This window comes from Labrenzia sp. PO1 (assembly GCF_012273635.1).
Lineage (GTDB): Bacteria > Pseudomonadota > Alphaproteobacteria > Rhizobiales > Stappiaceae > Roseibium > Roseibium algicola.
In genome coordinates, this window is record NZ_JAAXCR010000002.1 from 980,418 (window position 1) to 1,094,641 (window position 114,224).

Below are 114,224 nucleotides of genomic sequence, written 5' to 3' on the forward strand. Positions count from 1 at the left end.
CACCTCTCCCTGAACGAGCAGTGTCTGACCAGGCCCAAAACCGCCTTCCAACCAGGAGGCTTCGACACGCGCATTGGTGCCGCTGGCGACGATGATCTGATTTTCCCCTGCCGGATCGATGCCGATCAGGGCAAGGCCAGTCGACCCGGTCATGGTGCGAACGCCTGAAAGATCGACGCCGGCTTCGCGCAGATTAAGCAGCGCGAGTTCGGCAAAGCTGTCCTGTCCGACCGCGCCGATGAAACGAACGTCGGCCCCTGCCCGCCTGGCAGCCAGCGCCTGGTTGGCGCCTTTCCCACCTGGAAATGTCTGGTGATCGCGACCGCTCACCGTTTCGCCGGCAGTCGGCAAGCGGGGCACGGCAACGACCAGATCCAGATTGATGGAACCAAAGACCGTAATCATGTCGCCTCCCCTTTTTTTTACAAAAGGTTAGACACCGCACGCCCAAGCGCAACAAAAAAGCGCGGAAGTTTCCCTCCGCGCTTTCAGCCGTCTGTTCTGTCGGCCGGTTACTTCGTGCCGTACATACGGTCGCCGGCGTCGCCAAGGCCCGGAACGATATAGCCCTTCTCGTTCAGCTTCTCGTCGATGGAAGCGGTGTAGACCGGCACGTCCGGGTGGTTCTCGGTGAAATTCTTGACGCCCTCAGGTGCCGCGAGCAGGCAGAGGAAGCGGATGTTGTTGGCTCCGCGCTCCTTGAGCTTCTGAACCGCTGCAATCGCCGAGTTGGCGGTGGCCAGCATCGGATCGACCACGATCACCAGACGCTCGTTCAGGTCTTCCGGAGCCTTGAAGTAATACTCCACCGGCTGAAGCGTCTGCGGATCGCGGTAAAGGCCGATGTGCGCCACGCGCGCCGACGGAACCAGATCCAGCATGCCTTCCAGAAGTCCGTTGCCCGCACGCAGAACGGAAGCGAATACCAGCTTCTTGCCGGCCAGGGTCGGCGCCTGCATTTCGGCAAGCGGCGTCTCGATGGTCTGGTAGACGAGCGGCAGGTCGCGGGTGACCTCATAGCAGAGCAGCGTGGAGATTTCCCGCAGCAGGCGCCGGAACCCCTGGGTGGACGTTCCCTTGTCGCGCATGATGCTCAGTTTGTGCTGAACCAGCGGGTGGCTGATGACAGTGGCTCCGGACATATCTGCCTCTCTTCTCAATGGGGCCATAACACCGGCCCGGTCTCATGATTTTTTATGTTCGGGACCTATGCCCCGAACGGCAACCAAAAAACAGACCCCGGGTTCATGAAGTGCCCGAGTTTTTTCGCTTCCTGCGGGTGTCCTTGCAAATAAATGCCGCCAGCCCGGCTGGTTCCGCCTTCCAGGATGCAGGTGAGCGGCAACTGATCCTGATGAACCTTGAGCTCGTGCCGCAGCAGTTCGGCCAGCCTGTCGGTCAGGGCAAGCGCCACAGCGCGGATTTCGACCATCCGGTCGCGTTCGGCCTCTGCTGACAGCACCGTGTCCGGTTCAACAATTTTCAGGACACCGGCGTCGAGGAACAGGGCCGCGTGGGCAGGATCGGCCGGCGGCGTCAGTGCCTCCAGTCCGGAGACTTCAAACCCGGCCCAGGCAAGAGGTTCGATCAGTGAATAGACCATCTCCTGGGCAGCCTGATGGAACGGCACAACAGTTCTCTCGGAAACCGCACCCCGCTGGTAATGCTCGAAGCTGTCGCCATAGACCATGTTGCCGTCGCCAGCGCCGCCGTCCCAGAGCGGACAAAGCGATTCCAGCACGCGGTCGAGCAGATCCCTTGCCGAAACCACACCATCGCTTTCCTTTGCCATCCGAACTGCAAGACGGCCTGGACGGGTTTCGTCCCCTTCCCCGAAAAGATCCGGCCGCAGGGCAAGCGCTTCACCGAAGCGTTTCAGATGGCGCTGCATCGCCTCGAGCAGGTCGTCATCCTCCCTTGCGTCCCACTGCAGGCCTTCGGAGAGTTCCATCCGGTCCATCTGCACGAGCGTCTGCGCATCGACGCGATAGGGATCGGTCATTTCACCGGAAAACGAACCTGCCGCGAACATGTGAAAGGCGGCCAGTGCCGAAGCCTCCTGGCCAGTCGCCTCGGTCTCAGTCATCCTGTCCTCGAAAACCCAGCCTTCAGGGTGACGGGTTTTCATGTAGGTACCCAGGATGGCAAGGTCGGCTGCAGCGGCAAGCATTTCTTCGGCGGTTTCAAACCCGCGCGCATTTGCCAGCGCACCCCAGCGGTCGATGCCGCCGGCCTCGTAATTCCGCCAGATGCCATAGGGTGGAATGTGAAAATCCGGATAATTTTCCCGAGTTGTTTCAAGCACCTTGGCCAGGGCTGTTTCGAGCAGGTCCGGAACCGCTTCGACATGGGCGAGTTTGCCATCTGTGGCGAGCTTCAAAAGCTCATAGGCTTTTTCCCGAACATGTTGCGGCCGGAACAGGGACAAGGCTGGTTGGGTATCGGTCATGGAAATCGCCGGATCTGGAAAGGATTGTGTGAAAAGACGCTGCCCTCGCCTATCTGCCCACCATAACCTTGTCAAACCGGTTCGTCATTGGTCATCATCTGTGTGATTTGAACCCAAGCCTTTCAACCATCCCACACCGGAAGTTTCATGTCTGCCGTTGTCTCAATCGCCGCCCTTCTCGTCGGATCCGGACTGCTTTTGCTCGCCGGCGGCCTTCACGGCCTCCTGTTGCCGCTTGCCGGTCTCGCCAACGGCTTTTCCGATGCCTCGCTCGGTCTGCTCGGCACCGGCTGGGCAGTCGGATATGTCAGCGGCTGTCTGGCCGTGCCGGTCATCGTGAAGCGTGTGGGCCATGTGCGGGCCTTCGGGGCGCTTGCCTCGCTGGCGGGCATCTCGGTTCTCCTGAACCTCCTGTTCATGGATGCCGCTGTCTGGATCGTGCTGCGGGCGATCACCGGCTTCTGCTTTTCCGGCGCTGCCATGATCGTGGAAAGCTGGCTGAACGAACGTTCGACCAGCGAAACGCGCGGGCGAATCTTCGGCATCTACACGATGATCAACCTGGGGGCGACGACAGCCGGACAGATGTTGCTGACGCTTGGCGATCCGACCGGCTTCTTCTTCTTCGTTCTCGGTTCGATCATCTACTCGCTGTCGCTGCTGCCGACAGCGCTGTCCACCGCCGCATCGCCCCAGCCCCTGACGCAGGCGCGGCTGGACCCGAAAAAACTCTGGCGCAATTCACCGATCGCAGTGGTCGCGGTTTTCATGGTCGGCATTTCAAACGGGTCCTTCGGCACCTTGGGTGCGGTATATGGACTTCGCATCGGGTTGGACGTACCGGAGATTGCCATCATGATGAGTTTGGCGCTTTTGGCCGGCGCAGTGGTGCAGATCCCGGTCGGCATGCTGTCCGACAGGCTTGACCGGCGCCTTGTGCTGGTCGGTCTCGCCGTAACCGCCATGAGTTTCGGGTCCAGCCTGTCGTTCTTCGGCGGCACCGATCCGACCCTCACGGTTCTTCTGATCGCAGGTTTCGGCGGCGTGGTCTATTCCATGTATCCGGTGATCGTCGCCCACGCGAGCGACCACGCAGAGCCAGGTGACTTTCTCAGGATCAGCGGCGGTCTTCTGCTTATCTTCGGGGCTGGTACAATGCTTGGACCGTTGCTCGCCTCGGGCTTGATGACCTTCACTTATCCGGGCGCACTCTTCCAGGTGACGGCGGCAGCGCATCTTTCCATGATGCTCTTTGCCCTCTGGCGCATGCGTCAGCGTGCTTCGCTGCCACAGGAAGACAAGTCCGATTTCGTGATGGCAGTCTCGACCGCGCAGATTACGACCCCGGAAACGGTAAGCCTCGATCCACGCACGGAAGTGGACGAGACCGGCGGGGAAATCTGAGGGGGCTTGACGCCATTACCTTCGGCATTCATCGCCCTTCTCCCCTCATCCTGAGGAGCCGCTTCAGCGGCATCTCGAAGGATGGGTCGCTTGTTCCGGAGTATGCCGCCCCTCCTTCGAGACGGACCTGTCGGTCCCCCTCAGGATGAGGTTTTGGGGATGAGAGGGCGAGAGGCCAGAAAGCTCACTAGAATTCTCGCTGAACCGAGCCAATGCAAAGCAGCCGCGCCTATGGCCGGCGTAATTCCGGACAAGCGCAGCAAAGCTGTACGCCGGTCCGGAAACCAGACATCAGCGTGAGCGAAGCGACCTCGCCTGAAACAAATCTGGCATGCACTCAGCGTGCAGCGCATCCGGCATGTTGCAGAAGACCTGCCTCAACCCGTCGGCGCCTGCTTTGCGCTTTCCAGTCGTACAAGGAGCCTTTTGCGTGTGGGCTCATCACAGAAGGCGGCTTCGATGGCCGTGCGGGTGACTTCCATCTGATCATCGAAACTCCATCCGAAGGTTTCGGTGACCGATGAATATTCCTTGCCGAGCGTGGTGCCGAAAAAAGGCGGGTCGTCGGAGTTGAGCGTGATCTTCACGCCCTCCTTGCGCAGCATGTTGACCGGGTGGAAGCGCAGGTGAGTGTAGACGCCCAGAGCGATGTTCGACCCGGGGCAGACCTCCAGCACGATCTCCTCGTCGACAAGGCGCTTGACCAGATCCTTGTCCTCGATTGCCCGCACACCATGGCCGAGACGTTTCACACGCAGGAATTCGAGTGCCGCGGTCACACTGTCCGGACCGCCGAACTCGCCCGCATGTGCCGTCGTGCCCAGTCCGGCATCCGCCGCCATGCGGAAGGCCTTCGCGAAATTGGCCGGGTGGCCGGAGCGTTCATCCCCGGCCAGACCGAAGCCCGTGACCAGAGGATGCGGATTGCCGATCACTTCCTTGATGACCCGTTCGACGGAGGCCGAACCGAAATGGCGTACGCCGATCGCGATCATCCGGCCTTCGATGGCAGTGTCTGTCTTGGCGCGCTCGATCCCGGCGGCCAGTCCCTCGACATAGGAGCGGTAGGACAGGCCGGCGGCCTGAGCGTGGTCTGGCGAGATGAAGATCTCGCCATAAATTGCCCCTTCCGCCGCCAGCATGCGGAAATAGGTTTCTGCAAGCAGGGCGTAGTCCGCCGGTGTCCGGAACACCGAACTTGCAACGTCATAGGCTTTCAGGAAGGTGGTGAAGTCGGACCAGATGTATTTGCCGTTACCGTCGAGGACAGCCGAAACATCCTCGCCGCGCTTGTCGGCAAGGCGCTTGACCAGGGTCGGTGGCGCGGCGCCTTCGATATGACAATGCAATTCCGCCTTCGGTACCGTGATGGCGTCGCTCATGTCCCGCGGGTCCTCATTCGAGTGTGTGGCGGGCCGGTTTTCCGTCTTTCCGCAGAAAGGACGGACGAGTGGCCCGCGGTTATTGTGCCCGATTCACCGGATTGCCGGAATGCGGATGCGGTTACAGAAAACTCGTGCCGTTCGGCCCCACCGCAATGCCCAGATGATCGGCGATACTTTCACCGATATCGGCATAGGTCTTGCGACCACCGACGCTTCTGCCTTCGAGACCCGGACCGGTTGCGATCACCGGGACATGTTCGCGGGTGTGGTCCGTGCCACGCCAGGTCGGATCGCAGCCGTGATCGGCCGTGAGGATCAGGAGATCACCGTCCTTCATCCTGGCAATCATTTCCGGCAAGCGGCGGTCGAAATGCTCCAGTGCAGCTGCATATCCCGGAACATCCCGGCGGTGACCGTAGAGGGAGTCGAAATCGATGAAATTGGCGAAGATCAGGTCGCCATCGGCAGCCTGGTCCATAGCCTCCAGCGTCTTGTCGAACAGCTGGTCATTGCCTGCGCCCTTCAGCACCCTGGCAACGCCCTGATGCGCGAAGATGTCGGATATCTTGCCGACGCCATAGACCGTACGTCCTGCCTCTGTCAGACGGTCGAGCAAGGTCGGTTCCGGCGGCAGCACCGAATAGTCACGCCGGTTGGCGGTGCGCTGGAAAGTGTCCGAAGTTTCGCCGACGAAGGGCCGCGCGATCACCCGGCCGATGTTGTAGGGATCGGCAAATTCACGCGCGATCTCGCAAAGTTCGTACAGCTTCTCCAAACCATAGTGTTCTTCGTGGGCGGCGATCTGGATGACGGAATCCGCCGACGTATAGAAAATCGGCTTGCCCGTGCGAATGTGCTCTTCGCCAAGTTCGGCAATGATCACCGTGCCGGAAGCGTGTTTGTCACCCAGGATGCCGTTGAGGCCTGCCTTCTCGCTGATCTTTGCAATCAGCTCTTCCGGGAAGGTCGGGATCGTTTCCGGAAAATAGCCCCAGTCGAAGCGCACAGGCACACCGGCGATTTCCCAATGGCCGGACGGCGTGTCCTTGCCATTGGAAACTTCGGCAGCATAGCCCCACAGGCCTTCCGGCTCGCCATCGAAATCCAGACCCGGCACGTCCTTGCCGGTGGACAGGCGCCCTGCCGCGCCCAGGCCGAGCCGGTCCATGTTGGGAACGTTCAAGGGGCCGGAGCGCAGACCGTCCTTGTCGCCCTCACCGGCTGCACAACGCGCCGCGATGTGGCCCAAAGTGTCGGCCCCGGCATCACCAAAGGCTTCCGCATCCGCGGCACCGCCGATACCGAAACTGTCCAGAACGCACAGAATTGCACGAGGCATGGACATCTCCTCAAATTTATCATTGCCGGCCGGTTCGGCCGGAGAGGTTCCGGGCGACCATTCGCCCGGCACGCATTTTCCCGGTCAGGGCGCGATGCGCTCGACGACGCTCGGCCTGTCGATGACATCGGCTGCGGAGCCGATGGTGTAGGCTTTGCGCACCGCGACGGCTGCTTCTTCGGCCTCTGCCTCGGTTCTGGCATGGACAATCGCCAAGGGCGCATCCGCGTCCACCGTGTTGCCGACACCGGCAAGGCTGGTCAGGCCGACGGACGGATCGATCACATCTGCCGCCGCCCGGCGACCACCGCCAAGCGCGACGACCGCAACGCCCACTGCCCGGGCATCCACACCCGTAACGACGCCGTCTTGTTCGGCGTAGACCGGCGCTTCCACCGGCGCTTTTGCAAGATAGAGTTCCGCCTTTTCCATGAAGTCGGCAGGTCCGCCAAGCGCATGAACCATCTGGGCGAACTTCTCAGCCGCCTTGCCGCTCTGAAACGCTTCACGCATCATGCCGGCACCGGCCTCTGCATCAGCGGCAATGCCACCCGAGGCAAGCAGTTCGCCGCCTTGTGCCACGGTGACATCCCAAAGGCGGTTGTCGATTGCCGTGCCTTTCAGGAAGTCGACGGCGTTCTGCATTTCAACCGCGTTGCCGGCGGCGGACGCCAGCGGCTCGTTCATGTCGGTCAGGAGAGCCGTCGTTTTCAAACCCGCCCCGTTCGCGACCAGCACCAGGCTTTCGGCAAGCGCACGAGCATCTTCAAGTGTTGCCATGAAAGCGCCCGTGCCCCACTTCACATCCAGCACCAGTCCCTGCAGACCAGCTGCCAGCTTCTTGGACAGGATCGACGCGGTGATCAGGTCGATGCTCTCCACCGTGCCGGTCACATCGCGGATGGCATAAAAACGCTTGTCGGCCGGAGCAAGGTTGCCGGTCTGGCCGATGACGGCACACCCGATCTCCTTGACCACCTTCTTGAACAGCAGATTGTCCGGTTGCGTCTGATAGCCCGGGATGCTGTCGAACTTGTCCAGCGTGCCGCCCGTGTGACCCAGGCCACGACCGGAGATCATCGGTACTGCAGCGCCACAGGCGGCAAGCGCCGGCGCCAGCATCAAGGAGACGTTGTCGCCAACGCCGCCGGTGGAATGCTTGTCCAGGATCGGCGCGTCGATGCCTGACCAGTCCATGACATCGCCACTGTCGCGCATGGCGAGCGTCAGAGCCACACGTTCGTCGACGGTCAGCCCCTTGAAGAAGACAGCCATGGCGAGCGCAGCCACCTGGCCTTCCGTGACCGAGCCGTCTGCCAGGCCCTTGACGAAGAACTGGATCTCCGCCGCGTCCAGCGTTCCACCGTCGCGCTTCTTTCTGATGAGTTCTTGCGGCAGCATTTGTTGTCCTTCTTGAAGCCGTCTCAATAGCCGTGGTGGGAGTGGTCCACGATTTCCTGACCCTCGATCGTCGAGATCAGGGCATCCAGAAGACCGCTGGCACCAAAGCGGAACGTGTGTGCCGATACCCAGTTCTGGCCCATGATCTTGTCGGCAAGCGCCAGGTAGGCAGCTGCGTCCTCGGCGGTGCGGATACCACCGGCCGGCTTGAAGCCGATCACACGCTCGGCGTTGTCGCGGCGGGCCTCCTCGATCGCGGTCAGCATGATTTCGGCTGCTTCCAGCGTTGCGTTGACGGCAACCTTGCCGGTCGAAGTCTTGATGAAGTCCGCACCAGCCCCAATGGCAATGTTGGAGGCTGCGTGGATCAGCAACGGATCCTTGATTTCACCCGTTTCCAGGATGACCTTGAGCAGTGCCGGTTCCGGAATGGCCGCCTTCACGCGGATGATCTGCTCTTCCGCAAAGCCCTTGCGGCCGGCGCAGAAAGCCTTGTAGGGCATGACCAGATCGATCTCGTCGGCTCCATCGGCAAGTGCCTGCTTCGTCTCGACCAGGACGGCTTCCGTATCTTCGCCACCTTCAGGGAAGTTGACCACGGTCGCCACCTTCACGCCCGTGCCGGTCAGTTCCTGCGCGGCCTGTGCCACGAACCGCGGCCAGACACAGACAGCCGCAACCGACCCGTGATCCGTCACGGTCCGTCCGGTCAGCTTGGAAATATCCGCCGCCGTGCAGTCGTCGTTGAGGTTGGTCAGGTCGACGAGCCCGAGGGCCCGTTTGGCGTGTTCGATCATGTCAGTCATTGGCCGATCTCCTTCACGAATGCCCGCACCAGCTGTTTCATGCGTTCCATGCCCTGCAAGGCAACGGACTTGGTTTCGTCGTGAGACAGCGCGTGCGTCTGCATGCCTGCGCCGTAATTGGTGATAATCGACATGGCCGCGACGCGCATACCCAGGAATCTGGCCATGATGACTTCCGGCACGGTTGACATGCCAACCGCATCCGCACCCAGTGTCTTGGCCATGCGGATTTCGGCAGGCGTCTCGAAAGACGGGCCGGAGAACCACATGTAAACGCCCTCGGCGACCGGATCGCCGGTTTCCTCGGCGACTTTCTTCATCGCCGCACGCAGGTCCGCATCGTAGGCGGTGCTCATGTCGAGGAAGCGCTTTTCGTCCTCTTCACCGATCAGCGGGTTCATGCCCGACCAGTTGATGTGGTCGGAAATCAGCATGGGCGAGCCGGGAGCAACTTCCTGGCGCAAGGAACCGGCCGCATTGGTTGCCAGCAGGATCTCGCAGCCGAGCTCCTTCAGCGTTTCCACCGGCGTGCGCATGACCGTCGGATCACCGCCCTCGTAATAATGGGCCCGGCCCGACAGGATCACCACCGGCACCCCGGACAGCGTGCCGGCAACCAGCTCGCTGGAATGGGACGTGACGGTGGAGACCGGAAATTCGGTCAGATGCGAATAGGGAATGCGAACAGCGTCCTCGACTTCCTCGGCGAGCGCGCCGAGGCCGGAGCCGAGGATCATGCCAATCTTGTACGAGCCCTCCCGGGCTGCGCGGACGATCTCCGCGCATTCACGGCCGAAACCACTCATTGTGGGTCAGTCCTTCTTATTTTGACGTGTATTCCAGTTCGAAGGCGGCAGGCAGCAGCTCATCCATCGTGAAGCTGCGCCGGATACCGTCGAGATCCGCGACATGGACAACCAGATCGTCCGTGCCGAATTCCTTCAAACGCTGGCGGCACATGCCGCACGGCGTGCACAGGGCCGCATCGCCAATGACGACGGCTTCCGCAATTTCGCGGTAACCGGCGGCAATCATGGCGCTGACCGCCCCACCTTCTGCACAAACGCTCACCGGGTAGGAAGCGTTCTCCACATTGCAACCGATGAAAACAGTGCCGTCCGGTGCACGCAAGGCCGCGCCGACCAGGAAGTTTGAATAGGGTGCATATGCGTTTTCACGAACCGCTTTTGCGGCCTCGAACAACGCGTCCAGATCGCTCATGAACGCTCCTTGAGATACGGAATGCCAGCCGCCTTCGGCGGGATTGCCTTGCCGATGAAACCTGCAAGCAGGATCACGGTCAGAATATAGGGCAGTGCCTGGAAGAACTGCACCGGAATTTCGCCGATACCGGGTAATTTCTGACCCTGCATCCGGATGGCGACAGCATCGAGGAAGCCGAACAACAGGCAGGCCAACATCGCGTTGGCCGGTTTCCACTTGGCGAAAATCAGGGCCGCCAGCGCGATGAAGCCCTTGCCCGCCGTCATGTCCTTGATGAAGCCGGAGGACTGGGCGATGGAAAGATATGCTCCGGCAACACCGCACAGGGCACCGCAGGCGATGACCGCCCGGTAGCGCAGCCAGGTGACAGAGATGCCGGCCGTGTCAACGGCCGCCGGGTTTTCCCCGACCGCACGCAGGCGCAGCCCGAAACGGGTGCGGAACAGCACCCACCAGGTCAGCGGCACGGCCACGAAAGCCGCGTAGACTAGGATGTTGTGGCCTGACAGCAGTTCGCTGTAGATGCCGCCAATGATCGGAACATCGCGCAGTTCTTCCGCGTAGGGCCAGACGATGTCCCTAAACCGTCCGCCTTCCGGCAGTGAGGGCGTACGACCGCCCTGGCGGAACCATGTCTGCCCGAGCAGCGCGGTCAGGCCCGCTGCCAGGAAATTGATGGCGACGCCGGAAACGATCTGGTTGCCGCGGTTGGTAATGGAGGCAAAGCCGTGGATCAGCGCCAGGCCGATCGAAACCGCCATGCCCGCCAGAAGGCCGATCCAGGCGTTTCCGGTCATGTAGGCGACCGCACCCGCCCCAAAGGCTGCGCCGAGCATCTTTCCTTCCAGACCGATATCGACCACGCCGGAGCGTTCAGAGTAAAGCCCTGCCAGACAGGCCAGCAGAAGCGGTGTCGACAGGCGGACTGTGGAATCAAGTGTCAGGATCACGATCTCGAACATGATCACGCCTCCTTCTCGGCAAGAGCCCGGGAGGGCGTGAACAGCTTGATGATGGCCGGGCGGAACATGTGCTCAAGCGCACCGGCAAACAGGATCACAAGGCCCTGGATGACGATGATCATGTCTCGCGTGATGTTGGGCATTTCGAACGAAAGTTCCGCGCCGCCCTGATAGAGCATGCCGAACAGGATCGACGCCAGAACGATGCCGACCGGATGCGCCCGCCCCATGAGGGCAACCGCGATGCCGACGAAGCCGTAGCCGGTCACGAAATCGATCAGCAGACGGTGCTGTGACCCCATGATCTCGTTGATCGCCATCATGCCTGCAAGACCACCGGATATGAGCATGGTGATGACGATGGTGCGCACCGGCGAGATGCCGGCATAGACCGCGGCTGTGGCGTTGGCACCGAAGGACCGGATTTCGAAACCGAGCTTTGTGCGCCAGATCAGGAACCAGACCAGAACACAAGCCGCCAGCGCCACGAAGAGCGACAGGTTGACCGGCGCATAGCCGAAGCCGAAGGACGGGAATATGTCGTTCAGGAACGGCAGACGGCCGCCGTCCTCGAAGGTTCGCGTTTCCGGCTGCATCGAGCCTGGCTTCTTCAACGCGTTGTTGAGCAGATAGACCATCAGCGACGAGGCGATGAAGTTGAACATGATCGTTGTGATCACCACGTGGCTGCCGCGGGTGGCCTGAAGCCAGGCCGGAATGAACGCCCAGGCGGCCCCCATCAGCGCCGAGCCGATGATGGCAAACGGCAAGGTGATGTACCACGGCACGATGTGATCCAGCGCCAGACAGGCTATGGCGACCCCTAGACCACCGATATAGGCCTGGCCCTCACCGCCGATGTTGAACAACCCGGCATGAAAGGCAACGGCCACGGCCAGGCCGGTGAAGATGAAGTTGGTGGCATAGAACAGCGTGAAGCCGATGCCTTCGCCATAGCCAATGGAGCCCCAGACCAGGAGCTGCACCGCGTCCAGCGGGTTTTCCCCGATCAGAACAACGACGAGGCCGGACACCAGGAAGGCGGCGGCCAGGTTCAGGAACGGGATCAGGCCGTAATCGACCCAGCGCGGGAGCTGACCGGCACTCATCGGGCGCCTCCTTCAACAGCCATCTTGTTGTTATCTTCCACACCGGCCATCAGCAGGCCAAGTTCGCCTTCTTCCGCATCGCCGCCGCGTTCACCGACGATCTTGCCGTCGAACATCACCAGCACCCGGTCGGACAGCGCCCGGATTTCGTCGAGTTCCACCGACACCAGCAAAATGCCCTTGCCGGCATCGCGCATTTCCACGATCCGTCGGTGGATGAACTCGATGGCGCCGATATCGACGCCGCGCGTCGGCTGACCGACCAGAAGCACTTCCGGATCGCGCTCGATCTCGCGCGCCAGCACGATCTTCTGCTGGTTGCCGCCCGAGAAATTGGCGGTCTTCAGCATCGGGTTCGGCGGGCGGATGTCGTATTTCTCGATCTCGGCCACGGCGTTTTTCTTGATGGCGGCAAGATCCATCAGAAGGCCCCGGGAGTAGGCCGGGTCGCGGTGGTAGCCAAGGATCGAATTCTCGTATTCGGAGAAGGAATTGATCAGGCCCATCCGGTGCCGGTCTTCCGGCACGTGGCCCATGTTCTTGGCGCGCATGTCGGCAGCGTCGAGCGTGCTCGTTCCCAGATCGATCGTCTCGCCGTTGATCTTCAGCGTACCTCTGGTGGCGCGGCGAATGCCCGCGAGCGTTTCCAGCAGTTCCGACTGGCCGTTGCCGGAGACACCGGCGATGCCGACAATCTCTCCCGCACGCACATTGAAGGAAACGTCCTTGACCACCTGCACGCCGCGGCTGTCGGTCACCGTGAGGTTCTCGACCTCCATCACCGGAGCCTTGGGTTGCGCCGGTTTCTTGTCGACACGCAGCAGCACGCTGCGGCCGACCATAAGCTCGGCGAGTTCTTCCATCGAGGTGTTCGCGGTTTCGCGCGTCGCCACCATCTCGCCGCGGCGCATCACCGAAACAGTATCGGTCGCGGCCATGATCTCGCGCAGCTTGTGCGTGATCAGGAGAACCGTCTTGCCTTCGTTCTTCAGAACTTCGAGGATCTTGAACAGGTGATCGGCTTCGGCCGGCGTCAGAACACCTGTCGGCTCGTCAAGGATCAGAACCTCCGCGCTGCGGTAGAGCGCCTTCAGGATCTCCACCCGCTGCTGCAGACCGACCGGCAGATCCTGGATCAGGGCGTCCGGATCGACTCGCAGTTCGTATTCTTCTTCCAGCCGCTTGAGTTCTGTCTTGGCGCGATTGATGCCGCCGGACAGGAGCGCGCTGTCCTCGGCGCCCAGAACCACGTTCTCCAGAACCGAGAAATTGTCGACCAGCATGAAATGCTGATGCACCATGCCGATGCCCATGCCGATGGCGGCTTTCGAGTCCGAAATCGTGACCTTCTTGCCGTCCACCAGGATGTCGCCGTCATCGGCCTGATAGAAACCGTAGAGAATGGACATGAGCGTCGACTTGCCCGCCCCGTTCTCTCCGATGATACCGTGGATGGAGCCCTTCTTCACCACAAGGTCAATGTCCTTGTTGGCGTGAACTGGGCCAAAGCGCTTGTTGATCTTGCGCAATTCGATTGCCGGCGTATCGCTCATGCGTTCCCCCAGGCCTGACTGTTTTTCTTTGTCATTGTTATTGCCCCTCGCCGCTGCCTCGCGGTGTCCCGATCAGAAAGGACATGCTCCGTCGGTGACGACGTCATGAACCTTGACTGTGCCGTCGGAGATGGCCGCAACGGCGGCATCCGCCGCCGCTTTCATGTCCGGCGTGATCAGGTCCTTGTTGTTTTCGTCCAGCACCCAGTCCATGCCGCCATCCGCGACGCCCAGCACCTTGATGCCAGGTTCGAAGGTGCCGTCCCCGGCGGCCTGAAAGCTGTCGAAGACAGCGTTGTCCACGCGTTTGCGGATGGACGTCAGGACCTTGCCCGGATGCAGGCCGTTCTGGTTGCTGTCGGTGCCCATGCCGAGCACGCCCTTGTCGGCAGCTGCCTGCAGCACACCAATGCCGGTTCCGCCCGCTGCCTGAATGATCACATCGGCGCCCTGATTGATCTGGCCGATGGCAAGTTCGCCGCCGCGAACAGGATCCGCGAAAGCGGCCGGCGTATCGCCCGTCATGTTGGACAGAACCCTGATATCCGCCCTTGCGGCCTGGCCGCCCTGCTTGTAGCCGCACAGAAACCGCTGGATGATCGGGATATCCATGCCGCCGACAAAACCGATGGTGCCGCTCTTGGAGGCCATGCCGGCCAGCAGACCGCCGATATAGGCACCCTCATGTTCCTTGAACACATAGGAGCGCACGTTCGGCTGATCGACCACCATGTCGACGATGGCAAAATCCGTCTTTGGAAAATTGGGAGCCACCTGGCCAAGCGCGTTGGCCTGGTTGAAACCGATTGCGACAACGGGGGACGCGCCCCGGCTGGCAAAGTTCCGCAGTGCCTGCAGGCTTTGCGCATCACGCTCCAACTCGAATTCCCTGACGTCGCCGCCCTGGTCCTGAAACCGTTTCACGCCGGCAAAGGCGCTTTCGTTGAAAGACCCGTCGAACTTGCCGCCGACGGAATAAACGATGGCCGGTTCGGCCAGAGTTGCGGTTGTTGTCATGAAGACAGCGCAGGCCGCAGCAATGACGCCTGATGTGAGACGGAGCATCCTGTCCTCCGAAAAAACGGGTTGGGCACGCTAGAAATACAGGTGGACCTCCGCACGGTATCGCGCGGAGGTCCAAAACGACTGCCTTACATCGGGCAGGACTGATCGGCCATGTAGTCGTGAACTTCGATCTCGCCGGAGATGATCTTCTGGGTCGCTTCTTCGACCTTTGCTTTCATCTCGTCGTTGACGAGTTCGGCGTTGTTGTCGTCCAGCGCCCAGTCGACGCCACCTTCCTTGAGGCCGAGGACTTCGAAGCCGGAAGACCAGCTGTCGTTGGCCGCATCTTCGAACGCCTGGTAGACGGCAATGTCGACGCGCTTCAGCATGGAGGTCAGGACGGAACCCGGATGCAGGTTGTTCTGGTTGCTGTCGACGCCGATGCCGAGCTTGCCGGCGTCAGCAGCGGCCTGCAGAACACCGATGCCGGTGCCGCCGGCAGCGTGATAGACAACGTCAGCGCCACGGTCGAACTGGGACTTGGCGAGTTCGCCACCCTTGACCGGATCGTTCCAGGCTGCACCGGTGGTGCCGGTCATGTTCTCGAAGACTTCCGCCTTCGGGTTTGCAGCCATCACGCCCTGCTTGTAACCACAGGAGAACTTGCGGATAAGCGGAATGTCCATGCCGCCGACAAAGCCGACCTTGCCGGTTTCGGACGCCATCGCAGCCAGCATGCCGACGATGTAGGAGCCTTCCTGCTCCTTGAACAGGATGGAGCGCACGTTCGGCAGGTCGACGACCATGTCAACGATCGCGAACTGCGTATCCGGGAATTCCTTGGCAACCTTTTCCACGGCGTTTGCCTGGGAGAAGCCGATGGCAACGATCGGGTTCATGCCGCGCTTGGCAAAGTTGCGCAGGGCCTGCTCGCGCTGGCTGTCGTTCTGGATTTCGAAATCGCGGTATTCGACGCCGGTGTCTTCCTTGAACTTTTCAGCACCGTTGTATGCGCCTTCGTTGAACGACTTGTCGAAACGGCCGCCCAGATCGTAAAGCACTGCCGGCTTGATATCGGCTGCCAATGCGCCCACGGCGGTAAAGGCCAGGCCGGCAAGCGCGGTGCCGATGGTAAGAAGCTTTTTCACTTATATGTCCTCCGACATGCGGGGGCCTGCCTTTTGGCCGGCCCGTTTCCCCTCGTGACCCAGCCGCATCATGCGGACTGTGCCAGCTGCAATCCGGCCCGTGCCGTCAGAGCCCTCGCAAGGGTCTCGTCTGCCACAAGGTCGGTAATGACACCGGTACGCAGGGCCGCGAGCGTGGCATCCACCTTGCTCTCCCCACCTACCAGCGCAATCACGCGGCGCCCACGCACTTCGTCGAAATGCAGACCCACGGCACAATCGCCGAGCGGATCCGGGGCCAATTTTCCCTCGATCGTCAGAAAGCGCCCCATCAAATCACAGACGGCGCCGCCCGACAGCAAATCTTCCTGTTCTTTTTTGGAAATCATGCCGCGCTGGACAAGATGGCCCTCGTTCTCGACCGAACCGATGCCGATGAGAAAGGCATCCGACTGGCGCGCGCGATCCATCAGGTCCTGCACGCTGCGCTGGGTCAGGAACATTGCCTTTTCGTCCTGGTTTTCGGCAAAATAGGGAACCGGCAGATAATAGCCGATGCCACCTGTGCGCTCCTGCATCTTCTGGACGATGTCGTAGGGGTTGGCAGCAAGCGTGCGCGTCAGCGATCCGCAGATCGACATGATTTCGAGATCGGTTCGCGCCACTTTCGGCAACGCTTCGACAGCCGCGGTCAGCGTGCGTCCCATGCCAACGCCCAGACGCGTGACATTGGATCCACCAAGCATCCCGGACAGGAACTGTGCCGCGGAAACGGCGACGGCCCTGAGGGCGCTGTCGTCGTCGCCGCCACCAAGATCGGGAGCAATAATGCAGTTCGTCAGGCCGAAATGCTCCGTCAGCTCCTTTTCAAGCTGGAGGCATTCCATCGGGCGACCATCGACCTGGAATTTGACGAAACCGGCTTTCTGCGCATGAGCGATCAGGCGATGCACCTTGGCAGGCGAAACACCGAGCTGCGAGGCGATTTCACCCTGGGTACGGCCGCCAACAAAGGACAGCCAGGCCGCCCGGATGGCCATATATGATGTCCAGTCGTCGTCGCGTGTCTGCATTCCGCGTCGAAACCTTCCCCTCCAGAGCCCTGCGCACGCCTTCCGGCGGACAGGATACTCAACCACTCTCAAAACGCCCGGCTTGATGGAATTGCATCCGGTAAGATGAAACACCCGCCTGTCCAGCCATGCGAAGCGGTTGACCGCAACGGTCCGGCTATGCCCTGCTCTCTTCGGAGCTTTCGGTTTCCGGGGCCGCGAAGGCCGACCGAAAAATTCTTCACCAAGTGAGAATTTCTTCAGATCATGACCAGCCTTGCCTTTGCCGTCAACTAAAAAAACTGCCAATTTTCTGGCTGATTGCTGCATTTCTGGGCAGCAATCAGCGCCGAGTACCACTTCTGAACGGCGGCAAATTCTGCCCAAAGCCGCCGATTTTCAGAAACAACCCGGCAAAATTTGCCTAGTTGCCCGGCAATAATTGCCGGTGGATTTGTCCCCCACTTTGAAAACCTGCGTCTTTCCGGCCGAAAAACAGCTAATCGGAACGCGCATGTCAGGCGCTTGCGAAGCTGCTGAAACGTCGGCTGTTTTGGGTCTCAACCAGGTTTTCTCTCCCGAATTTCTCACAGTTTCGCGCAAAAATGTGACTGGCAAGGCGGATTGAAAAAACTCAAGAAATACCCACCTTACCTATACGTAAAGCTTAACGCGGATCCACGGATGAAAAATTTGCCTAGCAAATCCGGAAGATATCCCGCGCCTGTGGATAGAACATGCACTCCGTGCACATTACTTTTGCCAGCCAAGGAATATTACGCTACGTTTGGCATGTAGCTTGCTAAGTAAATTTCCAAGCTCATCCAAGGCATTCAGCCAATGCCTTGTTAGGAATCACGAGAAACGGAAAGATAAGGAATTCAACGACAAAATAAACAGGGGAGACGTGGCCACCCAGCCGCAAGGCTGAAGTAAGGAGAAAAACCATGCGTCTCGACATAACCAAAACAGACTGTGCACTGACGGTTACAAGTTTACTGTCACTTATTTGTGCGGCACTTCTTTTCGCCGCCCCAGCCGCAGCCCGAGACTACCGTCCGGCTCTGATGGCTTCTTCACAATACAGCTATGATCCGGCCAACGAAGTGGACGTCGAACTTGTCCTGGCCGTCGACATCTCCCAATCCATGGATACAGAAGAACAGGAAGTGCAGCGCGCCGGGTATGTTGCCGCTCTCACCTCCAGGGAATTTCTTGACGCCATTCAGGTCGGTCCGATCGGCCGCGTTGCCGTGACCTACATGGAATGGGGCGGGGTCGATGAGCATTTCATCGTCGCCGATTGGACGGTGATCCAGGATGCAAGCTCGGCAGCACACTTCGCTTCCAAGATTGCCGAGGCCCCGCTTCGGCAGGTCCAGCGCACCTCCATCGCCTCGGCGCTCGAAAAGTCGGTCTTTCTGGTTCAGAACAACCAGTATGAAGGCCTGCGCCGCGTAATCGACATTTCCGGTGACGGCCCGAACAACCAGGGCGGCTCCGTAACTGCCATGCGTGATCGCATGGTTGCCTCTGGGGTGACCATCAACGGTTTGCCTCTGATGATGAAGTCGAACAAGAACACCTGGCAGGCGATGCTCAACCTCGACCACTATTACGAGGATTGTGTGATCGGCGGCCCGGGCTCCTTCGCCATCCCCGTTCGCAGTCAGGAAGGCTTTGCAGACGCGATCCGGATGAAGCTGGTGATGGAGATCGCCGGGCTGCATCTGCCGGAACCCGATCCCTACTTCCAGCGCGTTGCCGGCCGCGAACCGATCCGCTGTAATCTGTTCGACTGATCGCCACGTCTCCATTCTCCTTATTGCCTGCCGCGTTCCGGGCCGGGACGCGGCATTTTCTTTTGCTCCCTGCCAGTGATCTGCCAACCGGGAACAGGTTCTGCGCCCGCCCGTTCATCTTCCTTTGCCTAAAGCGCTTTGAAAGGCTAAACACTTCCCCGCCGCTGTCGCTTCCTGCCAGGGTGCCTTTTCGTCCGGTTCCCTCCGGGGACGAACTGGTCTCCCGGGACTTTGGTTTCGATCAGCTTTCGGCTATTCAATCGATCCGGATTGCATAGACCCCAGAGGACCGCTGATGCCTGCCACGCCCACTCTTGCGCTTGTCGCGCATGACGCCAAAAAAGACGCCATGGTCGAGTTCGCCAGACGGCACCAGGACAAACTCGCGGTTTTCGAACTTGTCAGCACAGGCACCACGGGCGGCCGCATTCTGGAAGCCTGTCCGGATCTCAAGGTCACAAGGCTGAAAAGCGGCCCGCTGGGCGGCGACCAGCAGATCGGCGCGATGATTGCCGAAGGCAAGCTCCAGGGTCTGTTCTTCTTCGTCGATCCGCTGTCGCCCATGCCGCATGATGTTGATGTGAAAGCCCTGATGCGCCTTGCAGTGGTCTATGACATGCCGATGGCGCTCAATCCGTCGACCGCGGATATCCTGCTGCGCTCCGCCCGCCTGCAGGGCCTCAAGACCACATCCGCGACACCTGAAGTTGGCTCCCTGTCCTCATGAGTTTTTCCAAGAACACCAAATCCTTTGCCTATCCGGTTCTGGTTGCCGATATCGGCGGCACCAACGCCCGTTTCGCTCTGGTTGACGACGCTGAGGCGCCCACCCGCATGTGCGGCAAGACGGCGACCGCGGATCATCCCGACATTTCTTCCGCGATCCGCGAAGTGGTGCTGCCGGAAACCGATCCGAAACCGCGCACGGCAATCATCGCGGTTGCCGGTCCCGTCACCGGTGACAGGATCCCCCTCACCAACGCGGCCTGGGTGATCGAGCCGCTGAAGATGATCGCCGACCTCGGTCTGGACGAAGTCATCGTGCTCAACGATTTCGAAGCGCAGGCCCTGGCCTTGCCAGGATATAGCGGCAGCGATATCGAACAGGTCGGCTCCGGCACGATCCGCGAAGAGAGCGCCAAGTTCGTCCTCGGTCCGGGCACGGGCCTCGGCGCTGCCGCGATGATCTATGCCGCCCAGACCTGGGTTCCCGTTCCGGGCGAAGGTGGACATGTGGAACTCGGGCCGGTAACCCCGGAAGACGTTGCCATCTGGCCGCATATCGAACTCGTCGGTGGACGGCTTGGCGCCGAACAGATCCTTAGCGGCACCGGCCTTCCCCGCCTTGCCCGCGGTGTTGCCACCTATATGGGCGCGGACCGCGACTTCACAACGGCGGCAAGCATCACAACGGCCGCAGAGGAAAACGATCCGGTAGCGGTGAAGACGCTGGAGGTCTTTGCCAGGGCCCTTGGCCGTGTGGCTGGTGATTTTGCCCTCGCGGTTCTGGCACGGGGCGGCGTCTATCTGACTGGCGGTGTCACGTCGCGGATCACACGCTTCCTCACGGACGGCGGCTTCCGCGCCGCCTTTGAGGCCAAGGCGCCCCACGAGGCCCTGATGGCCAAGATACCGACCTTCATCGTCCGGCATCCCGATCCGGCCCTGGAAGGCCTTGCCTCCTTCGCACGCGCGCCGGAAGCCTTTGCCGTCGACATGCAAGGACGGCAATGGACCGCAGGCGCCGCATCGGGCGCGAGCTGACCCGGGCCCGTCATGTCCTCTGCCCCAGCCTTCGCGGCACCACTGCCGATCGACGGTGTCCTGCCGGAGCTTCTGGCAACGCTTGATACAGGGCTGAACGCGGTTCTTGTTGCCGAACCGGGCGCGGGCAAGACGACCCGCGTGCCGCTGGCTCTTCTGAACACGACCTGGCGCGGCGACGGCAAGATCCTGGTGCTGGAACCGAGGCGTCTAGCTGCCCGTGCCGCTGCACGCCGGATGGCAGCCGAACTTGGCGAAAAGCCCGGCGAGACCGTCGGATACCGTGTGCGCATGGAAACGAAAGTCAGCGCCCGTACCCGGATAGAGGTCATCACGGAAGGTGTATTCACCCGGCTGATCCTGGACGATCCGGAACTGACGGGCGTTGCCGCCATTCTCTTTGACGAATTTCACGAACGCTCGCTTGACGGCGATCTCGGGCTGGCGCTGGCGCTGGATGTGCAGGCTGCACTGCGCGACGACCTGCGTCTGCTGCCGATGTCCGCAACGCTCGATGCTGCCGGAATTTCACGCCTGCTTGGCGACGCGCCCGTCATCGAAAGCACGGGGCGCAGCTACCCGGTTGAAACGCGTTACCTGGGGCGAACACCCAACGAGCGCGTGGAGCCGCAGATGGTAAGGGCGATCCGGCAAGCCCTCGTGGAAGAAACAGGTTCCATTCTGGTGTTTCTGCCAGGCCAGGGCGAAATCCGCCGCACCGCTGAGATGCTGGAGGGCAAGCTCCCGGCCGGCTGCCAGGTGGCACCACTTTACGGCGGACTGGACGCCAAAGCCCAGGACGCAGCCATCCGGCCGGCCGATGCAGGTTGCCGCAAGATCGTGCTGGCCAGTGCCATCGCCCAGACCTCGCTGACCATCGAAGGTGTGCGTGTCGTTATCGACAGCGGTCTGGCACGGGTGCCGAAATATGAACCGCAGACCGGACTGACCCGGCTGGAAACCGTGCGCGTCTCCCGCGCTTCCGCTGATCAACGGCGAGGCCGCGCCGGACGTACCGAGCCCGGTGTCTGCTACAGGCTCTGGGACGAAGCCCAGACCGTGGCCCTGCCACAGGCAGAGGCTCCGGAAATCCTGGAAGCGGATCTCACCGGCCTGGTGATGGACCTGGCGGCCTGGGGGACGCTCGATCCGGCAGCCCTCGCTTTTGCCGACCAGCCCCCACTTGCGGCCTGGCGCGAAGCAAAGGCTCTGCTTCAGGATCTGCACGCTCTGGATGACCACGGACGTCTGACCAATGACGGCAAGGCACTGGCGAAGCTCCCGCTGCATCCACGCCTCGCGCATATGGTGATCGAAGGCGTTGCCCGCGATCTCGGCTTTACCGCCGCGATGATCGCGCTGGTGCTGTCCGAACCGGGCCTTGGCGGCCGGGACCCGGATCTGCGTGCACGGTTGCAATCCTTGCGTCACGACAAGGGCCAGCGTGTAAAAGACGGCCGCCAACTTGCCGAGCGCTGGCTGAAGCAGGCAGGCGGCACAGGCAGGGAGATAGACCCGGAAAGCGCCGGACTTCTGCTCGCCCTTGCCTATCCTGACCGGGTGGCCCAGCAGCGTGGGCAGACAGGACGCTTCCGTCTTGCGAACGGCCGTGGCGCCGAGCTGGAGGCGGAACATGCCCTTTCCCGGGAAGCCTTCCTGACTGTTGCCGATATTCAGGGCAAGGCGGCAAGCGGGCGTATCCAGCTCTGCGCGCCAATTTCCAAATCCGATATCGAAGACCTGTTTGCTGCAGACATCATCGAACAGGATGAAGTCCAGTTGACAGGAGATGGTGCGCTGAAGGCGCGGCGTGTCACCCGCTACAAGGCGGTTGAACTGAAGTCCGTCCAGATCCAGTCAGCAGATCCGGCAGCTGTCGAACGGGCCCTGATTGCCGAGATCCGCCGGCGCGGCGTCTCCCGCCTGCCCTGGAGCAAGGAACAGGAACGGCTGAAGAAACGTGTCGCCTATGCCCGGGAGAACGGCGCGCAGGATCTGCCGGACCTTTCCGACGGCACCTTGACGGAAACCCTGGAAACCTGGCTGCAGCCCTATCTTGCCGGCTGCACGAGCCTGGGGGTAATCGACACCGCGCTTCTCGGCAATGCGCTTGCAGTGCTCCTGCCCTATGATGCGGCTGCGCGGCTGGACAGCCTTGCCCCATCGCACTTCACCGCCCCGACAGGCAGCAAGGTGCCCATCGACTATGGTGCGGCCGCAGGTCCGACGCTGTCCATTCGCGTGCAGGAACTCTTCGGCCTCAAGGATCATCCGAGCGTCTGTGACGGCAGATTGCCGCTGATCCTGGAACTTCTTTCCCCGGCACAACGGCCGATCCAGATCACAAAGGATCTCCCTGGCTTCTGGCAGGGTTCCTGGGCGGATGTGAAAGCCGACATGAAAGGCCGCTACCCAAGGCACCCGTGGCCGGACGACCCGACCGTGGCCGAAGCCACAAGACGTGCTAAGCCGCGGGGGACCTGAGGCAGAAAGCCTTTCACTATAGAGCCAGCAATTTCTGATTGTGCTTGATGTCGACTGGCGTTACCTAGGTGTAATGCCTTGCTGATTAAAGTTATTTTCTCCCCATGAGAACTCTTCCCTTCCTGGTTTTTTTTCTGATTATGGCATCTGGTGCACCGGCAGCGACACCTCTCGTCACGAAAGACGAGGCGAAGCTAATCGTTTCAGATATGCTGGAGCAAGCCGAGCCTTTACATCTCGAGTTGTTCGATCTCGACCCGTCCCAGGAGGACGTTCTCCTCAAGGGGAAAATCATATCGATCGGCAACAAGTTGACCGCCATCTCGACTTCCTACACACAAGCGCTGGAACGAGACCTTGCGTCAGGCGCGACTATGCATCCTGCCGGAGGAAAACAATCGCAGCTTGCCCCATTATGGATGTGCGAAAATGCGGTCTCGCAACTTTCGAAGTTTGCAGAGACCTTGGTGGATATTGATCGTCAGATTCAGAACCCAATGTATCTTGCCCGGACCTATTTCGGTTTCTTGAGCAATCGCGAAGATTGCAGGTATCAGATGGGCGAAGATCCTCCTGAAAATCTGAAGCAGCCGTCAGATCTTTACCGAGAGTATCTTGACCGCCTGAAAAACACTCTTCTCGACATGCGAAAACTCGACGATCCGGTATTTTTCAAGGAGGCCAGATCCGATCCGGCAGAGTGGGTCCTGTTGCAGCGGAAACTGTTCTGGACTCTGCAAATCGGGCAGCGATGGCCCCTCTACAAACTCCATTCGATCATGTCCAATCCGAGACCTTACTCGCCGGAGAAACAGAAAATCGTCGATCGTTTTCGCGCCTGCCAATCCCTGCAGACGTCATTTGACCGGCTATTCGAACGGTTCACAGCCAGCATCTTCTTCAACCAGCCTCCCTTGCTTGACTCTAGGTCCCTGTTAAAGCTGCTCGGGGAAATGAACGAGTGCGAAGACCTTCTGGCTGACCGATAGACCGGCGACACTCAGGTGCTATCCGCCAAACGTTATCTCGGAGAGCTCACTATCCAACTCGTTACCCTCTGTCATTGCCGAACTTTATTCGGAAATCCATGCTGGACTCGTTGAAACGACAAACCATCACATTTTCGATGAAGCGTCGTGGATGCCATAGTCGAGCCCACTGGTGTCCGGTTTAAGTTCAGTGATTGGAGCTAACTCGCTGTCTTTTTTTCCGAAACATTTGCTCTTCAGGGGCCTGGGATACGGTCCTCCTTCTCTCGGTTGTCATCCCGGTTTGGCGCGTAGCGTCAAGACCGGGACTCAGGATTCCGTGTGGCTGGCGATAGAAAAACTGAGCTAAGTCATGAAGATACTGGATCCCGGATCTCCGCTTCGCTCCGTCCAGGATGACAATCAAAAAACCGACCCATGCTTGAAATCCCTTTCCGGTTCTTTGAGCCAGGCAACAGTAGATCACCTCCGGCCATGACGCAGGAGAGGTTGAACGCGGTTTCGCGACGGCCCGTTTCCCCTCAATCGTCCGAGGCTGCCACCAGGCTGGCGTTACCGCCGGCAGCGGCGGTGTTGATGGAGACCACCTGTTCCAGGGCAAACCGGGTCAGGTAGGCCGGGCCGCCGGCCTTGGGGCCGGTGCCGGACAGGCCGGAGCCGCCGAAGGGCTGGGTGCCGACAACCGCGCCGATGGTGTTGCGGTTGACATAGACATTGCCGACAGAGAGCCGGTCAACCACCTTCTTCACCGTTGCATCAATACGGCTGTGAACACCGAGTGTCAGACCGTAGCCGGTACCGGCAATCTGGTTCAGCACCTTGTCCAGGTCGCCTGCCTTGTAGCGGACCACATGCAGGACCGGACCGAAGACTTCCCGCGTCAGGGCCTCGGCCTTGTCCAGCTCGATGATGTGCGGGGCGACCCAGGAACCGTTGGCCAGCTTGCCGTGTGGCGTCTTGCCGGCGTAGCGCAGTTTCTGGCTCTCCTTCATGTCGTCGACATGGGAGAGAATGTTGTCGCGTGCTTCCTCATCAATCACCGGACCGATGTCTGTCGACGGCAGCCGCGGGTCGCCCAAACTGAGTTCTTTCGCTGCGCCTTCCAGCATGTCCAGCAGATGATCGGCGACGTCTTCCTGTACATAAAGCAAACGCAGTGCCGAGCAGCGCTGACCGGCGGAGCGGAAGGCGGACATCATGACGTCATCGCAAACCTGTTCCGGCAGGGCCGTCGCATCTACGATCATCGCGTTGATGCCACCGGTTTCCGCAATGAGCGGAACGATCGGGCCGCGTTTTGCGGCCAGCGTGCCGTTGATCAGCCAGGCGGTTTCGGTCGATCCGGTAAAGGCCACCCCGGCAACAGCCGGATGGGAGGTCAGTGCGGCACCTACATCACCTTCGCCCGGGAGCAAGTAAAAGACATCTTCGGGGATACCGGCCTGATACATCAGCTTGGCCGTTTCATAAGCGATCAGCGGTGTCTGTTCCGCAGGCTTGGCGACGACGGCGTTACCCGCCATCAGCGCGGCGCTGACCTGACCGAGGAAGATCGCCAGCGGGAAGTTCCAGGGAGAAATGCAGACGAAGACGCCGCGACCACGATAGCGGTAGCGGTTTTCCTCGCCTGTCGGTCCGGGCATCAGCTTGCCTTCACCGAAAAGGCTTCTGGCTTCGGCCGCGTAGTATCGGCAGAAGTCGACTGCCTCGCGGATTTCGGCAATGCCATCGGTCAGGCACTTGCCGGCTTCCAATGAGAGGATCGTCATCAGACGGTCCCGGTTGGCCTCCAGCAGATCGCCTACCTTGTCGATGGCAGCCGCACGCTCTTCAACCGGTCTGCGCGACCATTTCTCGAACCCCTTCTGGGCATTTTCGACAGCAAGGCGTGCCGTTTCGCTGTCCGCGAAGCGCACCGTACCGACCTTGGTCGTGCCGTCCATCGGGGCAAACACCGGATTGGCGTCGCCCGACGGTTTAAGCCCCGCTCCAAGCGGGACGGCTTCGGTGAACGGTGCTGTGGTTTTCGCCATGCCGGACGTCAGCAAATTGCGTTCTGCCGCACAGCCGAATTCCACGCCGTCGGAATTTTGCCGGCTATCACCGTAAAGGTCCTTCGGCAGCGGGATCGACCGGTTGATGGAATGGTGGCCGCTATCCAGCAGTTCTTTCGGCCGCTTGAGCATCTTTTCAACCGGCACGGAGGCATCGCCCACGATGGTGACAAAGGAGGAGTTGGCACCGTTTTCCAGAAGGCGGCGGACGAGATAGGCCAAGAGGTCCTTGTGACCACCGACCGGGGCATAGATCCGGCACGGGAAGCCGTCGCGTTCGACAACGGATTTGTAAAGGCTTTCGCCCATACCATGCAGGCGCTGGAACTCGTACCCTTCCGCCTTGCCACCGGAGAGTTCGATGATCTGTGCAACTGTCAGTGCGTTGTGGGTGGCGAACTGCGGGTAGAGCACATCCCGTGCCGCCAGCATCCGCTTGGCGCAGCACAGATAGGACAGATCCGTCGCCGCCTTGCGCGAGAACACCGGATAGCCTTCCGCACCGCCTTCCTGGGCGTGCTTGATTTCCGTATCCCAATAGGCACCCTTTACGAGGCGCACCATCAGTTTGCGGTTGGTCTTGCGGGCTGCGTTGACCAGCCAGTCGATCACGTGAATTCCGCGCTTCTGATAGGCCTGAACCGCCAGTCCAAAGCCATCCCAGCCCTCGGTGACCGGATCGGTCAACATCGCGGCGATGATATCCAGAGAGATCTCCAGCCGGTCGGCTTCTTCAGCGTCGACGGTGAAGTTGAGGTTGTGGTCCTTGGCCATCTGCGCCAGTTCGCGCAGCTTCGGCAGGAGTTCGTCGCGCACGCGCTCGCCGTTGACGGCCTGATAGCGCGGATGCAGCGCGGAAAGCTTCACCGAAATACCCGGACGGTCCGGCAGCTTCTTGTCACCGGCGGCCTTGCCGATGGCGGCAATCGCCTTGGCATAGGACTGGAAGTAACGCTCCGCATCCTTCTGGGTGCGTGCGCCCTCGCCCAGCATGTCGTAGGAATAGCGATAGCCCTTCGCCTCCTGGGTCCTGGCGCGTTCCAGAGCCTTCTGGATGGTTTCTCCAAGCACGAACTGATGACCGAGCAGGCGCATTGCCTTGCGGGTTGCCATGCGCACGGTCGGCATGCCCATGCGTTTGACGAGGCTCGACAGGATCGACTGGGGCGTGTCGCCCGGGTGCAACAGACGAGAGGTGACGCCCAGCGCCCAGGAAGAGGCGGAGACAAGCCATGTGTCGGATTTCGGGCCTGAGGGATCGTCAAAGCGGGCTGCCGCCAGCTTGTCTTCGATCAGCTTGTCCGCGGTCTTTGCGTCCGGAACGCGCAGCAGAGCTTCCGCCAGCACCATCATGGCCAGGCCTTCACGGGTGGTCAGACCGAATTCGCGCATGAAGTCTTCCACGCCGCCGAGACCGACCTGGACCGAGCGCATGTCCTGAATATAACCGCGGGCGCGCTGGTCGATCAGTTTCTCCACCACGGGGTCGGTGTTGGCTTCCTTCAGAAGCGCTTCGACAAGCGTCTTGTCATCGGGGGCATATGCCGGGCGAAACGGCTCGAGTTCGGTCGAATTGATTGTCTTCATGGCTGCAACAGTTGCGGTCATGAGAGCCTCCCAAAGGGGCCCCGCGGGGCCAGGTCACTAGATGCCTCCAAAATATCTTGAATCGAAGTCCGCTTTTCGCTGTTTTTGAAGCCAATCTCCGTGTATTTCTCTGCAAATTTCTTTTTTCTAGGGAAATTCGCCATGCTTGATGCAACAGACCGGAGGATTCTGAAGGTTCTCCAACAGGACGGCCGCATTACCAATACGGACCTTGCCGAACGGGTGCATCTTTCGGCAACCGCGACCGCCGAACGCATGAAACGGCTGGTGCGCGAAGGGTACATCGAGCACTTCTCCGCCAGCCTCAATCCGAAGATGGTGGACCGGGGCTTGCTGGTCTTCGTCGAAATCCGGCTTGACCGCACCTCACCGGAAATTTTCGACGCCTTCAAGATTGCCGTCGAACGTTCGACCGACATCATGGAATGTCACATGGTGGCAGGCGGCTTCGACTACCTCATGAAAAGCCGCGTCAAGGACATGGAAGCCTATCGGGCCTTCCTGTCTGATGTGGTTTTGGCGCTGCCGGGCGTGCGTGAAACACATACTTACGCCGTCATGGAAGAGATCAAGGACACCCATATCCTGCCGGTCTGATTTGCGCTGGAACCGAACGGGCACGAACACTCATCGTTCACAAAGCCTTGTCTTGACCGTGCCATGCGCCTTGCGCGAGGGAACGAGGACCGGACACGATCCGCAACAGGGGAAATTCTGATGAAACGCATGCTTGCCGCAACTCTTGGTCTTCTCGGATCACTGATGGCACCGGTGGCTGCTTCTGCACAGGAAGCGGCCAATGATCCAGCGTGGCAGGCAGTGCTGGATGAGGCCAGAGGCGAGACCGTTTATTTCCACGCCTGGGGCGGCGAGCCGCGCATCAACGCCTATATCGCCTGGGCTGCCCGGGAAGTGGCAAATGAATTTGACGTTCGCGTCCTTCAGGTGAAGGTCAGTGACACCGCATCTGTGGTCTCACAGGTGCTTGCCGAAAAATCGGTTGGCAAGGTCTCTGGCGGCGCGGTCGATCTGGTCTGGATCAACGGCGAAAATTTCGCGGCCATGAAGGAACAGGGCCTGCTGGCAGCACCTGGATGGGCGCAGACGTTGCCGAACTGGGATTACGTCGACGTGGAAAACAAGCCGACCGTCGTCCAGGATTTCACCGTGCCTACGGATGGCCAGGAAAGCCCGTGGGGGATGGCCAAGCTCGTGTTCATGTATGACAGTGCCCGCCTGGACACCCCACCCGCGACACTCGATGCGCTGCTGAGCTACGCCAAGGCGAACCCGGGCCGATTTGCCTATCCGCAACCGCCCAATTTCTATGGCACGACCTTTCTGAAACAGGTTCTCGTCAGCACGGTTCCGGACAAGGCCGCTCTGACGAAACCGGTGGATGAAGCCCGGTTCGAAGAAATGACCGCACCGTTGTTTGCTTATCTGGACGCATTGAACGGCTCGCTCTGGCGCCAGGGCCGCGCTTTCCCGAAGGATGCAGCGCATATGCGCCAGCTGCTTGCCGACGGAGAACTGGATATTGCATTTTCCTTCAATCCGTCCGATGCCTCGAGCGCAATTGCCAACGGCGAACTGCCGCCCAGCGTGCGCACCTTCGTTCTGGATGGCGGCACCATCGGCAACACCCACTTCGTTGCAATTCCGTTCAACAGTTCCAGCCAGGCAGGCGCCAAGGTCTTCGCCAACTTCCTGTTGTCGCCCGCGGCACAGGCTCGCAAGCAGGATCCCGGTATCTGGGGCGACCCGACGGTTCTGAACGTTGCCGGACTGCCTGAAACCGAAAAGGTTCTCTTCGATACGCTCGACCTTGGGCCTGCGACCTTGACGCCAGAACAGCTCGGCCCGGTCCTGCCGGAACCGCATCCGAGCTGGGTCAGTGCGCTTGAAGAGGCCTGGACCACCCGCTACGGCGCCGAGTGAGCCGGAGTACGTGGCAACCCAGCCGAAAGCCGTCCCGGCCATACCGATCATCCTTGTGTCGGTTCTTCTGGCCGGGCCGGTTCTTGCCGGCCTGGCGGGTACGATCCTGCCTGCCTTCGGTTATCTGCCCGCGCTGGGCCACAACAGCTTCTCCCTTGAACCTGTCCGGCACCTGTTCCAACAACCCGGTCTGCTGACTTCCGTTTGGCTCAGTATTGCCACCGGCCTGACGGCCTCCATCGTGTCGCTGGCGATCGTGCTCCTGTTCGTGGCAGGCTGGTCCGGAACGACGACGTTCCGGCGCCTGACCCGGTTTCTGTCGCCACTGCTTTCAGTGCCGCACGCGGCGGCGGCCATCGGTCTTGCTTTTCTGATTGCGCCATCGGGATTTCTGGTTCGCCTCGTTTCGCCCTGGGCGACTGGCTGGACCAGGCCACCCGACGTTCTGATCCTCAACGATCCGTTCGGCATTGCCATGACCATGGGCCTTGTCGCCAAGGAAGTGCCTTTTCTGTTCCTGATGACGCTCGCCGCGCTAAACCGCCCTCACGTTCAGGAGTATTTCAAGGCAGGTGCCAGCCTTGGCTATGGCCGTGTCGCAACCTTCTTCAAGATCGTTCTGCCGCAGATCTACCCGCTCATCCGCCTACCGGTGCTGGCAGTGGTCGCCTATGCCACGTCCGTCGTTGATGTCGCCGCCATCCTTGGGCCAACGACACCGGCTCCCCTCGCCCCGCGTCTCGTCAGCTGGATGAACGACCCGGATCTGACCAAACGTCTGATGGCATCTGCCGGGGCGTTGCTGCAACTTGCCGTCAGTACGACTGCTCTGGCCACCTATCTGGCAGGCGAACGGCTGGTCGCCTCGGCCTCCAGGCGCCGTCTCGTCACCGGGCATCGTCACTTGCGCGAGCGTGCGGCAAGATATGGCGGACTTCTGGTGATGGTAATCATCATCGTCGCAATGATCCTCTCGCTGCTTCTGCTCGGGATCTGGTCTGCCGCCCGCTCGTGGTGGTTTCCCTCCGTTCTGCCGCAGGCCTGGAATGTCATGCAAATGACCGACACCCTCGGCATGAGCCTCGGGCTACTCAGAACAACTGTCGCTCTGGCCTGTGCCTCCGCGTTTGTTGCAACAGCACTGACACTTTGGGTTCTGGAAGCGCGCGATCACCGCAAGTCGACCTCTTCGCGCCGTCTCAAGACACTCGTCTTCCTGCCGCTGCTGCTGCCGCAGATCAGCTTTCTGTTCGGTCTGCAGCTGCTTTTCCTGTCAGCGGATTTCAGCGGCACATTCTCCGCTGTTTTGCTGGCCCACCTGGTTTTCGTCCTGCCCTACGCCTTCCTGGCCTTGAGCGATCCCTGGGCCCGGCTCGATCCGCGCTTTGCCAAGGCCGCAGCCTCCATCGGCGCGTCGCGTGCCCGCATCTTCTGGCAGATCCGTTTGCCATTGTTGCTGCGGCCAGTTCTGGTAACGCTTGCCGTGGCAGCCGCGGTTTCCGTCGGCCAGTATCTGCCGACCTTGATGATCGGTGCCGGACGGGTCGCCACGGTCACGACCGAGAGCGTCGCTCTTGCCAGCGGAGGCAACCGGCAGGCAACTGCGCTGCTGGCCCTGCTGCAACTTGGCATACCACTGGCCGGATTTACGCTGGCCGCACTGTTACCGGCGTTGCTTCATCGCAACCGGGCCGCCATGCGGCTGGAAAGGTGAGGCAAGCAATGCAGACCCCAAACGAGCCATTGGGCCTCGTTCTTCAGGACGTCACCCTCCACCTGGACGGAGCGCCCCTGCTTGGGATCGACTGCCGGATAGAACCGGGAACAGTACTCACCGTGATGGGTGAAAGCGGCAGCGGCAAATCCAGCCTGCTCGACTTCATTGCCGGTTTCCTCCGGCCGGATTTCAAGGCGAGCGGCAAGGTGATGCTTGATGGCAAGGATCTGACACCTCTGCCTGCACAGGAACGCCATATCGGCCTGATGTTCCAGACGCCGCTGTTGTTCCCGCATATGTCCGTGCTGCAGAACCTGATGTTCGCCATTCCCGCTGCAATCCGCAAAAGATCCCTTCGGCGGGACATGGCTCAACAGGCCCTCGCCGATGTCGGGCTTTCCGGCTTCGGCAGCCGGGACCCTGCGACGCTGTCCGGCGGTCAGCAGACCCGCGTCGCCTTGATGCGAACGCTTCTTGCCGAGCCGCATGCGTTGCTGCTGGACGAGCCTTTCTCGAGCCTCGACAAGGCCCGGCGAGCCGACATCCGGGCATTGGTCTTCGACGCAGCCAGACTAAAGGGCTTGCCCGTCCTGCTTGTCACGCACGACGAGGAAGACGCTGACGCAGCCGGTGGCAAGGTACATTTTCTTGATGAAAGCGGATCAGGCAACGGCTGCGCCTGAGAAGGAGGTCACATAGGTGCGTTCGTCGGCGAACAGGACGCACGGCCAAAACGTGCGGAAGAACTGAGCCGCCTAAATAGTCTTCTGATGGCAGACAGAAGATGTCTGCCGTTGCCGGGTTCGCTCCGACGACGGCAGACGGAAATCAGGTTTGTGAACCCTGGTGCTTATTCGGCGGTGTCCGCAGACTTGGCCTGCAGCAGGGAGTAGTTGTCGATGCCGATCCGTTCGATCAGTTCAAGCTGCGTTTCGAGGAAATCGATGTGGCTTTCCTCGTCGCTCAGAAGCTGTTCAAACAGCGCCATGGAAACATAGTCGCCGAGCTCGCGGCAGACTTCGCGGGCTTCATGGTAAAGGGCCCGCGCGACGTATTCCGCTGCAAGGTCGCCTTCAAGGCATTCCTTGACCGACTGGCCGATCCGCAACGGGTCCAGGGTCTGAAGATTGGGCAGACCTTCCAGGAAGATGATCCGGTCCATCAGATCCTGTGCGTGCTGACGCTCTTCTTCAGCTTCCGCCAGTTCCTTGTCGGCCAGCTTGCCGAAGCCCCAGTCGGCCAGCAGCCGGGCATGGACCCAATACTGGTTCACTGCCGTCAACTCGTGCCGCAGGGCCTTGTTGAGATACTCGATTACGCGCGCTTCGCCCTTCATGACCCTCTCCCTGCGAGATCCCCCCGGGGTGCTCTGTCACTTGGACATGTGCCCGGATGTTGATCGAAATCCATGTTCCGGACCAAGCCTTTTCTCTGGCCGGGGCCGGTAAGTCCTAGCGGTTTGAAGCCTGCTTCAATTCTGCAGGCGACTCTTCCGACTTTGGTTGCTCTTCAGAACTTTTTTCGTGAATGATGTCAATGACCGACGGAAAACAGCTTCCGCAACGCGGCCTGCACCCCAGATGACGGAACACCGCTCCAGGCGTTGGCACCTTGCCATTCGGGTCTGCACGCATTTCTTCCGCGGCTTCGCGAAGTTGCTTGTCAGACAGTACGTTACAGGAGCAAATGATCATTGTAGGATCCGGCGCGCGTCCTCATATGCGAACATATTGGCATTGACGAATTCCAGCGCAATAACGAAACTCGACTGCAAGAGTCAACTTTTTCCACGACTTTTGCACGCCAGCAGGGAAATAACATGACCGGCCAGGGTATCCCCGACGAGCGTCCGACACTCGTGCTGACAGGCGCGAGCCGCGGCATCGGACATGCCACCGTCAAGCGGTTTTCCGCGGAAGGCTGGCGGGTGATCACCTGCTCCCGGCAGGCATTTTCGGACAAGTGTCCATGGCCGATGGGGCCTGAGGACCATATCCAGGTGGATCTTTCCGATCCGGAAAACCTCGGGTTTGCTACCCAGGAAATCCGCAAGCGTCTGGAGCCCAACGGTTCGCGCCTTCATGCGCTGGTCAACAATGCGGGGATCAGCCCCAAGGGCCCCGACGGAGAACGACTGGATTCGCTGACAACGGCCATGCACGAATGGCGAACCGTTTTTCAGGTCAACTTCTTTGCCCCCATCCTGCTTGGCCGGGGCCTTTTCAAGGAACTGAAGAATGCCAAGGGTTCGGTCGTAAACGTGACGTCGATCGCCGGCATGAAGGTGCATCCCTTCGCCGGCACCGCCTATTCCACCTCGAAGGCGGCCCTCGCATCGCTTACGCGGGAGATGGCGGCCGACTTCGGTCCGCACGGTATTCGCGTCAATGCAATCGCACCGGGCGAAATCGATACATCCATCCTGTCACCTGGCACCGAAAAGATGATCGAAGACATTCCGCTCCGCCGCCTTGGCCTGCCGAATGAAGTTGCCGACACGATCTATTACTTGTGCTCCGAGAAGTCTTCCTACGTCAGTGGAGCAGAAATTCACATCAACGGCGGTCAGCATGTATAAATCCTTTATACAACCCGACCCTCTTCTAGCTTGCCGATATATTTGCGGCACCTGAACCTGACTTTAAAAATGACGCATTTATTCTTCAGCTAAATATTACCTGAAGCTAAAAATGCGTGATTTACCTAATGTTCATTGCGCTCCGCAATACTGACAGAACGACAATGCAGTTGTTCCGGCTGTGCGGGGATAAAATGAAACGAATATTGAAAGTTCTGACCGACTTGAAATTTGGCTTCAAGGTCGGCGGCGGTTTTCTGGCTGTCTTGCTGCTGACGGCAGTCGTAGGTGGCGTGGGATTTCTGGCCATCCATGGTCTGTCCGCGCGGTTCGTCGTTGCCGATCAGGCGGCCAAGGTTGCCGGACAGGTCCAGGCAACGTCCCTGCTTCGTGAAGACTATCTCAACAATCCTTCGGCAGACCTTCGCAATTCCGTGCTTGAAGGCGTGGCGACGCTGCAAGGCGAACTGGACCTCCTGACCAACGAGATTGCGGGCGACACCGCCTCTGAAGCTCAGGTTGCGGGGGCCAAGGACGCGGTTTCCAGTTTCTCGACCACTTTCGATCAGGTCGCCGAGCAGACGGTGCAGCAGGCCGAGCGTATCGCGACACTTCAGAAAAGCACCAATGATCTGGAAGCACTGGCGACCAACATCAGTGACGCCGTTCTGACGGAAGAAAAACGCATCAGCGCCGAAGCTTTCGCGGCGAACAGCCAGCTGGACGATGCCAACCAGCTTCAGAGAACCGTGTTCGAACTGAAAGACGAAGTCGTCAAGGTTCACATGCTTTACCTGAAGGGCAGCGGCAACATTGACGGTGAAGATCTTACCTCAGCCATCGACACCGCACGAAACCTCGTCTCTTCCACGAAGCAGATGAAGTACAAGCAGATCGAAGGTATCGACCGCAAGACCGTGAGCAAGCTGGCCTCGCAGGCGAACAAGCTCAACGCGGCTCTGGAGAACCTCACCAAGGATCTCGGCTTTTCCGAAGCCTATGAAGCACGCCAGGCCGTCGGCAATGCCATCGACGGGATGAACGGCTTTACAGAAGAAATTCTCGGGCAAGTCCACCCGGTCGTTTCCAAGGCAAAGACCGACGCGCTGACCGCCTCCACCCGCCTTGCAACGGTGCGCTCCATTGCCGAAAAAGCAACCAGCCTGAATGAGATGGCGCTGGCCGCCCGCGCGGAAACACTCTACCTCTTCGGCGCCTTTGGTGTCAGCGACCAGTCGGCCGTGGAAGAACAGATTGCCAATCTGCAGGGCCTGGAAAAGGACATGGTCAAATACGCCATGATCCTTCCGTCCGCCGCAGACGCGATCAACGCCATCCCTGAATCCGTTGCAACGCTCGACAAGTCTTTCCGCGAGATGCTTGTCACCAAGGCTGATCTGGCCGCCAAACGAGTGGACCTTGACGACCTGACCCGCAAGGTCAGCGCCGACATCACGTCTATCTCCGCTGCCCAGTCGCAGGCCGCCAATTCCGCCGCCACGGCTGCAAAGGTCCAGATTGCCGTCACGATCCTGCTCGCCATCCTGGGCGGCATCGGTCTTGCCTTCATTCTCAACCTGGCCATCACGCGCCCGATCCGCACGATCACCGGCGTCATGGACCGCCTGGCAAACGGCAACAATGAAGTTGTGATCCCGGGCATCGATCGTGGCGACGAGATCGGCGACATGAGCCGCACGGTGCAGGTGTTCCGCGACAACGCTGTGGAACGCGCTCAGCTGCAGGAGCAGAATGCCCGCGAGGAAGCCTCCCGCCAGGAACGCCAGGCCCGTATCGACAGTCTGATCCATTCATTCCGCACCAAGGCGGAAGAAGCGCTCGGCTCCGTGGAAACGACCGCGGGCGGCCTCGACAACACCGCACAGGCCCTGACGGAAATCGCCCGGGACAGCGCCGGTTACGCCAGCGAAACCCAGGCATCGTCCAACGAGACCACCAACAACGTTCAGACCGTGGCAAGCGCCGCCGAAGAACTGGCGGCTTCGATCGGCGAGATCTCCCGCCAGGTTGCCCAGACGACAGAAATCGTCGACCGGGCCACCACCGGAACACGGATCACCAACCAGAAGGTCGAAGGACTGGCGGAAGCCGCCACAAAGATCGGCGAAGTGGTGACCCTCATCCAGGCGATTGCCGAACAGACCAACCTTCTGGCCCTCAACGCCACCATCGAAGCGGCACGCGCCGGTGAAGCCGGAAGAGGTTTCGCGGTTGTTGCTGCCGAGGTGAAGGAGCTGGCCACCCAGACCTCCAAGGCAACGGAGGAGATCTCCAGCCAGATCACCGAGATCCAGAACGCGACCAAGGAATCCGTCGTTGCCATTGGCGAGATCGCGGAGACCATGACCGAGGTGAACACCTACACCACGGCCATCGCATCGGCTGTCGAACAGCAGGGCGCCGCCACCGCGGAGATTTCGCAGAACGTGCAGCGCGCGGCGGAAGGAACCGGTGCCGTGTCCTCTTCCATGTCGCAGCTTTCGCAGGCCGTTGACCAGACCTCCTCGTCTGCGGACATGGTGCTGTCGGCTTCCGGAGAACTGACCCAGAAGACCCACGAACTGAAGCGTGAAGTCGAGCAGTTCCTCTCCGAGGTTGCCGCGGCCTGATCGCACACATCTGACCAAAGAGGGCGGGTGAGCTTCGGCTCCCCGCCCTTTTCTTTTGCGCTCGACAGGATCGCCGACGGCAGCGGGAAATTGCCTTTGCGGTGCTGCTGTAGCCGGTCACGAAACCTTTGGACCGGAGGGGTTCAAAAGCCGGCCAGGAAACCTTTTCGACCACAAAGGAACGTCTAATCTACTTTCAAAAGAAGGCAGGATGTTCTATGGCGGAACAACTTCAAACCTGACAGAAAACGAGTGAGACCCGTGGCGGATCAGACCAGTGCCTCCACCTATGCCCCGTCCGGCGAGCCTGCACACCAGAGCTGGCCGGTGATCCTGGAAACCAAGGGCTGGAAGGACTATCGGCTTCTGGACATGGGCCAGGGCGAGAAGCTGGAGCGTTATGGCAGATTCACCATCGTGCGTCCGGAACCGCAGGCCATGGGGGCCCGGCGGCAGAAGGAAAGTGTCTGGAACCGTGCCGATGCAGTCTTTTCCGGCGACACGGAAGAAGAAGGCCCGGGCCGCTGGAAGTTTTCCGGAAGCGTGCCGGAAACCTGGCCGATGTCATACGGCCCTGTTCGCTACAACGGTCGCTTCATGTCGTTCCGCCACGTCGGCGTCTTCCCCGAACAGGCCGCCCATTGGGACTGGGTCAACGGCAAGATCCGCGCTGAACGCGAGCGCGCACCGGAAAAGCCGCTGAAGATCCTGAACCTTTTCGGCTACACCGGCCTTGCCTCGTTACTGCCGGCGACGGAAGGGGCGCAGGTGACCCATGTGGACGCCTCCAAGAAGGCGATCGGTTATGCCCGCGAGAACCAGGAGATGTCAGGTCTCGAAGATCTGCCGATCCGATGGATCTGCGAGGACGCTTCGAAATTTGTTGCCCGCGAAGTGCGGCGCGGCAACACTTATGACGGCATCATTCTCGACCCACCGAAATACGGCCGCGGCCCGAAGGGCGAGGTCTGGGACATCTACACCAGCCTGCCCGGCATGCTCGCGGACCTTAAGCAGCTTCTGGACAAGGACGCATTGTTCATGATCCTGACCGCCTATGCGATCCGCTCCAGTTTCGTGTCCATTCACGAACTCATGGCAGAAACCCTGGACACCGAAGGCGGCCTGCTGGAATCCGGCGAACTGGTCATCCGCGAGGAGGACGGCAAGCGCGCACTGTCCACGTCGCTCTTTTCGCGCTGGAGCAGCAGATGATCGAAAAACGCCAGGGGGCGGTGAAACAGATCACCAGCCATTCCAACCCGATCGTGAAGGAAATCAAGGGGCTCGTCGCGCAGCGCAAGCACCGCAGCCAGTCGGGCCTGTTCGTGGCCGAAGGCCTGAAGCTGGCCACCGATGCACTGGAAGCCGGCTGGGGCGTGCGTTATCTCGCGCTCGGGCCTGAAGCGCGGGACAATCCTGTCGCGCAGAAGGCTGCTGCTGCCGCGAAGGCGCGCGGCGCCCTGATCCTGGAAGCATCGACCGCCGTCATGTCCGCGATGACGCGCAAGGACAATCCGCAGATGGTTGTCGGTGTTTACGAGCAGAAGCTTCTGGGAGCCCGCGACATTGATCCCGCCGGTACCACGCTCTGGGTCGCTCTCGACCGGGTGCGCGATCCGGGCAACCTTGGCACGATCATCCGCACGGTCGATGCGGTCGGTGGCGCAGGTGTCATGCTGGTCGGCGATTGCACGGATCCCTTCGCGGTTGAAGCGGTGCGCGCCACCATGGGCTCGCTGTTTCATGTGCCGCTGGCCAAACTCGGCAAGGACGAATTCAAGTCACTGGCCGAAAAGTGGCCCGGCACCGTCGCGGCCACCCACCTGAAGGGATCGGTCGACTATCGCACGCCCGACTATGCCGAGCCGGTTCTGCTGGTCATGGGCAACGAGCAGAAGGGCCTGGAAGACGACATGGCAGCCGCCTGCCGTACCTTGATCCGCATTCCGCAAGTCGGACAGGCCGACAGCCTGAACCTGGCCGTTGCTACGGGCGTTGCGCTTTATGAAATCCGCCGCAAGCATCTGGAGCTTTAGAACCTATGCGTCTGTTTATCTTTGGCACCGGGTTTTCCTCCAAGGCGTTCGTGGAAGAAGTGCGCGACCAGTTCGACTGGATCGGCGGCACAACGCGTTCTTCGGACAAGATGGAGGCGCTCCGGACACTGGGTGTCGAACCGTTTCTCTTCGACGGTAGTTCCCAAGGCGACGGCGTTGCCGAGGCACTGAAGCAAGCGACGCATATACTGGTCTCGATTGCTCCGAATGAAGCCGGCGACCCGGTGCTGAACCAGTACGCCAATGAGATTGCCGGCGCGAAACCGCGCTGGATAGGATACCTCTCCACAGTCGGTGTCTACGGCAATCACGACGGTGCCTGGGTCGATGAGGACACTCCGCTCCACCCCGTTTCCAAACGCTCCGTCCAGCGTGTCGCGGCAGAAGAGGCCTGGTTGGCATTTGCCGAACAGAATGACCTGCCGGTCCAGATATTCCGCCTTTCGGGCATTTATGGCCCGGGCCGGAATGCATTCGAGAATTTCAGGAAGGGCACGGCGCGGCGACTGGTGAAGCCGGGTCAGGTCTTCAACCGCATTCACGTTGCCGATATTGCGGGCGCATTGAAGGCTGCCATGGCAAAGCCGTCGACGCGGGTTTTCAACGTCACGGACGATGAACCGGCCCCGCCGCAGGATGTGGTGGCCTTTGCCGCAGAGCTGCTCGGCGTCGAAGCCCCGCCCGAGATCCCGTTCGAAACCGCGGATCTCACACCGATGGCCAGGTCCTTCTACGGCGAAAACAAGCGGGTTTCCAACCAGCGCCTCAAGGACGAGCTTGGGTTTACATTCCGCTATCCGGACTACCGTGTTGCCCTGAAGGCCTTGTTGGAGACGGTGTGATCCCGTCGCAAGTCCCTGCCCTGACCAGACCCTGACACGGCGGCGCCTTTTTTCATGCGCCGCCAGCCGTTTCAGCCATTCATTTCAGCCGTTATTTGGGCTGCGGCACGACACGCAGATAAGGCTTCAGGGTTTTCCAGCCTTCAGGGAATTTCTCCTTCGCCTCTTCATCGCTCACCGCCGGGACGATGATGACATCCTCACCGGACACCCAGTTGGCCGGTGTGGCGACCTTGTGGGCGGAGGTGAGCTGCAGACTGTCGATCACGCGGATGACTTCATCGAAGTTTCTGCCCGTGGAGGCCGGGTATTCGATCTTGAGCTTGATCTTCTTGTCCGGGCCGATAACGAACAGCGACCGCACGGTCAGCGTGTCGTTGGCATTGGGATGGATCATGCCGTATGCGGTGGCCACCTTACGATCCGGATCGGCAATCAGCGGGAAGTTCAGGGCAACGCCTTGCGTATCGGCGATGTCACCAACCCAGGCATGGTGATCCTCGATGGGATCGACCGAAACGCCGAAAACCTTGACGCCACGGGCTGCGAACTTGTCCTTGAGCTTGGCGGTCATTCCCAGTTCGGTGGTGCAGACCGGCGTGAAATCCTTGGGGTGGGAAAACAGAACCGCCCAGGACCCTTCGATCGCCTCATGAAAACGGATCGGACCATCCGTGCTGTCGGCTTCGAAATCCGGTGCCTCGTCTCCGAGCAAAAGTGCAGACATGAATGAGCTCCTTAAAATTACGGACCGCAATCTCAGTTTTGCGGCGGTTTACCCTTCAGTTTTTGCGCAGGCTTGTCGAGTCTCCCGGCCTTTTCCACCAAGGGGCAAATGAACGCAGGGGTTGACGTTGCCTGGTTCAGCCCCCAGTTTCGGATCACAACAAGGCGAGGATTTTCGCCACATAATTCAAAAGCTTGCATGGGAGAACCTTATGACCACCTGGCGCGTCTACTTATCCGGCGAAATCCATACCGACTGGCGTGACAGAATCATGGAAGGTACATCCGCACTCAAGCTACCGGTGGAATTTTCCTCTCCCGTAACGGATCACGATGCCAGTGACGATTGCGGCGCGACCATCCTGGGTAGTGAGGACAACAAGTTCTGGTACGACCACAAGGGCGCGAAGGTGAACGCGATCCGCACGCGGACGCTGCTAGAAAAAGCCGACATCGTCGTGGTCCGCTTCGGCGATAAATACAAGCAATGGAACGCAGCCTTCGATGCCGGCTATGCTGCCGCGCTTGGCAAGTCTCTGATTGTCGTTCACGACCCGTCGCTGACCCACCCGCTCAAGGAAGTTGACGCAGCTGCTCTTGCGGTCGCCGAGACTTCCGAACAAGTCGTCGATATCCTCAAATATGTTATACTTGGGAAGCTCGATCGGTGAGCAGGTCTTGAAATTAACAATTTCATTACCATACTAATAGACACTATGGAAAAGCCCGGGTGTTTTTACCGGGCAACCAGACCTCCGTCAAATGGAACGGCTTCTTGAAGTGAGGCAGTCACGAAAAGACTGCGCACGTCGATGTCCAGTTCCGAGCAGGGTCTGAAAAGTACTTTAGTATTATCATCAACACTGTCATCAAGGCGTTGAAAAAGGCAGCTATGGAAGCCGTCGTATGCCAAGATGCCAAGAATTGGAAAGAAGACTCCATGCTACATGGAAACGTGAAATGGTTTGATCAGCGCCGAGGTATCGGCACGATCGAACCGCAGGACGGCGAGGACATCCTTGTCGACATCTCGGCCCTGCGCCGGTCCGGTATTGACACTCTGAAGGAAGGCCAGCTTGTGGCATTCGACCTGGAGTGGCGCCGCGGTCAAATGGTGGCTGAAGACCTGAAAGTCCTGTAAGGTCACTTACAGGTCATTACCGGGTACAAGGGCGGTTCGACCGCCCTTTTTTATTGGATTTTTTCAGATGCAAATTGACGAGAGATTACAACAGGGCATCTCCGCCCACCGCAGCGGCAATCTGGAAGGCGCCCTCAACGCCTACAAGGACGTGCTTTCAGAAGATCCCGACCATGCGGACGGCCTGCATTTCCTGGGGCTGCTGCATTTCGATGCCGGCAAGGCGGACAATGCGGTTGCGCTTATCCATGCCTCCCTGGAAAGGAACCCGCGCAATTTCTCCGCCTGGAACAACCTCGGCAACATCCTGAAGCTTTCGGGCGACAAGGACGAAGCGTTGAAGGCCTATTTGCGCGCAGTAGAAATCGAAGTCCGCCACGAGGAAGCCTGGAAGAACATCTCGATGATGCTGCAGGAAGCCAGCAACAACGACGAGCTTCTGCCCATGCTGCGAGAAGTCGTGCGCCTCGACCCGAACAATCATAGCGGTTGGCACAACTTCGGCATATCTCTGATGCTTGACGGCAAAAAAGAAGAAGCGGCAGACGCTTTCGAACGGTGTCTGCAGTTCCCGCCAGATGTCTGGAGCGACAAGGGCTGGCATCCGCGCGTACTGTGCGCGCTTGGACGAACCGAAGTCGCCACGCGGCATATGGAGATGCTTGTCGCAAACTACCCGGACGACCCGGTCATCCGCTATCAGTTTGCCGCGATCCGCGGAGAAGACTTGTCGCTTGCACCCGCGGATTATGTCCGGGATCATTTCGACAGCTTCTCGGAAAGCTTTGACGACGTCCTGAACGGGCTCGGCTACCAGGCGCCGAAGCTTGTTGCCGAGGAAGTCGCGGAGCTGGCCAGGGAGCGCGACTTGCCGTTTGACCATGTGGTCGATCTCGGCTGCGGCACCGGCCTTTGTGGACCACTGATCCGCAACCATTGTGCCCGGCTCACCGGCATAGACCTGTCACCGGGCATGCTGCGCAAGGCCGCTGCACTGAAGGTCTACGACTTCCTGGTCGAGGGTGAGCTCGTTGGATTTCTGTCCTCCGACCTTCCGGCCCAATTCGATCTGGCAGTCTGTGTCGACACGCTGTGTTATCTCGGCGATCTGCAGCCTTTCATGCAGGCGCTTGCAGGAGCCCTTGCCCCGGGCGGAATGCTCGTCGCGAGCGTCGAGCATCTCGACACTTCGGACGGACCGGACTACCGCGTGGATGCTACAGGGCGCTACGCCCACCGGCCTGAATATCTAAAGCGCTGTGCAGAGGCCGCGGGCCTTCTCTATGCACGGGAGAAACGGGATATTCTGCGCAAGGAACTCGGCAAGGATGTGAATGGGCTCGTTTTTCACATCCGCAAGCCAGGCGCCAGCCAGACGTGACAGTCTGTCCGCGCGGACAGCACGTGAATTCGTGCAGGGACATTCAAAGCGGTTGTGCCGGGGCGTAAAGTTGTTACGGTGTCGCCGTTGGGAACGAGTGTCCGTTTGGAGGGACCGTTAATGTCGGAATGCAATGTTCTGCTGGTGTATCCGCGCTTCAATGCCGGGTCATTCTGGAACTATGGTGCGACCTGCGAAATGGTCGGCGCCAAATATCCCGCTCCTCCTCTCGGCTTGATCACAGTTGCGGCAATGCTGCCGGAAAACTGGAATGTCCGCCTGATCGACCGCAACACCGGCGCCCTGACGAACGACGATCTCGCCTGGGCCGACATGGTGATGACCGGCGGCATGCTGCCCCAGCAGGCCGATTGCCTCGCCGTCATCCGCCGTTCGCAGGAAAAGAACGTTCCCGTCGTGGTCGGCGGTCCGGATGCAACCTCTTCTCCGGAAGTTTATGAAGCGGCCGACTTCCTGGTCCTTGGAGAAGCCGAAGGCATTCTCACCACCTTTGTCGACGCCTGGAAGGAAGGGGTCCGCAACGGCCGTTTCTCGGCCGAGAAATTCAAGGCTGACGTTTCCTCCAGCCCCGTACCGCGCTTTGACCTTCTGAGATTCGACGATTATGTCCAGATTGGTGTGCAATATTCGCGCGGCTGCCCGTTTACCTGCGAATTCTGCGACATCATCGAGCTGTATGGCCGGGTGCCGCGCACCAAGACCAACGACCAGATGCTGGCCGAACTCGACCGGCTGTACGAACTTGGCTACCGGGGCCACGTCGACTTCGTCGATGACAACCTTATCGGCAACAAGAAGGCCGTGAAGGGCTTCCTGCCCGAACTGGCGAAATGGCAGAAGGAACGCAGCTACCCGTTCGAAATGTCGACCGAGGCTTCCCTCAACCTGGCGGATGACGAAGCCTTGTTGAAGATGATGCAGCAGGCCGGATATTTCTCGGTCTTCATCGGCATCGAAAGCCCGGACCCGGACGTTCTGGTCGCGACACGCAAGAAACAGAACACACGCCGCGACATCGCCAAGAGCGTGCACAAGATCTACGACGCCGGCATCTTCGTGCTGGCCGGCTTCATTGTCGGCTTCGACGAGGAAAGCGACAAGGTGGCGGACGAGATCTCGGCACTGATTGAGGAAGCCGCGATCCCTGTTGCGATGACCGGGCTGCTCTATGCCCTGCCGAACACCCAGCTGACGCGCCGGCTCGCCAAGGAAGGCCGTCTGCATGCGGATTTCGCCACCGATGATCCGGATACGGAACATGGCGATCAGTGCACCGCCGGCCTCAACTTCACCACAGTGCGCCCGCGCGCGCAGATCCTGGAAGACTTCAAGCAGGTCATCGACCGGGTCTATGGTCCGGAAGCCTACTTCGGCCGCGTTCAGAAGGTGGCTTCCATGCTCGACATGAGCGGCGCAAACGGCTCGATCTTCGGCGCCGGGTTCTTCCACGATATCAAGCTGTTCGGCCGTCTTATCCTGGCAATGACCTTCAAGGAAACCACCTATCGCGGGCCCTTCTGGAAAACCCTGATCAAGACCGCCTTCACCAATTTCAGGGCGATCAAGCCGGTCATGATGATGCTTGCGCTCTATGTGCACCTGGGGCCGTTCTCCCGGTTCGTGGTTGCCCAGATCGACAAGCAGATTGCCGATATCGAAAAGGGCAACTGGGAACAGCCGGCGCTGGTGGCCGCCGAGTAATCGGGTAAGGTCTCCTTCCTTCAGCTGACAGGATTGGCGGGAAAAGAGTTGCGGTCCGGTATCTCCAAACGCAGCGCGCTGGGGTTCATCCTGGTCACGCTGGTTCTCAATTCCATGGGCATCGGCCTGATGATGCCGGTGATGCCCTCGCTCCTGACCGAACTCACCTCGCTGCCCGTGAGCGAAGCCGCCCGCTGGGGCGGTGCACTGAGCGTCGTCTACGCCTTGATGCAGTTCGCCTTCGGTCCGACGCTCGGCAATCTGTCCGACCGCTTTGGCCGCCGTCCGGTGCTGCTGGTGTCCATGTTCGCCATGGCTGTCGACTACCTGATCATGGCCTTCTCCTGGCATCTGGCGGTGCTGTTCATCGGCAGAACCCTGTCGGGTGTTGCCGGAGCAACCTTCTCGGCCGCATCAGCCTTCATTGCCGACGTGTCGTCCAAGGAGGACAGGGCGAAGAACTTCGGCCTTGTCGGGGCCGGATTTGGTGTCGGCTTCGTACTCGGGCCGATGATCGGCGGTTACCTCGGCGAATACGGACCGCGTGCGCCCTTTTATGCCGCCGCAGGCCTTTCCTTCGTCAATTTCCTCTTCGGCTATTTCATGCTGCCGGAAACGCTGAAGGACGAAAACAGAAGAGATTTTGACTGGAAACGGGCCAATCCATTCGGGGCCTTCAAGCAGATCGCCGCCTATCCGGCGGTGCGCACGCTGCTTTTGGCCATCTTCCTGTTCGACATCGCCCATTACGTCTACCCGTCCGTCTGGAGCTACTATGCGGAGGAGGTCTTCGCCTGGAGCCCCGGAGACATCGGTCTGTCACTTGCGGCCGTCGGTGTCGGGTTTGCCTTCGTTCAGGGATACCTGATCCGTGTCCTGGAACCGAAACTCGGGCCCGGCCGGACACTCTTCATCGGGCTGGCCGCCAATCTCGTGGCCTTTGCCGGTCTCGCCGTCGCCGATACCGGCTGGATGGCCTATCTGCTGATCTCGTTCGCGGCGCTTGGTGCGATGGCAACGCCTGCCTTCACCGGTCTGATGTCGGTCCGTGTCCCGGACAATGCGCAAGGCGAATTGCAGGGCCTGATTGCCAGTGCCGCCGGCCTTTCCATGGTGGTGAGCCCGCTGGTGATGACCCAGGTCTTTGCCACGTTTTCAGGTCCTGAGGCGGCGATTTCCTTTCCCGGCGCGCCGTTTGCCCTGGCAGGCGTGCTGATCCTCGCCGCCATGCTGATCGCCCTTCCCTTCATGCGTCTTCAGGAAAGACAGCCGTCACCTTCCGACGCGGCCGACCGGAAGACACCAGCCGAATAATCAGGTTCCCCCAAAAGTGACAGGCACCTTTCCTCCCCTTCTCGACGGTCCACGTCTTGCACCGGCCTCCGGCAAACCCGCCCGTCAGCTGGTTGTGATCCTGCATGGCTACGGCGCGGATGGCCTTGACCTGATCGACCTCGGGCGCGCCTGGCAGGGACAGCTTCCCGATGCGGCTTTCGTTGCGCCGAACGCTCCTGAACACCTTCCCTTCGAAGCGCTTGGCGGGCGGCAATGGTTTGCACTCCAGGAGCGCGATCCCAATGAATACCGCCTCGGCGCGCAGGCCGCCCAACCGGTGCTCGACCGATTTCTGGACGACGAACTGGCCCGCCATTCGCTGGAGGGCAGCGCGTTGGCACTGGTCGGCTTCAGCCAGGGAGCCATGATGACCTTTCAATGCGGCCTGCGCCGCCCGTCTCCGCCAGCGGCCCTGATCGGTTATTCCGGACTGTTGCCGGGAGCCGGCCAGCTGGGTCCGGTCAACACGCAAAGCCCGGTGCTGATCGTCCATGGCGAGGAAGACGATGTCGTTGCCAGCTATCATGCCCAGGCAGCACAAAAGGCGCTTGACGACGCCGGGGTTTCCTCAAGCCTGCACCTGTTGGCCGGCCTCGGCCATTCGATTGACGAGCGCGGCATGGTGCTGGGCGGGCGGTTTCTGGAAAAGGCATTTGGCCCGGCGAAACCGGTCTGAAGACGGTCTTGCATTGGTTAATAGCCTGTTAACGGTTTTGCAGGATGCTTTCTGCAACTGTGCCGGACCAGAAAGGGCCGGACAAGCCGGGATCCGAAGCCATGCAGATTTCCATCGAAACCACCACGCAAAGCGCGAGCCTTTTTACGGCTTCCTTTTCGAATGGCGGCGCTGAAGGCCAGAAGAACGATCCCAAGGGCAACGCCTACGGCCACGAGATCGGCCAGCGGAATGGCCACGACAAGTCCCCGGCCGTCAATGCTCTGGAAGCAGCCAGCAAACAGGCCGAGGAAGACGCGGTCGTGATCGCCGCCCTTCAGGATGCGGTCGAAAAAGGCAAAGGCAAGAACGACGACAAGGAAAAGGACGGCGCGCTGGCGACCGTTGAGGACTATCAGAAGACTGCCGACAAACTGAAGGTGGCTCTTGGTGAAGAGGAAAGCGGCGCTTCGGCGAATGTCGCCTATGAAAGCGCGACGATTTCAACGACCACCATTGAAGCCGAAATCGGTGGTGAAACCATTTCCGCGCAGTTCGTATCCTTCGAACGGGTGTCCTACGACAGTGAAACCGGGCTGTCCGTCCGCTCCGCAAACGCCTCTTCCATCGAAGGCAACTTCGACAACGGCTCCTTCAGCTACCAGAGCGCTGCCGTCAGCGAGCTTTATGCAGGCACCGGCGACCAGGTTTCGAACCTCCTCGGCCTGGTAGCCTGAGCAGGAAGCCCTTCCGCGTACGCTCCGGTTGGGACGTGGGCTGGACCGGGCTGCCGGATCAAGTCCGGCAATGAAGCAGGTAGAAAAAGCCAGATCTGACACCTGACTTAAAAAGGGGAGCCGAAGCTCCCCTTTTCCATGCCTTACGCCTTTTTCAGGTAGGCGACGATGATGTCCAGAGCCGCCTGAAGGTCACCCTTGTCGATCATTTCAGTGACCGTATGGATGTAGCGGGTGCCGACGACGATGCCGATTGCCTTGGCACCGGCAGCCGCCTGCTGGGCAGCCGCGCCATCCTGGCCACCAGCCGCCAGCATGGTGCGCTGGAACGGGATCTTTTCCTTGACCGCAATGGCTTCGATTTCCTTCACCAGATCGCGGTCCGCGATGAAACTGGAATCCTTGACGTGCAGACCGAAGCCTTCGCCCTGCACCGTGGTGCGGTCCTGCTCGGGAACGCCCGGCGTGTCGCAGGCAAGCGTGGTATCGATGCCAAGCCCGATGTCCGGCGCAATGGCAAAGGACGCGGTGCGCGCGCCGCGCAGGCCGACTTCTTCCTGGCAGGTGAAGGCGACATGAATTTCGCAATCATGCTTGGCCTTGCCCAGACCCCTGATCGCCTCGATGCCGAGCCAGCAGGCGATGCGGTTGTCGAGTGCCTTGGAGACGACCTTGTCGCCGATCTCGATCAGCGGCTCGTCCATGGTCACCATGTCGCCGACCTTGACGATCTCCTTGGTCTTTTCGCCAAGGCCCATGTCGATGACGAATTCCTTGGGCTCAGGCACCTTCTTGCGCTCTTCCGGAGAAGAGATGTGGATCGGCTTGCCGCCCGGGTTCATCACCCCCTTGAAGTCGCCTTCATCGGTAGACACCAGCACGCGGCGGGAGAACAGGTTGCGGGCATCGAAGCCACCAACGGGCTGCACGTGAACGAAGCCCTTGTCCGTGACATGTGAGACCAGGAAGCCGATCTCATCCATGTGGCACAGAAGCATGACCTTCTTCGGGGTTCCCTTCTTGGAAGCCTTGCGGCTGTCGCGGCGGCAAAGCAGCGAACCCATCGGATCGACGGTAACCTCGTCGAACAAGCCCTTGATTTCCGCCTGAATCAAGTCGCGGACCCGGTGTTCGTGACCCGGTACACCCGGCGTTTCGCAAAGTCGGCGAAGCAGATCGATATTCATGGAACTTCCTGTGAAGGTTGGAAAATCGGCACGATCCTAGTCCGAAAGACCGCGCGGGATAAAGAGCCAAGACAGATTAGTTCGAAAAGAGAGGCTTGTTGCAGGTGCATGGCCTGCGATAAGCCTCGGCAGGAAACCGCATCCCCCATGCGAATCCTGACAGACCGTTCCGCCGTTTCCCGGCACAGCCCTTCAATGCGAATGGAAAGGTTTTCTTCTTTGACCACTCTCTTGTCCGGCACCGTCCATGTCGAAACGCGCGCCGTCACGGTCGGCAACTCCACCGTTCACGTTCGCTGCTGGACACCTGAAGATCGTTTGCCCGGCAAGGTGCCGGTGCTTCTGTTTCACGATTCTCTTGGCTGTATCGCCCTCTGGCGTGATTTTCCCGAACGCCTTGCCGTGGCCAGCGGACGGGTCGTGATTGCCTATGACAGGCCCGGCTTCGGCCAGTCGTCGGTGCGCGAAGACATCCTGCCCGCAAGCTTCATTGCGGATGAAGGCAGAACGGTTGTGCCCGCGCTGTGCGAGCAGCTGGACCTCACGCGATTTGTTGCCTGTGGGCACAGCGTCGGTGGTGGCATGGCGGTGCATACGGCCGCACAGCATCCCGAGAAGGTCACGGCCCTGGTCACGATTGCCGCTCAGGCGCTTATCGAGGACCGCACCCTGGAAGGTGTGCGCGAAGCACGCACAGCGTTTGCCGATCCCGGCGCGTTCGACAGACTTGCGCTCTATCACGGCGACAAGGCGCGCTGGGTGCTGGATGCCTGGACGGAGTCATGGCTTTCGCCCGCCTTCGCCCATTGGTCCCTTGACGATGCGCTTGCCGGTGTCCGCTGCAGCACCCTTGCGATCCACGGCGCACTGGACGAATACGGATCAACCTGCCACCCGGAACACATCGCCAATAGCACCGGCGGACAGAAGGTCATCCTGGAAGGAAGAGGGCACACGCCTCACAGGGAATGCCCGGACCTGCTGGTTGAAACCATTTCCAGTTTCCTGGTGAATATTTCGTGATCCAGCACCCGGGCAGGCAGCTTGCCGTCGCAAGAAAAGGAAAACTGCGGTCGGTCTTCGCAGATTAGCGAAGTCGGTTTAACTTCTTGCTCGCCAATTTCGAAAAATCGTCCGCCTGTTTTTCGCTTTGCCATTGCAGTGTCGCAATTGATGACAACATTCTAAAGGTAAGCAAAAAGCGTCTCCCGTCTTCTCGGAGAGATGTAGCGCCTTCCATTGCGACGATCCCGGGGAATCCCATGACCCAGAAAAAACGTTTTATTCTTTCCATTGACGGCGGCGGCATTCGTGGCCTCATTCCGCTTCGGCTGCTTGAGACACTTGAAAGCCGATTGAGCCAGCGCGGCGTTAGCGAGCCGCTGCACCAGGTTTTCGATCTGATGGCCGGTTCTTCTACCGGCGGCCTCATTGCTGCAGGCCTATCCGCCCCGCGCCCAGGCGGCACCGCCGGCGCACCTGCCGCGACCATTGATGAGCTGCGCAGCTTCTTCGAACGCGACGCGCGGGAAATCTTCAAATCATCAATCTCGGCACGACTGGCCAGAACCGTTACAAGCTCGCTCGGCCTGTTCGACGAAACCTACGATCCGCGGCCGCTGGAAAAGCTGCTGAAGGAACGCTTCGGCTGGACCTCCATGGCCAGCGGCCTGACCCACCTTGTCCTGACCGCCTACGATCTGGAACAGCGCAAACCCGTATTCCTGACAAACGGCCTTGAAGCCAGCAGCGGCCGGCCGGATGACTATTACTTCTGGCAAGCTGTGCGTGCGACCACCGCCACCCCCTCGTATTTCGAACCGGCACGCGTTGAAAATCTCAGCCGCCGGCGCGAGGAAGCCCTGATCGATGGAACGGTCTTCATGAAAGACCCGACAGTGGCAGCGTATCTGGAAGCCCGCAATCTTGGCTGGGGTGACGACGAGATCGTCATCCTGTCGCTTGGCACCGGCAGGGCGCCGGCACGGTCGTTCCTTTACAAGGACGCCGTTGGCTGGGGTGCCCTCGGCTGGCTGCAGCCCTCCAAGGGCGCGCCGCTGATGTCGATCCTGGCCGACGCGCAAAGCCAGACGACCTCCGATCAGGCACGGCAGCTCTTTGCAGAACTGCCGAACGTGACCTATCACAGGCTCGACGCCGATCTTCCACCGGAAGCCGAAGACATCGACAATGCCCGTCCCGGCAACATCATCACGCTGAATGGTGCTGCAGACAGGGTGATCCGCGACAACACGGTTTTCCTCGACGCGTTCGCCGACATGATCGCGGCGCATGTGGATAATAGCGAATCGGATGCGGAAGCACCCGATTTGGTGCATGCTGCCTGACGAGTGAGGTGATCGTCGCGGCGGGAGCAACGACGGCGGAACACCCAGACTGGCGCACGAGGTTTCGACGTGAGAACGGGGAAAACAGGCAAGCGAAATCGCTGGGCACCTTCGGTGTCCGGCTTCATGGCAATTGCAGCCGCGTTCCAGGTATCCTGTCTCGTTGCGTCAGCCGCGCCGGTACCGACAGCCAAACCGGCCGATCCTGTCTCCGAGGACTATTCGCCGACCGTCGAACTGGTGGCCGGTGTGCCTGTCCCGGTAAAGAAACGCGATGTGCCGGAAGGCTATGTCGCGAACAAGCCCAAGCTGGTGCTTTATGGGGACCAGCCAGCACGAGACTATTTCGGCGCCGCCACCGGACCTGCTCAACTGAAAGCCCGCTCGATCGGATCCTACGCCAAGGGTTGCCTCGCAGGCGGAGCAGAACTGCCGACGGATGGCCCGACCTGGCAGGCAATGCGCCTGTCGCGCAACCGCAATTGGGGCCATCCTGTCCTGATCGATTATCTCAAGGATCTGGCGAGCGATGCCCCCAAGGTCGGCTGGAACGGTCTGCTTGTCGGCGATATCGCGCAGCCGCGCGGCGGGCCGATGACATCCGGCCATGCCAGCCATCAGATTGGCCTCGATGCCGATATCTGGCTGACGGAAATGCCGAACCGACGCCTGACCGCTCAGGAACGCGAAGACATCTCCGCTATTTCGATGCTGATCGGTCCGATGGACGTCAAGGGTGCAGACCGGCGCGTCGACCCCAGGAAATGGTCGGATGACCATGCTCGGCTGATCCGGCGCGCCGCTTCAGACCAGCGTGTTGCACGCATCTTCGTCAGCCCGACGATCAAGAAGGCTCTGTGCGATTTCGAGAAGGGCGGCAACCGCGCCTGGTTGCGCAAGGTACGACCGTGGTGGGGACATCACTATCACTTCCACGTACGCCTTTCCTGCCCTGCAGGCAGTGCCGGCTGCAAGAACCAGAACCCGCCGCCCCCGGGCGATGGCTGTGGCGCGGACCTTGCCTATTGGCTGTCCGACGAACCCTGGGTTCCCAAAAATCCCCCCAAGCCCGGAGAACCTCCGAAAGTGGTCAAGAAACGGCCCATGGCCCTGGCAGCCCTGCCGAATGACTGCCGGTCGGTGCTGACGGCCAATTGAGACCGGCTGGGTGACGCCTAGGCGTTCGGCGATTGCATCGGCCCCAGAACCCTGGCAACGAAGACCAGATCCAGCCAGCGGCCGAACTTGGTGCCGGCTTCCGGCAGACGGCCGGCAACATGAAAACCAAGTTTCTCGTGAAGGGCGATGGAGGCAGAATTGTCCCCGTCGATGACGCCGACCAGCACATGTAATTTCATGTCGGTGGCAATTTCGACCAACCGCTCCAGAAGCGCATTCCCAATGCCGCGCCGCTGTACCGCCGGGTCGACATAGACGGAATGTTCCGCCGTCAGACGGTACCCTTCGCGAGGCCGGAACGGCCCGAAGCTGGCGAACCCGAGAACGGTATCTGCATCGTCCACGGCCACCAGAACCGGCAGACCCTGCTTCACCCGGCCTTCGTACCAGGTCAGCCTGTCGTCCAGCGTTTCCTCACGATTTGTCCAGGCAGCCGTCGTCTCGCGCACAGCCTGGTTATAAAGCGCCAGGATCGACGGGACATCCTTCGGTTCTGCATTACGGATCAACATCATGCTCTCTTGTCAGGCTGCTCGACACATCAGTGCCGATGCAATCTAGATCACACTTTGAGGTTGATTTGCCACGACAAATGTCACCTGCGGGCTACGTCATTTGCCGGAGGCGCCATATCCCTGCCGGAGCGGTGAAACCCGGCATTCGCCCGAGGGTGCAAAAAAGCACCGGAATTCAACGCCCGAAGGCTTCAATCTACTAGGCGAAATCGAATTGCAATGGTAAAGGGGCGGCCATGACGACGAAGAAGCTTTCCAACATCCGCAACTTTTCCATCGTGGCTCATATCGATCACGGCAAGTCGACGCTGGCCGACCGCCTGATCCAGATGACCGGCACGCTGACCGACCGCGAAATGACTGAGCAGGTGCTCGATTCGATGGACATCGAACGCGAGCGCGGCATCACGATCAAGGCGCAAACAGTGCGACTGATCTACAATGCCAAGGACGGCGAACAATATACGCTGAACCTGATCGACACGCCGGGCCACGTGGACTTTGCCTATGAAGTGTCCCGCTCGCTGGCGGCCTGTGAAGGCTCGCTGCTGGTGGTCGACGCCTCTCAGGGTGTGGAAGCCCAGACGCTCGCCAACGTCTATCAGGCCATCGACAACGATCATGAGATCGTCACCGTCCTCAACAAGATCGACCTGCCTGCGGCCGAACCGGACCGTATCAAGGAACAGATCGAGGACGTGATCGGCATCGATGCGTCAGAAGCCTGCATGATCTCCGCCAAGACCGGCCTTGGTGTCGACGACGTGCTGGAAGCGATCGTTTCCAAGCTGCCGCCTCCGGAAGGTGACCCGGAAGCGACACTGAAGGCGATGCTGGTCGACAGCTGGTACGACACCTATCTCGGCGTGATGGTGCTCGTCCGTGTCATCGACGGCTCCCTGAAGCGGGGCCAGAAGATCAAGATGATGGGTACGGGCGCTGCCTATGATGTCGACCGCGTCGGCGTCATGACCCCGAAATTCCTGCAAGTGGACGAGCTGAAGGCCGGCGAGATCGGCGTCATCACCGGGTCCATCAAGGAAGTGGCCGACACCCGTGTCGGTGATACCATCACCCTGGAAAAGAAACCCTGCACGGAAGCCCTTCCGGGCTTCAAGCCGGCTCAGCCGGTCGTGTTCTGCGGTCTCTTCCCGGTCGACGCGAACGACTTCGAGGATCTGCGCGCTGCCATGGGCAAGCTGCGCCTCAACGACGCCTCGTTCTCGTTCGAGATGGAAACATCCGCAGCTCTCGGCTTCGGCTTCCGCTGCGGCTTCCTCGGTCTGCTGCACTTGGAAATCATCCAGGAACGGCTCTACCGCGAATTCGACCTCGACCTGATCGCGACCGCACCGTCAGTGGTCTACCAGATGTCCCTGACGGACGGTGCGGAAGTCGAACTTCACAACCCGGCCGACATGCCGGATGTGGTGAAGATTTCCGAAATCCGCGAGCCCTGGATCCGCGCAACCATCATGACGCCGGACGAGTATCTGGGCGGCATCCTGAAACTGTGCCAGGAACGGCGCGGTCTTCAGATCGACCTGTCCTATGTCGGCTCCCGCGCGATGGTAACCTACGACCTGCCGCTCAACGAAGTCGTGTTCGACTTCTACGATCGCCTGAAATCGATCTCCAAGGGCTACGCATCGTTCGACTATCAGATTTCGGACTACCGGGCCGGCGATCTGGTCAGGATGTCGATCCTGGTCAACGAAGAGCCGGTGGATGCGCTTTCCGTGCTCGTGCACCGCAGCCAGGCGGAACGCCGTGGCCGCGCCATGTGCGAAAAGCTGAAAGAGCTGATCCCGCGGCACATGTTCAAGATACCGATCCAGGCAGCCATCGGCGGCCGCGTGATCGCCCGCGAGACCATCTCCGCCCTGCGCAAGGACGTGACTGCCAAGTGTTATGGCGGCGACGCCACCCGTAAGCGCAAGCTGCTCGAGAAGCAGAAGGCCGGCAAGAAGAAGATGCGTCAGTTCGGCAAGGTCGAGATCCCGCAGGAAGCCTTTATCCAGGCCCTGAAGATGGACGAGTGAGAAACCGATTGGCGCGCCGCGCCAATCCCAGCAAGGCCTTGCCATGAGTATTGAACAGACCCTTTCCGACCGCGCCGGCAACGTTTGCGAGTTCTGCGGCGCTACCGAGGCGCTGCGGCCGCTGGACGTAGGCCCCGATACGGATGGCACGGCCGAAATGGCGGTTCTGGCTTGCACCACATGTGCCGACCAGATTTCAGGTGGCGCCGATATCGACCCGAAGCATTGGCTCTGCCTCAACGAAGCCGCCTGGAGCCAGGTTCCCCCGGTTCAGGTTGTCGCCTACCGCATGCTTTCAAGAATGCGGGACGAAAGCTGGGCTCGCGATCTTCTGGACATGCTGTATCTGGACGACGAAACGCTTGCCTGGGCCAAGGCCGGCCTTGGCGGCAGCGCGGGCGAAGGTGACGACGGCGTGATCCACAAGGATACGCACGGCGCCGTTCTTGCCGCTGGCGACACGGTGACATTGATCAAGGATCTCAAGGTCAAGGGCGCCAACTTCACCGCCAAGCGCGGCACCGCCGTGCGCAACATCTCCCTTGTTGCGGACAATGCCTCCCAGATCGAAGGTCGCGTGAACGATCAGCGGATCGTCATCCTGACGGAGTTCGTGAAGAAGGCCTGATCAGCTCGTTTCTGAGCTGATCAACACGCCCCGGGAGAGCGCTTACGCCGCCTCCCGGAAGACCTGAAGTATAGCCGAGACAATTGTCGGGTCTTCCCGGCAGAAAAGCGTCATCCTTGTTTTCGGCAATTCTGGCAGCCGATAGAATTCCCCGACTTCGCGGCATCCCTCCGGAATATTTCGCCGGTCGAGACAGGCAATGCCGAGCCCTGCGCTGACCGCCCCCTGTATGGCACCGACACCGGTGCCGGTGAAGGCGTCTTCAAATGCGATCCCCGCATCCTTGAGCGTGCCAGTTGCCAGGCGCCGGAGGGCGCAGGTTTCCGAAAGCGCCACCAAGGGGAACGGGGTACCGGTTTCCCAGGTGAAATCCCTGGCGGCTGTCCAGACGAGATTTTCCTCGAAAGCCACATGCCCCGTGCCTTCGACGTCCTCGGAGCGCACCATGATCGCGCTGAACAGACCTGCCTTGAAGTCGTTGTACAGCGTATCCGAATAACCGACCGCAACATGGAGACGATGTTCCGGCAAGGCCTTGCTGAGGGATGCGATAATCTCCGGGAGGCGGCCTCCCGCGGCGTGATCGCTGATACCGCACCGAAGCCGCTTTTGAACGGAAGGACCTGAAACGCGGGCCGTTACCCTGTCATGCAGGTCGATCAGACTGCGGGCGTCACTTAAAAAACGAGCACCGAAGCTCGTCAATCGGACGGACCGGGGCGATCGGCTGAGCAAGGTGCTGCCGAGACGGTCTTCCAGTTTCTTGATCTTGACGCTGACAGCAGACTGGCTTGCCCCCGTCATCTGCCCTGCCCGGGTAAAGCTGCCTGTTTCGGCAACTCGAACAAAAGCGCGCAAGAGATCCATGTCGAGATCGGTCATGCAGTCATTCTAATTTATCATTTTTGAAATATCAAAGATTTGTTTCTGTTATCTTTGGTGCCGCAATAAGGTTGGCAGCATCACCGAATGACGGAGGACAAGATGCCGCTTACCAATGTTTCCCTGCTGAAAGGCTCCAGGACCGCTGCGCAGAAATCAGCAATCCTGGACGAGATCTATCAGGCAATGCGCGAGACCTTCGGCGTGCCGCAGGACGACAAGTTCATGATGATCACCGAACATCCACGCGAAGATTTCCTGTTCGGCCGCCACTTCATGAATATTGACCGGTCGGACGACCTGATCATCATCCAGCTGACGGTCAGCGATACGCGCAGCGTCGACCAGAAGAAAGCGCTGTTTGCCCGGATCGCAAAGGGCCTGGCCCGCGAAGTCGGCATCCGTTCCGAAGACATCTTCATCAACCTGGTCGAGACAAGGCTTGAGAACTGGTCGTTCGGCCATGGCGTCGCGCAATATGCCGACAGGCAACCGGTCGCCATCTGATCCGAACCGGACAGGAAGCCGGTCGACCTGATCACCAGGCAAGATAGCGAACGCACTAAAATGCGGGATTGCCTCCCAAAGACAGAAACGGCGCCGGGCTTGCCGCCCAGGCGCCGTTTTCTGGTTTGGAAGTCTTGTCCAACCGGCCTGTCCTTGCGGAGGGTCGATCGGAAGGTTTGGGGACCGGCCTTTCAGCCGGTCTTCAGCCTTAGCGCCGGTTGAGCGGAAGGTCGGCCAGTTCACGCTGGGACATGCGCACGATTGCCGGATGGGACATCGGGTCGGTGCGGTCATATGCGGGAGCCGGACGAGCCGTCAGGTGTCGGCGCATAAACAGTTTCATCATGAGTTTCATTCTCCTTATTATTGTTTTTTGCATGGCCAAATTCCTTCTTTGAATTTAGCTATGCTCCTTATATAGACGTCATTACTCGCTAAAAAAATCGACTTATTCTGATTTTCAGTTTAGATTTTCTAAAATGAAAAACCTCAATCGCATTCACCTCTCCGGTCTTCGCGCCGTGGAAGCCGTCGCCCGGCTGGGCTCTGTCAAGGCGGCCGCGGACGAACTTGGCGTTACTGTCGGCGCCGTCAGCCAGCAGGTTCACAAGACCGAGGCCCAGCTTGGCGTGCAGCTGTTCGAGCGGCAGAACCGTATGCTGTTGCCAACCGCTCATGTGCTTGCAATGCAGCCACATCTGACCAGCGCCATGTCCTCGCTCTCGACCGCGATCGCCACCACCCAGCGAGGACGGGAAGATGCGTTGACGATTTCGGTTGCCCCGGTCTTCGCCGGAAAATGGCTGGTTTGGCATCTCAAGAACTTCAACAAGATGCATCCGGGGATCCGGGTTCGGGTGGAAGCGACGGTGGACCTGGTCGATCCGGACATGAGCGATGTCGATCTGTGTATCCGTGTCGGCAAGGGACCCTATCCGGGCGTCAAGGCAGAGCAATTGCTGCACCAGCGGGTGTTTCCCGTCTGCAGCCCGGCGCTGGCCAGACAGATCAAGGAGCCGAAGGACATCGGCAAGCTGCCGATCATCCGTGACCCCGGACAAATGTTTACCTGGAAAACCTGGCTTGATCTCTTCGGCCTCGATGAGAGCATCCTGCAGGACGGCCCGACCTTTTCAGACGGTTCGCTGTGCCTGGATGCGGCAATCGCCGGCCACGGGGTGTTTCTGGCCTGGGAAACGCTTGCGGTTTATGCAGTGAAGTCCGGCCAGGTGATTGCCCCCTTCCCCGAGCGCCCCGCCACGGGCAGCGCCTACTGGCTGGTCAGCGGTAAAAACGCCCCTCAGACAAAGGCCAAGAAGGCTTTCGGCGACTGGCTGCGGGAGGAGCTGCAAGGCTCCATCGGCAGACCGAAAGGAGCCGATATGGTGGAGGCGTAAGCGTTTTTCGCTCATCGCGCACCTCTACTCAGCACTTGCAATGGATTTGCCCAGTATGTCGGCCTTCACGGCACCGCGTGTGCCCATTGGCCGGTCCGGACCGACGGTGCTGTCGCGGCGGGTCTGCGCTTCCATCTCGCCATTCAACTCGGCCCCGAGCAAGATGATATACGCCGAAATCCAGAGCCACATCAGCAGGATGATGACGCCGGCAAGGCTGCCGAACGTTTTATTGTAGCTGGCAAAGTTCGCCACATAGACCGAGAACCCGTAGGACGCGGCAAGCCACAGGAGGCAGGCGATGACCGCGCCGGGCGTGATCCATTTCCATTTGGCATCGGTTCGAGACGGCCCGAACCTGTAAACGAAGGAAAGACCGGTGACGGTCAGAAATCCCAGAATGATCCAGCGGGCCGATGACAGGACCTTCTCCAACCAATCCGGCAAGGCGAGATAACTGAAGACAACCGGCAGCAGAAGGGCGGACACCAACCCCAGCACCAGAGCGAATACAAGCAGGATCGTCATCACGAAGGTTCGGGCTTTCAGTGCAATGAAGCCCCGCTTCTCAGCCTCGTCATAGGCGATATTAAGTCCTTCCATGAGGCTGGCCATGCCCTTGGAGGTGGAATAGAGCGCGATGCCCAGGCCGATGACGAAGGCGAAGCCGAGCCCCGCATTCTCGCTGCCCGCTACATCTGCGGCCTGCGCCAGAATGATTTGCGACGCCTCCTTCGGCAGAAAGTTCTCGATCATTTCAAGCTGACGACTGACCTCGACAGGTTCAACCACAAGCCCTGACAGCGCCGTGAACGCAGTTATGGTCGGGAAGATCGCAAGAAGACCGTAGAAGGCAACACCGGCGGCGATCAGGTCGATGTGGTCGCGCTGGACCGCGTTCCACACCCGGTAGCTGATATCCAGCCAGCCCATTGGCGGGATCTTTTCCGGACTGCCCGCATCTCTTCCACGTGCCATGTTACCCCCTCAGTTGCCTGCCCACGCCCTTCTGTCCACGGACGTTGGCAAACAGCAGGGAGTTCAAAGGTAAACGCCCGGGAGGGGATTGAGTTCCGGTGCCTGGGGCTCGCCGCTACGCATTGGCCAGATTGAGGCGCAAGGCTGCCTCTCCTTTTCCGCTTGCCAACGCCTCGCCTTTCGCTACATTGACGCCCCATGAGCGACCTTACCGCACATATCCGCCGTTCCGGCCTTTGCAGTGGCTCTCAGCCTCTTTCCGGGATCGACGTGCGCCTCATCGAGCTGCAGGGCCCCGCCTGCGGTCGATTTACGCGCTAACGCGCTTTAATTCCGGCGCTTTTCTTCTCTTCGGGAACTCACGCAATAATGCGCATGAGGCCGTGGCAATCACCGCCATTATTCGCTAAAAGACCCCGACTTTCTGTTTCGACACCTCCGCGCGCACCGCGCGAACCGACGACCGAGTACGCATGTCCAACCTCGACACACTTGAATCCGATCTTCTGGCCGCCATCGAAGGCGCCGGGACCGAAGCCGCCCTGGAAGACATCCGCGTTGCCGCCCTTGGCAAGAAGGGCTCAATTTCCGAGCAGATGAAAACACTCGGCAAGATGACGCCTGAAGAGCGCCAGGTGATGGGCCCTGCCCTCAACGGCCTCAAGGCGAAGGTCACCGACGCCATCGCCGCCCGCAAGGATGTGCTGGCGGAAGCGGCCCTGGAAGCACGGCTGGCCAGCGAGAAGGTCGATATCACCCTGCCGCTGCGCGCAACACCGGCGGAGACCGGCCGTATTCACCCGGTCAGCCAGGTCATCGACGAACTGACGGCGATTTTCGCCGACATGGGCTTTTCCATTGCGGAAGGCCCGGACATCGAGACCGACGAGCTGAACTTCACCGCGCTGAACTTTCCAGAAGGCCACCCGGCGCGCGAGATGCACGACACGTTCTTCTTCAATCCGAAGGAAGACGGCGAACGGCTGCTGCTGCGCACGCACACCTCGCCGGTGCAGATCCGGACCATGCGCAATCAGGAACCACCGATCCGCGTCATCATTCCGGGCCGGACCTATCGCTGCGACAGTGACCAGACCCACACGCCGATGTTCCACCAGGTGGAAGGCCTCGTGATCGACAAGGATAGCCATTTCGGTCATCTGAAATGGGTGCTGCGGGAATTCTGCAAGGCCTTCTTCGAAGTCGACGACATCAAGATGCGCTTCCGTCCGAGCTTCTTCCCGTTCACCGAACCGTCCATGGAAGTCGACATCCAGTGTGACCGGTCCGGCGGCGAAGTGAAGATCGGCCAGGGCGAAGACTGGCTGGAAATTCTCGGCTGCGGCATGGTTCATCCGAACGTCATCCGCAACTGCGGCCTCGACCCGGATGTCTACCAGGGTTTTGCCTGGGGCATGGGGATCGATCGCATCGCGATGCTGAAATACGGCATGCCGGACCTGCGCGCCTTCTTCGACGCCGACGTCCGCTGGATCCAGCATTACGGCTTCCGCCCACTCGACCTGCCGACACTGTTCGGCGGTCTGTCCAGTTAACCGCCTGAATTTGGGGGCGCCATCATGTCATTGCTGATCCGCATCGTTCTTGCCGCCATGCTGACCGTTGCCGCCCTGTTGCCGGCAGCCGCGCAGACCAGCGACCAGGAAACACGCGTCGCGACGCCGACCTCGTTCCTCGAGGCCTGCGCGGACAAGATCGAGAACCGGGGCCGGCTGCGGTTCTGCGACACCTACTTCCGGGAGAAGCTGGGCACCGAAGCCGATGCGCTGCTTTACCTCCGTGACCGGATCACGCGTCTACGTGCCGGCCACGAGGCAAGCTCGGCCGAAAAGTACCAGAGCTTCCTGCAGGCAATCTATATCGTGGCATTCCTGACCATTGCTTCGATCGTTCTGATCGCCAGCGACCGGCGGATCGGCGGTACCGCCAAGTGGGCCGGCTTGACCAGCACCGCGGCCCTTCTGGTGATGGTGTTGATTGTCGCCATGGGCTGGCTCGGCAAGTACCGGGCCGAATATGCGGCCCAGGTCGAACTCGGCATCCTGCGGGACCGGATCGAGACGGAAGCTGCCCAGGCGATTGCCACCAAACAGCAGATCACGCCGGAGATCGTGCGCGGCTGGACCCGCGACTTTTCCGACATCGGCCGCCGCTTTGCCGAAAACTACGGCGCTGCGACCATCATTCCCGAAGTGGACCGGCTCGGCAACTGAGGCCTCCACGTCCCGTTTCGCGGTCCTGAGACCGCACCAAGTTTGAAGAGATCGAAAGATGAAATTCACCCTTTCCTGGCTCAAGGAGCATCTGGAAACCGACGCCAGCCTGGAAGAGATCGTTGAACGTCTCACCCTGATCGGACTGGAAGTCGAGGAAGTCACCAACCGCGCCGACCGCCTGAAGCCGTTCAGAATCGCAAAGGTTCTGGAAGCCGAACAGCACCCGAATGCCGACCGGCTGCGCGTCCTGAAGGTTGACACCGGCGAGGGCGACCCGGTGCAGGTTGTGTGCGGTGCGCCGAATGCCCGCGCCGGCCTTGTCGGCGTGCTCGGCAAGCCGGGCGACTATGTTCCCGGCCTTGATGTCACGCTTTCCGTCGGCAAGATCCGCGACGTGGAAAGCTTCGGCATGATGTGCTCGGAGCGCGAGCTGGAACTTTCCAACGAACATGACGGCATCATTGACCTGCCGGCGGATGCGCCGGTCGGCATGGCCTATGCCGAATGGGCCGGCCTGGATGAGCCGGTCATCGAAATCGGCCTGACGCCGAACCGCCCGGACTGTACCGGCGTATACGGCATTGCCCGTGATCTTGCCGCAGCCGGCCTCGGCAAGCTGAAGGAACGCAGCAACGAACAGGTTCGCGGCAGCTTCCCCTGCCCGGTCGACGTGACGCTCGATTTCGGCGACACCAAGCCGATGTGCAAGGCCTTCGGCCTGCGCCTGGTCAAGGGCGTGAAGAACGGCCCGTCGCCGAAATGGCTGCAGGACCGCCTGACCGCCATCGGCTTGCGTCCGATCAACGCCCTCGTCGATATGACCAACTACATCACCTTCGATCAGGGCCGGCCGCTGCACGTGTTCGACGCCGACAAGGTTCACGGCAATCTGGTTGTCCGCCGCGGCAAGCAGGGCGAGAAGATCGACGGCCTCAACGGCAAGAGCTACGAGCTCGATGACACGATCTGCGTCATTTCCGACGACAACGGCGTTGAAAGTCTCGGCGGCATCCTGGGCGGCGAGCCTTCCGGCTGCACGGAAGAGACTGTCAACGTGCTGATCGAATCCGCCCTTTGGGACGAGGACGACATTGCCGCCACAGGGCGCAAGCTCGGCGTCAATACGGACGCACGCTATCGCTTCGAACGTGGTGTCGATCCCAACTACATGATGCCGGGTCTGGAATATGCTACGCGCATGGTCATGGACCTGTGCGGCGGCGAGCCGTCCGAAACGGTGCAGGCCGGTTCCGTGCCGGATACCAGCAACATCATCGATTTCCCCTATTCGGAAATCAGGCGCCTGTCCGGCGTCGATGTTCTGCCCGCTGAAGCAAACGTCACCCTGAAGTCGCTCGGTTTCTGGATCTCCGGCGCCGGTGACACGGTCAAGGTGGCCGCGCCCAGCTGGCGGCCGGACATCGAAGGCAAGGCCGACCTCGTGGAAGAGGTTGTGCGCATCATCGGTCTGGAGCGTGTTCCGTTCACACCACTGCCGCGCACCGGTACCGTCGGCCAGAAGGTGCTGACCACCGGACAGATCCGCCGCAACAAGGCGCGCCGGGCACTGGCCGCCCGTGGCTTCAATGAAGCGGTTACCTGGTCGTTCATTGCCAAGGACCACGCTGAACTCTTCGGTGGCGGCAGCGCTGCGCTTGCGCTGGCCAATCCGATTTCCAGCGAGATGTCCGACATGCGCCCGAGCCTGCTTCCGGGCCTTTTGCTGGCGGCACAGCGCAATGCCGACCGGGGCTATGGCAACGTCGCCCTGTTCGAAGTCGGTCAGGTGTTCGAGAACGATACTCCGGAAGGCCAGAAGATGGTCGCAACCGGTGTGCGCCGCGGGTCTGCGAAGCTTCAGGGTTCCGGCCGGCACTGGTCGGGTGTTTCCCAGGCCGTCGACGTGTTCGACGCCAAGGCGGACGCCGAAGCAGCACTGGCGGCCATCGGCGCACCGGTAGACAAACTGATGGTGTCTGCAGATGCCCCGGCAACGTTCCACCCGGGCCGGTCCGGCTGTCTCAAGCTTGGCCCGAAAAACGTTCTGGCGGTGTTCGGCGAAGTTCACCCGCGCACGCTGCAGCTGCTCGACATCGAAGGACCGCTGGTCGCATTCGAGATCTTCCTTGATGCGCTGCCCGAACCCAAGGGCAAGGGTGGCCGTTCCAAGGGTGCCCTCAATGTCAGTGGCCTCATGCCGGTTCAACGCGACTTCGCGTTCCTTGTCGGCAAGGACATTTCGGCCGAGGCCTTGCTCAAAGCAGCTCGTGGCGCGGAAAAGACTCTGATCAGCGATGTCACGCTATTCGACATTTACGAAGGTCAGGGTGTGCCGGAAGGCCAGAAGTCAGTCGCCATCGACGTGACACTGCAGCCGCGTCAGAAGACCCTTACGGACGAGGAAATCGACGCCGTGGCAAAGAAGATCATTGCCAATGTCGAGAAGGCAACCGGTGGCACGCTGAGAGGCTGAATCGGCGTTTCACAAGACTGGAAAAAGGGGCTGCGCGAACACCATCGCGCGGCCTTTTTACTGGCGGGCCTGCCCCATCTCTGCACAGACAAGGACGGAACATTTCGGGTTGTCCTTGGTCGGCACGAATGTCGGCCGCACCGTCTGGCCCGAGAAACACTGGTTCCGGCCGACGACAAACCGGTCGAACTTGTAAGGGCCTGATTTCAGATTGATGCCCCCGAATCTCTTGATCAGGTCCTGCGTCTGGTCACAGGTCAGTTGCGTGGTATCGGGCTGACGCCTGGTTTGCGCTTCCGCCTGCAGCACAGGGACAAGAGCCGCACACATAAACAGGCCTGCCTGAAGTGCGGACTTCGCAATTAACAGTTGTTTTCTTGTATTATTCTCGTTCATCGCAAGGCCTTTCCTGAGTATTCAGGCGAAGTCATGTATTAAATGGCTATGATTTCCAGCAGTAGGTAATCCGTATTTCATATTTGTGAAACGGTTTCCAAATGCAACACGGCGTTGCCCCGTCCGCGCATGAAATAGCAAGAAAAGCCTGCAAGGCGGTTAAGACTTGTGCCTCTTTATCCTGTTTTTGCAGAAGGATCCCGTTTACCGCTGCGTCCGGTTCTGGAAACACCTGTAGCCGACGGAGCACTGCGGATTGTCGCGCGTGGGAGCAAATTTCGCACGGACCTGCCCCGTTTGCGGCCGGCAATAGCTACCGTTTGCAACGAAGCGGTCAAAGGTCGACTGGCCGGTCGTCAGGACGATGCTGCCGCTTTTCCTGACCAGTTCCTGAGCCTGGGCACATGTCATTGAACGCGTGTCCGGGCGCCCGGCCTGGGCCATGGCCGGTTCTACGGAGGCAGTGACCCCGAGCCAGGTAAACGCCAGGAAGCCGAAACATGCGTTTCTGGAAAGTCGGTTCACATGACGTCTCCTGTTGAAGTCCGGGAGGCAACCGGCCCGGATACGGCTCAGTCATACCGCCAGGGTTGGGGATTGATACAGCGAAGCACGTAGCATTTCGCATTGTCCTTCGTTGGAATGTAGTCCCGGCGCGTGACCTCGCCATGCTGGCAGTAGCTCCGGTTGGCCACATACCGGTCGAACGTATAGCGGCCGGTGCTGAGCACGACGGCCCCACGCTGATTGATCATGGACTGAACCTGTCCGCAGGACATGGCGGTGGAATTCGGCCGTCCGGATTGGGCCGCGGATGGCAGAGCGGTGACAAGCACCGCCCCGCAAGCGGCCAGTGCGGCGATCATTTGTGTGCGTGGCAAGAGGTACATCGGCAATTCCTGAAAAAACCAAACGTCTCCGGAGGAGATGGCGCCTACCTGCTTCATGTCAAGTCGGTGCCCCTCATCCGGTAGCGCGCGTATCTGCGGAAGACACATTCGCGTGCATGGTCCTCATCATGCACGGCTCGCGATACGTTGAGAATCGGATAGGTTGCCCCTTCGCGAAAAGAGGATCCGGAAATGACCGCCGATTTGCAGATGGATGTACGCGACGCAAGGCTGGGCGATCCCTATGCCGCCAGTGAGGAGACGCGGCTGGCAGGTCTTGAGCAGATCCTCAGGACCGTGCCTCATGTGATGGAAATCCTGACCACTGTCCGCAACCTTGCCCTTCCTGATGCCTGGCTGGTGTCGGGCGGTATCTACCAGACTGTCTGGAACGTCCTCACCAACCGCCCCCTGCTGCACGGCATCAAGGATTTCGACATCATCTATTTCGACGGAACCGATCTATCCTATGAGGCTGAGGACGCTGTTATCGGCAAGGTCAACCAGGCCCTGCCCGACTTGGCGAGCCTTCTGGAAGTAAGAAATCAGGCTCGTGTCCACCTGTGGTACGAGAGCCGTTTCGGCAGGCCATACCGCCCTCTCGACTGTGCCATGGATTCGCTGACGACCTATGCCTCGCGCACCCATTCGGTGGCGGCACGGCTCGAAGAGGACGGGCGCATGGTGTTGCATGCGCCTTTCGGCCTTGCCAACCTGTTCGGCATGCGGCTGGTGCCCAATTACACACAGCCGAACCCGGAAACCTATGCGGAAAAGGCGGCACGGATGAAGGCCCTCTGGCCGGAGCTGACAGTCATTCCCTGGGACAATGCCTGAGATGTCAGCGCTGCTCTGTTAGCGTACCGGTTATCACCCTGCCTTGCGGGTGGCTTCATTGTGTTGCCCGGCTTCCATGTGCCACGAACCACTCGCTTGTTCCGAAAGCAGGCGAGCGCGTATCAGACCGCGCACGGAATTGCCGACGTAGACTTCCTCGGCCTCTTGCAGATCCTGAAGCGTAAGGTCTGCCTCGCTTGCCAGACCACGTTCCAGAAGCCCCGCCCGGAAGGTGCCGGGGAGAAGCCCGTGACGAAGCGCAGGCGTCAGCAAGCTGCCGTTCCGCTTCAAGAAAAGAGTGGTGTAGCTGCCTTCGGTGAGATAGCCGTTCTCGTTCAGGAACAGCACCTCCTGGCAACCGGTTTCCGCCTGATACCGTTGGCGCGTGTCATCGTAGAAGGCCCGGTTGGTGGTCTTGTGGAACAGGAACCTGTCTGTTGACCACGTGGTTTCTTGCGCAATCACCAGATTGAAAACGGCCTCCTGACCGGCCGGCGGAAGATCCGTCGACGTGACCGAAATGCCGCCATTCGCCGACAGCAACAGCCGCACACGCCTTGAACCGGCAAAGATGCGAACATGCTGCAGAAGCTCCTCACGCACATCTTCTTCGCGGAAAGGAAAGCCGAAATAGGCCGCTGAGGCCTGCAGGCGCTGCATGTGCCGTTCCAGAAGCAGGTAGCCGTCGCCCGGGTGATAAGCCAGCGTCTCGATCAGATCGAAGCCGGGCGTGTCCTCGCTCATGAACCTCAGTTTCAAGGCGCATTCGTCGTATTCGGGAGACGCGCCACTGTCGAAGATCACGCCGGACCCGCTTCCGGCTTCGCCGCTGCCGTCGTTTCGCAGCACCAGCGTCCGGATGGCGACATTCAGCCGGAAATCGCCTCCAGGCGCGAGATAGCCGATCGAACCGGTGTAGACGCCACGCGGGCCGGTTTCCAGATCCTGGGCAATCTGCATGGCGCTGAGTTTCGGCGCTCCCGTGATCGAACCGCAGGGGAAGAGATGTTCGGCGATCCGTGCAAAGCCGACGTCATCGGGAACTTCAGCTTCGACCGTCGAGGTCATCTGGTGAAGGCTTTGGTAGCGCTCCACCTCGCACAGCCTGGTCACCTTGACCGTGCCGGTGTCGGCGATGCGCGACAGGTCATTGCGCATCAGGTCGACGATCATGGTGTTTTCGGACCGCTGCTTGGGATCGCTTGAGAGCGTGCGTGCAATCGTGGCGTCCTCGGAAGCGTAACGCCCTCGGGGCGCGGTGCCCTTCATGGGTTTGGTCCGCAGGCAGGTGCCCTGGCGCTCCAGGAAAAGTTCCGGCGAGAGAGACAGGATCGTCCGGTCTTCAAGACGCAGGAAAGCGGCAAATTCCACCGGCTGGCGACGCAGAAGGGTCTGGAAGATCCGTTCAGGAGCCCCCTGGTGCCGGAACCGCGCGCGCATGGTCAGGTTGACCTGATAGATGTCGCCCTTCGCCAGATGGTCGCGGACGCGGGCAAAGGCCGTATCGTAAGCGGCCCTGTCCATATCGAACTCCGGCTTGCCGATGGCAGCCTCGCCGTCGCCAGCCACGCTTTCCAGCATAGCTTTGGCTTCGTTCAGACCCAGTTCCGCCGGCGCGCCATACAGCCCGAACCAGAGCAACGGCTCTTCTGTTTGATGAAACCGTTGCCGCAGCTTTTCCTCGAAGGCAAAACCCAGTTCATAGGCAAGGTAGCCTGCCGCATGGCGCCCGTCCGCCTGGGCGGCCTCAAGCTGTTCGAGGCAGCCCTGAACCTCCTCGAGCCGGGAGCAAGTGATCACCTCATCCGGCGCCTGAAACAACAGCGCAGACCGCTGCTTCAACAGGTCCAGCAGCAGGACCGTTCCAGGCGCGAAGGAGGATGCAGGCATCGTTTGGCGTCAGTGTCCGCAAGGGTGAAGAATGCTGCCAGCGTGGCACGTTTTCATTCGCTACGCTGGTTCGTTAGGGGCGGCTCATGGCATTCAAGCGACATCAGGTCAAGCATGCAGGACAGGAGAGCACCCCAAGAACGAAAAAACCGGCGGACTGGCCGCCGGTTTCAGAAGATCACGATCTGTTGCGGCCGTACTCTCAGGCCGCGACATCCTTCAGGAAGGCGGTGATTGCACGGCGCATGTCCTGGGTCTCCAGATCGAGGGTCTCGGCCGCCTCGACCATGGAACCGACCGAGTGGCTGGTGCGTTCGACAGATTCCCGCACACCGTCGATGTTGTTGGCAACCCGTCCCGTGCCGTCCGCGGCTTCCGCCACATTGCGCGAGATTTCCTGGGTCGCCGCGCCTTGTTCACCAACAGCGGCAGCAATGGCGGCCGTATAGCTGTTGACCTCGTCCATCGTCGTCGCAATCACTCCGATGGATTCCACCGCGTCCTTGGTTTCCGCCTGGATCGCCGCGATCTGGGCGCCGATTTCTTCCGTTGCCTTGGACGTCTGTGTCGCCAGTTCCTTCACTTCGGCAGCAACAACCGCAAAGCCCCTGCCAGCTTCGCCCGCGCGGGCCGCCTCTATGGTGGCGTTGAGAGCCAGAAGGTTGGTCTGTTCGGCAATCGCCTGGATCAGCGTGACGACCTCGCCGATCCGATTGGCCGCATTCGCAAGGCCCGCGACCTTGCTGTTGCTGGTTTGCGCATTTTCCGTCGCCCGGTTGACGATGCCGGTGGTCTGTTCGACCTGGCGCGAAATCTCCGCGATCGAGGACGACAGCTCTTCTGCGGCGGAAGCAACCATTTGCACGTTTGAGGACGCCGTTTCGGACGCATCCGATACGGAGCCTGCACGCGACGAGGTGTTTTCGGCAACGGTGCCCAGCTCGGTTGCGGCATCCCGCATTTCGCGCACTTTCAGGCCGACACCGTCCAGCTTGGCAGCGATATCACTTTCAAACGCCATGATGCGTTCGTTGATGACCTTCTGCTTGGCGCGCTCCATCTCGTCATTTTCAGCGGTCCGGTGCTGCAGCACCATTGCCTGGGCGCGAGCGGCCTCGGCCTCCTCGCGTGCCTTGTCGGAAGCGGCAAACGCTCGTGCAAGACTGTCGGTCATCCACCAGAGTGCGCCGACTTCCGCAACCACGACAAGCGCATGAAAGACCACGCGGCTGAAATCCGCCCCACCGGGGAAAACGGCCCAGGGCATGGCGAAATTCAGGACAAGGTGGTGCACGGCGACGACGGCCGCATAGGCAACCAGCGCCCGCCAGTCGACCCAGCTGGCCAGGATCGCCAGAACGGCGAAGAAATACATATGTGCGTCGAGCTGATAGGTGATCTGACCATCCGGTGTAGCCAGAGCGGCCACGAACAGGGCAACCAGCCCGGCAAGGGACATGGAGGTGGCAAGGCGCGTTTCGACGCCGGCTCCGAACTTGATCCATGTACCGGTGGCCGCAACACCCAGGAGCAAGGCTGCCCCGCAAACCGCCACGAGCGAAACATAGCCAACCCACCAGGCCGTTCCCATGACCAGGAAGACATTCACCCAGATAAAATGGATCAGCATCCGCGCAAACTTCTGCCGGAACTGGTCCAGACCGGAAAGCTGACCCGACATCTGATCCGCTTGAGACATTTCCACACCGTTCATTTCAACTGCTCCAGGGAGACACCGCTCAATCGCGCACAGGCTTGCGCGATGAAGGAAGACGCCACAAAACCGGCGCCTGACCGGTAAAGATTTGCGATGGACTGTTGTTCACCCGCTTCGGTGAGCGCCACCCAGCTTCTGTCCCCGACGAACAGTACCGGGCCACCCGATCTGGCGATGACGCTGACCGCGCTTTCACCCCAGGGCCATGCGAATACCGCGACCGGCCCTTCGCGGGCAGGCATCAACGAGCCGACCAGCATCAACAGGCAGCTGGCCAGGAAGTATCCTGTCGCGAAAATTTTTGCCGAACGGCTCACGAAGTCGATCCTTAAACGCCCATGCGTCAGGTCTATCCTCGCAGCGCAAATTTAAGAAAGCCTGAAACTTCCCTAGAGTATTGAAAGATATAAGCTATGTACGAAATTGTACTTATGTAGATCCTGACTTTTTTGACCCGCGCCAGCTGACTTTCAGTATGGCCAACTTCGGCAAGGAAACGGTTGAAACACTGCCGGCTTCAGGCGCCGGAGAATGCAAAAAGACGGGGCAGCGCCGTCACTGGCACTGCCCCGTCTGGAACTCAACCGGAACCAAGCTAGCGATCGGACAGCCGTCAGGCAGTCTGGCCCAGCCCGACCGGGCACGAAATGCCCGTGCCGCCGATCCCGCAATAGCCGGCCGGGTTCTTGGCCAGATACTGCTGATGGTAATCCTCGGCGAAATAGAAGGTATCCAGCTCCCGGATTTCCGTCGTGATGGAGCTTGCCACGCCACCGGCCTTCAGGGCGGCCTGATAGGCTTGCCTCGACTGTTCGGCTCCGGCAAGGTCGTCGGCTTCGCTCACGTAGACGGCCGAGCGATACTGGGTACCGGTATCATTGCCCTGGCGCATGCCCTGGGTCGGGTCGTGATTTTCCCAGAAGACCTTCAGAAGATCTCCGAGGGAAATCTCTGCCGGGTCATAAACGACCAGGACCACTTCCGTGTGGCCCGTGCGCCCGGTGCAGGTTTCATGGTAGGTCGGGTTGGGCGTATATCCGCCCGCGTAGCCGACCGCGGTGACATAGACACCGGGCAGCTGCCAGAACAGGCGTTCAGCGCCCCAGAAGCAGCCCATTCCGACCACAAGGGTTTTCATGTTGTCCGGATAGGGGCCTGCGAGCGGCCGTCCGTTGACGAAATGCGGCTCAGCCGGCCGGATCGCTTCGGAACGCCCCGGCAGGGCCTCGTCCTTGGCCGGCAGCGAAAATTTCTTGGTCAGCATCGTCATGAACGACATGGCTTTCTCCCACACATGCCAACAAGGCCTCTCGAGGATCCCGGGAAGCAGTTGGCTTATTTCAGGAGCTAATGTGGCGCAGCTGCGCCCGCTTTCCAAGAGGCCCGTCACGCAACGGTGTTCGCGTGTGAGCGGAAACTGCCGTTTTGTGACACCTCGTCTGGTGCTGCAAGAAACCGCGTCAGGCGTAAAGCGCACGCTGTCTGCGGCGCTTGGCTCCCAGCCAAAGCAGCGCCAGGCCGATCGGAGCGAAGACCGCCCAGACCGGCCAGGTCAGGACAGTCTCTTTCAAGGTCTGCCAGACCGTCGGGTCAAAAGACGCCACGATGTGGGCTTCCGCCATTTCGAGAGAGGCAGGCGACAGGTTCTGCCAGACCTGGCCAAGCTGGGCCAGACGGATTTCGGACAGGGCAATGGAAGAACTTGCATCGGAAATGCCGGCAATAATCGCGACGGCGACAAAGCCGTAGCCGAGGATGCGGAATAAAAACTTCAAAACACTGATCATCGCTTTGCTTTCAGCTTTGCCAAAATATTAAACGGAGCGCTCGCTCCAGTCAGGCCTTCAAATATTAGCCGCCGGATGTTGAGCATTCCTTTAGGGTAATATCACCCCGCGCAGGAACAAGATTTGATATTCAACACATTCTTGTGACTTTGGTTCCCGGCTTTCGCAAGTGTTTTCGTTTCAAATGCTTCGAAATAAATTCAGGTAGCGCGTTAGTTGCAGTGCAGCATTTCCCCAATACGCAAGCACAAAGCCGCCTGCTCAGACCTGTGTCACACCGTGGCCGCCTCGTCTCCCCGGCCTATCGCAACGCCGAACCCAAGCGAGGTTATCTTCCCGCACAGAGACTGAGCCATGCCATGACCTTGCCTGCGAGACGTCTCTCGACCTTCGAAAACACCAGACGCTGATTCTGCGCGGCCATACATGCGCCCGGCCAGCCTCCAGCCGCAGACAAACCGCCTTGGTACTGCCACGACAGGAAAGATTTTTTCGGTCCAGGCATTGCCGGCTGCATGGCACGTTACAGCCGTTTTTTGCAGCTCGTCCGAGCCCCGCAACCCCTCGACAATCCACAGCGGCGAGGCACCGAAAAAAAAACTTGTTCAAGTGCTTGCACTTGATCGCGCCATGGGTATATTGCGCCCCACTCAAGCGGGTGACGCTTGCGACGGACAGGTGGCCGAGTGGTTGAAGGCGCACGCCTGGAACGCGTGTATACGGGCAACCGTATCGAGGGTTCGAATCCCTCTCTGTCCGCCATTTCTCTTTCCAAGACATTGAAATTTTTTGTTTTTAAGGTTGGCCTATCGCTCAACCCATCATTCTGGCCATGGCAGGCCCGGTCATTCCACAATCTGTCCAAATTATGCTCATGCCGCGCTATTTCCGCTGCAACCTGAAGCATCGCTGCTTATCGCTTGAGGCGTAGGTGGCAACCAAGACGCACGCAGCGTGCCGGAGGCCAGGCCCGCGTTGTATGTCAGCGTCTGGCGAGCGAAGAGAACGTCGACTGGAATAAACGTGCTGGCAGCAATCGAGCTCGCCAAAGAACTCGGACCGACCGCGACCGTCGTTACAGTCGCTTGTGACAGCGGCCTCAAATACACGAACGGCGTATTGTTCAATGGTTCGAGGTACAACACTTCCTAAGTGGCTTACCTCTTAAAAGACATCGAATGTTAGCTGCTGGAATTCAAATCAATTCCCGACAGGAGTTGCGCTGCCTATGTCTGCTTCAGGGAAACTTGCATACGGAACTAAACGACCTATGTGGGGCCGCGAAGCCGCCATTGAACCAATCGAAGGTGAATGTCCGGATTCGGCCGTTTGTGTCGACCAGCACCACGAGGTAGGGATAGGCGCGTCACGACGGCGAAAGGCTGCCTGGAGCCCGCTTTGACCAATGCTGCATTTTGCAGCAAAGTCAGCTTTGTAAGAGACTTGTCTCAAACGCACCCATCCAAAATTCGCGTTGGAGAACCCGTGCCCACCATCACCGCATTCAAATCATCTCCCGACAAAGGTGTCGGCCTTGCGCGTGATATGCGTGTCCGTTGGGCGCTTGAGGAAGCCGGCCAGTCCTATGATGTGCGACTGGTGACTTTCAAAGAATTGAAGCAGCCAGCGCACCTCGCCCTCCAGCCCTTCGGTCAGATACCAACCTATGAAGACGGTGACGTGGCTTTGTTCGAATCTGGGGCCATCGTGTTCCACATCGCGGAGCGTCACGCTGGCCTGCTGCCCGGCGATGGAGCAGGACGCGCACGGGCGATAAGCTGGATGTTCGCTGCCCTGAACACGGTTGAGCCTCCGATCGTCGAGCGCGACTACGTCAAGTATTTCGAGGCCGACAAGAGTTGGCAAGCGGAACGGTTCGCCATGGTCGATGACCGCATCCGAACACGGCTGGATCAACTCGCCGCCGCCTTGGGAGAGCCGACCTGGTTGGCCGGACCTTTCAGCGCAGCCGGTATCCTTATGGTTCACGCGATCCGCAGGTTAGAGGGATCGGGCATACTGGAAGAGTATCCAATCTTTATGGATTACATCGCGCGTGCGGCAGAGCGACCCGCCTACAAGCGAGCATTCGACGCGCAGTACGAGGTGTTCCAGCAAGCCTCGTCGAAGTGAGAAAGCAGACGTTGCCCGCGACAATGTAGATGGCAGCTAAGTCCCCTAAGTGGGCCTTGGCAGTGAGGTAGATAACGCAGCAGTGGATGGGTGGTGTGGCGGGCCGGCGCGCAGCATGCAGTTCCACCGATGAACGGCAGCGGACTGTCGGGGTATGGCCGCAGCGATTAACAATGCGGACATTGGTGCGCCACGCAGCCAAGGTCCGGATCGTGTCAGAGAATAGGTTGTCGGGAATTGCGCGCCTTCTCACTGCAACAGAGATGACCCCAGCCAACGGAAAGTCAATTCAGTCCGCTCAAATAACCTGACGCAGAACCGCTTCCGGACATGGAGAAAAAGACGCCATTATCACGCTCAGCGCTGTTTGGCTTCTGCCGAACCCTGTTCCTCAGGGCTTCCGCTGTAATGGATACCCCAACCTCAAGATTTGAATGGTGTTCACCAAGGCTCGGATCAATGAGGCCATGCTGGTACCGGTCGACAAGCGTTTCTGGGAGGTCAACCAGCCAGAAGTTTTCGTCAGAATGGAAGGACAGAAGGATCGTATAAGGGGCAATCCCATGTTCTTTGATCATCGCCTCAATCAGAAGCATGCCGCCATCAAGCGATAGGCCCACCTCCTCGCGAATGGCCTGGGGTGCTTCTGTGTATCTGTAGGCGGGTGCTGCCCTGCGCGGCATTCGAAAAAACAATGGTGGCTTTTCAAGCAGGCTGGGGCAGAAAGTGCCAATTTTTTCGATGAAGACCTTTCCTATGCCGAACTCATCGCCATGAAAGGCAATCATGTGTTCAACCGACTTGTAGGCAATGTGTTCGTGCCCAACGAATTCGGCTGAATTCGCATCACCAACCAAAACGTCGTTCTGGTAATCGACGTCCAAAAGCGTGAATTCACATCCGGTGATCCCAATACTGAAATTCCATTGGTGCTCAAAAAGACGATTTACGTCTCCGGGATTGCGCACCAGGATCTTGATCCCAATGACACCAAATGGCGCTTCGCGTGAGATCATCTTTTGAACGGCGCCGTCTTGAATATCAAAGACTGTGGAGGTGTTCCGCAAGTCGATGAGATGAGACTGAAATTCAGCGCCTATCCTGTCAATCAGTCTTTCAACGCGGCCCTTACTTGGTGACACATCAGTCTCCGGTCTCTTTCTGGTCGCTCATGCTTCAGACCAATATATGTGATCCGCGCATTGTCGGTAACTCCCTGCCTTTGAAAATAGCGCACCTGGAGAGGTTTAGAAGGTCCTACCCGTAACACCTTCACCCGACGCGAAATGAACGGTCATTCCACGCCCAACTTGTGAGTTCAATCCGTATGCGATGAATGATGGCTTTTGGGAGCAAACGGAAAGCCGACTAACGACCAAAATGGGGACGCATTCCGGACCACCAGCTTCCATAAATACCGACACCGCGTTTCTGGGCGATTCTGGGTGGTGCTGTGGTCCGGAGAGCGCTCAAGGGAGTTTCAGAGACGGTCCCGTCAATAAGAAGCTTGCAGCATCCTGAGATAGTCGTCGGCGGTTGCGTCAATAGGGTTGGTCTTGTGGCTGTGGTCGGCCAATGCCCCCTGAATGATGCGGTCGAAGAGATCTTCGGAAACACCCAGCTCCGACAGGCTGACGGGCAACCCGATGGCCGCCGTCATCTCCTTGATGGCCGCGCCGATATCCGTACCGGTAGCCAGACCCATGGCATCGGCCATCCGGGCATACTTGTTTTCGCTGACGGATGTCGGGGCCGCCTTGTTGAATTCCAGAACCGCAGGCATGAACACCGCGTTCAAGGTGCCGTGGTGCAGTTTCGGATTGAGCCCGCCGAGCGCATGACTGAGGCTGTGCACACAGCCCAGCCCTTTTTGGAAGGCCATCGCGCCCATGGTTGCGGCGATTGCCATGTTGGCGCGGGCGTCCTTGTCATCCGGTGTTTCCGTCGCCTTGCGGATATTCGCCCAGGCGCGGCGCAGTCCTTCAAGTGCGATGCCGTCTGCCGGCGGATTGAAGGACGGGGCAAGATAGGTCTCGATGCAGTGCGAGATAGCGTCCATTCCGGTGGCTGCAGTCAAAACGGGCGGCAGCGTCATGGTCAATTCCGGATCGACAATCGCGGCTTTCGGAACAAGGAATGGAGACAGCAAGCCGACTTTTCGGCCATCATCCAGTATCACAATCGCCCCGCGTCCAACTTCGCTACCGGTGCCTGACGTTGTCGGAATAGCGATGGTCGGCCAGGTTTTGGCCGTGATTTTTTGCAGGCCCCCCTCGATGACCGCATAGGTCTTCAGGGCGCCGCCATGTGCGGCGAGGATGGCAACCGCCTTTGCAAGATCGATTGCCGATCCGCCACCAATGGCGATAATTCCGTCGGCTTCAACCTCTTTGAACAAGTCTGTCGCGACACGAACGGCCGCCTCATTCGGGTTGCCGGGGGTCTCGTCGTAAACGCCTGCCAGCTCCTTGCCGAGGACGGCTTCAATCTTGTCGAGAAATCCAAGCCCGCGCACGCCCTTGTCCGTCACAACGAGCGGGCGCGAAATTCCGGCGAGCGCCACTTCTTCCTTCAACGTGGCAAGCTCGCCAAAACCGAACTGGACCCGGGTTACGTAGTTGATTAGAGGCATGCCGCTCCCTTTGCTGATATGCCCATTGAAACCGACCCGGATTGAACGCAGGCCATTTGGGCAAATATTTTTGGTTCGCCGCAAGATAAACTCTAAATGTGACCTGTAAATCCACTCTCTTTCAATTTGGGTATAACGAGAAGAGAATTGACGCTTCCCGCAATGCCGTTTCTCTCGAGAGAGACAGACTTGGTTTGCTCTCCGTCATTTCGGCGATCGATGACAATGGATGACTGGCAACGGACGACTGGCAACGGCTCATCCGCCAGGGTCAGCAGCGACCTGGCGGCTTGCGTGCTTCGATCGGGTTTAGCTGCGCCCACAAGCGCTCTCCATTCCACCGACCTTCATCTGCCTGTCTTCTGATGAAGTGTTCTGAAAGGTACTTCAGGACGGCAAGTCTGCGGCCTGCGGGCTCGCCTGGCAGGCGCTGAAATGGTCTGTGTCCCGGCATCGCCGGTGACCTGTTTAAATTCTGAATTAAAAATTCAACTTTTTTAATCCAGACCGGTTCCCTCACCCGCTGCTTTCGGTGTAAAGATCGATTAGCCAGGGCAGCGACGGTCTTGATGATGATCGCGCAGACCGCCTCAGCCTTCAAAAATCTCCAGCAGTTCTGAAAGCCAATCGTGCGTTTCGTGCGCCCCGACGGGACAGCCCTTTTCGCGGATTGATACCCCCATCCGGCTTCGCCGATGCCACCCACGTGCTGCCCTGGAGACAAGTCTTTAACTCGAATGGCGCGCGGCCGGGGTTCTTATCCGGAACCAGGCCGCGAGCCGCTACGGGAGAGCGAAGGGATGAAGAGATCTTTGGTTTCGGCGCCGGTTCGGGCGGTTGCGCTCGCCTTGATGCTGAGCAGTCAGTTCGCTGCCGCAGCCAACGCGCAATCGGCGTCTCAGGCAGCGTCCCAAACCGCCTCCAAGACAAGCGAAGCGATCTCCGTCCAGTTGAACGATGCGGAAACAGTCGACGGGTCCTGCCGGTTGACCTTCGTCATCCGCAACACCTTGCCAACACCCGTAAACGCCCTTGGCCTCGACCTGGTGATGTTCGACACTTCTGACGGCGTTTCCGGCTATGCCGCGATCGACTTCGGCGATCTCCCCACCGGCAAGACGCGTGTCCGGCAATATGACGTTGCCAAGGGAGACTGTACCGGCATCTCTCGCGTCCTTGTGAACGAGGTGCGCGCCTGTGACCTTCAGGACACCGCCCAACAGGACTGCCTGCCGCTGCTGCGGATCGACTCGCGGTCGGAAATCGACCTGATCCTCTGATGAAAACCCAAGCGTGATCAAAATGCCTGATGTCCCTACCGCGGCCCTGCCGCACTTCCTGTCTCCGTTGACCGGCCTCGTCGATCAGGGCGGCCCGGTGGTGTTGTTCCTGCTTGCCCTTTCCCTGGTGGCGGCAGCGCTGATTGCCGCCAAGCTTTTGCAGTTCCTGTATCTGGGTGTCGGGCGTTTCGGTACTGCCCGCAGGGCGCTGGACCTTTGGCTGGACGGCCGGCCTCAGGAAGCGAAAACGATGGCGGCCGGTGGAAAATCCGTGGTTGCCGACATCATGCTGAAGCTCGTGCAGGGCAGCGCTTGCGGCAACACCAGGACCGAGCTTCTGAAAGAGGACGTCGAGCGGATCTGTATCCAGCGGATCAACACGCTGAGGGCATACCTTCGCCCGCTCGACATGATCGCGCAGACAGCACCGCTGATCGGCCTTCTGGGGACCGTACTCGGCATGATCGAGGCCTTTCAGGCCATGCAGGGCGCCGGCGCGGCGGTGGACCCTTCCGTTCTCGCCGGCGGTATTTGGGTAGCCTTGCTGACAACCGCCGTCGGTCTTTCGGTCGCAATACCCGTGTCGGCCATTGTCGGCTGGTTTGACAGCCGTATCGAGGCGGAGCAATCCGAGATGGAAGCGCTGGTCACGGCGTTCTTCACCGGGGCGATCGCCGAACGCGGTGCGGCCCGGATCGTGGCCCTGGAGGCTTCGGAGACGAGGCATGCAATTTAAAGCAAGAGTGCGGCGCAAGCCCGTCGGCCTGACGTCGCTGATCGACGTCATCTTCCTGCTGCTGCTGTTCTTCATGCTGGCGTCCAGCTTCACACGGTACCAGTCGCTGGACATTTCCAGCGGTGCTGAAGGTGGCGGCGCGGCGCAAAGGCCCGCCTACCTGCGTATTCACACGTCGGAAAAGCTGGACCTGAATGGACGCCCCCTGATGAAGGCGGACATGGCGAAACTGTTTTCCGCGCTCAAGGAAAACAGTGTCGTCGCGATCTGGTCCGGCCCGGATGCAAACGTCCAGGACGTGGTTGATGTCATGTCCGAGGTTCGCAGAAGCGGGCTGAAGAGCGTTCTGGTGACGGGACAATAGGTGACCTCATGCGCATGAAATCCCCACAGCGCCGCGAACCGCCGGAAAACACCATTCCGCTGATCAACGTCGTTTTCCTGATGCTGATCTTCTTCCTGTTTGCAGGGTCGGTTGCCCGGGACGATGCCAGGAAAATCGAACCGCCGCTGAACATACTGGAAGACGAGACCATCCGGTCCACCGGCGCACTCATTGTTGACCCGCAAGGCCGCACCTTTGCCGGAGAGGCTGAAGTCGGCGTTGCCGACTGGCTTGCGCAGCAGGATGAGCCAGGCGGCACAGACGGCCCGATCAAGGTGGCTGCGGACGGCACGCTGAAGGCGGACGCTCTGGAAAAGGTGCTACGCGAGTTGAAGGATGCCGGACGCACCGACATCGTGCTCATAACAAGAAGAGGCTCGAAGTGAGTTTCGCGCGTTTCCTGGCTGCCGGGGCCATCCTTTCTGTGGTGCTGCACGGCACCGGCGCCGCCTTTTTCGCGAAAGATCCGAATGAGATCTCCATTGCAGCTTCTGAAGGCGGCGGCGTTTCGGTGATCGGGTCCATCGAGGATCTTGTAGCCGGAGCACAAGTGGATGCCGTAGCCGATCCTCAGCCTGTCGAGGACGTGAAGCCGGACGTAGAGCCAATCGAAGACGTACAGGTGAACACCGCAAAGCCCGAGGTGCGGTCCGGCACGCCGGTGAAACCGGTAGAGGTGCAGCCAAGCCCGGCCGTTGCCGAGGCAGTGCCTGACACGCCAGCTTCAGAACCTGTTCCGTCCGTTCCGATGGTCGCAGGCGTTACTTCATTGGCACCGGTGAAAGCGCCGGCGACAACGCCGGAGGTGGCGACGGCGTCCGAAACGTTGCAAGGCAGTGTCACACCGGAACCGGTCAAGCCGGTCGACCCAGTCGAGCCGGCACCGGAGCAAAAACCTGTCGAAGTTGCCCGGGTGGAGCCAGCCGCACCGGTTGAGACAGTTCAGCCGGTGGACCTGCAAACCGAAGTGCAACAGCCAGTTGCCGATCCGCTGGCCGAGGTCACGCAGACACCGAACCGCAAGCCCAAGCCGCCAGTGCGAAATGCGGAAGCTCCCAAGATCGAAGAGCAGGAAAAACCCAAGAAGGTTGTGAAAGCGCAGAGGAAGGGGGCGGAAACCAGCGCCCGAAAGGGTGGTGAACGCGTCACCAGCCAGAGCGCGAAATCCAACACCAATGGCCGGGCGGATGCCCGTACCAACGATGGCGGCACCAAAGCAACGTCCAATTATCAGGGCAAGGTGGTGGCCAAACTGCGCCGCGCAAAACGTTATCCCCGTGAAGCAAAACGTCAGAGGCTGGAGGGAACGGTGAGTGTCGGCTTCACGATTTCATCCAACGGCGCTGTTTCCGGTATTCGCGTGACCCGGTCCTCCGGGCACCCGGTGCTGGACCAGGCCGCGCTCGACATGGTGCGCAGGGCTTCGCCCATGCCCAAGTTTCCGGGTGATATTCGTGTTGCGCGCATGAACATGCAGGTGCCAGTCCGCTTCGACCGCTAACACGCCGAACCAAAACGAAGGCAAGGCAAGCACCGTCAAGCAGCAGGGGTCTGCCGGTAGCTCTGCTCCAGTTCGATCAGGCGTTGCTTGCGCCAGAGCCCCCCACCATACCCGGTGAGGGAACCGTCCGCCCCGATGACTCGGTGGCACGGCACGACGAGAGCCAGTTGGTTGGCGCCATTGGCCCGGGCAACCGCCCGCACAGCTTCCGGCCTCCCCAGCGCCCTTGCCAGTTCGGAATAGCTGCGTGTCTCGCCAGGCGGAATGGTCAGCAGTTCGCGCCAGACATCCCGCGTGAAGGCAGAACCGTGTAGAGCAAGCCTTGTCTGGAATTGACCGCCGGTTCCGGCAAAGAAACGATCGAGTTCTCCCTGGATCTGGTCGGTGACCTCCGTTCGCCCAAAGCCGATCTCCCCCTTGGCGTAGGTCTGCAGCTTCCTGAACTCTGTCGGAAAGGCCTTTCGGTCGAGAAACTCCAACAGATGCAGCTGGGTCTTGTCGGTGACGGCAATCAGCGGACCGAGCGGCGACGCCACCCAGTCGGCGAAAAGCAGGGGCTTGGCGGAAAAGACCCCGGGAGACTGGCCAAGAATCCTGGCAAAGGCTTCGCGAAACGCGCTCGGCGAGTCGAACCCGGCCGTGATCTGCGCATCGATCACCTTGCCGCCGTCGGCAAGTGTCGAGAACCCTTCCTGCAGGCGCCGCTGGCGCGCCATTTCCAGAAAGGTCATGCCGAAATGCCGTTTGAAGGCCCGGCGCACAGTTGAGGGGTCGAACCCCATGCGCACGAGATCCGGTTCGCCCCAGCGGTAGGATGGACGCTTTTCCAGTGCCTCGATCAACGGCTTCACCACCGGGTCGGCAGTGGCCTCCGGCGTGGTCGGACGGCAGCGCTTGCAAGGGCGGAAGCCGGCGTCAAAACATTCGGACACGGTGTCATGGAAGGTGCAGTTCTCCCGCTTCGGCTTGCGCGCCGGACAGGTCAGCCGGCAGAAAATTCCGGTAGAAGCTACACAGACAAAAACACGTCCGTCGTAGGACGGATCACGGTTCAGAAGCGCTTCATAGAGCGTGTCGAAACTGGGTCGGGTCATAAGCATGACCCGACTTTACGCCCGGCCAGAATTCATTGCAGCCGGAAATCGGGCGTTAATTTCATTCCATCGGATAGCGCCGGAAAACAAACCTTTCCATCGTCATCCCGGCCAAGCGTCAGCCCGAGCCAGGATCGGAGAGCCACCGGCGGACGACACGGGCACGCGTTCACAAGGCAAGGCACGGGCGCCACGATCCCGGATCTCCGTTTCACTGTGACCGGGATGACAAGCCGAGAGGTGAGAAACTGGCCTCTACCGGTAAACCTCGCTCTCACCGGGGAAGCTGCGGTCCTTGACCTCTTCCGAATAGGCTTTCACCGCTGCCTCGATCTGGCCGCCAAGATTGCCATAGACCTTGACGAATTTCGGGGGCGTCGGGTTAAGGCCGAGCATGTCCTCCAGCACCAGGATCTGACCGTCGCACTCCGCGGACGCTCCGATGCCGATGGTCGGTATCGCGATCTGTTTGGTGATCCTTGCCGCCAGCGGCTCGACCATACCTTCCAGAACCAGCGCGAAAGCCCCCGCCTCGGCAACGGCTCTTGCGTCTTCTTCGTGGCTGGTCCAGCTGTCCTCATCGCGCCCTTGTGTCTTGAACCCGCCCATGACGTTGACCGATTGCGGCGTCAGACCGATGTGGGCCATCACCGGAATGCCCCGCTCGCTCAGGAAGCGGATGGTTTCGGCCATGCGGGCGCCGCCTTCAAGCTTTACGGCCCCGCACTGGGTCTCCTTCATCACACGGGCAGCGTTGCGGAAGGCGACCGAAGGGCTTTCCTCATAGGTGCCGAAGGGCATGTCGACCACCACCAGCGCCCGGCTGGTGCCGCGTACCACGGCCTTGCCGTGCATGATCATCAGTTCCAGCGACACGCCGACGGTGGATTCCATGCCGTGCATGACCATGCCGAGACTGTCACCCACCAGGATGAAATCGGCGTATTTGTCGACGATGGCCGCCGTATGCGCGTGATAGGAGGTCAGCGAGACGATGGGGTCTCCGCCCTTGCGGCGGGTGATCTGCGGGGCCGTGATGCGGCGAACGGGTTTCTGGGTGCTCATGCGGCGTCCTTTCGATAAGGGGCTTGAGACGGATTATCAGGCGGCGGGTGCAATCACCCGCTGGTCGATCAGGAGAACGGTGCCGAAGCGCACGGCCAGCAGCACCACGGCCGGGCGGTCAAGCATGCCGGAAAGCTCTTCAAGGGTTTCCGCATCGCGAATGTCGACGCTTTCCACCTTTCCGGAGGGGGCTTCCCCAAGGCTTTTTCGGACAGCAGCTTCCAGCACCGAAATTTCCGGGGCCGATTTCGCGAGTTCCTCCGCAGCGCTGAGCGACCGGCTGAGCTGGACAGCGTCGGCCCGGTGCTCCGCCGTCAGGCGAACGTTGCGCGACGACATCGCGAGCCCGTCTTCCTCACGCACCGTCTTGTGCGGCACGATTTCCAGCGGCATGTCGAGATCACGGACCATCTGCCGGATCAAGGTGAGCTGCTGATAGTCTTTCTCGCCGAAAACGGCGAAATCCGGCGTGACAATGTTGAAGAGCTTGGTGACGACCGTAGAGACACCCCGGAAATGACCGGGTCTGAGAGCGCCCTGCAAAATGGCGGAGAGGCCCGGAACCTCGACGAAGGTATCTCCGCCGGCGCCGTACATTTCCTCAACGCTCGGCAGAAACACGGCGTCGGTGCCTTCCGCCTCCAGAAGCGCCAGATCACGCGCTTCATCACGCGGATAGCTCGACAGATCCTCATTGGCGCCAAACTGGGTGGGGTTGACGAAAATGGTGGCAACCACGCGGTCTGCCTTTTGCCGCGCCATGCGCACGAGGCCGAGATGGCCCTCATGCAGATAGCCCATTGTCGGCACCACCCCGACGGTTTCACCCGCGCGTTTCCAGCCTTGCACGGCTTCGCGCATCTCCGCCTTCGTCCGGCAGATGATCATCTGTTTCATCCTCCCGCGACCCCGTTTCCCGCCCGGGGTTTCTTTTCGCAGGTGCAGCATAATGACGGCGAAACGAAAGTCCAGTGGGCAAAGAGGGGAACAGACCTTGCCAGGTGCCGCCTCCATGTCGTTTGGTGCATGCTGGATCCGCAGGCTGGGGAAGTCGATGGAGCCTGTCCGAACAAGAATAATAGCCGGCTCGCAAAGACCGGCTAAACGAGCAGTATTGTCAGGAGAGAAAAATAAAGAACCGCCTGAACCGACTGGTGATCTATTTTCCTGGCTATGATTTGCGTCCGGCCCGTTACTGCTTCCCGTTGCTCCGCAAGGAGTTCGACACCTTCCTGAAGATCCGGAAGGTGAACGGTGCCCTTTCCCAGCTCAGCGAAGGTCTTGATCCCGGCGGCACCACGGCCAGTTGGAGCGGGCATGTCGACTGGCCGGACAGCCGTGTCGAGACAACGTTTGTGCAGCTTGGCTGGCGGGACGTCATCAAGGCCGATTTTCGGCGCTCCTGGCCACGCACGATTGCAGATGCCATCCGGTCCTTCATGATGATCGCCCAGGCGGGCGGATATCGGGCTGCATTGAAAAGCAACTGGGCGCATGGGGTCTTCTGTCTTTATCCCCCCGTTGGACTTCTTCTCTACTTCCTGGCCAGCCTGCTGCCACCCATTCTTCTGGCACCGGTCATTCTGCGCAATGTGGGCGCGGCGGTACGCCAAGGCCATGCCGAAGAAATCGCCTGGTCCGTGTTGCTGGGAGGCAGTGCGGCGTGGATGCTCGCGGTTTACCTGCTCATGACCTGGCTGGAACCCAAGTCCTACTTCCGGTACCTGGTCAACAGTTGGCACTTCATGGCCCGGCTTGCCCGGAACAACCACCCCGAAATGCTCGCCCGTATCGAAGAAAGCGCCGACCTCATCGTTGCCGCGGCCGCGGAAGCGGACGAAGATACCGACCTGGTGTTCGTGTCGCACAGCTGCGGCACGTTCGTGGCGATCTACATTCTTGCAGCTGTCCTGCGCCGGCAGCCGGACATCGTTCGGCGCCCAGGCGGCTTCTCTTTTGTCACAATGGGACCGGCGTTCGATTGCCTCGGCGGGTTCGGGGCGCAAGACGGCTTTGGCGATGCCATGACGGCGGTGGCACGGTCCGGTGTCGACTGGACGGATCTTTACGGTCCACATGACCCGCTCTGCGGTGGCCGCACCACGCCCGTGGCGCGGTATGCGCAGCAGAACACATCGGGCGAGACGTTGCCGGAACCCAGACGGTACAGCGTGTGCATTCCGGACCGAATGACCGCAAAGAGGTTCCGTCACCTGCGCTTTCGCTTCTTTGCGCTTCACTTCAATTACTTTTTCGCCTCGGTGCGTCCGGGTCTCTTCGACTTCTACCGCCTGACCCTTGGCCCCAAACGGGCCGTAGACCAGCTCAAGGCCTGGGACAAGGGGCGGGATTAACGGGCCTCGACGCGCGCGCCTAGCCCGGGACCCAGGTTCCGTGCAGGCCCTGCGGCACCCGTTGCGGCAGACGCAGTCGGACGATCGGTTCGTCGCCGACCCCTTCAGCGTCCAGGAGCACGAATTCACTCGTCTGCGTTTCGGGATCATAGAGATAGGTTGCCAGCCAGCCGGCGGTTTCGGCCTCACCACGCGGAATGAACACAGCTTCACCGGCGATGCGGTTGCCGAAGTCATGAGCGCTGACGTCCCCGGTTTCCGTATCGATCCGCAACAGGCAGTTGAATGTCGCCGATGCGCCGTTTCCGCCGGTCAACGTGTCGGTCAGGGTCGGGGAATAGACATAGCGTGCTGCAAGCGCATTCCTGCGGTCATCGATCCTCGGGAACTCCGCCACCTTGTCGAACCAGGCCTGCTCACGCACTCGGCCCGTTCCCGTGTCCAGCACCAGGCGCTGAAGTGTCGGCGGCTGGGTGTTGGGTTCGCCATACCCAAGATAGAGTTTCTGGTGACGCACATAGTCGATGACGATGTCGCTGCCGCGCTCGAAACCGTTGGCAAAGTGGAAGACGAAAAACGGCTCGGCCTCGTACCAGGTCACAGCACCGCCATCCAGCGGCTGCACGGCAATGCGCGTTCCCATCTCCGGCTTCCATTGCAGCATGGATCCGCCGGACATCATCGCTTCCATGTCGAAAACCAGCGGGCCGATCAGCAGCACCAGGTGGCGCTCGGTCAGCACGAAGTCGTGGATCATGCTCGGCGCTGCAAGGGTGATGTCGAAGCTTCGGCGCAGCTTGCCTTCGCGGCCAACGTGATGCAGCGTGACCGTGGGCGAGGCGAAGTCGTAACTGAGGGCATAGAGATCGCCGGTAACCGGATGAACCCTGTTGTGTGCCCCCATCAGGATTGGCGCATTGGTGCCTGCCGTCCAGGGGCCGCGCGTTTCCAGATCCGGGCCGATCTCCCAGGCCGGTTCGCACTCGCCAAGGGCGAGCAACTGGCCGCCATGCTGCATCACGCCAATGAAGGCGGACGCCTTGAAAGGATTGTCCGGATCGTCCTCCGGCCCCAGCAAGGCAGGATCAACAGGGCGCGGCGTCATCACGCCGCCGAAGACCGCGTGACCTGCCTGATGCTCGATCTCGAAACCGCGGGTGCGCACATAGCGATTGCGGTAGCTCGCCTTTCCGCCTTCAAAGCGGATCGCGTGCAACATGCCGTCGCCTTCCAGCGGATAATTGTAGGAGACGGGCTCATAGCGAGGGTTGGGGCCGTTGCGGATATATGTTCCCAGCAGATCTTCCGGAATGCGCCCGGAGATCACTTCCAGCCCCTCCGCATCGATCTCGCTGCCGATTGGCGCAAAATTGCCGGTCAGATGCGGATCGGCCGACTGCCAGGCGATTGTTTCCGTGATGCGTTCCCGGCTCATGCACATCTCCCCCTCACCGCAGCGAAAATCCCCGCGTCAGGATGAAGGATTGCCGGAACCATCATGGGGGTCAACTGGGGCGGACCCGCTGTCCACACGCGCGGGGCAAAATGCTGTCGTGGAAATTTCTGATTTTCCCTAGGCCGACTGGTCGCCAGGGAAGCGGACCGGCTGCAAGAGTTCGATGATCTCGCCGGCCGGCCCTTCAAAGATTGCGTTGCGAACCCGCACTTCGGGTTGGCCAAGTGTCAGTGCTTCCGGGCCATGCAGATGCCTCGCACCGGCTTCGACAATCCGCACGCAAGCCTGTTCAAGATCCGTCACGCTCAAGCAGAGGTGTGCGAGCGCACCTGTCGAAACCTTTTGCCCCTGTTGCGCACCAACACCTTGCATCGGGATCTCGGCCTTCAGGTCGAACAATTCGATCCAGCTTTTCCTGTCGGGTGCCTGCATCATTATCGCGCGATCGATGCCATAGCTCGGCAGTCTCCAGTCGTGCACCTGATGGAAACCGATTTCCTCATAAAAGGAAACGGAACGCTGAAGGTCCGGGGAGCGGATCGCAGAGTGATGAAATCCGGTGAAAACTTGTACTGACATCGCGTGGTCTCCATGTTTCGGGAGACACCTATCGGAGTTTCCCGCGCATGGACCAGTCTGACAATTTTGACACAGCCCGCCGGACCTGGTCGACGATCCAGGAGCGAAACCGAGGGAACCTCCACGGATGGTGTGATCTTGCAGCCGGCCTCCAGACCGTGAGCGGACAGTGGAAAGCGTCGATCCTGATTGTGCTGTCCGAGAAGGATAGCGGCCTACCGGACATTCAGCGCCGCCTTGAATTTGCAAGCCGTCGTGTGCTCGTTCGAGCGATGCGCGAACTTGAAAAAGATGGGTTGGTGTCCCGATCGGCACATGTTGCAACCGGTTATTCATTGACACGCGATGGCCTCGCCCTGGTGCCAATCCTGCGGCACCTTGCGGATTGGAACGCCGCACGGGCGGGCTGATTACAAGAAGTCGATACTCAATGAATTGACGCTTGAATTGCCTTGCGTCTTAAACCGCTGCAATTGCCAGAAAACCTGTGAAGTCAGGTCGGCTTGAAGGATCTGCAAAACTGTCCTTCGGGATCAGGACGTGCCTCGCTCATGCGCCACGGGATGCAGGAATGCTTCGATTTCCCTCCCTCTACAACCTTTGATCGAATTCGCCTAAGCCTCCTTGTCGCTTGAATAGATTGGTATTCTTTCCACAGGCCCGGGATATTAACTAATGCAAAGAAGCTCCCTTTACACGCTTCACGCGATACGGGAGTTTGCGCTGGGGGCATTCATTCTCGACAGACTCATTTGAGAGGTCAGATGCGGATTCTGAGATTGTTGCTTGCAGGCCTGGTCATCGTCGCCGCGGGGTTTGTGATTGCAGGGGAGCAGTTGTCAGGCACCAGCGCAGATGCGGTTATCAATGCAAGGCTCACAACGGTACGGGCGCCGACAGCCGGACAACTGACGCTGGAGCACCGGCTGCTCGGATCGTCTGTTGCAGAGGGCGAACAACTGGGGTCGATCGATGATCCCCTTGTCGACAACATCTACCTCAACGACATGATCCGCGAAAAGGCGTTTGCGACAGCCGAGGTTGACCGGCTGTCGACCGTGATAGCCGCGATCGAACAGTCCGTCAGTGATTTGCAGGCGAGATCGGAGCGCTATCAGCAGCAGCGGATCCTGCAGCTTCAAGCGGAGCTGCGTGCCTTGACCTTCGAAATCGGTGCTGCCGAAGCCAGGGGGGATGAGGCGGAGGCGGCTTTCCAGCGCTCCAAACAGCTGACAGATCGCGGCCTGGAGGCTTCAGCCTCCTTCGAGCGGATCAGAGCGACGCAAAGGGTTGCAGCGCAGGATCTGGAAAGTGCACGCCAACGGGCGGCCGTTGTCGAAATCGAACTGCAGGCGGCTCAAGACGGAACGTTTCTGGGCGATGGTTACAATGATGCTCCCTACTCCGAACAACGCATTTCGGAACTGACACTGGACCAGTCCGAAAACCAGGCCTTGCTCAATGCGGAAAAGGAAAAGGCAAAGGCCTTGGACAATCGCATCAATGTCGAGCGGCTGAGAGTGAACCGGCTGGCCTCCTCGAAACTCATTTCGAACGTCGACGGAACCGTTTGGGAAGTGCTGACGGCAAACGGCGAGACGGTTGAACGAGGCGAGCCGTTGATGCGCCTGGTGAATTGCACCTCCACGATCATCACCTTGAGTGTCGCGGAATCCGTCTATAACCGCCTCAAGATCGGAGACCTTGCCAAGTTTCGCGTGAGCAACGACCAGAAGGTTCTGGAGGGTACGATCACGCGTCTGGCCGGTTCCGGGGCAGAGACGATTTACCGAAACCTTGCCGTTGCGCCCAGCGAAAGACACCTGCAGCGCTTCGACGTGACGCTTGTCGTACCCGCAATCCGCGAAGATCCGGCACTTGCCTGTGCGATCGGGAGAACGGGCCGGGTTTTCTTCGAAGCAAGACCTCTCGATTTCCTGCGCACCCTCTGGCTCTGAGATGTTCCCGGTCCTTTACCTAAGCGACACCGTTTCCAGCATCGTGCAGCTCAACCTGGTGCTGGCGCTTGGAATGCTAGTTCCTTTGCTTCTGTCCCGGGAAAAAACCTGGCACAGGGCTCTGCTCTTTGCAGTCTGCGCCGTGCTGACAGCGCGATATCTGTATTGGCGCGCCGCCTACACGCTCGCACCGCTGGACCTGACCTTCGACTGCCTCGCAAGCTGGTCCTTCTTCGCGATCGAATGCGCAGCGTGCCTGTCCTCGCTCAGTGCATTTCTTATCCTGTCGAGGCACCGCGACCGCAAACAGGAGGCGGACCGGCAGCAAGACTGGTGGGAACCGGAACCCGCTCCAAAGGTGGCGGTTCTCATTCCCACCTACAACGAAGAGCGGGACGTTCTGGAACGCACGATCGTTGGAGCACTTGCCCTCGATTATCCGGATTTCAGCGTCCATGTGCTTGATGACAGCAGGCGCGACTGGCTGAAGGACTACTGTGTCGCGCAAGGGGTTACCTACGTCAGCCGGCCCGAAAACACGGGAGCCAAGGCAGGCAACATGAACCATGCGCTTCGCCAAATGGCCGAAGAAGATACAGCGCCCAGTTTCATTGCCGTCCTTGATGCAGACTTCGTTCCACACAGCAATTTCCTGAAAAGAACGGTCGCTCTTCTCAAGGATGAAAAGGTGGGACTGGTTCAAACGCCGCAACATTTCTTCAACTCGGATCCGATCCAGCACAATCTCGGCCTCAGCCGGTCCTATCCGGACGAACAACGCTTTTTCTTCGACTACCTGCAGCCGTCGCGTGATGCCTGGGGCATTGCCTTTTGTTGCGGAACTTCTTCCGTCATCCGCTGGAACGCGCTGCAGAAGATCGGATGGTTTTCGACGGAAAGCATTACAGAGGATTTCCTTCTGACGCTTTGCCTGAAGGATGCCGGTTACAACACGGTCTACCTGAATGAAGCCCTTTCCGAGGGCCTCGCACCGGAAGGTCTCAAGGAATACATCAGCCAGCGCGCCAGATGGTGTCTCGGCATGATGCAGATCGCCCGCAGCCGGTTCGGCCCCTTTTCCGACAATCGCTTGGGGCTTGCCGACCGATGGAGCGTGGTCGACAGCGTGCTTTACTGGACGACGAACTTTCCGTTCCGGATCGCTATCCTCGTCTACCCGCTGCTCTACTGGTACTTCAACATCATGGTCGTCGATGCGACCTTGCAGGAAGTGCTGCGCTATTTCGGCACCTATTACCTCTGGATCCTGATCACCTTGAACTTTGTGTCCGGAGGACTGGTCGTTCCGATCGTCAACGACATCAGCCAGCTGCTCGGCGCAGTGCCGATTACCAGGGCCGCCTTCACGGGACTGTTCTTTCCGAAGGGACATCCCTTCTCAGTGACCGCAAAAGGTGGCGACAGAAGCCGGGTGGTCGTTCAGTGGCGCTTGATTGGCCTCTTCGGCACGTTCTTCCTGCTGACCATTGTCGGCTTGCTGCTCGGCATCATCTCCGACCACTTTGCGTATAATGACGCAGGCGATGGCAAGCTCGTGATCATGTTCTGGACGTTCTACAACCTGATTGTCCTCGGCGTGACGATGATTGTCTGCGTGGAACTTCCCAGGCGCGAGATCCATTTCCAGGACAAACCCGAACGGGCCATTCTTCATTCAGACACTGGCAGAACCCGGGTCTGGATCGTGGGATTGACTCAGAACTCCGTCAGGATCCGTGGTGCGTCGATACCCGACGATACCCCGGTCCGGATCGAAATCGACGGTGTTGGCATCGTCAATGCCATCGTGACGATGCCGGACGACGACGGCGCCCGCCTCCTGCTGGAGCCGCAACCGGAACAGCATGAAGCCCTGCTACGCCGCTTCTACACAACGGGAGAAGCCCCTGGCGTAACCAAAACGCGTTACCGCGCGTTGCTTGGTGACCTTGCACAAAGACTGTCAGCGCCACAACGCTGACAGCACAAGATCTTACGGCTGCATCTTGTTTTGTAACCGTGCGACAGCCGCACTCAGCACGCTCGCTTCCGCCGTGGTCCTTGCTTCATAGGGGTAGATGTCCTCACCGCGCATGACAGCCCTGGCGGTTTTTGCAAGTTTGCGAAAAGGCCGAACGAAAATCAGGATGAACAAGGCCGTAAGAGCGGCAAGGACGATGCCGAGGGTCACGAAGTAGACGATGAAAAGGCTCGTGAATTCGCCGATGGGGTGCGCAGTGTTGTTGATGCGCGCGATCATGCTCCAGCCGAATGCTGGCAGGTCCGCATAGCCGAGCACCGGGATCACGGTCGTGAAGTAAGTTGCGCCGTCCGGCCATTTCTCCACCCCGGTTTGCCGGGCACCGGTCATTGCGGACCGAAAACTCTGCAGCTTGTCGATCGGCTCGGAAAGGCCATCTGTTCGTGCAACAATGTTCCCTGTCCGGTCGATCACATAGACATCCAGCCCCATGGAATGGGCGGTTTCAGACAGATACTGCTCGACCCAGTGGTGATTGATATGGAAGGCCAACACCCCTTCGACCGACCCGAATTCATCCGTTACAGGCGTTGCCATATCGAGAAAGCGCCTCGGCTCGTTTCCAATGGGTGGCAGCAGCTCCGCCAGAAGAACGGCCGGATGAACATCCCCGGCGAAATCTCCGCCAAGGCCGTTCGTGAACCACGGACGAGAAGAAACATCGGCGCCTTCCAGCATGCCGGACGAGGCCGTCAGGACCTTTCCATCGACCGACGCAAGACCGGCCCAGGAGATACGCTCCTTTTCGGCGACGATCAGATCCAATGCTGTTCTGACGGCAGGCTCGCCGCGCCCTGTCATCTCAACCGCAACAAGCCGAAGATTGCGCCAATCCTGGTGAAGTTCCCGGGCAAAATCCAGCCCAACGCCCCTGGCCCTGACCGAGACGGCTTCCGCAAGTGCAGCGTCGCGGCTTTCCTTCAGCCGCTGGCCGACGAAAGACCAGGCACTGAGGACCGCGATCACACCTCCAAGTGCAACAAAACCACATATGGCCACCACCAAAGAGGGGTAGCCAGTTCTGGCACGCTTCTCCGTCATCAATCACTCCTCATCCCACAGAAAGTGAATCAGACACAGCGAATAGGGGAAATTGTGTGACACCCACGACCACCGATAGTGGGTAACACTGCTTGGCAGGCGGTTTCAGGCTCGATGGTTAAGGGTTTCTTGCCAGACTGATTAAAATTCACCGCGTCTTGAAGGCTGGCGAACTAGGTAATAATGGCAGCGTCGCTACACATGGATGCATCAGGCAGTCACTCCGCCAATGCCCTCCACCACAAGACGCACAATCTTGCGAATGTCTGCCTCTGGAACCACGCCGGCCTGCAAACCGTTCAGCATGGCTTGTCCGTAGACACCCAGTACGATCAGGGCCATGAATTCCGGTCCTTCATCCTTGCGGATCAGCCCCTGGGCCTGGCCGAGAGCCAGGATGTCCCGCACGAGCCCCTGAAAGGAGGGGCGGTCTGACGGTGGCTCGAGGGAAGGTCTTTGAACCGGCACCAGTGCAAGCCGCGCCACTGCAGGGTTGGCCATGCACCAATGGGCACTGTCTATCAGCACTGCTTCGAGCAACGTTACCGCATGCTGCCCCTCGGCCATGCGGTCACGATAGTCTGTGTCCCGGGCTTCCACCCGCGCTATGAGGCTGAGAGCAATGTCTTCCTTCGACCCGAAGAGATTATAGACGGTCTTGCGCGTCAGCCCTGCGCGCTCGGCAATCACATGAACCGTAGCCCCTTCGAACCCAAGTTCGCGAAACGCGATTTCCGCAGCATCGAGGATGAGTGCGCGCGATCGCTCGGTGCGTTTCAGACTTGTCATTTTTATACTCTAGTGTAATTTTATACTCGTGTAAATAATGGAGCCAGGCGATGCTCAAGGAATTCGGACCGGAAATCTGGATTGCGGAAGGCCCGACAGTGAGAGCCGCTGCCGGATTTCACTATCCCACGCGCATGGCGATCATCCGCCTTTCCAACGAAGGGTTAGTCGTCTGGTCGCCCGTTGCCTTTTCTCCGGAGCTCGGTTCTGCCGTCGATGCGCTCGGCACGGTCCGCTATATCGTTCCGCCGAACAGTCTGCATGACACCTTCCTTGCCGAATGGCAGCAGGCCTATCCCGACGCCGAAATTCTCGCACCACCGGGTCTGCGTAAAAAACGCCCGGATCTTGTCTTCGCTGGCGAACTCGCTGGCATCACGGTGCCCGGCTGGCAGGCAGAGATTGATGTCGTGGTGGTTCCAGGAAACCGGATTACCAGCGAAGCCGTATTGTTCCACCGGGCCAGCGGCACGGCTATCTTCGCGGATCTGCTGCAGCAGTTTTCACCCGGCTGGTTCAAGGGATGGCGTGCCCTGGTTGCCCGCCTCGACCTGATGACAAGGCAAACGCCTTCCGTTCCCCGGAAATTCCGGCTCGCTTTCACGAACCGGGATGCCGCCCGGGTTGCCGTGCGGCAAATCTTGGACTGGCCCAGCAAGAGGGTTCTGATCGCGCACGGCACCCCGGTGTCCGAAAACGGCCAGGCCTTTCTCCGGGATGCCTTCCGCTGGCTGGTCAAATCGTGACGTTCGGAGACATATGCTTCGCGGCGTTATTCGCCACAAGAACTACGACCGGAGAGCAGATCGACAGTTTCACTTGCGCGTTCCTTTGAAAATTGGCCGACGTAAATTCGACCACTGATTATCGGTTCGAGAATAACTGGTCTGAAAACTTCCTCCCCACAAACCAAGACGATGACAAGAAGATTGCGACTTTCGATGCTAAGTTTCCGAAAAGCATCTCGGTACTCGGCATCCATTCTTATATTCACTTCAATCTCTTGCGACCTGGCAACAGGCTGAACGTTTACTTCTGTAATGTTTTCAGCTCTCAGGTTTAATGTACCGCCTTTGAATGCAACAATTTGAAGAACCGGGGTCGTAGTATTCTCGGCCCATGCATTGGTAAAAAGGCTAAAAAATGTAAGAAATACGCTTAAAATTCTCATTCATATCAACTCTCATTTTTGCGCTGAGCTGGTTCTAGCCCTCTCTAAAACGTCCCATCATATGCCCGCCGCTCAATCCGGCAGGCCAGCAGGGTGAAACCTTCGCGGGTGAGCGCGTCCTCGGCCTCACGGTGCAAAGTTTCTGCGTCCTCCACCCACACACCGTGGCCGCCATAGGCTCTGGCGACGGCCGGGAAATCCGTTTCGCCGAAATCCACACCCACATTCGGGCGCTGGCTGGAGCGCTGTTTCAACTCGATCAGCGACAGGCTTGTGTCGACCAGCACACAGATGATGACGGGGATCTTGAGGTCACGCAGGGTGGAAAGTTCACCAAGGCACATTTCCAGACCTGCGTCGCCGACAAAGGCAATCACAGGGGATGCCCCTTCAACCACGCGGTGGCCCATGGCCAGCGGCACGGCGCAGCCCATGGTGCAGAGTGCAGAAGACTGCAGCATCTGACGAGGCATCGGACAGCGCCAGATCTGGCTGACAAGAATGCGGTGAGCACCGCTGTCGGCGGTTGCCACCGTGTCGGCCGGCAAGGCCGCGCGCAGCGTGTGGAAGACCGTGCCCGGGCCCCAGCCGGACGCTTCCGGTGCGAAGGCCTTGTCCAGCTCGGCCCGGACGGCGGCGGGCTCTCCTTCCGGCCAGGTGGGCTTTGCCGGCTGGCGCGCAGCGCCCAATAGATCCAGCGCCGGTTGCACTGCGCTGCGCAGCGTTGACCGTACACTGTGCATGCCATGGGTGCGCAGCACCGGGGTGATGTCGACCACGGGCGCGTCGGCATCCCACGGATTGCGCCAGTTAATGCGCATCTCGATGGGGTCGTAACCGAGCAGCAGAATGCAGTCGCTCTTGTTGATGAGCGGCAGCAGCAGGCCATCGGCCTTGGGTGAGAGGCCGGCTCCGCCAAGGGCAAGCGGATTGTTTTCGTCGAGCAGGCCCTTGCCCTTGTAGCTGGTGACAAGGGGGATTTGAAACGCTTCGCAGAATTCGGAAATTGCAGCCGAAGCTGCCTCGTTGACGGCATCGACACCGGCGATCGCAATCGGCCGTTCGGCCTTTCTGAAAAGGTCCAGCGCAGTGTCGAGATCCGGGCCGGGCACCGGTGCGGTTGCGACCGGTGAAGACTGGAACACACGGCTCCAGGCTTCCTGTGTGTCCCCCTCGGCAACACGGATCGGTACGTCGATGTGCACCGGGCCAGGCTGGCCGTCGAGCGCAATGGCCAGTGCCTTTTCCATCATCACGTCCAGCGCCCCCAGGCGAGCAGAGAAGCTGGCCTTGACGATGGGGCGCAGCAACTGTTGATGATCGAACACCTGGTGGGTGTAGCTTTCCGCCTCTCCGTGGTCGACACACCCGGTGAGGAAGATCAGCGGCACCCGGTCCTGCCAGGCATTGGCAACGACGTTGACCGCATTGGCCGCTCCCGGCCCGAGCGTTGCAAGAAGCACGCCTGGCGCGCCGTCGGCATGCCAGCCGCCTTCGGCCATGAAGCCACCCGCATTCTCGTGCTTCACCAGCACAAAGTTGAGGCCTGCCTCGTCCAGCGCCTGCATGAGGGCTAGCACCTCGCCGCCCGGAATGCCGAAGGCGTGACGGCAGCCTGCCGCGTGTAGTTTGCCTGCGATGATATCCGCACCGGTGGTCATTTGCTGCTGTATCCTTCAGTCGCCGTGTCTGGCGGGGTTGGGCCGAGGTCGAGAATGCCTCTGCCGGCAAGATCGGAAAGGGTGTCTGCACCAAGTCCAAGCAGACGGGTCAGAACATCCGCAGTATCCGCTCCCACAAGCGGTGGCGCGCTGCGGTAGGCAACCGGCGTCTTTTCCAGGTTGATGGGCGAGCCGATCAGATCGACTTCGCCGCCAAGCGGATGCGGCAGGGTGATCCGCATCTGGCGCGCCAGCACCTGCGGATCGGCAAAAACCTGTTCCAGATCGTTCACCGGGCCGCAGGGAACGCCTTCAGCTTCAAGCTCGGCAATCCACTCTGCCGCGGCCTTCTCGATTGTCAGACGCCGGATCTTCGGGACCAGCTCCGCACGGTTGCGCACCCGGTCGGCATTCCTGGCATAACGCGGATCTTCGGCCAGTTCCGGCGCACCGGCAACCTTGCAGAACTTGCCGAACTGGCTGTCATTGCCAACCGCCAGAATGAAGGACTGGTCGCTTGCCGGGAAAGTCTCGTAGGGCACGATGGTGGGATGGCCGTTGCCGAGGCGGCCCGGCACCTTGCCGGAGGTAAGATAGGCCACACCCTGGTTGATCAGCCAGGAGACCTGAGCATCCAGCAGCGAGATATCGATGGACTGACCTTCTCCGGTGCTGTTGCGGTGGTTGAGTGCAGCGAGGATGGAGACGGTCGCATACATCCCGCACATGACGTCGGCGATGCCGACGCCGCATTTGGTTTCCGTGCCGCCGTCCTCATCCGCAAAGCCCGTCAGCGACATGATCCCGCCCATGCCCTGGATCAGGAAATCATATCCTGCCCGCTGTGCGTAGGGGCCGGTCTGTCCGAAGCCGGTTATGGAACAGTATATCAGGCGCGGGTTGCGAACCTTCAGCGTGTCATAGTCAAGTCCGCGCCGCTTCAGGTCACCGACCTTGAAGTTCTCCACCAGAATGTCGGCCTTTGCCGCCAGATCGGCAATCAGCTGCTGCCCTTCGGGGCTGGCGAGATCAATGGCGACGGACGCCTTGTTGCGATTGGAGGAAAGGTAGTAGGCGCTTTCGCCGGTCTCCCTGCCCTCACCATCTTTCAGGAAGGGCGGTCCCCAACCGCGCGTGTCGTCCCCCCGGCCCGGCCGTTCGATCTTGATCACCTCCGCACCGAGATCGCCCAGGATCTGGGTGCAGGTCGGTCCGGCGAGAATGCGGGAAAGGTCGAGGACAACAAGGCCGGACAAGGCGCCGGATGCGGCAGGAGACGGCTGGGACAAGGCTCACCTTCAAAATGACGTTTCCCGGTAAAGGCCACAGGCTGATGGGCGCCGTCAACAAGCCAGCATCAGCCCCCCGGACAAGCCGCCTCACTTTCTCGTTAGAAAACGGGAAGGAGGGGCGTTCGGAAAAGAACGTCTGGCGTGCAGAGGAATGGCCCAGACCGGGCAAAGGGAGTGTCGGGATCAACACACCTAAGTGCCAGGAGAAGCGGTTGCGAGACAATTGATGCCCAGGAAACGAGTAGGCCCCGGGTCTCGCGGTGCTCGCCCGGGAGGACGACGGAGAGGGTTTTCTTGCGGCAGGTCAGTTTCCAACCCTATGAATATCCAACCATCTTTGGTGCCCCCCATCCAGATCGTCATGCCTTGAAATCCAACTGGGCTCAGCGCACGCCTCGTTCTTGCCTAGGTCGTCCAGCCCTTCATCTCGGCAAGCTCGTTCCAGGCGCGTTTGATCCAGCTGGCGCTCACGCTGTGGCCACCGTCGTGGAGGCAAAGCTCCAGGAAGCCGTGTTTCGGCTGCCAGGTTTCACAGGTGAGGTTGCCTTCGGTATGGGTCTTCGGCGCGGTTTCAGAGAGACCGTCCTTGCGGCGCCAGACGTCGAAACTCTTGAAAACGTCCCCCTGTTTCCACTTGCCCCCGCCAAGCCAGCGTCCCTCGAGCGGCACAACGGTGTCCGACGTGCCATGCACGTGGAAGAGATAGGGGGTCTCCGTCACGCAGGACTGCGGCAAAGGTTCCCAGAAGGCGCCCGCGATCGGTGCATATCCTGCAAACATGCCGGAATCCTCGCAGGCCATGTACCAGGTCATGAAACCGCCGGAGGAAAAGCCGGACAGCATGGTGCGGCTTCGGTCGATGCCGAAGCGGTCGGACAGATCCTGAAGGACGCTGTCGAAGAACGCCGGTTCGTTCCGTAGGTTGCGCGGCGCTGTCGGGAAAGACCAAGTGCCGTTCATGCCCTGAACAGCAACGAAGGCAACACCCAGATCGTCCGCCATCTTGCGGAAGCTCTGGTTGCGGATCTCGTTGATCGCCTTGCCGCGATGGCCATGCAGGAAGAAGATTGCACCCAGAGGCTTGTCGACCGGCCGGTTCTCCGGCAGGTGGATGAAATATTCGCCGTTCGTGACGTCGCAGGGTTTTTCCTCGCCGCAGGCCACGGTGCCTGCCGCCTGCGATGGTGCGCCGAACGCGCCCAGAGCCAGAACCACGATACCCGCCAGCAGGCCGAGGCGTCTGGAAAAACCGGTAACTGTCGCCAATGACATGAAGTGCTCCTTGCACGGTAAAAACCATTGCCCCGCTCCGCCGGTAAGGATGGCTCCCGGACGGCGTTTGTCCAGCGGTTCGTCTTCACAAATCGGCGAGAGGGCTTCAGGCCTACAAGGTGGCTAGTCCCATGTGCCTTCAGTCGGAATATTGAGAATTCGGCCACAATGCTTGCAGTGCACCGCATCCGGATCGTGCCTGTTGAGACCGCAATCGGGGCACGACAGATTGACCTTTGCCGGGCGGAAGATCGTCTGCACCAGTCGCAGGAACAGGGCGACGCCGAAGATCATGATCACCACCGTCATCAGCCGGCCGACGCTGTCGGTCATGGTGATGTCGCCGAAGCCTGTTGTCGTCAGCGTGGTTACGGTGAAATAGAGCGCGTCGAGATAGTTGTTGATGTTGGCGTTGCGGTCGTTCTCGACCACGAAGACGAGGGCCGTCACGACAAAAATGAAGACGATCAGGTTGATGCCCGACTGAAAAATCTCCTCGTTTCGGCGGAACCACTTCGACGCCTGGCGCAGCTCCTTCAGCAGGTGATAGGAGCGCATCAGCCGCAACATGCGCACAACGCGCAGGAATGCGAAATTCTCGAAGAAGGCCGGAGCGACCAGAGAGACGATCACCACAAGATCAGCAAGCGATGTGAAGCTGAAGACGTATTTGGTCCGCCGTCTTTCGGCGATCAGACGCGCAACATAGTCGAGCGCAAGAACCGCGGCGATCGCATAATCCAGCTCATGATGGATGCGGTCCTTGTCGATCATCGACGAGACGATGAAATAGCCGATGGTGACCAGGTCGAACAGCAAAAGCGCATACCGGAAGGCCCGCGACCCGACCGTGTCGCCAAAATAGAGCTGGCGCAGGATCGTCTGCAAACTCCGCTTCGTGTCCGCCATCGGCTTCCCCTGTTTCCTTGCGAACTGACCGGCATACGCTGTGCGCGCTGGCTGGATCATTCGTGCAGATGCCGCACGATGCTGTTGCAAACAAGCTGTTTATTCTCACGGTCGACCGCACTAATGTCCGCTGTCGATCAACCAGAGCCTCCTGAATTCCGCTGAATGCAGGACGCTCGAACCTTTATCAGAACCCGCCCGCATTCCGACGTTTGTGCAAACGTCCGCGAATACCGGCAGGTCCAGAGGCCGTAAAGGCCCATCCAGAACGGGAACGTTACATGTTTGATTTGTCGGGACAAGTTGCCCTGGTGACGGGCGCGAGCCGAGGCATTGGAGAAGCTGCCGCCCGCAGCCTGGCGAAATATGGTGCCAAGGTCCTTCTGGCGGCACGCTCCGGCACGAATATCGAACGCATCGCCGGCGAAATCCGCGCGGAAGGCCGCGATGCGACGGCAGTCGTTTGCGACGTCGCGGATTATGACGAGGTGGTCAAGGCAGTACAGACGGCCATCGACACCTATGGTGGCCTCGACATCCTGGTGAACAATGCCGGCGTGATCGAACCGATCTCCCGGATCGAGGACAGCGATCCGGCAGAGTGGGGCAAGGTCATCGATATCAATGTGAAGGGCGTCTACTACGGCCTGCGTGCCGTGGCGCCGCATATGTTGGCCAAGGGCGCCGGTACCGTTGTCAACATCAGCTCGGGAGCTGCGGTCAGTGCGCTGGAAGGCTGGAGCCATTACTGTGCTTCCAAGGCGGCTGCGCTTTCCCTCACCCGCTGTGCGGACAAGGAATTCGGTGACAAGGGCCTGCGCATCGTCGGCCTCAGCCCGGGCACGGTCGCAACGCAGATGCAGGTCGATATCAAGGCCTCCGGACTGAACCCGGTCAGCCAGCTGGATCCGTCGGTGCATATTCCGGCCAGTTGGGTCGGTGAAGCCATTTGCTGGCTATGCACGCCCGCGGGCGATGCCTACCGTGGTGTGGATTGCTCGCTGCGCGACGAGGATGTACGCAAGTCTGTCGGCCTGATCTGAGTTCCGTCAGCACGCCGGTCGGCTGTCCAGCCCCCCAAGATCCCGGATCTCCGCTGCGCTGCGTCCGGGATGCCCCTCTGAAATATGGAACGAGGTAGGCCCTGAACAGGCAAACGAGGCTTCAAAAACAAAAGAGGACCGCGCTAGCGGCCCTCCCATGAGATCGACGTGACACAAGTCCCGGATCAGATCCCAGCGAAATCTCTCACTACCAGAGGCTGCTCCAGCACCGTTCGATTCCGCCCAGACACTTGGGCCACGCACCGATACTCATTAGACATGGGCACACCTCCTTTCAGTTGTTGAACACACTAAGAGTGTGGGGTCGCCAAGACAGTTTCACAAGCCCAAAAACAAGGCGTGGTTGCCAATCGATTACGCAATTCACAGGACTGTCACTGTGCGGCAACAGCCTTGTCGGCGATAGAGGTGAAGACCTGATCGAGTTCCCTTGCAAGTTCTTGCAAGGCCGGGCCGCCCTCGTCCATGTAGGGTGCGAAGACAAAACCGGGCGTTTTCCAGGAAAGCGTTGCGGTGCCATCGGTGTTTTCGGTGACATAGAACCGGATCGGTGCTTCGATACCCGCGGCAACGGAGGCTTCCAGCATCCGGACGGCATAATCATTGCGATAGACGCCAATGATGCGGTTGCCGGGAATGGTAATTCCCCTGCCCTTCGCGCCGTCCGAGGCACTGGCCTGGGTCACCAGCAGCATGCCTTCTCCCTCGATCGTACTTTTGAGATCATCAACCAGCGCAGGGTAACTTTTGGTCGTGGGCAGGACTTGCCAGCCTTCGCGATCGGTCAGGCTGTCCGCTCTGGCCAATCCGACGGCAAACAGGCTTGTGACGACAACCAGGGCAAACAGACGCATCTTCTTTCTCCCGCAGGCGATGTTGCAATGCCGCGCACTCTAGCGGGGCCTGCCTCACGAACGCGTCACAATGCGGTGTGCTTCAGGACGTCGTCAGTCCATGCCAAGCCGCAAGCGCACGCGGGTTCCGGCAAGACTGCCGAGGAAGCCAAAGACCAGCCACAGCCAGCCGTGCAGCGAGCCCGACGCCAGACCGCCCAGGTAAGCACCGATATTGCAGCCATACGCCAGGCGGGCGCCGTAGCCCATCATCAACCCGCCCGCGATTGCCGTCAGCACGTCGCGGCGGTTCAGACGCCAGACCGGAGCAAAGCGTCCGGCGAGGCCCGCTGCCGCCATTGCACCCAGAATGATGCCGAAGTCCATGACGGAGGTTGTGTCGCGCAGCACGGGGTTTTCCAAAGCTCCGCGCTGCCAGGTCCAGTAGGGCCAGCTGTCCACCGGCACGCCTGCCGCGTGAAAAAGCTTGCCGCCCCAAAGCGCAAAGGCAGAGGTGATGCCCCAGGGGCGTCCAATCACCACGAATGTGGCAATGCCGACGATCGCCAGCATCACCGCACCCATCATGGGAGACCACGGACCGCTGAGAAACGAAACTGTCGGCTTCGGTTGGGCAATCGAGCCATGAGCGCGCCGCTCTATGATGATGGTTGCAATTGCCAACAGGCCGAGGATGAGCGCGGTCAGAAGAAAAGCGCCATGCGGGCCGAATTCCCGGATGAGAGACATCGGCGGCAATTTGGGCAAGCGGCCCCAGAGATGCAGATGCGCCGTGGCAGCCACTGACCCGAGGACAAAGCACGCCAGGGTGATCATCATGCGGGTGGAACCGCCTCCGGCGGTAAACAGCGTGCCGGATCCACAGCCGCCGCCCAGTTGCATGCCGAGACCGAACAGGAAGGCACCGAAGGCAGCTGCCACTCCGAAGGGAAAGACGAAGCCGCCCGTGGGCCAGCCAAGCGCATGCCCCCAGGCAATCAGGGGAAAGGAAACCGCGCTGGTCAGAAGAATGAGAACGAATTGTGCCCTGAGCCCACCGCCGCGTTTTTCGGTCACGATCCGTCGCCAGGCGGCCGTGAAACCAAAGCTTGCATGATAGAGCGACAGGCCTGCGAGACCGCCGATCAGGACCGCCACTGCCTGGCGCGGACCGGCTTCGCCATAGGCCCCAAGTGCAACCATGGCCAGAAGGCCGCCCGCAATGGCGACGACGGCTGCTTGAGTTTTCCCGACGGCCAAGGCCATGTGTTCCTGCTCCCGCGCAGATCCGACTTTAAAACCCCGATACGAAGACTTGCACTTCCCGCCTTAATTTCGCAACGAAGGTGTCTTTTCTTCACCTACACATTGCCAACACCTTTTTGTGTTTTGCAGTTCAAGTGCCGCCTGCGGATTTTGGATAGGAATATTCAGCCATCCGGCCATTTACAGCCGCAGTTGGCGGGACCCGGTTTCAGAGGACCGGAATGAGAAACAAAAAGGCCTGTTATGCGTCTAACTGATCAATTCGGATATGAGCTTACCCTGTCGGACAAGGAAGCCTTGGCCGCCTGGAACGAGACCGTGAAAGCCTTTCTGGCGCATGGCAGGACTACTCCCCAACATCTCGAGACATGCCTCGCCCTGGCGCCGGACTTTGCGCTTGGTCATGCAGCACGCGGGATTTTCTGCCTGCTGCTCGGCCGAAAGGAACTGACCGCGACGGCACAGGAATGCCTGGCGATTGCCAGAACCTCGGTCCAGCATACGCCGGTCACGGCACGCGAACTTGCCGTGGTCGACGCCCTCGGATCGTGGTTGCAGGGATATCCCACAAGATCTGCCGACCTTCTAGATACCGTGCTGGTAACGGTTCCCGAAGATGCCCTGATCATGAAACTGGTTCACGCGATCCGCTTCGTGCTGGGCGATGCCACGGGCATGCGCCAGTCGATCGAGCGGGTGCATGCGGCCTATGGCGAAACCCACCCGGCCTATGGCTACATGCTTGGCTGCCGGGCGTTTTCTCTGGAAGAAACCGGCGACTACCGCCTGGCAGAAGCTGCCGGCCGCAAGGGACTGGAATTTGCCCGCGATGATGCCTGGGGCCTTCACGCCGTCGCCCATGTGCACGACATGACCGGCCGCTCCGAAGAAGGGGCTGGCTGGCTGGAAACACAGCCGGAAGGCTGGGCCCACTGCAACAACTTCGGCTATCACGTTTGGTGGCACCTGGCGTTGATGTATCTGGACCAAGGCCAGGCCGACAAGGCACTTGCGCTCTATGACACCGACATCCGCAAGGACAAGACCGACGACTACCGGGACATTTCCAATGCGGCCTCGCTGCTTGTTCGCCTGGAGCTTGAAGGGGTCGATACCGGCCCTCGCTGGGACGAGCTGGCACTTTTGTCCGACAAGCGCGCCGAAGACGGCTGCAATGTCTTCGCCGACCTGCATTACCTGCTGGCCCTATTGAACGGTGGCCGCCGCATGGGTGCTGAGCGGTTGCTGACCGGACTGAAGGAACGGGCGCAAACCGAAACGGATCTTGGCCGAATTACCGCGGAAACCGGACTGCCGACCGGCCTCGGCCTGGAACAGTACCGGAAGGGCAATTATGCCTCCGCCTTTGCCCTGCTGGACTCGGCGAGAGACAATCTATACATGGTCGGCGGCTCGCACGCTCAGCGCGATGTCTTCGAGCGAATCACAATCGATGCAGCCCTGCGGGCAGGCATGCCGGAAGATGCGGAACGGCTGCTCAACAGCCGGACGCACAAACGCGGTGCACTGGACAGATTCGCCGAACAACGTCTTGAAATATGCGACAAAATGCACCGCGCCCACCGAGTGATGGAAGACCAAAAACTCAGGGCTACCGGCTCGGTCTGACCCACTGCCGGCACTCGACTGACCAATTATCTCTGGACCCAACGTGAACGCTCACACACAAACGAAACGCCCACGCGATCCGCGGCTTGATTTCTTCCGCGGCCTTGGAATGTTCATTATCTACGTTGCCCACCTGCCCTGGAACTGGTGGACGCTCTGGATTCCCGCCCGGTTCGGGTTTTCCGATGCCACTGAAATCTTCGTCTTCTGTTCGGGCATGGCCTCCGCGCTCGCCTTCGGCAAGATCTTCGACGTTCATGGCTGGGGCATGGGGGCAGCACGCATCCTGCACCGCATGTGGCAGGTGTACTGGGCGCATATCGGCCAGTTCCTGGTCCTCGCCGTCGGCCTTGTCATGCTTCAGAACAGCGGTTACCTGGCTGAGTGCTGCGGCCTGGAAGAAAATTATCTCGCCTCGCTCAACCTCCTGCATCTCTATGACAACGCCGAAATGGCCCTGCCCGGCTTGCTGACGATGACCTGGGTGCCCAACTACTTCGACATTCTGCCGATGTATGTGGTGATCCTGTCGCTGATCCCGGCGATCATGCTTGTCGCCCGCTATTCCGTGCCGGGCGCTTTCGCATTGTCGATCGGCCTGTGGCTGGCTGCCCAGTTCGACCTTCTGAGCCTGCCGGCCGAGCCCTGGTCGGACCGGGAATGGTTCTTCAATCCCTTCGCCTGGCAAATGCTGTTCTTCACCGGCTTTGCGTTCATGCGCGGCTGGATACCGGCACCTCCCGTCAGCAAGACGTTGATCGTGCTTTGCGCGGTGGTGCTTGTCGCCACGGTTCCCTTCGCCTACTTCCGCGCCTATCAGGAAAATCACCTGAACCTGGTCTGGGCCCGCGAAATCCGCGAGATCATCAAGCCGCTCTGGATCAAGACGGAATTCGGCCTGTTCCGCTACCTGCACTTCCTTGCCCTTGCCTATCTGGCCTGGGTTGCCGCAGGTGAGCACGGCAGACGCCTGCTCGGCCATGGCGAGATCTGGGGCCGCTTCGTGCGTGTTGTCCAGAAGGTCGGACAGCAGTCACTGCCCGTGTTCATGGCAAGCCTGGTCATTGCCCAGGCTGCGGGCATCCTGCGCGACATGGTCTGGGGCCGCGGCGAATGGCTTCCGCAGATCCTGTCGAACCTACTCGGTTTCGTGGCGCTGATTGCCGTTGCCTATGTGGCTGGCTGGTACAAGAGCCAGCCCTGGCGCAAACCGCCTGCGACCTCCTCCACCGGACCGTCCGAACGACCGAAGACACCTCCGGCAGATGGCGGTGAACCTGCAGCCAAGGCAAAGGCCGAAACCCGGGAACCGGCCCTCACCTGATCAGGCCGGCCTCCTGCCCGACACAAGAGCGCCCGCAGAAGTCCTGCTTCTGCGGGCGTTTCGTTTGTGGGGAACACCTTCATTCGATAACCAAAGGCCCCGGGCTTCACCATTTGGAAGCGCTCACCTGTGAAGCAATGAGACCCGGCCCCGCTCATACAGGGCCTCAAAAACAAAAACACCGGCCAGATGGCCGGTGTCGCATTCGTTTCGCAGTCTTGTGAGTTGACGTCAGTGCAGGGACGCCATTTCCAGTTCTGCTTCAAAGGCATTGGCAACGGCAGCTTCGCGGCTGTCTGCCAGCAGGATCGGCGTACCGTCTGCATTGAGAAGCGCGTAAAGCGTCATGTTGTCGTGCAGCGGCGGGACATCCGGAAACATTTCCTTCAGATCCCGGGCCTTGATCGGCTTGATGTAGGCGACATCTCCGGTGCCCAGTTCGGTCAGTTCATCGACCGACATGAATTCGGAAAGTAGCGTGCGGTCTGCCCATGACGGGCTATTGGGGTTTTGCATCAGTCATTCTCCATATGTTGGCCGACGAGCGTTCATTCGCCGCTGGAGATTTCTATTTTTCTGATGACACGCTCCGGTTCCGGGCGTGCCAGGTCGATGGACAGGAGCCCATCTTTCAAGTCGGCTCCGAGGATCTCGATCCCCTCGGCCAGGACAAAGGCCCGCTGGAACTGACGGGCGGCAATGCCGCGATGCAGATACTGCCGGGTCTTGTCGTCTACCTGACGACCCCGGATGACCAGCTGACTCTCTTCTACCGAGACTTCAAGCTGCTCTCGTGTGAACCCTGCCACCGCCAGGGTGATCCGAATGACATCGCCTTGATCTTCTGTTTTCGGAAGTCTCTCGATGTTATAGGGCGGATAACCGTCGTTGGCGGCCTTGGAGACGCGATCGAGCACACGCTCGATATCGTCGAACCCGAGCATGAACGGGCTAGAAAACGCTGACATGCGTGACATCCTCAAAGTCCTTGTCGAAGCGACCTTGCGCCCGGACCCTTTCAAGGCATCCGGACCGGAACCAACCGGTTCCTTTCATGATTAAATATGGAGCTTCGTTAAAATTGATTCAAGGAGCCAGGCTTTCACCCATTTTTGCTTTCACTGTTCTGTGAATTATTCAGGAGAACGAAGACAAAATCGGGTTTTGTTTCAAGAACTTCGTCAGAGCGGATACGGCCTGGCGAACTGTTGGTTCATGACGCTCGTCCTGATGCATGACCAGCCACCGCTCGGTTTCCATGGTGTCGAACGGGCCTTCGATGCGCATCAGATCGGGATAGGCATCGCCGACAAAGGTCGGCAACAGCATGCGGGCATTGCCCTTGCGAACGAGTGAAAGAGCAAGCGAGGCCTTGTTGACGGTGATTACCGCATCAGTGCCATGGTTCTCCTTCAACCAGAGGCCCGTCGGCGAATGGGCATCGTCTTCCACCAGCCCGACCCAACCAAGCTCTGCACCCTTTGCAACCTTTGCAGCCTGATAGGCGGCATATTGGACCTTTCCAACCTTCTGTCCTGCCAACCAGGTCTGTTTGGGCCGGCTGTTGCGGATACCGATATCGATCTGCCGGCGGGCTATGTCCCGGTTTCTGAGATCCGCAAGGATTTCCGGCAGCCAGCCGGCGTCAGGGGTCCAGAAGGACGACAGGTTGTCGATGAGCAGCCGCGCGGTCCAGTCACCCGCCGATATCCGGATCCTCCGGCGCAGGCCTTCTCCTTCTTTCCACGCATCGATGCTGCGGGCGGTCTGGTCCATGTCTTCCAGGTAGCGCAGGAGATCATGTGCGGCAGCGGTCAGCTGGTAACCTCGCGCCTCGCGCTCCACAAGGCGAACGTCGAGGCTTTTCTCCAGAGCGGCAACCCGGCGACCGAGCGTTGCGGAACTGACGCCGGTCTTGTCAGCAGCTCCGGCAAGGCCACCTGCTTTCGCGACAGCCAGGAACAGTCGAAGATCTTCCCAATCGATATTTCGTTTCATTTTTGAAATCTCGTTTTCAATTAGAAAACATGGGAATAGGCGCGTTTCATGAGACTATCTGCAAATACCTCTTCAACAAAATCAAAATTGAAGGGAGCAGCAGATGCTCATTCCCTATTCCTTGCCATTGCGAAAAAAACACTGTGTGAGCCGCCTGCCCGCCTGGGACGATCCTGTCAGATCGCTCTATCCGCATCATGCGGAATTCTGGCCGCAGCAGATCCCGGAGCATGTCCGGCTGCTCAAACTCGGAAAGAGGCTGGCCCGTAAACGACGCCGGCTGGCCGTGATGAAATTCCTGAGGATGTGCCTTGGTCATCCCCGCAGACGGAAGAGGCCCCGGAGTATCTCCGCGGCCCCTTGCGGCGACCCGCCTGGCAAGCGCGCAACAGATCGCAGTTGCGCAGGCCAGGCCCGTGTCACCGTTTCTCCGGCAGTACCGGCTACCTGACGCGGCTCAGTTCGCGACCGGGATCAGGCGGCTGCCATAAGGATTGTCGATCACCATCTTCCAGCTGCCATCGGGCTGCCGCCGCAACACGGCGATGGAAAGGCCTTCGCCTGCCACCGGTTTTCCTTCCGGATCGGTGCCGGTCATCGTCCAGGGCGCAATGTGGACAGCAAGATCGCCTTCCACGATCACTTCGTGGCCGGAATAGGTGAATTTCGGCGAAACGGAGCGGAACTGGTGAAACAGTTCGCGCGCCAGGGTGCTGTCGGACACCGGGTTTCCGGGTTCGAACGCAATGCTCTGGCTTGGTTCATAGGTCTGCATCACCGTATCGATGTCTCCCTTTTCAAAGGAGGTCGTCATTTTTTCGATAAGGGTGATGACGTTCTGTTGTTCCGGGCTCATGTCTTTCGTTCCTTCTGCGAGGCTGGGTTGGGAAAAGGTGACGACGGCAACGGTGGCGGCCATGGCTGCGAGGTGTTTCAACTGGGTCACGGAGGTCTTCCTTTCGATCGGCAAGGCGGTGCCAGTCCCGCCCTTTGCCGGGCTGGTTGATGCATTGTGCGATTACTGGCGGGTCTGGTTGCGTCAGTGGCCGGGGGACAGGATCTCGGTCAGCTGAACGCGGATGTCTTCAGGGCAACGTTGCCGGGGAACCGCATTCTGAAGTTCAAAGGCCTTCAGACCGTCGATCACCGATGCGACCTGCCGCCGGGCGTCGTGATAGGTTTGCGCCCCTCCGGCGGAATTGGGATAGGATCCAGGTTGAATTCGGCCGGAAGCGACGGCTGCAGGAAGCCGCTTCGGACAATTGCATTTCGCCTTTGCCGAAACGATGCCGCAGTGGCGCGCAGTAAACGCCATCACTTCTTCCCGTGCCCGCGACAACCGCTTGCGGTAGGCCGCAGGAGCAATTTCCAGAATGCTGGAAGCTTCGCCGTGTTCCAGTTCCAGGATATCGCCCAGCACATAGGCCAGTCTCAGGTCCATGGTCAGACAAAGCAGCATGGCCATGGTGCAGGATATCCTGAGTTCATTCAGCAGAAGCACATCGTCCGGCGCCTTGGGCGGCTCTGACACCAGGCCGTCTTCCAGATCGGCGGCAAAGGCATCGAATGTCAGTCCGAGATCCCGGTCGCGAACCTTCTTGGCGCTCACCAGGTAGCGAACGGCCACGCGGTAAACCCAGGTCGAAAACCGGCTCTCGCCCTTGAAGGTTGAAAGTTTGGTCAGGATCAGGATGAGAATTTCCTGCGTCGCCTCGCGTGCATCTTCCGGATTGACCAGAATGCGGCGGGCCAGATGATGGATCTGGTCCTGTACGCCCTCCAGAACCCGTTCCAGAGCAATCCTGTCACCTTCCTGGGCTGCCTGGACCGTTTCCGTTTTTACGCTGATTGCCGTCATGTCGTGTTCCGTCTCTTGGTGTCTCGTAATGTTAGAGAGCGCGGGGCTGGAATGTGTGACACGTTTTTTTCATTGCGATGCAGCTTGCGTGATTCAGCTGGAAAAGCCACTCTGCCGCTCCTGCCGACGGACCCCGTTTCCGGTCCCACGACTTTACGAGCACGCCAATGACCCGCGACGACTTTGACGCCTTCTGCAAAAAGCTTCCGGCAACCACGCATGTGATCCAATGGGGCAACGCATCGGTCTGGAAGGTTGGCGGCAAGATCTTCGCCATCTGCTCTGGTTGGGGCGAAGGCGATTTTCCGCGGTTCAGCTTCAAATGCTCCGATATTTCCTATTCCCTGCTCACCCAGCAGGAAGGAATGATCCCCGCGCCTTATCTTGCCCGTGCCAAATGGGTGCAGATGGAAGAAGAAGGCGCGCTGTCCGATGCGGACCTGAAGGCCTATATCGAAGCCGCGCACAAGATCATCGCGGCCAAGCTGACCAGGAAGCAGCAGAAGGAACTGGGTCTTGCCGGGTGAGATGGCGGGCAAATGGCGATCACTCGGCCTGCTGATGCTGGCCGAGATCGCCGCCATGAGCCTGTGGTTCATGTCCGCAGCGATCCTGCCCGATCTGACCCGTGAATTTCCCATATCCGACTTTGCCCAGGCCGCTCTCTCCAGCGCCGTCCAGATCGGCTTCGTGTTCGGCGCCGTCGCGTCGGCCTTTCTTGGCCTCGCCGACAGGATCGACCCTCGGCGGTTCTTCGCTTTCAGCGCGATCACCGCTGCCCTGTTCAACGCCAGCCTGCTGGTGGTCGAGCCGGGTGGGCTGACCTCTATCCTTGCGCGTTTTGCAACCGGCGTCCTGCTGGCTGGCGTCTATCCGGTCGGCATGAAGATCGCCGTCGGCTGGGGCCAGAAGGATCGCGGGTTTCTGGTCGGTACGCTTGTCGGCGCGCTCACCTTCGGTTCCGCCGCCCCTCATCTTCTGGCCTTGCTTGGTGGCACCGACTGGCGCTGGAGCCTGAGCGTTGCCTCTCTTGCGTCCGCTGCAGGTGGCGTGCTGTGCCTTTTTGCCGGACTCGGGCCGTTCCATGCCAAGGCGCCCCGCATGAAGATGAAGGCCATATTCACCGCGTGGACAAACCCAAAGATCCGCTACGCCTATGCAGGCTATCTCGGCCACATGTGGGAGCTTTACGCCATGTGGGCCTGGATCGGCGTTGCCCTTGCCGTTTCCTTCTCCGCCCATATGCCCGCAGAAACCGCGATCCCGCTGTCTCGCCTGATCGCGTTTCTGACCATTGCAGCGGGTGGTGCTGCCTGCGTTGTCGCGGGGATCATGGCCGACCGCGTCGGCAAGGCGAACATCGCGATTGCCGCCATGGTCATCAGTGGCACCGCCGCGCTCGCCTCGGCCCTCACCTTCGGCGGTCCCGTCTGGCTGACAATCCTGTGCGTCCTCATCTGGGGCGCTTCCATCCTGCCGGATTCGGCCCAGTTCTCTGCCCTTGTCGCCGACTACGCTCCGCCCGACCAGGCCGGCAGCCTGATGAGCTTCCAGACCGCCCTCGGCTTCGCGCTGACTTTCTTCACGGTGCAACTGACGCCGCTTGGCGCTGAGCTGATCGGCTGGCCCGGCGTGTTTGTCCTGATGGCCATCGGCCCGGCGCTCGGGATTTTGGGGATGCTCAGGCTTAAGCGGCTTTCCTGAACCGCGATCAGTTCATTGCCGTCGGCATCACCAGCTCAAACTCGGAAAATCCGAAATCCTTCCCGTTGATCCGGAGGCTGATCGCCTGCGTGCCTCCGTAATAGACCCGCGTTGTGATCGGCCGGATGGCGTGGCTGCGGGACAGGGTCAGCCGTTCCCCCGGAGCCAGTGTCAGCTTGGTCCATTTGAACACCTTGGGCGCCAGAGTGCCGTTGGCCTTCTTGAAATGGATCAGGTAGTCGATCACCAGATCCTGCGTTTTACTGCTGGTCGAAACCAGCTCGATGTTGAAGCCGAGGGCGTCTCCATAAGCAACCTCGGTCGTCAGGACCTGCGGGCCTTCGACCCGGATCTCCGGCGGATTGAGCCCGAAGGCTTCCAGTGTTGCCGTGTGACCCTGCTTGATCAGCGACCGGCAGGCGTGACGTACGAGTTTTTCACGGTTCCTGTCCGCCCCCTTCAGCCAACGTTTCGCGATATCGGCCACCAGTTCAGGATGGTCCTTGGCGATATCATTGAGGTGATTGGCTACGGACCGGCGAACATAGTCTTCCGGGTCGTCCTTCAGGGCTTCCAGAAGCGGCAGAGTGGGTGTGGGGTCTGCAACCAGAGCCTGGAGCCGCATGCCCCACGGCAGGCGCGGCCGGGTTCCTTCGGAAACCAGCCGGCGGACATGGACACTTTCGTCCTTCACCCAGGGCGCCATGATGGCGAGTGCCTGTTCCTGGTCCCTGGCCAGGAAGGGGCGCACGTCGAATTCGGCCGTCGCCCGCTTGGTCATTTCCTTCAGCAGCACGAACGAAGCCTCGAAATCCTCCAGGCCACTTGCCGCGACGACCATGCCGAGCGGCATCATGCCCCATCCTCGGATACCCTTCTCGTCGCTGCCCCGGTCGAAGGCGACTTCCGTCATCGGATGCAGCATGGCCTGCAGGATGGCAAAGCGGGCAGACAGTTCCCGTGGCAGATGATGATCCAGATGCCTCGCGATCAGGGTGGCACGCTGCTTGAGTTCCAGACTGTCCAGCTCTTCCAGGATATCCGCTTCAAAGCCCAACCGGTCGAAACCGGCGTGATGTTGCGCAACATGGCCGCCGATGCAGCGCACCAGATCCGGTGAAATGTTGTTCTTGAAGGGTTCCAAAGGTTTCTCCCTGAAGCGGTTTTCGAGGTGTTTGCCAGAGCTTCCGAAGGAGTTCCAGACATCTCCTGCCGCTCTCCTGACAAGCACCGTCAGGAGGAAGTTCGAATGGCCAAAAACAAAAAGCCACCCCGGTTGCCCGGGGTGGCTCTGTCCTGGTCCGGCGGCCCTCGTTAAACCGCCTCGCCTGACGTTTCCTGATCAGTCGATCCGCCGTCCGGTTTCAGCGTCGAAGTAGTGAACGTTTTCCGGAGCCGCCCGCAGATAAAGCTTCTCGCCCGGCTCATGACGGGCATGGCTCGACACGCGAACCAGGATCTCGTCCCCGCCATCGGCAAAGCTGGAATAGAGATAGCTTTCCGCGCCGACCGGCTCGAGCACGTTGACGCTGGCTTCCAGATGAAGGCCTTCGCCTTCACCGGGTGCAGTCACCACTTCGAGATGCTCCGGCCGAATACCGATGGTGTAGGCATCACGGCCCTTGGCATTGGCGCCCTTGAGGCCGGTGCCGGTTGCAAGAGCAAGACCGTTCCCATCCGCCTTGACCTTCAGCAGGTTCATGGCTGGTGAACCGATGAAGCTGGCCACAAAGGTGGAGGCCGGCTTGTCGTAGACATCGATCGGCGCGCCGATCTGCTCGATGTTGCCGCCATTCAGAACCACGAGCCGGTCTGCCAGTGTCATCGCTTCCAGCTGGTCGTGGGTGACGTAGACGCTGGTGGTGCCGAGCGAGCGCTGCAGGCGCTTGATTTCGACACGCATCTGCACACGCAGCTTGGCATCAAGGTTGGACAGCGGTTCGTCGAAGAGAAAGGCCGCCGGTTCGCGCACGATGGCGCGGCCCATGGCAACGCGCTGGCGCTGGCCGCCGGAAAGTGCCCGCGGCTTGCGCTCCAGGTAGTCGCCGATTTCCAGGATGCGCGCGGCTTCCTTGACCCGGCGGTCGATCTCGTCCTTGGCCATGCCGCGGTTTTTGAGGCCGTAGGCAAGGTTGTTGTAGACCGACATGTGCGGATAAAGCGCGTAGTTCTGGAACACCATCGCGATGTCGCGATCCGCCGGATCGACGTTATTGACGACGCGGTCGCCGATCTTGATGTCGCCGGTGGTGATTTCCTCAAGGCCTGCCATCATGCGCAGCAGTGTGGACTTGCCGCAGCCGGACGGACCGACCAGGACGATGAATTCACCGTCCGCGATGTCGATGGAAACCCCTTTGACCGCTTCCACACTGCCGCCGTAGACCTTGCGGACCTTGTCGAGAGTTATCGTTGCCATTTATCTAAAAACCTCACTTGTCGCTCTCGACGAGCCCTTTGACGAACCAGCTCTGGAAAATCACCACGATGAGCACCGGCGGCACGATGGCGAGGATCGCCAGTGCCATGGCCTCGTTGAAGTCCGGGATCTGGGCTCCGACCCAGACCTGCAGGATCTGCTTGATGCCGCGAACCAGGGTAAACAGGCTCTCGTCGGTGGTGATCAGCGTCGGCCAGAGGTACTGGTTCCAGCCATAGACGAACATGATGATGAAGATTGCCGCGATCATGGTCTGCGACAGCGGTACCAGGATGTCCTTGAAGAACTTCCAGGGACCGGCTCCGTCGATGCGGGCGGCTTCCAGAAGTTCGTCCGGTACCGACATGAAGAACTGCCGGAAGAAGAAGGTGCCGGTTGCCGAAGCGATGAGCGGCACGATCAGGCCGGAATAGGTGTTCACCATGCCGAGGGACTGGACGATTTCGTAAGACGGCAAAATGCGCACTTCCAGCGGCAGCAGAAGCGTTGCGAAGATCACCCAGAAGCAGAGGGTTGCCATCGGAAAGCGGAAATAGACGATGGCATAGGCCGCAAGCATCGAGATGACGATCTTGCCGATGGCAAAGCCAAGGCCGAGGATCATCGAGTTCTTGAGCATGACGAAGCCATCGACTTCCTTGGTGAAGCCACCGGCCTCGAACAGGACCGTCTGATAGTTCTCGAAGAACTTGCCACCCGGCGTGAACTGGATGCCTTCCTTGTAGATGGTGATCGCATCGTGCGTGCTGGTCAGAAACGCCAGCACGACCGGAGTGACCATGAAGAAGACGCCGAGAAGAAGAATGACGTGATCCGAGATCTGCAGTTTTTTCATCGTCGCCTCCCTTACGTGTAGTGCACGCGCCGCTCGATCAGGCGGAACTGGATGATTGTCAGGATGAAGACCATCAGCATCAGGATCACGGACTGGGCCGAGGACCCGCCGAGGTCGTTGCCGCGGAAGCCGTCCAGGTAGACCTTGTAAACCAGGGTCACCGGGTTGTTGCCAGGCTCGTTCTTCACGATGACGTCGATGATGCCGAACGTGTCGAAGAAGGCGTAGGTGATGTTGATGATCAGCAGGAAGAAGCCGGTGGGAGCCAGCAGCGGGAAGGTAACGGTCCAGAAACGCCGGAAGCCGGACCGGCAGTCGATGCTGGCGGCTTCCTGAACGGATTTGGAAATACCCTGCAGACCGGACAGGAAGAAGATGAAGTTCACCGGGATCTGCTTCCAGACGGCGGTGACGATCATGGCGAAGCTGGTGTCGAAATAGCTTACGCCGATCTGCATCTTCCAGCCGAACAGGGCGAACAAGTCAACGATGGGGCCGACATGCTGGTCGAACAGAAGCACGCCGATCAGGCCGGCGACGGGCGGCGCAACCGCATAGACCCACATCAGCAAGGTCTTGTAGGAAGACGCACCGCGCAGAACCTTGTCTGCCTTGACCGCAAGCAGAAGAGCAAGCCCGAGCGACAGGAATGTCACGAAGAAGGTGAAGACCGCCGTGAACCGCGCCACCCGGCCGTAGTCGGTCGAGGTGATCATGTCCTTGAAATTATCGAGCCCGACATAGGTCGAACCGAAACCGAACGGATCTTCGAGATAGAAGGAGGACTGGATCGCTTGCGCGGCCGGCCACAGGAAGAAAACCGTCACGATGCCGAGCTGCGGCAGAAGCAGCAGGTAAGGCAGCCACGGAGACTGAAACTGGACTTTTTTCATTATTTCGTTTCTCGACCACCGGGAACGATTGGCGCCGGCCTCCCCTTGTGGGACGACCTGCCCGAAACATCAGGCATTGGATCTAATGCCGGAGGCTTCATTCATTTCGCTGCGGATCGACATCCGACCACCCAGACCCCTCTGGCTGAATGTCGGTCG

107 protein-coding genes and 1 tRNA gene (1 of these 108 only partly in view) are annotated in these 114,224 nt (G+C 60.0%); 50 read left to right on the top strand and 58 right to left on the bottom strand.

Annotated features, from left to right (window positions below):
- The 3 genes from HCG46_RS12410 to HCG46_RS12420 all read right to left on the bottom strand — a co-directional run.
- On the bottom strand, positions 1 to 405 hold the 5' end (the start) of the coding sequence (locus HCG46_RS12410; protein WP_077290881.1) for a ribokinase. 495 nt of this gene lie to the left of the window's left edge; the window shows 405 of its 900 coding nt (coding positions 1–405); the start codon lies at positions 403 to 405; the stop codon falls past the left edge of the window.
- A 107-nt stretch (positions 406 to 512) separates the two neighbouring features.
- Positions 513 to 1,142 carry a uracil phosphoribosyltransferase gene (upp, locus tag HCG46_RS12415; protein ID WP_022999737.1) on the bottom strand — a complete coding sequence of 210 codons (630 nt, stop codon included), beginning with the start codon at positions 1,140 to 1,142 and terminating at the stop codon, positions 513 to 515.
- A 65-nt stretch (positions 1,143 to 1,207) separates the two neighbouring features.
- The gene (locus HCG46_RS12420; protein ID WP_168686412.1) at positions 1,208 to 2,449 is read right to left on the bottom strand and encodes a DUF1688 family protein; all 1,242 of its coding nucleotides are present in this window, start codon (positions 2,447 to 2,449) and stop codon (positions 1,208 to 1,210) included.
- Between the two features lie 147 nt (positions 2,450 to 2,596).
- Here HCG46_RS12420 and HCG46_RS12425 point away from each other — a divergent pair, with 147 nt between their 5' ends.
- On the top strand, positions 2,597 to 3,853 hold the full coding sequence (locus tag HCG46_RS12425) for an MFS transporter (protein WP_022999735.1): 1,257 nt from the start codon (positions 2,597 to 2,599) through the stop codon (positions 3,851 to 3,853).
- A gap of 377 nt (positions 3,854 to 4,230) precedes the next feature.
- Here the strand turns inward: HCG46_RS12425 and HCG46_RS12430 are convergent, their stop codons facing one another.
- The 12 genes from HCG46_RS12430 to HCG46_RS12485 form a co-directional block, all read right to left on the bottom strand.
- Complete coding sequence (locus HCG46_RS12430; RefSeq protein WP_022999734.1) at positions 4,231 to 5,235, bottom strand: adenosine deaminase; 1,005 nt, start codon at positions 5,233 to 5,235, stop codon at positions 4,231 to 4,233.
- 121 nt (positions 5,236 to 5,356) lie between these two features.
- Entirely contained in the window at positions 5,357 to 6,577 is a 1,221-nt protein-coding gene (locus tag HCG46_RS12435) for a phosphopentomutase (protein ID WP_075283152.1), read from the bottom strand.
- Positions 6,578 to 6,661: 84 nt separating this feature from the next.
- On the bottom strand, positions 6,662 to 7,978 hold the full coding sequence (deoA, locus tag HCG46_RS12440) for a thymidine phosphorylase (RefSeq protein ID WP_075283141.1): 1,317 nt from the start codon (positions 7,976 to 7,978) through the stop codon (positions 6,662 to 6,664).
- Positions 7,979 to 8,001: 23 nt separating this feature from the next.
- Complete coding sequence (gene deoC / locus HCG46_RS12445; RefSeq protein ID WP_168686413.1) at positions 8,002 to 8,784, bottom strand: deoxyribose-phosphate aldolase; 783 nt, start codon at positions 8,782 to 8,784, stop codon at positions 8,002 to 8,004.
- On the bottom strand, positions 8,781 to 9,590 hold the full coding sequence (locus HCG46_RS12450) for a purine-nucleoside phosphorylase (RefSeq protein WP_022999730.1): 810 nt from the start codon (positions 9,588 to 9,590) through the stop codon (positions 8,781 to 8,783). Before HCG46_RS12450 ends, deoC begins: the two co-directional genes overlap by 4 nt.
- 16 nt (positions 9,591 to 9,606) lie before the next feature.
- Positions 9,607 to 10,005, bottom strand: a complete 399-nt coding sequence (cdd, locus tag HCG46_RS12455; RefSeq protein ID WP_022999729.1) for a cytidine deaminase — start codon at positions 10,003 to 10,005, stop codon at positions 9,607 to 9,609.
- Entirely contained in the window at positions 10,002 to 10,970 is a 969-nt protein-coding gene (locus HCG46_RS12460) for an ABC transporter permease (RefSeq protein ID WP_031268896.1), read from the bottom strand. The genes cdd and HCG46_RS12460 overlap by 4 nt, the downstream gene beginning before the upstream one ends.
- 2 nt (positions 10,971 to 10,972) lie before the next feature.
- Entirely contained in the window at positions 10,973 to 12,079 is a 1,107-nt protein-coding gene (locus HCG46_RS12465) for an ABC transporter permease (protein ID WP_062490541.1), read from the bottom strand.
- Positions 12,076 to 13,632: an ABC transporter ATP-binding protein gene (locus HCG46_RS12470; protein WP_077290885.1), complete on the bottom strand. Its 1,557-nt coding sequence runs from the start codon at positions 13,630 to 13,632 to the stop codon at positions 12,076 to 12,078. The genes HCG46_RS12465 and HCG46_RS12470 overlap by 4 nt, the downstream gene beginning before the upstream one ends.
- Before the next feature lie 72 nt (positions 13,633 to 13,704).
- Complete coding sequence (locus HCG46_RS12475; RefSeq protein WP_168686414.1) at positions 13,705 to 14,697, bottom strand: BMP family ABC transporter substrate-binding protein; 993 nt, start codon at positions 14,695 to 14,697, stop codon at positions 13,705 to 13,707.
- Between the two features lie 86 nt (positions 14,698 to 14,783).
- A complete protein-coding gene (locus HCG46_RS12480) occupies positions 14,784 to 15,785 on the bottom strand; it encodes a BMP family ABC transporter substrate-binding protein (RefSeq protein WP_022999724.1) in 1,002 nt (333 codons plus the stop codon).
- A gap of 68 nt (positions 15,786 to 15,853) precedes the next feature.
- Positions 15,854 to 16,837, bottom strand: a complete 984-nt coding sequence (locus HCG46_RS12485; RefSeq protein ID WP_022999723.1) for a sugar-binding transcriptional regulator — start codon at positions 16,835 to 16,837, stop codon at positions 15,854 to 15,856.
- A gap of 1,046 nt (positions 16,838 to 17,883) precedes the next feature.
- Between HCG46_RS12485 and HCG46_RS12490 the strand changes: the two genes are divergently transcribed.
- The 5 genes from HCG46_RS12490 to HCG46_RS12510 all read left to right on the top strand — a co-directional run bounded on the left by HCG46_RS12490 (position 17,884) and on the right by HCG46_RS12510 (position 23,855).
- A complete protein-coding gene (locus HCG46_RS12490) occupies positions 17,884 to 18,618 on the top strand; it encodes a DUF1194 domain-containing protein (RefSeq protein WP_022999721.1) in 735 nt (244 codons plus the stop codon).
- Between the two features lie 295 nt (positions 18,619 to 18,913).
- Positions 18,914 to 19,345 (top strand): methylglyoxal synthase, encoded by a 432-nt coding sequence (locus HCG46_RS12495; protein ID WP_022999719.1) that lies wholly within the window; start codon positions 18,914 to 18,916, stop codon positions 19,343 to 19,345.
- Positions 19,342 to 20,382 (top strand): ROK family protein, encoded by a 1,041-nt coding sequence (locus HCG46_RS12500; protein WP_168686415.1) that lies wholly within the window; start codon positions 19,342 to 19,344, stop codon positions 20,380 to 20,382. Before HCG46_RS12495 ends, HCG46_RS12500 begins: the two co-directional genes overlap by 4 nt.
- A 12-nt stretch (positions 20,383 to 20,394) precedes the next feature.
- Entirely contained in the window at positions 20,395 to 22,866 is a 2,472-nt protein-coding gene (hrpB, locus tag HCG46_RS12505; RefSeq protein ID WP_168686416.1) for an ATP-dependent helicase HrpB, read from the top strand.
- A gap of 104 nt (positions 22,867 to 22,970) precedes the next feature.
- Positions 22,971 to 23,855 carry a hypothetical protein gene (locus tag HCG46_RS12510; protein WP_168686417.1) on the top strand — a complete coding sequence of 295 codons (885 nt, stop codon included), beginning with the start codon at positions 22,971 to 22,973 and terminating at the stop codon, positions 23,853 to 23,855.
- 521 nt (positions 23,856 to 24,376) lie between these two features.
- On the opposite strand, the gene putA is transcribed toward HCG46_RS12510, so the two are convergent.
- Complete coding sequence (putA, locus tag HCG46_RS12515) at positions 24,377 to 27,517, bottom strand: bifunctional proline dehydrogenase/L-glutamate gamma-semialdehyde dehydrogenase PutA (RefSeq protein ID WP_168686418.1); 3,141 nt, start codon at positions 27,515 to 27,517, stop codon at positions 24,377 to 24,379.
- A 141-nt stretch (positions 27,518 to 27,658) separates the two neighbouring features.
- On the opposite strand from putA, the gene HCG46_RS12520 reads away from it, so the two are divergent.
- From HCG46_RS12520 to HCG46_RS12535, 4 genes are all read left to right on the top strand, one after another.
- Positions 27,659 to 28,114: a winged helix-turn-helix transcriptional regulator gene (locus HCG46_RS12520; protein WP_022999714.1), complete on the top strand. Its 456-nt coding sequence runs from the start codon at positions 27,659 to 27,661 to the stop codon at positions 28,112 to 28,114.
- 120 nt (positions 28,115 to 28,234) lie between these two features.
- A complete protein-coding gene (locus HCG46_RS12525; RefSeq protein ID WP_062490556.1) occupies positions 28,235 to 29,458 on the top strand; it encodes an ABC transporter substrate-binding protein in 1,224 nt (407 codons plus the stop codon).
- A gap of 10 nt (positions 29,459 to 29,468) precedes the next feature.
- Positions 29,469 to 31,172, top strand: coding sequence for an ABC transporter permease subunit (locus tag HCG46_RS12530; RefSeq protein WP_168686419.1), 1,704 nt, complete (start codon positions 29,469 to 29,471; stop codon positions 31,170 to 31,172).
- 8 nt (positions 31,173 to 31,180) lie between these two features.
- The gene (locus tag HCG46_RS12535) at positions 31,181 to 31,858 is read left to right on the top strand and encodes an ATP-binding cassette domain-containing protein (RefSeq protein ID WP_168686420.1); all 678 of its coding nucleotides are present in this window, start codon (positions 31,181 to 31,183) and stop codon (positions 31,856 to 31,858) included.
- 167 nt (positions 31,859 to 32,025) lie between these two features.
- Here HCG46_RS12535 and bfr read toward each other — a convergent pair whose 3' ends face one another.
- The gene (bfr, locus tag HCG46_RS12540; protein WP_022999710.1) at positions 32,026 to 32,511 is read right to left on the bottom strand and encodes a bacterioferritin; all 486 of its coding nucleotides are present in this window, start codon (positions 32,509 to 32,511) and stop codon (positions 32,026 to 32,028) included.
- A 115-nt stretch (positions 32,512 to 32,626) separates the two neighbouring features.
- Positions 32,627 to 32,869 carry a (2Fe-2S)-binding protein gene (locus tag HCG46_RS12545; protein WP_062490562.1) on the bottom strand — a complete coding sequence of 81 codons (243 nt, stop codon included), beginning with the start codon at positions 32,867 to 32,869 and terminating at the stop codon, positions 32,627 to 32,629.
- A 125-nt stretch (positions 32,870 to 32,994) separates the two neighbouring features.
- Between HCG46_RS12545 and HCG46_RS12550 the strand changes: the two genes are divergently transcribed.
- From HCG46_RS12550 to HCG46_RS12570, 5 genes are all read left to right on the top strand, one after another.
- Positions 32,995 to 33,753: an SDR family oxidoreductase gene (locus HCG46_RS12550; RefSeq protein WP_022999708.1), complete on the top strand. Its 759-nt coding sequence runs from the start codon at positions 32,995 to 32,997 to the stop codon at positions 33,751 to 33,753.
- A gap of 194 nt (positions 33,754 to 33,947) precedes the next feature.
- A complete protein-coding gene (locus HCG46_RS12555; RefSeq protein ID WP_209009452.1) occupies positions 33,948 to 36,383 on the top strand; it encodes a methyl-accepting chemotaxis protein in 2,436 nt (811 codons plus the stop codon).
- Between the two features lie 261 nt (positions 36,384 to 36,644).
- Positions 36,645 to 37,598 (top strand): class I SAM-dependent methyltransferase, encoded by a 954-nt coding sequence (locus HCG46_RS12560; protein ID WP_022999706.1) that lies wholly within the window; start codon positions 36,645 to 36,647, stop codon positions 37,596 to 37,598.
- Entirely contained in the window at positions 37,595 to 38,422 is an 828-nt protein-coding gene (locus tag HCG46_RS12565) for an RNA methyltransferase (protein ID WP_022999705.1), read from the top strand. Before HCG46_RS12560 ends, HCG46_RS12565 begins: the two co-directional genes overlap by 4 nt.
- 5 nt (positions 38,423 to 38,427) lie before the next feature.
- On the top strand, positions 38,428 to 39,285 hold the full coding sequence (locus HCG46_RS12570) for an SDR family NAD(P)-dependent oxidoreductase (RefSeq protein ID WP_168686422.1): 858 nt from the start codon (positions 38,428 to 38,430) through the stop codon (positions 39,283 to 39,285).
- A 91-nt stretch (positions 39,286 to 39,376) separates the two neighbouring features.
- On the opposite strand, the gene HCG46_RS12575 is transcribed toward HCG46_RS12570, so the two are convergent.
- Complete coding sequence (locus HCG46_RS12575) at positions 39,377 to 40,012, bottom strand: peroxiredoxin (RefSeq protein ID WP_022999703.1); 636 nt, start codon at positions 40,010 to 40,012, stop codon at positions 39,377 to 39,379.
- 211 nt (positions 40,013 to 40,223) lie between these two features.
- Here HCG46_RS12575 and HCG46_RS12580 point away from each other — a divergent pair, with 211 nt between their 5' ends.
- The 7 genes from HCG46_RS12580 (at position 40,224) to HCG46_RS12610 (ending at position 46,982) form a co-directional block, all read left to right on the top strand.
- The gene (locus tag HCG46_RS12580; RefSeq protein ID WP_168686423.1) at positions 40,224 to 40,682 is read left to right on the top strand and encodes a YtoQ family protein; all 459 of its coding nucleotides are present in this window, start codon (positions 40,224 to 40,226) and stop codon (positions 40,680 to 40,682) included.
- Between the two features lie 269 nt (positions 40,683 to 40,951).
- Complete coding sequence (locus tag HCG46_RS12585; RefSeq protein ID WP_031268890.1) at positions 40,952 to 41,152, top strand: cold shock domain-containing protein; 201 nt, start codon at positions 40,952 to 40,954, stop codon at positions 41,150 to 41,152.
- 67 nt (positions 41,153 to 41,219) lie between these two features.
- The gene (locus HCG46_RS12590; RefSeq protein WP_168686424.1) at positions 41,220 to 42,533 is read left to right on the top strand and encodes a tetratricopeptide repeat protein; all 1,314 of its coding nucleotides are present in this window, start codon (positions 41,220 to 41,222) and stop codon (positions 42,531 to 42,533) included.
- Between the two features lie 120 nt (positions 42,534 to 42,653).
- Positions 42,654 to 44,255 (top strand): B12-binding domain-containing radical SAM protein, encoded by a 1,602-nt coding sequence (locus HCG46_RS12595; RefSeq protein WP_055657417.1) that lies wholly within the window; start codon positions 42,654 to 42,656, stop codon positions 44,253 to 44,255.
- A gap of 48 nt (positions 44,256 to 44,303) precedes the next feature.
- Entirely contained in the window at positions 44,304 to 45,569 is a 1,266-nt protein-coding gene (locus HCG46_RS12600) for a TCR/Tet family MFS transporter (RefSeq protein ID WP_168686425.1), read from the top strand.
- Positions 45,570 to 45,585: 16 nt separating this feature from the next.
- Complete coding sequence (locus tag HCG46_RS12605) at positions 45,586 to 46,266, top strand: dienelactone hydrolase family protein (protein ID WP_168686426.1); 681 nt, start codon at positions 45,586 to 45,588, stop codon at positions 46,264 to 46,266.
- Positions 46,267 to 46,310: 44 nt separating this feature from the next.
- Positions 46,311 to 46,982: a hypothetical protein gene (locus HCG46_RS12610; RefSeq protein ID WP_205838479.1), complete on the top strand. Its 672-nt coding sequence runs from the start codon at positions 46,311 to 46,313 to the stop codon at positions 46,980 to 46,982.
- Between the two features lie 143 nt (positions 46,983 to 47,125).
- Here the strand turns inward: HCG46_RS12610 and HCG46_RS12615 are convergent, their stop codons facing one another.
- Positions 47,126 to 48,169: a M20/M25/M40 family metallo-hydrolase gene (locus HCG46_RS12615; protein ID WP_022999695.1), complete on the bottom strand. Its 1,044-nt coding sequence runs from the start codon at positions 48,167 to 48,169 to the stop codon at positions 47,126 to 47,128.
- 219 nt (positions 48,170 to 48,388) lie between these two features.
- Between HCG46_RS12615 and HCG46_RS12620 the strand changes: the two genes are divergently transcribed.
- From HCG46_RS12620 to mepA, 3 genes are all read left to right on the top strand, one after another.
- A complete protein-coding gene (locus HCG46_RS12620; protein WP_152504743.1) occupies positions 48,389 to 49,192 on the top strand; it encodes an alpha/beta hydrolase in 804 nt (267 codons plus the stop codon).
- 239 nt (positions 49,193 to 49,431) lie between these two features.
- Positions 49,432 to 50,517, top strand: coding sequence for a patatin-like phospholipase family protein (locus HCG46_RS12625; RefSeq protein WP_022999692.1), 1,086 nt, complete (start codon positions 49,432 to 49,434; stop codon positions 50,515 to 50,517).
- Positions 50,518 to 50,586: 69 nt separating this feature from the next.
- Positions 50,587 to 51,675 carry a penicillin-insensitive murein endopeptidase gene (mepA, locus tag HCG46_RS12630; protein ID WP_168686427.1) on the top strand — a complete coding sequence of 363 codons (1,089 nt, stop codon included), beginning with the start codon at positions 50,587 to 50,589 and terminating at the stop codon, positions 51,673 to 51,675.
- 17 nt (positions 51,676 to 51,692) lie between these two features.
- Here mepA and HCG46_RS12635 read toward each other — a convergent pair whose 3' ends face one another.
- Positions 51,693 to 52,208, bottom strand: coding sequence for a GNAT family N-acetyltransferase (locus HCG46_RS12635; RefSeq protein ID WP_168686428.1), 516 nt, complete (start codon positions 52,206 to 52,208; stop codon positions 51,693 to 51,695).
- A 239-nt stretch (positions 52,209 to 52,447) separates the two neighbouring features.
- Here HCG46_RS12635 and lepA point away from each other — a divergent pair, with 239 nt between their 5' ends.
- Positions 52,448 to 54,253: a translation elongation factor 4 gene (gene lepA / locus HCG46_RS12640; RefSeq protein WP_022999689.1), complete on the top strand. Its 1,806-nt coding sequence runs from the start codon at positions 52,448 to 52,450 to the stop codon at positions 54,251 to 54,253.
- Between the two features lie 43 nt (positions 54,254 to 54,296).
- The gene (locus HCG46_RS28575; protein WP_168686429.1) at positions 54,297 to 54,881 is read left to right on the top strand and encodes an alkylphosphonate utilization protein; all 585 of its coding nucleotides are present in this window, start codon (positions 54,297 to 54,299) and stop codon (positions 54,879 to 54,881) included.
- Positions 54,882 to 54,923: 42 nt separating this feature from the next.
- Here HCG46_RS28575 and HCG46_RS12650 read toward each other — a convergent pair whose 3' ends face one another.
- The gene (locus tag HCG46_RS12650; protein ID WP_168686430.1) at positions 54,924 to 55,763 is read right to left on the bottom strand and encodes a LysR family transcriptional regulator; all 840 of its coding nucleotides are present in this window, start codon (positions 55,761 to 55,763) and stop codon (positions 54,924 to 54,926) included.
- Between the two features lie 102 nt (positions 55,764 to 55,865).
- Between HCG46_RS12650 and HCG46_RS12655 the strand changes: the two genes are divergently transcribed.
- A complete protein-coding gene (locus tag HCG46_RS12655) occupies positions 55,866 to 56,270 on the top strand; it encodes a tautomerase family protein (RefSeq protein WP_077293188.1) in 405 nt (134 codons plus the stop codon).
- Between the two features lie 208 nt (positions 56,271 to 56,478).
- Here HCG46_RS12655 and HCG46_RS12660 read toward each other — a convergent pair whose 3' ends face one another.
- Entirely contained in the window at positions 56,479 to 56,616 is a 138-nt protein-coding gene (locus HCG46_RS12660; protein ID WP_168686431.1) for a hypothetical protein, read from the bottom strand.
- Between the two features lie 133 nt (positions 56,617 to 56,749).
- Here HCG46_RS12660 and HCG46_RS12665 point away from each other — a divergent pair, with 133 nt between their 5' ends.
- Positions 56,750 to 57,667 carry a LysR substrate-binding domain-containing protein gene (locus tag HCG46_RS12665; RefSeq protein WP_152504747.1) on the top strand — a complete coding sequence of 306 codons (918 nt, stop codon included), beginning with the start codon at positions 56,750 to 56,752 and terminating at the stop codon, positions 57,665 to 57,667.
- 24 nt (positions 57,668 to 57,691) lie between these two features.
- Here HCG46_RS12665 and HCG46_RS12670 read toward each other — a convergent pair whose 3' ends face one another.
- A complete protein-coding gene (locus HCG46_RS12670; protein ID WP_168686432.1) occupies positions 57,692 to 58,645 on the bottom strand; it encodes a YihY/virulence factor BrkB family protein in 954 nt (317 codons plus the stop codon).
- A gap of 473 nt (positions 58,646 to 59,118) precedes the next feature.
- Here HCG46_RS12670 and pheS point away from each other — a divergent pair, with 473 nt between their 5' ends.
- The 3 genes from pheS to pheT are packed head-to-tail and all read left to right on the top strand — an operon-like array spanning position 59,119 to position 63,355.
- Positions 59,119 to 60,201 (top strand): phenylalanine--tRNA ligase subunit alpha, encoded by a 1,083-nt coding sequence (gene pheS, locus HCG46_RS12675; protein WP_168686433.1) that lies wholly within the window; start codon positions 59,119 to 59,121, stop codon positions 60,199 to 60,201.
- A gap of 24 nt (positions 60,202 to 60,225) precedes the next feature.
- A complete protein-coding gene (locus HCG46_RS12680; RefSeq protein WP_022999681.1) occupies positions 60,226 to 60,879 on the top strand; it encodes a hypothetical protein in 654 nt (217 codons plus the stop codon).
- 58 nt (positions 60,880 to 60,937) lie between these two features.
- Entirely contained in the window at positions 60,938 to 63,355 is a 2,418-nt protein-coding gene (gene pheT / locus HCG46_RS12685) for a phenylalanine--tRNA ligase subunit beta (RefSeq protein ID WP_022999680.1), read from the top strand.
- 57 nt (positions 63,356 to 63,412) lie between these two features.
- On the opposite strand, the gene HCG46_RS12690 is transcribed toward pheT, so the two are convergent.
- The 3 genes from HCG46_RS12690 to HCG46_RS12700 all read right to left on the bottom strand — a co-directional run bounded on the left by HCG46_RS12690 (position 63,413) and on the right by HCG46_RS12700 (position 64,641).
- On the bottom strand, positions 63,413 to 63,685 hold the full coding sequence (locus tag HCG46_RS12690; protein ID WP_022999679.1) for a hypothetical protein: 273 nt from the start codon (positions 63,683 to 63,685) through the stop codon (positions 63,413 to 63,415).
- A 270-nt stretch (positions 63,686 to 63,955) separates the two neighbouring features.
- Entirely contained in the window at positions 63,956 to 64,276 is a 321-nt protein-coding gene (locus HCG46_RS12695; protein ID WP_353621817.1) for a hypothetical protein, read from the bottom strand.
- Positions 64,277 to 64,323: 47 nt separating this feature from the next.
- Positions 64,324 to 64,641: a hypothetical protein gene (locus HCG46_RS12700; RefSeq protein WP_077293189.1), complete on the bottom strand. Its 318-nt coding sequence runs from the start codon at positions 64,639 to 64,641 to the stop codon at positions 64,324 to 64,326.
- Positions 64,642 to 64,833: 192 nt separating this feature from the next.
- Here HCG46_RS12700 and HCG46_RS12705 point away from each other — a divergent pair, with 192 nt between their 5' ends.
- On the top strand, positions 64,834 to 65,478 hold the full coding sequence (locus tag HCG46_RS12705) for a nucleotidyltransferase family protein (protein ID WP_168686434.1): 645 nt from the start codon (positions 64,834 to 64,836) through the stop codon (positions 65,476 to 65,478).
- Positions 65,479 to 65,511: 33 nt separating this feature from the next.
- Here the strand turns inward: HCG46_RS12705 and pabB are convergent, their stop codons facing one another.
- The 5 genes from pabB to HCG46_RS12730 form a co-directional block, all read right to left on the bottom strand.
- Positions 65,512 to 67,368: an aminodeoxychorismate synthase component I gene (pabB, locus tag HCG46_RS12710; protein WP_168686435.1), complete on the bottom strand. Its 1,857-nt coding sequence runs from the start codon at positions 67,366 to 67,368 to the stop codon at positions 65,512 to 65,514.
- A gap of 202 nt (positions 67,369 to 67,570) precedes the next feature.
- Positions 67,571 to 69,082 carry a methyl-accepting chemotaxis protein gene (locus HCG46_RS12715; RefSeq protein ID WP_062490604.1) on the bottom strand — a complete coding sequence of 504 codons (1,512 nt, stop codon included), beginning with the start codon at positions 69,080 to 69,082 and terminating at the stop codon, positions 67,571 to 67,573.
- Positions 69,079 to 69,402, bottom strand: a complete 324-nt coding sequence (locus tag HCG46_RS12720; protein WP_022999673.1) for a hypothetical protein — start codon at positions 69,400 to 69,402, stop codon at positions 69,079 to 69,081. Before HCG46_RS12720 ends, HCG46_RS12715 begins: the two co-directional genes overlap by 4 nt.
- A gap of 296 nt (positions 69,403 to 69,698) precedes the next feature.
- On the bottom strand, positions 69,699 to 70,364 hold the full coding sequence (msrA, locus tag HCG46_RS12725; protein ID WP_168686436.1) for a peptide-methionine (S)-S-oxide reductase MsrA: 666 nt from the start codon (positions 70,362 to 70,364) through the stop codon (positions 69,699 to 69,701).
- A gap of 181 nt (positions 70,365 to 70,545) precedes the next feature.
- Complete coding sequence (locus HCG46_RS12730) at positions 70,546 to 70,860, bottom strand: hypothetical protein (RefSeq protein ID WP_168686437.1); 315 nt, start codon at positions 70,858 to 70,860, stop codon at positions 70,546 to 70,548.
- A gap of 684 nt (positions 70,861 to 71,544) precedes the next feature.
- Here HCG46_RS12730 and HCG46_RS12735 point away from each other — a divergent pair.
- A tRNA-Ser gene (locus tag HCG46_RS12735) sits at positions 71,545 to 71,634 on the top strand.
- A gap of 783 nt (positions 71,635 to 72,417) precedes the next feature.
- Positions 72,418 to 73,005, top strand: coding sequence for a glutathione S-transferase family protein (locus HCG46_RS12740; protein ID WP_168686683.1), 588 nt, complete (start codon positions 72,418 to 72,420; stop codon positions 73,003 to 73,005).
- Between the two features lie 284 nt (positions 73,006 to 73,289).
- On the opposite strand, the gene HCG46_RS12745 is transcribed toward HCG46_RS12740, so the two are convergent.
- From HCG46_RS12745 to HCG46_RS28385, 3 genes are all read right to left on the bottom strand, one after another.
- The gene (locus HCG46_RS12745) at positions 73,290 to 74,147 is read right to left on the bottom strand and encodes a hypothetical protein (RefSeq protein WP_145903644.1); all 858 of its coding nucleotides are present in this window, start codon (positions 74,145 to 74,147) and stop codon (positions 73,290 to 73,292) included.
- Between the two features lie 353 nt (positions 74,148 to 74,500).
- The gene (locus tag HCG46_RS12750) at positions 74,501 to 75,637 is read right to left on the bottom strand and encodes an iron-containing alcohol dehydrogenase (RefSeq protein ID WP_168686438.1); all 1,137 of its coding nucleotides are present in this window, start codon (positions 75,635 to 75,637) and stop codon (positions 74,501 to 74,503) included.
- Positions 75,638 to 75,908: 271 nt separating this feature from the next.
- Positions 75,909 to 76,343: a hypothetical protein gene (locus HCG46_RS28385; RefSeq protein ID WP_205838480.1), complete on the bottom strand. Its 435-nt coding sequence runs from the start codon at positions 76,341 to 76,343 to the stop codon at positions 75,909 to 75,911.
- Positions 76,344 to 76,437: 94 nt separating this feature from the next.
- Between HCG46_RS28385 and HCG46_RS12755 the strand changes: the two genes are divergently transcribed.
- Genes HCG46_RS12755 through HCG46_RS28580 form a run of 5 tightly spaced genes read left to right on the top strand, consistent with a single transcriptional unit; the run spans position 76,438 to position 79,539 of the window.
- Positions 76,438 to 76,917: a hypothetical protein gene (locus tag HCG46_RS12755; RefSeq protein WP_062491970.1), complete on the top strand. Its 480-nt coding sequence runs from the start codon at positions 76,438 to 76,440 to the stop codon at positions 76,915 to 76,917.
- Positions 76,918 to 76,939: 22 nt separating this feature from the next.
- On the top strand, positions 76,940 to 77,653 hold the full coding sequence (locus HCG46_RS12760) for a MotA/TolQ/ExbB proton channel family protein (RefSeq protein WP_205838481.1): 714 nt from the start codon (positions 76,940 to 76,942) through the stop codon (positions 77,651 to 77,653).
- Positions 77,643 to 78,017: a biopolymer transporter ExbD gene (locus HCG46_RS12765; RefSeq protein ID WP_168686440.1), complete on the top strand. Its 375-nt coding sequence runs from the start codon at positions 77,643 to 77,645 to the stop codon at positions 78,015 to 78,017. Before HCG46_RS12760 ends, HCG46_RS12765 begins: the two co-directional genes overlap by 11 nt.
- Before the next feature lie 8 nt (positions 78,018 to 78,025).
- The gene (locus HCG46_RS12770) at positions 78,026 to 78,424 is read left to right on the top strand and encodes a biopolymer transporter ExbD (RefSeq protein ID WP_152508589.1); all 399 of its coding nucleotides are present in this window, start codon (positions 78,026 to 78,028) and stop codon (positions 78,422 to 78,424) included.
- A complete protein-coding gene (locus HCG46_RS28580; protein ID WP_205838482.1) occupies positions 78,421 to 79,539 on the top strand; it encodes a TonB family protein in 1,119 nt (372 codons plus the stop codon). The genes HCG46_RS12770 and HCG46_RS28580 overlap by 4 nt, the downstream gene beginning before the upstream one ends.
- 35 nt (positions 79,540 to 79,574) lie before the next feature.
- Here HCG46_RS28580 and HCG46_RS12780 read toward each other — a convergent pair whose 3' ends face one another.
- The 3 genes from HCG46_RS12780 to panC form a co-directional block, all read right to left on the bottom strand.
- Entirely contained in the window at positions 79,575 to 80,639 is a 1,065-nt protein-coding gene (locus HCG46_RS12780; RefSeq protein WP_168686441.1) for a trifunctional transcriptional activator/DNA repair protein Ada/methylated-DNA--[protein]-cysteine S-methyltransferase, read from the bottom strand.
- Between the two features lie 249 nt (positions 80,640 to 80,888).
- On the bottom strand, positions 80,889 to 81,698 hold the full coding sequence (gene panB, locus HCG46_RS12785; RefSeq protein WP_055657382.1) for a 3-methyl-2-oxobutanoate hydroxymethyltransferase: 810 nt from the start codon (positions 81,696 to 81,698) through the stop codon (positions 80,889 to 80,891).
- A 36-nt stretch (positions 81,699 to 81,734) separates the two neighbouring features.
- Positions 81,735 to 82,586: a pantoate--beta-alanine ligase gene (panC, locus tag HCG46_RS12790; protein ID WP_168686685.1), complete on the bottom strand. Its 852-nt coding sequence runs from the start codon at positions 82,584 to 82,586 to the stop codon at positions 81,735 to 81,737.
- 266 nt (positions 82,587 to 82,852) lie between these two features.
- On the opposite strand from panC, the gene HCG46_RS12795 reads away from it, so the two are divergent.
- On the top strand, positions 82,853 to 84,052 hold the full coding sequence (locus HCG46_RS12795) for a hypothetical protein (RefSeq protein ID WP_168686442.1): 1,200 nt from the start codon (positions 82,853 to 82,855) through the stop codon (positions 84,050 to 84,052).
- 19 nt (positions 84,053 to 84,071) lie between these two features.
- Here the strand turns inward: HCG46_RS12795 and HCG46_RS12800 are convergent, their stop codons facing one another.
- Positions 84,072 to 85,487, bottom strand: a complete 1,416-nt coding sequence (locus HCG46_RS12800) for a carotenoid oxygenase family protein (RefSeq protein ID WP_168686443.1) — start codon at positions 85,485 to 85,487, stop codon at positions 84,072 to 84,074.
- A gap of 138 nt (positions 85,488 to 85,625) precedes the next feature.
- Positions 85,626 to 86,087 (bottom strand): VOC family protein, encoded by a 462-nt coding sequence (locus HCG46_RS12805; protein WP_168686444.1) that lies wholly within the window; start codon positions 86,085 to 86,087, stop codon positions 85,626 to 85,628.
- A gap of 47 nt (positions 86,088 to 86,134) precedes the next feature.
- Here HCG46_RS12805 and HCG46_RS12810 point away from each other — a divergent pair, with 47 nt between their 5' ends.
- The 3 genes from HCG46_RS12810 to HCG46_RS12820 all read left to right on the top strand — a co-directional run bounded on the left by HCG46_RS12810 (position 86,135) and on the right by HCG46_RS12820 (position 90,026).
- Positions 86,135 to 86,497, top strand: coding sequence for a helix-turn-helix domain-containing protein (locus HCG46_RS12810; protein WP_152504761.1), 363 nt, complete (start codon positions 86,135 to 86,137; stop codon positions 86,495 to 86,497).
- Between the two features lie 354 nt (positions 86,498 to 86,851).
- A complete protein-coding gene (locus HCG46_RS12815; RefSeq protein WP_168686445.1) occupies positions 86,852 to 88,045 on the top strand; it encodes an HlyD family efflux transporter periplasmic adaptor subunit in 1,194 nt (397 codons plus the stop codon).
- Between the two features lies 1 nt (position 88,046).
- Positions 88,047 to 90,026: a cellulose synthase catalytic subunit gene (locus tag HCG46_RS12820; RefSeq protein ID WP_168686446.1), complete on the top strand. Its 1,980-nt coding sequence runs from the start codon at positions 88,047 to 88,049 to the stop codon at positions 90,024 to 90,026.
- A 12-nt stretch (positions 90,027 to 90,038) separates the two neighbouring features.
- Here the strand turns inward: HCG46_RS12820 and HCG46_RS12825 are convergent, their stop codons facing one another.
- Both HCG46_RS12825 and HCG46_RS12830 read right to left on the bottom strand, forming a co-directional pair.
- Positions 90,039 to 91,127 (bottom strand): cache domain-containing protein, encoded by a 1,089-nt coding sequence (locus HCG46_RS12825; RefSeq protein WP_168686447.1) that lies wholly within the window; start codon positions 91,125 to 91,127, stop codon positions 90,039 to 90,041.
- 210 nt (positions 91,128 to 91,337) lie between these two features.
- A complete protein-coding gene (locus HCG46_RS12830; RefSeq protein WP_077290921.1) occupies positions 91,338 to 91,916 on the bottom strand; it encodes a TetR/AcrR family transcriptional regulator in 579 nt (192 codons plus the stop codon).
- Positions 91,917 to 91,966: 50 nt separating this feature from the next.
- On the opposite strand from HCG46_RS12830, the gene HCG46_RS12835 reads away from it, so the two are divergent.
- Positions 91,967 to 92,662 carry a DUF4336 domain-containing protein gene (locus HCG46_RS12835; RefSeq protein WP_168686448.1) on the top strand — a complete coding sequence of 232 codons (696 nt, stop codon included), beginning with the start codon at positions 91,967 to 91,969 and terminating at the stop codon, positions 92,660 to 92,662.
- Positions 92,663 to 92,688: 26 nt separating this feature from the next.
- Here HCG46_RS12835 and HCG46_RS12840 read toward each other — a convergent pair whose 3' ends face one another.
- The 5 genes from HCG46_RS12840 to HCG46_RS12860 form a co-directional block, all read right to left on the bottom strand.
- Entirely contained in the window at positions 92,689 to 93,087 is a 399-nt protein-coding gene (locus HCG46_RS12840) for a hypothetical protein (RefSeq protein WP_168686449.1), read from the bottom strand.
- Between the two features lie 44 nt (positions 93,088 to 93,131).
- Positions 93,132 to 94,748, bottom strand: a complete 1,617-nt coding sequence (locus HCG46_RS12845; RefSeq protein ID WP_168686450.1) for a thiamine pyrophosphate-binding protein — start codon at positions 94,746 to 94,748, stop codon at positions 93,132 to 93,134.
- Positions 94,745 to 96,037, bottom strand: a complete 1,293-nt coding sequence (locus HCG46_RS12850; RefSeq protein WP_168686451.1) for a CoA transferase — start codon at positions 96,035 to 96,037, stop codon at positions 94,745 to 94,747. The genes HCG46_RS12845 and HCG46_RS12850 overlap by 4 nt, the downstream gene beginning before the upstream one ends.
- Before the next feature lie 408 nt (positions 96,038 to 96,445).
- Positions 96,446 to 97,312: a hypothetical protein gene (locus HCG46_RS12855; RefSeq protein WP_209009453.1), complete on the bottom strand. Its 867-nt coding sequence runs from the start codon at positions 97,310 to 97,312 to the stop codon at positions 96,446 to 96,448.
- 123 nt (positions 97,313 to 97,435) lie between these two features.
- A complete protein-coding gene (locus tag HCG46_RS12860) occupies positions 97,436 to 98,221 on the bottom strand; it encodes an ion channel (protein WP_055659316.1) in 786 nt (261 codons plus the stop codon).
- A 281-nt stretch (positions 98,222 to 98,502) separates the two neighbouring features.
- Here HCG46_RS12860 and HCG46_RS12865 point away from each other — a divergent pair, with 281 nt between their 5' ends.
- Positions 98,503 to 99,264 (top strand): SDR family oxidoreductase, encoded by a 762-nt coding sequence (locus HCG46_RS12865; RefSeq protein ID WP_168686452.1) that lies wholly within the window; start codon positions 98,503 to 98,505, stop codon positions 99,262 to 99,264.
- A gap of 395 nt (positions 99,265 to 99,659) precedes the next feature.
- Here the strand turns inward: HCG46_RS12865 and HCG46_RS12870 are convergent, their stop codons facing one another.
- Both HCG46_RS12870 and HCG46_RS12875 read right to left on the bottom strand, forming a co-directional pair.
- The gene (locus HCG46_RS12870; RefSeq protein ID WP_168686453.1) at positions 99,660 to 100,139 is read right to left on the bottom strand and encodes a DUF302 domain-containing protein; all 480 of its coding nucleotides are present in this window, start codon (positions 100,137 to 100,139) and stop codon (positions 99,660 to 99,662) included.
- Positions 100,140 to 100,232: 93 nt separating this feature from the next.
- Complete coding sequence (locus HCG46_RS12875; protein WP_022999644.1) at positions 100,233 to 101,384, bottom strand: YeeE/YedE family protein; 1,152 nt, start codon at positions 101,382 to 101,384, stop codon at positions 100,233 to 100,235.
- Positions 101,385 to 101,627: 243 nt separating this feature from the next.
- On the opposite strand from HCG46_RS12875, the gene HCG46_RS12880 reads away from it, so the two are divergent.
- The gene (locus HCG46_RS12880; RefSeq protein WP_022999643.1) at positions 101,628 to 103,013 is read left to right on the top strand and encodes a tetratricopeptide repeat protein; all 1,386 of its coding nucleotides are present in this window, start codon (positions 101,628 to 101,630) and stop codon (positions 103,011 to 103,013) included.
- A 43-nt stretch (positions 103,014 to 103,056) separates the two neighbouring features.
- The gene (locus HCG46_RS12885) at positions 103,057 to 104,337 is read left to right on the top strand and encodes an OpgC domain-containing protein (RefSeq protein WP_353621818.1); all 1,281 of its coding nucleotides are present in this window, start codon (positions 103,057 to 103,059) and stop codon (positions 104,335 to 104,337) included.
- Between the two features lie 231 nt (positions 104,338 to 104,568).
- On the opposite strand, the gene HCG46_RS12890 is transcribed toward HCG46_RS12885, so the two are convergent.
- The 5 genes from HCG46_RS12890 to HCG46_RS12910 all read right to left on the bottom strand — a co-directional run bounded on the left by HCG46_RS12890 (position 104,569) and on the right by HCG46_RS12910 (position 108,193).
- Positions 104,569 to 104,853, bottom strand: coding sequence for a DUF1150 domain-containing protein (locus tag HCG46_RS12890; protein WP_031268868.1), 285 nt, complete (start codon positions 104,851 to 104,853; stop codon positions 104,569 to 104,571).
- A 32-nt stretch (positions 104,854 to 104,885) separates the two neighbouring features.
- Positions 104,886 to 105,314 (bottom strand): Hsp20 family protein, encoded by a 429-nt coding sequence (locus HCG46_RS12895; RefSeq protein WP_006934007.1) that lies wholly within the window; start codon positions 105,312 to 105,314, stop codon positions 104,886 to 104,888.
- A 160-nt stretch (positions 105,315 to 105,474) separates the two neighbouring features.
- A complete protein-coding gene (locus HCG46_RS12900; protein ID WP_168686455.1) occupies positions 105,475 to 106,335 on the bottom strand; it encodes a LysR family transcriptional regulator in 861 nt (286 codons plus the stop codon).
- Between the two features lie 457 nt (positions 106,336 to 106,792).
- Positions 106,793 to 107,281 carry a DUF4440 domain-containing protein gene (locus tag HCG46_RS12905; protein ID WP_145903640.1) on the bottom strand — a complete coding sequence of 163 codons (489 nt, stop codon included), beginning with the start codon at positions 107,279 to 107,281 and terminating at the stop codon, positions 106,793 to 106,795.
- 93 nt (positions 107,282 to 107,374) lie between these two features.
- Positions 107,375 to 108,193 (bottom strand): RNA polymerase sigma factor, encoded by an 819-nt coding sequence (locus HCG46_RS12910; protein WP_168686456.1) that lies wholly within the window; start codon positions 108,191 to 108,193, stop codon positions 107,375 to 107,377.
- Between the two features lie 167 nt (positions 108,194 to 108,360).
- Between HCG46_RS12910 and HCG46_RS12915 the strand changes: the two genes are divergently transcribed.
- Positions 108,361 to 108,720: an MmcQ/YjbR family DNA-binding protein gene (locus tag HCG46_RS12915; RefSeq protein ID WP_168686457.1), complete on the top strand. Its 360-nt coding sequence runs from the start codon at positions 108,361 to 108,363 to the stop codon at positions 108,718 to 108,720.
- Positions 108,710 to 109,897 carry an MFS transporter gene (locus tag HCG46_RS12920; protein WP_209009454.1) on the top strand — a complete coding sequence of 396 codons (1,188 nt, stop codon included), beginning with the start codon at positions 108,710 to 108,712 and terminating at the stop codon, positions 109,895 to 109,897. The genes HCG46_RS12915 and HCG46_RS12920 overlap by 11 nt, the downstream gene beginning before the upstream one ends.
- Before the next feature lie 7 nt (positions 109,898 to 109,904).
- Here the strand turns inward: HCG46_RS12920 and HCG46_RS12925 are convergent, their stop codons facing one another.
- From HCG46_RS12925 to HCG46_RS12940, 4 genes are all read right to left on the bottom strand, one after another.
- A complete protein-coding gene (locus HCG46_RS12925) occupies positions 109,905 to 111,041 on the bottom strand; it encodes a DNA alkylation repair protein (RefSeq protein ID WP_168686458.1) in 1,137 nt (378 codons plus the stop codon).
- A gap of 198 nt (positions 111,042 to 111,239) precedes the next feature.
- Positions 111,240 to 112,316 carry a sn-glycerol-3-phosphate import ATP-binding protein UgpC gene (locus HCG46_RS12930; RefSeq protein ID WP_022999631.1) on the bottom strand — a complete coding sequence of 359 codons (1,077 nt, stop codon included), beginning with the start codon at positions 112,314 to 112,316 and terminating at the stop codon, positions 111,240 to 111,242.
- 13 nt (positions 112,317 to 112,329) lie between these two features.
- Positions 112,330 to 113,172 (bottom strand): sn-glycerol-3-phosphate ABC transporter permease UgpE, encoded by an 843-nt coding sequence (ugpE, locus tag HCG46_RS12935; protein ID WP_022999630.1) that lies wholly within the window; start codon positions 113,170 to 113,172, stop codon positions 112,330 to 112,332.
- Positions 113,173 to 113,183: 11 nt separating this feature from the next.
- A complete protein-coding gene (locus HCG46_RS12940; RefSeq protein ID WP_055657334.1) occupies positions 113,184 to 114,065 on the bottom strand; it encodes an ABC transporter permease subunit in 882 nt (293 codons plus the stop codon).
- Positions 114,066 to 114,224 lie beyond the last annotated feature (159 nt).

Bases quoted from the DNA above. Each gene is read 5' to 3' on its own strand.
- HCG46_RS12420 (WP_168686412.1), bottom strand. From the start codon at position 2,449: ATGACCGATACCCAACCAGCCTTGTCCCTGTTCCGGCCGCAACATGTT.
- HCG46_RS12865 (WP_168686452.1), top strand. From the start codon at position 98,503: ATGTTTGATTTGTCGGGACAAGTTGCCCTGGTGACGGGCGCGAGCCGA.
- HCG46_RS12490 (WP_022999721.1), top strand. From the start codon at position 17,884: ATGGCTTCTTCACAATACAGCTATGATCCGGCCAACGAAGTGGACGTC.
- upp (WP_022999737.1), bottom strand. From the start codon at position 1,142: ATGTCCGGAGCCACTGTCATCAGCCACCCGCTGGTTCAGCACAAACTG.
- HCG46_RS12800 (WP_168686443.1), bottom strand. From the start codon at position 85,487: ATGAGCCGGGAACGCATCACGGAAACAATCGCCTGGCAGTCGGCCGAT.
- HCG46_RS12755 (WP_062491970.1), top strand. From the start codon at position 76,438: ATGAAGAGATCTTTGGTTTCGGCGCCGGTTCGGGCGGTTGCGCTCGCC.
- HCG46_RS12575 (WP_022999703.1), bottom strand. From the start codon at position 40,012: ATGTCTGCACTTTTGCTCGGAGACGAGGCACCGGATTTCGAAGCCGAC.
- HCG46_RS12520 (WP_022999714.1), top strand. From the start codon at position 27,659: ATGCTTGATGCAACAGACCGGAGGATTCTGAAGGTTCTCCAACAGGAC.
- HCG46_RS12610 (WP_205838479.1), top strand. From the start codon at position 46,311: ATGCTTTCTGCAACTGTGCCGGACCAGAAAGGGCCGGACAAGCCGGGA.
- HCG46_RS12815 (WP_168686445.1), top strand. From the start codon at position 86,852: ATGCGGATTCTGAGATTGTTGCTTGCAGGCCTGGTCATCGTCGCCGCG.
- HCG46_RS12510 (WP_168686417.1), top strand. From the start codon at position 22,971: ATGAGAACTCTTCCCTTCCTGGTTTTTTTTCTGATTATGGCATCTGGT.
- ugpE (WP_022999630.1), bottom strand. From the start codon at position 113,172: ATGAAAAAACTGCAGATCTCGGATCACGTCATTCTTCTTCTCGGCGTC.
- HCG46_RS12580 (WP_168686423.1), top strand. From the start codon at position 40,224: ATGACCACCTGGCGCGTCTACTTATCCGGCGAAATCCATACCGACTGG.
- HCG46_RS12820 (WP_168686446.1), top strand. From the start codon at position 88,047: ATGTTCCCGGTCCTTTACCTAAGCGACACCGTTTCCAGCATCGTGCAG.
- HCG46_RS12500 (WP_168686415.1), top strand. From the start codon at position 19,342: ATGAGTTTTTCCAAGAACACCAAATCCTTTGCCTATCCGGTTCTGGTT.
- HCG46_RS12870 (WP_168686453.1), bottom strand. From the start codon at position 100,139: ATGCGTCTGTTTGCCCTGGTTGTCGTCACAAGCCTGTTTGCCGTCGGA.
- HCG46_RS12435 (WP_075283152.1), bottom strand. From the start codon at position 6,577: ATGCCTCGTGCAATTCTGTGCGTTCTGGACAGTTTCGGTATCGGCGGT.
- HCG46_RS12430 (WP_022999734.1), bottom strand. From the start codon at position 5,235: ATGAGCGACGCCATCACGGTACCGAAGGCGGAATTGCATTGTCATATC.
- cdd (WP_022999729.1), bottom strand. From the start codon at position 10,005: ATGAGCGATCTGGACGCGTTGTTCGAGGCCGCAAAAGCGGTTCGTGAA.
- HCG46_RS12770 (WP_152508589.1), top strand. From the start codon at position 78,026: ATGCGCATGAAATCCCCACAGCGCCGCGAACCGCCGGAAAACACCATT.
- HCG46_RS12760 (WP_205838481.1), top strand. From the start codon at position 76,940: ATGCCTGATGTCCCTACCGCGGCCCTGCCGCACTTCCTGTCTCCGTTG.
- HCG46_RS12835 (WP_168686448.1), top strand. From the start codon at position 91,967: ATGCTCAAGGAATTCGGACCGGAAATCTGGATTGCGGAAGGCCCGACA.
- HCG46_RS12615 (WP_022999695.1), bottom strand. From the start codon at position 48,169: ATGAATATCGATCTGCTTCGCCGACTTTGCGAAACGCCGGGTGTACCG.
- HCG46_RS12565 (WP_022999705.1), top strand. From the start codon at position 37,595: ATGATCGAAAAACGCCAGGGGGCGGTGAAACAGATCACCAGCCATTCC.
- hrpB (WP_168686416.1), top strand. From the start codon at position 20,395: ATGTCCTCTGCCCCAGCCTTCGCGGCACCACTGCCGATCGACGGTGTC.
- HCG46_RS12660 (WP_168686431.1), bottom strand. From the start codon at position 56,616: ATGATGAAACTGTTTATGCGCCGACACCTGACGGCTCGTCCGGCTCCC.
- HCG46_RS12875 (WP_022999644.1), bottom strand. From the start codon at position 101,384: ATGGCCTTGGCCGTCGGGAAAACTCAAGCAGCCGTCGTCGCCATTGCG.
- HCG46_RS28575 (WP_168686429.1), top strand. From the start codon at position 54,297: ATGAGTATTGAACAGACCCTTTCCGACCGCGCCGGCAACGTTTGCGAG.
- deoC (WP_168686413.1), bottom strand. From the start codon at position 8,784: ATGACTGACATGATCGAACACGCCAAACGGGCCCTCGGGCTCGTCGAC.
- HCG46_RS12705 (WP_168686434.1), top strand. From the start codon at position 64,834: ATGACCGCCGATTTGCAGATGGATGTACGCGACGCAAGGCTGGGCGAT.
- HCG46_RS12860 (WP_055659316.1), bottom strand. From the start codon at position 98,221: ATGGCGGACACGAAGCGGAGTTTGCAGACGATCCTGCGCCAGCTCTAT.
- HCG46_RS12625 (WP_022999692.1), top strand. From the start codon at position 49,432: ATGACCCAGAAAAAACGTTTTATTCTTTCCATTGACGGCGGCGGCATT.
- panC (WP_168686685.1), bottom strand. From the start codon at position 82,586: ATGATCATCTGCCGGACGAAGGCGGAGATGCGCGAAGCCGTGCAAGGC.
- HCG46_RS12805 (WP_168686444.1), bottom strand. From the start codon at position 86,087: ATGTCAGTACAAGTTTTCACCGGATTTCATCACTCTGCGATCCGCTCC.
- HCG46_RS12840 (WP_168686449.1), bottom strand. From the start codon at position 93,087: ATGAGAATTTTAAGCGTATTTCTTACATTTTTTAGCCTTTTTACCAAT.
- HCG46_RS12665 (WP_152504747.1), top strand. From the start codon at position 56,750: ATGAAAAACCTCAATCGCATTCACCTCTCCGGTCTTCGCGCCGTGGAA.
- HCG46_RS12475 (WP_168686414.1), bottom strand. From the start codon at position 14,697: ATGCTCCGTCTCACATCAGGCGTCATTGCTGCGGCCTGCGCTGTCTTC.
- HCG46_RS12525 (WP_062490556.1), top strand. From the start codon at position 28,235: ATGAAACGCATGCTTGCCGCAACTCTTGGTCTTCTCGGATCACTGATG.
- HCG46_RS12765 (WP_168686440.1), top strand. From the start codon at position 77,643: ATGCAATTTAAAGCAAGAGTGCGGCGCAAGCCCGTCGGCCTGACGTCG.
- bfr (WP_022999710.1), bottom strand. From the start codon at position 32,511: ATGAAGGGCGAAGCGCGCGTAATCGAGTATCTCAACAAGGCCCTGCGG.
- HCG46_RS12570 (WP_168686422.1), top strand. From the start codon at position 38,428: ATGCGTCTGTTTATCTTTGGCACCGGGTTTTCCTCCAAGGCGTTCGTG.
- HCG46_RS12535 (WP_168686420.1), top strand. From the start codon at position 31,181: ATGCAGACCCCAAACGAGCCATTGGGCCTCGTTCTTCAGGACGTCACC.
- HCG46_RS12895 (WP_006934007.1), bottom strand. From the start codon at position 105,314: ATGTCACGCATGTCAGCGTTTTCTAGCCCGTTCATGCTCGGGTTCGAC.
- putA (WP_168686418.1), bottom strand. From the start codon at position 27,517: ATGACCGCAACTGTTGCAGCCATGAAGACAATCAATTCGACCGAACTC.
- pheS (WP_168686433.1), top strand. From the start codon at position 59,119: ATGTCCAACCTCGACACACTTGAATCCGATCTTCTGGCCGCCATCGAA.
- HCG46_RS12810 (WP_152504761.1), top strand. From the start codon at position 86,135: ATGGACCAGTCTGACAATTTTGACACAGCCCGCCGGACCTGGTCGACG.
- HCG46_RS12910 (WP_168686456.1), bottom strand. From the start codon at position 108,193: ATGACGGCAATCAGCGTAAAAACGGAAACGGTCCAGGCAGCCCAGGAA.
- HCG46_RS12690 (WP_022999679.1), bottom strand. From the start codon at position 63,685: ATGTGTGCGGCTCTTGTCCCTGTGCTGCAGGCGGAAGCGCAAACCAGG.
- lepA (WP_022999689.1), top strand. From the start codon at position 52,448: ATGACGACGAAGAAGCTTTCCAACATCCGCAACTTTTCCATCGTGGCT.
- HCG46_RS12425 (WP_022999735.1), top strand. From the start codon at position 2,597: ATGTCTGCCGTTGTCTCAATCGCCGCCCTTCTCGTCGGATCCGGACTG.
- panB (WP_055657382.1), bottom strand. From the start codon at position 81,698: ATGAGCACCCAGAAACCCGTTCGCCGCATCACGGCCCCGCAGATCACC.
- HCG46_RS12715 (WP_062490604.1), bottom strand. From the start codon at position 69,082: ATGAACGGTGTGGAAATGTCTCAAGCGGATCAGATGTCGGGTCAGCTT.
- HCG46_RS12700 (WP_077293189.1), bottom strand. From the start codon at position 64,641: ATGTACCTCTTGCCACGCACACAAATGATCGCCGCACTGGCCGCTTGC.
- HCG46_RS12655 (WP_077293188.1), top strand. From the start codon at position 55,866: ATGCCGCTTACCAATGTTTCCCTGCTGAAAGGCTCCAGGACCGCTGCG.
- HCG46_RS12940 (WP_055657334.1), bottom strand. From the start codon at position 114,065: ATGAAAAAAGTCCAGTTTCAGTCTCCGTGGCTGCCTTACCTGCTGCTT.
- HCG46_RS12590 (WP_168686424.1), top strand. From the start codon at position 41,220: ATGCAAATTGACGAGAGATTACAACAGGGCATCTCCGCCCACCGCAGC.
- HCG46_RS12595 (WP_055657417.1), top strand. From the start codon at position 42,654: ATGTCGGAATGCAATGTTCTGCTGGTGTATCCGCGCTTCAATGCCGGG.
- HCG46_RS12825 (WP_168686447.1), bottom strand. From the start codon at position 91,127: ATGACGGAGAAGCGTGCCAGAACTGGCTACCCCTCTTTGGTGGTGGCC.
- HCG46_RS12550 (WP_022999708.1), top strand. From the start codon at position 32,995: ATGACCGGCCAGGGTATCCCCGACGAGCGTCCGACACTCGTGCTGACA.
- HCG46_RS12890 (WP_031268868.1), bottom strand. From the start codon at position 104,853: ATGCAAAACCCCAATAGCCCGTCATGGGCAGACCGCACGCTACTTTCC.
- pheT (WP_022999680.1), top strand. From the start codon at position 60,938: ATGAAATTCACCCTTTCCTGGCTCAAGGAGCATCTGGAAACCGACGCC.
- msrA (WP_168686436.1), bottom strand. From the start codon at position 70,364: ATGTCGTTCATGACGATGCTGACCAAGAAATTTTCGCTGCCGGCCAAG.
- HCG46_RS12650 (WP_168686430.1), bottom strand. From the start codon at position 55,763: ATGACCGATCTCGACATGGATCTCTTGCGCGCTTTTGTTCGAGTTGCC.
- HCG46_RS12585 (WP_031268890.1), top strand. From the start codon at position 40,952: ATGCTACATGGAAACGTGAAATGGTTTGATCAGCGCCGAGGTATCGGC.
- HCG46_RS12830 (WP_077290921.1), bottom strand. From the start codon at position 91,916: ATGACAAGTCTGAAACGCACCGAGCGATCGCGCGCACTCATCCTCGAT.
- HCG46_RS12495 (WP_022999719.1), top strand. From the start codon at position 18,914: ATGCCTGCCACGCCCACTCTTGCGCTTGTCGCGCATGACGCCAAAAAA.
- HCG46_RS12635 (WP_168686428.1), bottom strand. From the start codon at position 52,208: ATGTTGATCCGTAATGCAGAACCGAAGGATGTCCCGTCGATCCTGGCG.
- HCG46_RS12450 (WP_022999730.1), bottom strand. From the start codon at position 9,590: ATGAGTGGTTTCGGCCGTGAATGCGCGGAGATCGTCCGCGCAGCCCGG.
- HCG46_RS12845 (WP_168686450.1), bottom strand. From the start codon at position 94,748: ATGACCACCGGTGCGGATATCATCGCAGGCAAACTACACGCGGCAGGC.
- HCG46_RS12485 (WP_022999723.1), bottom strand. From the start codon at position 16,837: ATGCAGACACGCGACGACGACTGGACATCATATATGGCCATCCGGGCG.
- HCG46_RS12555 (WP_209009452.1), top strand. From the start codon at position 33,948: ATGAAACGAATATTGAAAGTTCTGACCGACTTGAAATTTGGCTTCAAG.
- HCG46_RS12740 (WP_168686683.1), top strand. From the start codon at position 72,418: ATGCGTGTCCGTTGGGCGCTTGAGGAAGCCGGCCAGTCCTATGATGTG.
- HCG46_RS12470 (WP_077290885.1), bottom strand. From the start codon at position 13,632: ATGAGCGATACGCCGGCAATCGAATTGCGCAAGATCAACAAGCGCTTT.
- HCG46_RS12465 (WP_062490541.1), bottom strand. From the start codon at position 12,079: ATGAGTGCCGGTCAGCTCCCGCGCTGGGTCGATTACGGCCTGATCCCG.
- HCG46_RS12855 (WP_209009453.1), bottom strand. From the start codon at position 97,312: ATGTCATTGGCGACAGTTACCGGTTTTTCCAGACGCCTCGGCCTGCTG.
- pabB (WP_168686435.1), bottom strand. From the start codon at position 67,368: ATGCCTGCATCCTCCTTCGCGCCTGGAACGGTCCTGCTGCTGGACCTG.
- HCG46_RS12545 (WP_062490562.1), bottom strand. From the start codon at position 32,869: ATGATCATTTGCTCCTGTAACGTACTGTCTGACAAGCAACTTCGCGAA.
- HCG46_RS12930 (WP_022999631.1), bottom strand. From the start codon at position 112,316: ATGGCAACGATAACTCTCGACAAGGTCCGCAAGGTCTACGGCGGCAGT.
- HCG46_RS12750 (WP_168686438.1), bottom strand. From the start codon at position 75,637: ATGCCTCTAATCAACTACGTAACCCGGGTCCAGTTCGGTTTTGGCGAG.
- HCG46_RS12680 (WP_022999681.1), top strand. From the start codon at position 60,226: ATGTCATTGCTGATCCGCATCGTTCTTGCCGCCATGCTGACCGTTGCC.
- HCG46_RS12780 (WP_168686441.1), bottom strand. From the start codon at position 80,639: ATGCTTATGACCCGACCCAGTTTCGACACGCTCTATGAAGCGCTTCTG.
- HCG46_RS12670 (WP_168686432.1), bottom strand. From the start codon at position 58,645: ATGGCACGTGGAAGAGATGCGGGCAGTCCGGAAAAGATCCCGCCAATG.
- HCG46_RS12880 (WP_022999643.1), top strand. From the start codon at position 101,628: ATGCGTCTAACTGATCAATTCGGATATGAGCTTACCCTGTCGGACAAG.
- HCG46_RS12900 (WP_168686455.1), bottom strand. From the start codon at position 106,335: ATGAAACGAAATATCGATTGGGAAGATCTTCGACTGTTCCTGGCTGTC.
- deoA (WP_075283141.1), bottom strand. From the start codon at position 7,978: ATGCTGCCGCAAGAACTCATCAGAAAGAAGCGCGACGGTGGAACGCTG.
- HCG46_RS12460 (WP_031268896.1), bottom strand. From the start codon at position 10,970: ATGTTCGAGATCGTGATCCTGACACTTGATTCCACAGTCCGCCTGTCG.
- HCG46_RS12915 (WP_168686457.1), top strand. From the start codon at position 108,361: ATGACCCGCGACGACTTTGACGCCTTCTGCAAAAAGCTTCCGGCAACC.